72 protein-coding genes are annotated in these 88451 nt (G+C 54.2%); 33 read left to right on the forward strand and 39 right to left on the reverse strand.

Annotated features, from left to right (window positions below):
- The 3 genes from VFO10_RS17160 to VFO10_RS17170 form a co-directional block, all read right to left on the reverse strand.
- Positions 1 to 1027: ISL3 family transposase (locus VFO10_RS17160; RefSeq protein ID WP_325142369.1), on the reverse strand; the 1027-nt coding region annotated here is incomplete at its 3' end.
- Between the two features lie 802 nt (positions 1028 to 1829).
- Entirely contained in the window at positions 1830 to 2582 is a 753-nt protein-coding gene (locus tag VFO10_RS17165) for a hypothetical protein (RefSeq protein ID WP_325142371.1), read from the reverse strand.
- 345 nt (positions 2583 to 2927) lie between these two features.
- Complete coding sequence (locus VFO10_RS17170; protein ID WP_325142373.1) at positions 2928 to 3296, reverse strand: hypothetical protein; 369 nt, start codon at positions 3294 to 3296, stop codon at positions 2928 to 2930.
- Positions 3297 to 3385: 89 nt separating this feature from the next.
- Between VFO10_RS17170 and VFO10_RS17175 the strand changes: the two genes are divergently transcribed.
- Together VFO10_RS17175 and VFO10_RS17180 are read left to right on the forward strand one after the other, a co-directional pair.
- Complete coding sequence (locus tag VFO10_RS17175; protein ID WP_325142376.1) at positions 3386 to 3934, forward strand: YaeQ family protein; 549 nt, start codon at positions 3386 to 3388, stop codon at positions 3932 to 3934.
- Positions 3935 to 3976: 42 nt separating this feature from the next.
- On the forward strand, positions 3977 to 5674 hold the full coding sequence (locus VFO10_RS17180) for an amidase (RefSeq protein WP_325142378.1): 1698 nt from the start codon (positions 3977 to 3979) through the stop codon (positions 5672 to 5674).
- 9 nt (positions 5675 to 5683) lie between these two features.
- Here VFO10_RS17180 and VFO10_RS17185 read toward each other — a convergent pair whose 3' ends face one another.
- Complete coding sequence (locus VFO10_RS17185) at positions 5684 to 6340, reverse strand: hypothetical protein (RefSeq protein WP_325142380.1); 657 nt, start codon at positions 6338 to 6340, stop codon at positions 5684 to 5686.
- A gap of 273 nt (positions 6341 to 6613) precedes the next feature.
- On the opposite strand from VFO10_RS17185, the gene VFO10_RS17190 reads away from it, so the two are divergent.
- Positions 6614 to 6937 (forward strand): hypothetical protein, encoded by a 324-nt coding sequence (locus VFO10_RS17190; RefSeq protein ID WP_325142382.1) that lies wholly within the window; start codon positions 6614 to 6616, stop codon positions 6935 to 6937.
- A gap of 421 nt (positions 6938 to 7358) precedes the next feature.
- Here the strand turns inward: VFO10_RS17190 and VFO10_RS17195 are convergent, their stop codons facing one another.
- Positions 7359 to 7643, reverse strand: coding sequence for a hypothetical protein (locus VFO10_RS17195; RefSeq protein WP_325142384.1), 285 nt, complete (start codon positions 7641 to 7643; stop codon positions 7359 to 7361).
- 148 nt (positions 7644 to 7791) lie between these two features.
- Between VFO10_RS17195 and VFO10_RS17200 the strand changes: the two genes are divergently transcribed.
- The 3 genes from VFO10_RS17200 to VFO10_RS17210 all read left to right on the forward strand — a co-directional run bounded on the left by VFO10_RS17200 (position 7792) and on the right by VFO10_RS17210 (position 13659).
- Positions 7792 to 9789 carry a SpoIIE family protein phosphatase gene (locus VFO10_RS17200; RefSeq protein ID WP_325142386.1) on the forward strand — a complete coding sequence of 666 codons (1998 nt, stop codon included), beginning with the start codon at positions 7792 to 7794 and terminating at the stop codon, positions 9787 to 9789.
- Positions 9790 to 10824: 1035 nt separating this feature from the next.
- Positions 10825 to 11469, forward strand: a complete 645-nt coding sequence (locus VFO10_RS31465; protein ID WP_414697038.1) for a methyl-accepting chemotaxis protein — start codon at positions 10825 to 10827, stop codon at positions 11467 to 11469.
- 147 nt (positions 11470 to 11616) lie between these two features.
- Positions 11617 to 13659 carry an adenylate/guanylate cyclase domain-containing protein gene (locus VFO10_RS17210; RefSeq protein WP_325142390.1) on the forward strand — a complete coding sequence of 681 codons (2043 nt, stop codon included), beginning with the start codon at positions 11617 to 11619 and terminating at the stop codon, positions 13657 to 13659.
- 1 nt (position 13660) lies between these two features.
- Here the strand turns inward: VFO10_RS17210 and VFO10_RS17215 are convergent, their stop codons facing one another.
- The 3 genes from VFO10_RS17215 to VFO10_RS17225 form a co-directional block, all read right to left on the reverse strand.
- Positions 13661 to 13894, reverse strand: a complete 234-nt coding sequence (locus VFO10_RS17215) for a TIGR02450 family Trp-rich protein (protein ID WP_325142392.1) — start codon at positions 13892 to 13894, stop codon at positions 13661 to 13663.
- Between the two features lie 113 nt (positions 13895 to 14007).
- A complete protein-coding gene (locus tag VFO10_RS17220; protein WP_325142395.1) occupies positions 14008 to 14589 on the reverse strand; it encodes an SH3 domain-containing protein in 582 nt (193 codons plus the stop codon).
- A gap of 129 nt (positions 14590 to 14718) precedes the next feature.
- Positions 14719 to 16461, reverse strand: a complete 1743-nt coding sequence (locus VFO10_RS17225; RefSeq protein ID WP_325142397.1) for an ABC1 kinase family protein — start codon at positions 16459 to 16461, stop codon at positions 14719 to 14721.
- Positions 16462 to 16562: 101 nt separating this feature from the next.
- Between VFO10_RS17225 and VFO10_RS17230 the strand changes: the two genes are divergently transcribed.
- Positions 16563 to 17585 (forward strand): NADP-dependent oxidoreductase, encoded by a 1023-nt coding sequence (locus VFO10_RS17230; RefSeq protein ID WP_325142399.1) that lies wholly within the window; start codon positions 16563 to 16565, stop codon positions 17583 to 17585.
- On the opposite strand, the gene VFO10_RS17235 is transcribed toward VFO10_RS17230, so the two are convergent.
- The 4 genes from VFO10_RS17235 to VFO10_RS17250 form a co-directional block, all read right to left on the reverse strand.
- Entirely contained in the window at positions 17554 to 18438 is an 885-nt protein-coding gene (locus tag VFO10_RS17235) for a hypothetical protein (protein WP_325142401.1), read from the reverse strand. The genes VFO10_RS17230 and VFO10_RS17235 overlap by 32 nt on opposite strands.
- Positions 18435 to 19244, reverse strand: a complete 810-nt coding sequence (locus VFO10_RS17240; RefSeq protein WP_325142505.1) for an alpha/beta fold hydrolase — start codon at positions 19242 to 19244, stop codon at positions 18435 to 18437. The genes VFO10_RS17235 and VFO10_RS17240 overlap by 4 nt, the downstream gene beginning before the upstream one ends.
- Positions 19245 to 19246: 2 nt before the next feature.
- Positions 19247 to 25777, reverse strand: coding sequence for a non-ribosomal peptide synthetase/type I polyketide synthase (locus tag VFO10_RS17245; RefSeq protein WP_325142402.1), 6531 nt, complete (start codon positions 25775 to 25777; stop codon positions 19247 to 19249).
- A gap of 158 nt (positions 25778 to 25935) precedes the next feature.
- Complete coding sequence (locus VFO10_RS17250) at positions 25936 to 27237, reverse strand: carbohydrate-binding domain-containing protein (protein ID WP_325142404.1); 1302 nt, start codon at positions 27235 to 27237, stop codon at positions 25936 to 25938.
- 384 nt (positions 27238 to 27621) lie between these two features.
- Between VFO10_RS17250 and VFO10_RS17255 the strand changes: the two genes are divergently transcribed.
- A complete protein-coding gene (locus tag VFO10_RS17255) occupies positions 27622 to 28386 on the forward strand; it encodes a S1 family peptidase (RefSeq protein WP_325142405.1) in 765 nt (254 codons plus the stop codon).
- Between the two features lie 5 nt (positions 28387 to 28391).
- Here the strand turns inward: VFO10_RS17255 and VFO10_RS17260 are convergent, their stop codons facing one another.
- Positions 28392 to 28886, reverse strand: a complete 495-nt coding sequence (locus VFO10_RS17260) for an FxsA family protein (RefSeq protein ID WP_325142408.1) — start codon at positions 28884 to 28886, stop codon at positions 28392 to 28394.
- Between the two features lie 83 nt (positions 28887 to 28969).
- On the reverse strand, positions 28970 to 30229 hold the full coding sequence (locus tag VFO10_RS17265; protein ID WP_325142410.1) for a putative Na+/H+ antiporter: 1260 nt from the start codon (positions 30227 to 30229) through the stop codon (positions 28970 to 28972).
- Positions 30230 to 30470: 241 nt separating this feature from the next.
- On the opposite strand from VFO10_RS17265, the gene VFO10_RS17270 reads away from it, so the two are divergent.
- The 6 genes from VFO10_RS17270 to VFO10_RS17295 all read left to right on the forward strand — a co-directional run bounded on the left by VFO10_RS17270 (position 30471) and on the right by VFO10_RS17295 (position 37930).
- Positions 30471 to 31976 (forward strand): sensor histidine kinase, encoded by a 1506-nt coding sequence (locus VFO10_RS17270; protein ID WP_325142412.1) that lies wholly within the window; start codon positions 30471 to 30473, stop codon positions 31974 to 31976.
- A 12-nt stretch (positions 31977 to 31988) separates the two neighbouring features.
- A complete protein-coding gene (locus VFO10_RS17275) occupies positions 31989 to 33455 on the forward strand; it encodes a sigma-54 dependent transcriptional regulator (protein ID WP_325142414.1) in 1467 nt (488 codons plus the stop codon).
- Positions 33456 to 33623: 168 nt separating this feature from the next.
- Positions 33624 to 34016 carry a hypothetical protein gene (locus tag VFO10_RS17280; protein WP_325142416.1) on the forward strand — a complete coding sequence of 131 codons (393 nt, stop codon included), beginning with the start codon at positions 33624 to 33626 and terminating at the stop codon, positions 34014 to 34016.
- Between the two features lie 224 nt (positions 34017 to 34240).
- Positions 34241 to 35764, forward strand: a complete 1524-nt coding sequence (locus tag VFO10_RS17285; protein WP_325142417.1) for an alpha-amylase family glycosyl hydrolase — start codon at positions 34241 to 34243, stop codon at positions 35762 to 35764.
- Between the two features lie 226 nt (positions 35765 to 35990).
- On the forward strand, positions 35991 to 37151 hold the full coding sequence (locus VFO10_RS17290) for a hypothetical protein (RefSeq protein ID WP_325142419.1): 1161 nt from the start codon (positions 35991 to 35993) through the stop codon (positions 37149 to 37151).
- Positions 37152 to 37180: 29 nt separating this feature from the next.
- The gene (locus VFO10_RS17295; protein WP_325142421.1) at positions 37181 to 37930 is read left to right on the forward strand and encodes a hypothetical protein; all 750 of its coding nucleotides are present in this window, start codon (positions 37181 to 37183) and stop codon (positions 37928 to 37930) included.
- Positions 37931 to 38200: 270 nt separating this feature from the next.
- Here VFO10_RS17295 and acnA read toward each other — a convergent pair whose 3' ends face one another.
- On the reverse strand, positions 38201 to 40891 hold the full coding sequence (acnA, locus tag VFO10_RS17300; protein WP_325142423.1) for an aconitate hydratase AcnA: 2691 nt from the start codon (positions 40889 to 40891) through the stop codon (positions 38201 to 38203).
- A gap of 156 nt (positions 40892 to 41047) precedes the next feature.
- Between acnA and VFO10_RS17305 the strand changes: the two genes are divergently transcribed.
- Entirely contained in the window at positions 41048 to 41701 is a 654-nt protein-coding gene (locus VFO10_RS17305; protein WP_325142425.1) for a glycosyltransferase, read from the forward strand.
- Positions 41702 to 41761: 60 nt separating this feature from the next.
- Positions 41762 to 42043, forward strand: coding sequence for an HNH endonuclease signature motif containing protein (locus VFO10_RS17310; RefSeq protein WP_325142427.1), 282 nt, complete (start codon positions 41762 to 41764; stop codon positions 42041 to 42043).
- Here VFO10_RS17310 and VFO10_RS17315 read toward each other — a convergent pair.
- From VFO10_RS17315 to VFO10_RS17355, 9 genes are all read right to left on the reverse strand, one after another.
- On the reverse strand, positions 42040 to 42261 hold the full coding sequence (locus tag VFO10_RS17315) for a hypothetical protein (RefSeq protein WP_325142429.1): 222 nt from the start codon (positions 42259 to 42261) through the stop codon (positions 42040 to 42042). The two genes, VFO10_RS17310 and VFO10_RS17315, sit on opposite strands and share 4 nt — an antisense overlap.
- Before the next feature lie 73 nt (positions 42262 to 42334).
- Positions 42335 to 42688 (reverse strand): hypothetical protein, encoded by a 354-nt coding sequence (locus tag VFO10_RS17320; RefSeq protein ID WP_325142431.1) that lies wholly within the window; start codon positions 42686 to 42688, stop codon positions 42335 to 42337.
- Positions 42689 to 42757: 69 nt separating this feature from the next.
- Positions 42758 to 43528 carry an ABC transporter permease gene (locus tag VFO10_RS17325; RefSeq protein WP_325142433.1) on the reverse strand — a complete coding sequence of 257 codons (771 nt, stop codon included), beginning with the start codon at positions 43526 to 43528 and terminating at the stop codon, positions 42758 to 42760.
- Positions 43525 to 44490 carry an ABC transporter ATP-binding protein gene (locus VFO10_RS17330; RefSeq protein ID WP_325142435.1) on the reverse strand — a complete coding sequence of 322 codons (966 nt, stop codon included), beginning with the start codon at positions 44488 to 44490 and terminating at the stop codon, positions 43525 to 43527. The genes VFO10_RS17325 and VFO10_RS17330 overlap by 4 nt, the downstream gene beginning before the upstream one ends.
- A gap of 15 nt (positions 44491 to 44505) precedes the next feature.
- Positions 44506 to 45204, reverse strand: a complete 699-nt coding sequence (locus VFO10_RS17335) for a hypothetical protein (protein ID WP_325142437.1) — start codon at positions 45202 to 45204, stop codon at positions 44506 to 44508.
- Positions 45205 to 45278: 74 nt separating this feature from the next.
- On the reverse strand, positions 45279 to 45569 hold the full coding sequence (locus VFO10_RS17340) for a YggT family protein (protein ID WP_325142439.1): 291 nt from the start codon (positions 45567 to 45569) through the stop codon (positions 45279 to 45281).
- Positions 45570 to 45631: 62 nt separating this feature from the next.
- Positions 45632 to 47701 (reverse strand): M3 family metallopeptidase, encoded by a 2070-nt coding sequence (locus tag VFO10_RS17345; RefSeq protein ID WP_325142441.1) that lies wholly within the window; start codon positions 47699 to 47701, stop codon positions 45632 to 45634.
- 79 nt (positions 47702 to 47780) lie between these two features.
- Positions 47781 to 48467, reverse strand: a complete 687-nt coding sequence (locus tag VFO10_RS17350; protein WP_325142443.1) for a YggS family pyridoxal phosphate-dependent enzyme — start codon at positions 48465 to 48467, stop codon at positions 47781 to 47783.
- Positions 48403 to 48894 carry a hypothetical protein gene (locus VFO10_RS17355; protein WP_325142445.1) on the reverse strand — a complete coding sequence of 164 codons (492 nt, stop codon included), beginning with the start codon at positions 48892 to 48894 and terminating at the stop codon, positions 48403 to 48405. Before VFO10_RS17355 ends, VFO10_RS17350 begins: the two co-directional genes overlap by 65 nt.
- Positions 48895 to 49031: 137 nt before the next feature.
- On the opposite strand from VFO10_RS17355, the gene lpoB reads away from it, so the two are divergent.
- Both lpoB and VFO10_RS17365 read left to right on the forward strand, forming a co-directional pair.
- Positions 49032 to 49664, forward strand: coding sequence for a penicillin-binding protein activator LpoB (gene lpoB / locus VFO10_RS17360; RefSeq protein WP_325142446.1), 633 nt, complete (start codon positions 49032 to 49034; stop codon positions 49662 to 49664).
- Positions 49661 to 50938: a hypothetical protein gene (locus VFO10_RS17365; protein WP_325142448.1), complete on the forward strand. Its 1278-nt coding sequence runs from the start codon at positions 49661 to 49663 to the stop codon at positions 50936 to 50938. Before lpoB ends, VFO10_RS17365 begins: the two co-directional genes overlap by 4 nt.
- A 52-nt stretch (positions 50939 to 50990) precedes the next feature.
- Here VFO10_RS17365 and VFO10_RS17370 read toward each other — a convergent pair whose 3' ends face one another.
- The gene (locus VFO10_RS17370) at positions 50991 to 52106 is read right to left on the reverse strand and encodes a Glu/Leu/Phe/Val dehydrogenase dimerization domain-containing protein (protein ID WP_325142450.1); all 1116 of its coding nucleotides are present in this window, start codon (positions 52104 to 52106) and stop codon (positions 50991 to 50993) included.
- A 287-nt stretch (positions 52107 to 52393) separates the two neighbouring features.
- Here VFO10_RS17370 and mnmG point away from each other — a divergent pair, with 287 nt between their 5' ends.
- From mnmG to VFO10_RS17410, 8 genes are all read left to right on the forward strand, one after another.
- A complete protein-coding gene (gene mnmG / locus VFO10_RS17375; RefSeq protein WP_325142452.1) occupies positions 52394 to 54244 on the forward strand; it encodes a tRNA uridine-5-carboxymethylaminomethyl(34) synthesis enzyme MnmG in 1851 nt (616 codons plus the stop codon).
- Positions 54245 to 54300: 56 nt separating this feature from the next.
- Positions 54301 to 55683, forward strand: a complete 1383-nt coding sequence (locus tag VFO10_RS17380) for an Ada metal-binding domain-containing protein (RefSeq protein ID WP_325142454.1) — start codon at positions 54301 to 54303, stop codon at positions 55681 to 55683.
- Between the two features lie 46 nt (positions 55684 to 55729).
- Complete coding sequence (locus VFO10_RS17385) at positions 55730 to 56203, forward strand: methylated-DNA--[protein]-cysteine S-methyltransferase (RefSeq protein WP_325142455.1); 474 nt, start codon at positions 55730 to 55732, stop codon at positions 56201 to 56203.
- A 199-nt stretch (positions 56204 to 56402) separates the two neighbouring features.
- Positions 56403 to 59189: a TonB-dependent receptor plug domain-containing protein gene (locus VFO10_RS17390; protein ID WP_325142457.1), complete on the forward strand. Its 2787-nt coding sequence runs from the start codon at positions 56403 to 56405 to the stop codon at positions 59187 to 59189.
- Between the two features lie 159 nt (positions 59190 to 59348).
- Complete coding sequence (locus tag VFO10_RS17395) at positions 59349 to 59780, forward strand: OsmC family protein (protein ID WP_325142459.1); 432 nt, start codon at positions 59349 to 59351, stop codon at positions 59778 to 59780.
- 12 nt (positions 59781 to 59792) lie between these two features.
- A complete protein-coding gene (locus VFO10_RS17400) occupies positions 59793 to 60710 on the forward strand; it encodes a pirin family protein (protein WP_325142461.1) in 918 nt (305 codons plus the stop codon).
- Between the two features lie 88 nt (positions 60711 to 60798).
- Positions 60799 to 61374 (forward strand): TetR/AcrR family transcriptional regulator, encoded by a 576-nt coding sequence (locus VFO10_RS17405; RefSeq protein ID WP_325142463.1) that lies wholly within the window; start codon positions 60799 to 60801, stop codon positions 61372 to 61374.
- Positions 61371 to 62642: an acetyl-CoA C-acetyltransferase gene (locus VFO10_RS17410; protein ID WP_325142465.1), complete on the forward strand. Its 1272-nt coding sequence runs from the start codon at positions 61371 to 61373 to the stop codon at positions 62640 to 62642. Before VFO10_RS17405 ends, VFO10_RS17410 begins: the two co-directional genes overlap by 4 nt.
- A gap of 75 nt (positions 62643 to 62717) precedes the next feature.
- Here the strand turns inward: VFO10_RS17410 and VFO10_RS17415 are convergent, their stop codons facing one another.
- The 5 genes from VFO10_RS17415 to dnaE form a co-directional block, all read right to left on the reverse strand.
- Positions 62718 to 63380 carry an outer membrane protein gene (locus tag VFO10_RS17415; protein ID WP_325142467.1) on the reverse strand — a complete coding sequence of 221 codons (663 nt, stop codon included), beginning with the start codon at positions 63378 to 63380 and terminating at the stop codon, positions 62718 to 62720.
- Between the two features lie 302 nt (positions 63381 to 63682).
- Complete coding sequence (asd, locus tag VFO10_RS17420; RefSeq protein ID WP_325142469.1) at positions 63683 to 64756, reverse strand: aspartate-semialdehyde dehydrogenase; 1074 nt, start codon at positions 64754 to 64756, stop codon at positions 63683 to 63685.
- A gap of 326 nt (positions 64757 to 65082) precedes the next feature.
- Complete coding sequence (locus VFO10_RS17425) at positions 65083 to 66522, reverse strand: NFACT RNA binding domain-containing protein (protein WP_325142471.1); 1440 nt, start codon at positions 66520 to 66522, stop codon at positions 65083 to 65085.
- Entirely contained in the window at positions 66515 to 67444 is a 930-nt protein-coding gene (locus VFO10_RS17430) for a biosynthetic peptidoglycan transglycosylase (protein ID WP_325142473.1), read from the reverse strand. The genes VFO10_RS17425 and VFO10_RS17430 overlap by 8 nt, the downstream gene beginning before the upstream one ends.
- A 33-nt stretch (positions 67445 to 67477) precedes the next feature.
- Positions 67478 to 71080, reverse strand: coding sequence for a DNA polymerase III subunit alpha (gene dnaE, locus VFO10_RS17435; RefSeq protein ID WP_325142475.1), 3603 nt, complete (start codon positions 71078 to 71080; stop codon positions 67478 to 67480).
- Between the two features lie 215 nt (positions 71081 to 71295).
- Here dnaE and VFO10_RS17440 point away from each other — a divergent pair, with 215 nt between their 5' ends.
- From VFO10_RS17440 to VFO10_RS17460, 5 genes are read left to right on the forward strand one after another with little or no spacing between them, the layout of a single operon-like run.
- Positions 71296 to 72294 (forward strand): sulfate ABC transporter substrate-binding protein, encoded by a 999-nt coding sequence (locus tag VFO10_RS17440; RefSeq protein ID WP_325142477.1) that lies wholly within the window; start codon positions 71296 to 71298, stop codon positions 72292 to 72294.
- 3 nt (positions 72295 to 72297) lie between these two features.
- Entirely contained in the window at positions 72298 to 73140 is an 843-nt protein-coding gene (cysT, locus tag VFO10_RS17445) for a sulfate ABC transporter permease subunit CysT (protein WP_325142479.1), read from the forward strand.
- Between the two features lie 2 nt (positions 73141 to 73142).
- On the forward strand, positions 73143 to 74024 hold the full coding sequence (gene cysW / locus VFO10_RS17450; protein WP_325142480.1) for a sulfate ABC transporter permease subunit CysW: 882 nt from the start codon (positions 73143 to 73145) through the stop codon (positions 74022 to 74024).
- Complete coding sequence (locus VFO10_RS17455) at positions 74025 to 75047, forward strand: sulfate/molybdate ABC transporter ATP-binding protein (protein WP_325142481.1); 1023 nt, start codon at positions 74025 to 74027, stop codon at positions 75045 to 75047.
- Between the two features lie 11 nt (positions 75048 to 75058).
- Positions 75059 to 75982, forward strand: a complete 924-nt coding sequence (locus VFO10_RS17460) for a CysB family HTH-type transcriptional regulator (RefSeq protein ID WP_325142483.1) — start codon at positions 75059 to 75061, stop codon at positions 75980 to 75982.
- 27 nt (positions 75983 to 76009) lie between these two features.
- Here VFO10_RS17460 and VFO10_RS17465 read toward each other — a convergent pair whose 3' ends face one another.
- The 5 genes from VFO10_RS17465 to VFO10_RS17485 all read right to left on the reverse strand — a co-directional run bounded on the left by VFO10_RS17465 (position 76010) and on the right by VFO10_RS17485 (position 81154).
- Complete coding sequence (locus tag VFO10_RS17465; RefSeq protein ID WP_325142484.1) at positions 76010 to 77275, reverse strand: type II toxin-antitoxin system HipA family toxin; 1266 nt, start codon at positions 77273 to 77275, stop codon at positions 76010 to 76012.
- On the reverse strand, positions 77272 to 77502 hold the full coding sequence (locus tag VFO10_RS17470) for a helix-turn-helix transcriptional regulator (protein ID WP_325142486.1): 231 nt from the start codon (positions 77500 to 77502) through the stop codon (positions 77272 to 77274). Before VFO10_RS17470 ends, VFO10_RS17465 begins: the two co-directional genes overlap by 4 nt.
- 163 nt (positions 77503 to 77665) lie before the next feature.
- Positions 77666 to 79240, reverse strand: coding sequence for a hypothetical protein (locus tag VFO10_RS17475; protein WP_325142488.1), 1575 nt, complete (start codon positions 79238 to 79240; stop codon positions 77666 to 77668).
- Complete coding sequence (locus VFO10_RS17480) at positions 79224 to 80531, reverse strand: DUF1501 domain-containing protein (RefSeq protein ID WP_325142490.1); 1308 nt, start codon at positions 80529 to 80531, stop codon at positions 79224 to 79226. The genes VFO10_RS17475 and VFO10_RS17480 overlap by 17 nt, the downstream gene beginning before the upstream one ends.
- Positions 80528 to 81154 (reverse strand): hypothetical protein, encoded by a 627-nt coding sequence (locus VFO10_RS17485; protein ID WP_325142492.1) that lies wholly within the window; start codon positions 81152 to 81154, stop codon positions 80528 to 80530. Before VFO10_RS17485 ends, VFO10_RS17480 begins: the two co-directional genes overlap by 4 nt.
- A 171-nt stretch (positions 81155 to 81325) precedes the next feature.
- Here VFO10_RS17485 and VFO10_RS17490 point away from each other — a divergent pair, with 171 nt between their 5' ends.
- The gene (locus VFO10_RS17490; protein ID WP_325142494.1) at positions 81326 to 81568 is read left to right on the forward strand and encodes a hypothetical protein; all 243 of its coding nucleotides are present in this window, start codon (positions 81326 to 81328) and stop codon (positions 81566 to 81568) included.
- A gap of 3 nt (positions 81569 to 81571) precedes the next feature.
- On the opposite strand, the gene guaA is transcribed toward VFO10_RS17490, so the two are convergent.
- Positions 81572 to 83143 (reverse strand): glutamine-hydrolyzing GMP synthase, encoded by a 1572-nt coding sequence (guaA, locus tag VFO10_RS17495; protein WP_325142496.1) that lies wholly within the window; start codon positions 83141 to 83143, stop codon positions 81572 to 81574.
- A 13-nt stretch (positions 83144 to 83156) separates the two neighbouring features.
- Positions 83157 to 84626 (reverse strand): IMP dehydrogenase, encoded by a 1470-nt coding sequence (gene guaB / locus VFO10_RS17500; RefSeq protein WP_325142498.1) that lies wholly within the window; start codon positions 84624 to 84626, stop codon positions 83157 to 83159.
- Positions 84627 to 84881: 255 nt separating this feature from the next.
- Between guaB and VFO10_RS17505 the strand changes: the two genes are divergently transcribed.
- Positions 84882 to 86486 carry a peptide chain release factor 3 gene (locus tag VFO10_RS17505; protein ID WP_325142500.1) on the forward strand — a complete coding sequence of 535 codons (1605 nt, stop codon included), beginning with the start codon at positions 84882 to 84884 and terminating at the stop codon, positions 86484 to 86486.
- Positions 86487 to 86561: 75 nt separating this feature from the next.
- Here the strand turns inward: VFO10_RS17505 and VFO10_RS17510 are convergent, their stop codons facing one another.
- Positions 86562 to 87029 carry a hypothetical protein gene (locus VFO10_RS17510; RefSeq protein ID WP_325142502.1) on the reverse strand — a complete coding sequence of 156 codons (468 nt, stop codon included), beginning with the start codon at positions 87027 to 87029 and terminating at the stop codon, positions 86562 to 86564.
- Positions 87030 to 87161: 132 nt separating this feature from the next.
- Positions 87162 to 88451 (reverse strand): di-heme oxidoredictase family protein (locus VFO10_RS17515; RefSeq protein ID WP_325142503.1); only part of this gene is annotated, 1290 nt, incomplete at its 5' end.

Raw genomic sequence — 88451 nt, forward strand, 5'->3', positions numbered from 1 at the left:
TCATCAGTGTGGTTCGCAGCTTTTTCGCTTCTGAAATTGAGGATCGCCCCATTCTGAGCAGCAGTCTTCCCAGCGCAGATCGTGCTCTGTGATAGCCTCTGATTTTGTAGAAGCGTCGAATGGCTTCCTTGTATTCATATATTTCACGAAGTTCAGGATGGAAGTTCAGCCAGTGAATCACAATCCGCCTTTCATGACTTTCAAGGTCCTCAGCATTGCGCAGAAGAAGCTTACGCATGGGATGACTGGGCTTGTCACCGGTGATTCGCTTGCGAAAGCGATTCACAAGTTTTGTGAAGAGTCTTTGAACATGAAATCTGTCAGCCACAATACTGGCGTTTGGAAAATATTCCTTGGTCAGTGTGCGATAAACCGGTGAAAGATCCATGGTGACAACGCGAACATTGAAGCGTCCGGACAGCCGCTTTAAAGGCTCTTCAATTTCAGCCCGGGCGCGACCTTCCAGCAAATCATAAACACGCCTATGCGTATGATCGACTATGATGGTCGAGTATACAGTGGACCTGCCTTTGGGTTTTCGAAGCGAATGCTCATCAATCCCGATGACTGGCGGAAGCGGGTACAGCCGCTTTCTGCGACGAAGCTCAAGACTATCATATGTGGCCCGATAAACTGTATCAGCGGAACAATCATAATGTCTTTGAACTCTGGAAAGATCATGAAAGTTTTCCGCAGCCCAGCATATGGCCGACCGAAGACGCTCGGTTGTGCGTCGGCCTTTGCCGATTCCTGATATGGGCTCGGTGAATGGCTTTTTGCAATGGCTGCAATAGAACCGCCGTTTGTTGATGAGCAGAACAACCAGCTTGTTGCGAAGGGGTTCATCCTTGATGCGAACAGGACGATGATCGTAGACAGATTCCGAGGGGCAGGCACACTTGGGACAGACTTCGTGAGTCGAATTTTTCTTACATAAAAGCCCCAGAATTCGATTGCTGAGTTTTACTGATTTCACAAGTTCCAGTTCAGGAAGAAGAACGAGCCGTGCTAGTCTTTCCTTAGACATAGGCGCCCTCCTGGCTTTTTGATTCTGGCGAACCAAAATCTACGGCAGGTTTGCCTATGTCCCTATTTTATTTTTGGAAATGACCCACCACGAATCGAGAAGACCCAATACAGCGAACGGTTTTTTCAAATCATATCTCAGAGTTTGTCCCTCCAAAGTTTGGTCCCTGTGCGAAGCCCTTCGATAAAATCCTGCTCGACAGATCTAACTGAATTGATAATGGTATCCATGGTTGCTGGTACACGGGCTGCTTGCCATGCGACTACCATGATCAACCGTGCAAGATCATCGTTGCTTTCCGGTAGTTTATTGCTTTTGCGAATATCATGAACAATGGTCGCCCCCATGCCGTCGATGGTGTCGTTTCCGAGTTTATCGATGGCATATAATTCCTTTGGATCTTCATGGGGTTGGTCTAACGTCGGGGAGCCTGTTTGAAAGATTTGCCGGTCTTTAAATCATGGACCCAAATCTGACCATTGGGTTTGTAGTTTTCAATGAAATTATTCTGTAACCAAACGGGAATGTAGTGTTGTTTGATTGGCAAATTCATGAATTGTCTGTCCATTTGGTGACTGGCTTCATGGATGGTTTCGTTGGAATGGCGCTCCTCTAATCCAAAGAAACTTTCAAAACTCGTGAGTAGAAATCCAAAAGTGTTTCCATTCCCATCTCCAACGTTTTTTCTCGAAGGCCGCAATTTTTTGGCGATTTTGCATGGCTTGCACCCATCGGATGGAGGGCCTCCACCTTGCTGGTCAATCCCGGTCCTGGCGCCGGGCAAACTGAACCCAGCTCCTGTTCACTTGCCCGGGCCCTCAGTGCTCTCGGGCAAACTCTGTATCACCTTGCCTTTATCATCGATAAACTTAAGGACTGGGCTACCGTCCTGATGCACCATCATCAAAATGCGCGGCTTGCCTTGGGCATCGGCAAGGACGACTGCAGGACTTTTACCCCGCGTCCGGCCGACGAAGAGTCGCGTCGTCTCCCGTCCGCCAGCTTCCTCAAACTTCTTCAGCAAGGCCTCCTTTTCCGGGCCTTCAGGGGATTTCTCGTAGGCTTCCCACAGGGGCTCATAATCTTTCGACAGACCCCGATCATAGACCTTCAATCCGGTTTCCATGCCACCGCCCGATTCGTAGTGGCCTAAAGAGAGCTGCTGATCACCTCCGAAGCGGTCCATGGAAAAATGCATTCCGGAATTGGGATGTCCTGACTTGTCCAGCTTGCCGTCGAAGATCAGGCCACCGTTTTCATCACCGATTTCATTGTAGAAGATAAGACCTGGACGGGGAGTGCGCGAACCCTTCAACTCCTTGCCGCCAATCACGGGATCCGGCACACGCAGGCGATTGGCAATGACCAATTCTTTCCTGCCGTCGGGCATCACGATATTGATGCGCTCCACGTCGATTTCAGTGAATTTCTGATGGGTCAGGTTGGACTTGGCCGCCAGGAGAACGAGTGATGCCCCGGTTAAAGTCCCTACGAATAGCAGCTGTTTCAAACGACGATTTTGTTTCTGAAGCTCTGTGACAAGATCCTGAGTCATGGTCCCTTACCTCCTCTGTTGCCCGTTGCGAGCGCGTCTGTATGCGTCCAAACACCGTTCCGCCGTCATAACCATGTGACAGGCTTTGAGCGGCTTTTTTTCAAGGCATGGCAGCCCGCAGACTGAAGACGTAAATGAACCAGGAATCATGCATGAGAGAGGACGGGCGATAGAGCGGATAATGTCTTTGGCTGAGTATGCCCAGGGTTCGTGGAAGTTCAGTCAAAAGTTGATCTGGATGCGTTGTAAGACCATGACCCCAAGGCTTGCTCCTTAAAACATGCTTTGTAAGGTCATGGCGTGCTGATCATGGCTGCTGCTTTTTAAGTTTCTCGCCATCCTCAGTCAGGCATTTGGAGCTTCCCTGGAGAAGACCAAACAAAAGTAAAGCTGAGCGCCTGGGTTCTCAGGCTTTGCCGTAAACTTTTGCAAGCTTTCTGAAGCTGATTTGGTAAACGACTGTTTCGCTCGCTTGGAAAAATCGGCCCAGGGTTCCTCGGGATGCCGCCGAATCTCTCGCGAGCCCTGGTGGCTTAAAGAATGCCCTACCGCTCCATCTGCATAGCGCAGCCAGCCTTCCCAACAGAGGATCAGAAAGCCTTCCTTCTCTAAAATATCGATAGCCTCAACGGCCGCGTCCCATGGAAGAACCAATTCATCCTCAGACAGCGAAAGCTGCACGATGCGCTCCGGCAGAAATTCCGATTCTTCCATACTAAAATTCTCCCAAGCGTCCTGGTTTGAAATTTTCATTGGTAACAGTTAAGTTCGTTCCTGTGAATCATAACAGGATTGGAAAGCGGATGGCGGTAAAATCGACTATTTTCAAGGCGGATCTCAATATTGCCGACAGCAATCGGGCCTACTATGACGACCATGCTCTCACGATTGCCCGGCACCCTTCTGAAACCAATCAACGCATGATCCTGAGACTGGCCGTCTTTGCTCTGAATGCCCATGAAAATCTACAGTTCACAAAAGGCCTCAGCGAAATGGACGAGCCGGATATGTGGCAGAAGAGCTTGACGGGTGATATCGAGCATTGGATCGAGCTGGGCCAGCCCCTCGACAAGCGCATCAGGCAGTCCTGTGGCAAATCAGCTCTGGTCTCGATTTATACCTATCAAAGAGGGTCGGCTCAGAACTGGTTTGAAGGCATCAAGGATTCCGTGGATCGTTTCAAGCATCTGCGTGTGATTCACCTCACCTGTACGGATGAAGCCGCGATCGATCGACTTGTGGATCGTTCGATGAAGCTGACATGTATGATAGACGAGCAGCAGATCATGCTCACCAATGACAAGGACAGTCTTACGGTTGAGTTGAAAGTTCTGAAAGATTTTCGACTCTAAAACGGCGCATCCTGCTGCTCTTTTTTTATAAGGACCGAAGCCATGCTGAAACCCAAGGACCACCACGCGACTTCCACTCAATATAGGATCAAGGAAGTGCCGTCTCCTGCACTTACGGGAACGGCATTGACAGCCTGCATCACCTTGCTTGAGAGTAGCCGCCTTGCACGGCAGTCCCTGCTTCGATTGAATAATATGAATGTGCTGCATAACCAAAATTACAGTGAGCCTCCCAGTCTTTTACCCATCCCTTCGCCTCACCTGGTAGAAATTGAAAGGCAGAAGGCTCAACGAAATCCTTTGAAGACGAGTGCCGATTTTTTGGAGGGAGAACAGTCTGATGTGGGGGGCTATATTCGAAAGTATCAGGCCCGCATCACATCCCCGAGTGAAGTGGCTCAATCTGTGCTGAAGCATATTCGAGAGAGCAACGAGGAACCCGAGTCACTGCAAGCTGTTATTGCTGTGGACGAAGAAGGTTTGATGCGCGAGGCCATGGCCAGCAGCAAACGCTATGAGCAGGGGCAGCCTTTATCCCCACTCGATGGCGTTCCGATTGCCGTCAAGTCGGAAATTTTTGTTCATAATGTGCCATCGCAGGCGGGAACGTCGTTTTTGAAGGTTCCTGCGAATCATCCGGAAGCGACCGTTGTCTCCCGCCTTCGCAAGGCTGGAGCCTTGATCGTGGGCGTGACCAATATGCACGAAATTGGAATTGGTGTGACAGGTGCCAACATTCATTACGGTGCGGCACGCAATCCTTACGATAGGAAACGCATCACCGGCGGTTCGAGCAGTGGTTCAGCCGCTGCCGTTGCAGCAGGACTGGTGCCCGTGGCGATTGGAACCGATGGGGGAGGCAGTATTCGCATTCCGTCCTCTCTCTGTGGAGTCGTCGGGCTCAAGCCGAGTTTTTCCCGGCTTTCTTCGTATGGCCTGTTTCCCAGCAGTGTTTCCGTCTGCCAGGCAGGGCCGATCGCGCGCTATGCTGCCGACTGTGCTCTGGCCTATCAGGTTATGGCGGGACCGGATCCCCTGGATGGAAAAACCTATGCGCAACCCCCCGCGTCTCTCCGTGATTTGGATCGGGTTGAAGATCTTTCCGATCTTACCGCTGGAATTTATTCCCCATGGTTTGAACATGCTGATCCCGATATTGTGGCCATCTGCAATGAGTTCCTTCTCAATCTGCAAAAGCGTGGATTGAAGGTCGTTGAAATTGAAATCCCGGAATTGGAGGAAGCACGCGTCGCTCACTTTATAACCATTGTCTCGGAAATGTTTAACTTTATGAAAGGCCATCTTCCCCAGCATCGTGCGGACCTTGCTCCCACCACACGCTTTGCCTTGGCCCTGGCATCGGAATTAACTGCGAATGATTACCTTCAGGCCCAAAAGGTCAGGCAGAAATTCATGAATCAACTGGATGAGATTTTTAAGAAGGTGGATTTGATCGTTTCACCTGCCTGTGCCACGACTGCCGCATTGATTCCGGGCAATGCTTCGCATCGGGATACGCTGGATACCGTCCTGATGAGTCGGCTGATGCGTTTTGCTCAACTTTTTAACCTGACAGGACATCCGGCCATTAGTTTTCCAGCCGGATATACGGCTCAAGGTTTGCCAGTAGGAATTCAATTTGCTGCGCAATGGTGGGCGGAGGCGGATCTGCTGCGTGTCGCCAGAGTCGGTGATTGGCTCGTCGAGCGGCAGCGGCCTGAGAAATTTTGGAGTCAGTGAGGGATTGCGTTAATAAAAGAAGTTGATCGGATTCTCACAGACGAATGACTGGCGGTGATCTTTGTCGTAGGACACCGTCACGACAAACCCGTCCTCATATTTCTGGTAACAGTATTCAGGATCCCTGACTGGCCGAAATTGGCTTACATCAGACCACAAATTCCCCGCCTGTTCGCATTCACGGCGAGCTTTATCCTGATTCGCTCGCTTGTTCTCAATAAAAAGATAGGTTTTCGAATACAGAGGAAGAGGCTCAGGACTGAAAGAAGTTTTGGATTTTTCAGCTGAATCACATCGGCCGTCGGAAAAATTCTCATAAGCGGGTTGGAGGCCAATGGGCATCGACCCAACATAGGAACAGGTTCCGCCCTGAGTGGAGTATTGGTTCGTCTCACAAGCCCCCTCATAATGAACGCCCTGATAGGCCACCACGATTTTCTCCGTCCCATTATAGGAATAGGACACGTGCGAATTCTGCAGCATTACGGTGCAGTTGCCCGCGACGACCTGCTCATTCAGTTCAATCCCCCAGGGTTCTTTTTGTATCAAGGCAGCCGAACAGCCAACACTGATCTCACCATTCCTGGGTCGCTTATCATTCCAGCAGCGTCTTTCAGCAACGCCCCATCTGGCCACAAATCTTTTTCCGTCCAGAGGCACATCCACGGAGCATCGTGTGCTGGACAATTCTGAATAAGGATGCGTGTTCGTGCAAGCCTCTAGAAGCAGCACCGTCATGGACATTATAAAAAACGAAGCGTTCATGACCTTACCCGCGGAATTTTGGGACTTATCGGTAATTTCACGGTTTCACTTGACGGTGGTTTATCCCAACCGTTTAAACAGCAGAACAATTTCAAGTCGTCCTCCCAGGATAGCGGAAGCTTTCAAGTTTGAAGGTTAAAATGTCGATAAGGAGCAGAATTTCGAGGCATTATCGTGCTGAAATATATAATCATCGCAAGTTTCGGTATGACGGGCACGCTTTTCTTTCTATCCAAGCCCAGAAGCGTCGCGCAAAAAGCTGTGTCCTTGAATGTCCCGGAGTTGACAGCTGAGCCTTCGAAACCAGTGTCGACTGTGAAGAAGCCGACTCAGCCTGTCGCCCCAGCAGAGAGCCTGAAATATGCAGCCCTTCTTCCTATCGGTGCGCAGGCCGAGTCAGCCGACTCGCGGCGAAACCGACCGCGTGACGACTTTTATCAAAAGTACGTCCAGGCCACCGTTCGCTCCTGCTATGATGAACTCGTGAAGCGTCGGTGAAGGAGATCCGACAGTCGGATCTGGCAACTGCTTTTAATAAAATAACCAGGTCCGCAGACCTGATAACAAGATGATTCAGATGCGCTAACTCCATCCAGCGTCCAGGTGTCCAAAAGTTCTGGGACAGAAACGTGAGTGTCACCCATAACCCAATTCTGTTTATCCAGAGCGTGGTGCCGCGGATAGGGTTTGGATATTGAACGCTGCGATGTGTTCCGTGGACTCTTTAATGCAGCGAAAAATTGCGTTTACTCCGCAGAACACATCAAGTGCCTGAATGCCGCTCCGCCCTTTGCCTTGAAAATTCCCATCAAAGCGCGATCTGCAGCACGTTTGGGCGCTGTACCCCCTATCCCTTGCCGATCAATTCCCGAGTTTTTAACCAGCGATGACGTTTCACGTGATTGGGTGCTGCACGCTCTCAAGCCACCACTTTTTGATCCGCGGCTGCATCTCGGCAGTCCAATGATTCCAGTTGGACCTTGCCGGCGACCAGAATTTTGAAATGACATTTTTCGGGTTCATGCAGAATGGCCGGAGTTCGATACTTGCCCAGGACACTGGCTTCAAGGATCTCGGGGGCGCCAAAGGCCCCGGTGCCAGGCAGCTCCAGGTAGAGCTTGAGAACAGTGACGGTTACCCCCGTGAGAAAGGGCAGGATGGCTAGTAAGTAACCGTATTTTTTGTTTTTATTGAGAAATTCCATCACCAGACGCCCTGTGCTTGGGATTAATGCGGGCAGGACAGCTGCAAGACGAAGATATCGCACTGCATAAAATCATGCATAAACACGCTCTTAGTTTTTCCAAAAAAAAGCCGATTCTGGGGAACGGTATGGAGTTTAAACATCATCCATGAACCTTCTTCGTATCATTACCCTCTGGCTGCTGTGCTGCAGTTTTGCAGCGGCTGGTTCAGCCCGAGTGGATCACGATCCGTCCCCACTGACTTTGAGGGAAGAACCTCGGGGTGAGTCGCTGACGCATTTTTTGGGAATCCTGCGGGATATTCCCGCGGACTGGGATGCGGCCAGGGTCCATGATCAGTTTCTGAAGAAAACTTACGACATTGAAAAGGGCGAATCCGTAAACTTCGGCCTGGATTTTTCCATCAAGTGGGTCACGTTTCAACTGACCAACCCCTTTTCCTCCGATCGACTTGTTCTGATAGAAAACAACACGACGATAACCGATCGACTGGAGCTCTTTCAAAAAACGAGCGAGGGTTTCCGCCTTGTGGAAGCCCAGGGCGAAGCCATCCCCTTTTCCACCCGCTCCATCATGAGCCGGCAGCCGGCATTCCGCGTTGAGGTTCCGCCGGGAACGCATACCTATTTGATGCGTCTGGAGGCTCAGAATGTGATCCAGCTGGGATTGAAGGTCTGGGACGAACAGGCCTTTTATCGCAAAAATACTCTGGAATTGATGACGATCAGCCTTCTGCTCGGTTTTCACCTCGTGATCGCACTCTATAACTTTTTCCTGTTCGTCAGCGTCCGTGACCGGATGTACCTAATCTATGTCGCGTATGTGCTGAGCAACGTCATGTACCAGACGACGGCCATGGGCATCATGCAGTATGTGAATCACGCGTTCTTTGGTTGGGAAACTCTTGATAACCGGGTCATGATCCTATCCGTGGATGCTGTCATCCTCACAGCGCTCATCTTCTCGAATCTTTTCCTTTCGCTTAAGAACAACCTGCCGCAGATGACTCGCGCCATGATTCTGTGCGGTTTCGTCAGCTGCGTGAACATTATCATAAACCTCTTCATCTCATCCCAGACGGCTGCAGTCCTTTGTCTTTTCAACTCGGTGACCGCAGTGACTCTGCTCATCAGCTCCGGGGTCTATCTTTGCTGGAAACGCTATAAACCGGCCTATTTCTTCACACTGGCCTGGTTTTTCTACTTAACAGGAGCCTCCGCGAACATCTTCAGCCTGATCGGTCTCCTGCCGGCCTTTGAGGTCAGCAACTGGGTCCAGCTCTATGGTGGATCCTTTGAAATCGTCCTTCTCTCCCTGGCCGTCGGCAGTCGCATGTCCCATGTACAGACGCGCCTGACCCGGGTTTTGACGGAGCAGAAGCAGATTGAAAAGGTCGTGCGCTCCGCTCAATTCATGCGGCGTCGGGAAATGGAAAGCAGCCTGCCTGAATTTTTGAACTACGCGTATTACACAAGGCCTGCCGAACATATCGGCGGCGACTGGGTTGGTATGGTGAACTGCGCTTCCGAGAAAAAGATCTACATATACCTGGGTGATGTGATGGGCCACGGTCTCTCTCCCGCTCTGATGTCGGTTATCGCTTCGGGTGCCACGCGGGGAGCGATCCATAACAGTTTGCGTCAGGCCATGGATGAAAAGGAACGCATGCTTCACATCGTAAGATCCATCAACGACGCGCTCTTTGATCGGTGTCACGAAGCCGATTGCTTCATGAGCCTTGCTCTGATTTCGCTGAACTGGGAGACGGGTGCGCTCACCTATGCGAACGCGGGGCACACACCTCTTCTTAAAATTTCCGGTCAGCGCGTGCAGTCCTTTGTTCAGCCTGGCAGCCTGATTGGAATGTTCCGCGAACCCAGCTTCAGGGTGGAAAGCATCGCCATGCAGCCGGGTGAATCCATCTTCCTTTATACTGATGGCCTGACCGAAAACACTTCGCCTGGCGGCAAGCCTCTTCGCCTAAGGGCGATTCACAAAGCCCTGCAGACCCAGGGTTCCCTTGAGGACGGGTATGATTCTCTGATCCGCTTGATGAACAGCCACTGGAATGATCAGCCCGTCGAGGACGACACGACCTTCTTCATGCTGTGCCTCGCCGACATTCCCTCGCGGCGAGCCGGCTGAAATTGCGGTTAGATGCAGGTCCAAGTCCCTCAGCATCGAACCTGAGCCTCCGATATACCTTTACCTGCAAAGGAGCGGAGATATATGCTGCCATTAATAAATTATAAAAATGCGAATCGAATGGCCTTTGGTTTAACGCTGGGCGTACTCGCGGCCGTTCTCTTGACGAGTTTCTCCCATTATCAGCTTGAAAAGGCTGAATTCAGTCGCTTTTATTCCATTCAGCTGGCTCAGGAGCTGAAACAGGGTTCCCGAGATCTGACGATGAACGCCCGAACATACGTCGTGACAGGTGACCCGCGTTACGAAGAGAAATACTGGGAGATCGTGAACATACGCAGCGGAAAAGCTCAGCGCGCTGACGGGCGTACTATTGCACTGAAAAACCTGATGCAGGAAGCTGGCTTTACGGAATACGAACTAGGCCAGCTCACGGAGGCCGAAAGTCGTTCGAATGCTCTGATCAAAACAGAAGACACAGCCATGCATGCCGTCAAAGGTCTGTTCGCCGACGCCAACGGCTCCTTTACAATCAAGCGCGCACCGGACATGGAGCTGGCGCGTCGGCTGATGCACGATGAAGGGTATCATGAGCAGGTGAGGATCATCATGGAGCCCATCCAGATATTTGAATCGGCCTTGAACAAGAGGACCCTTGAGCGCGTGGAATCCTTGAAAACCCGCGCGGTATGTTTACAGATATTCGTCATTATTCTGGTGCTCGCCCTCTTCATCCTGTCTCTGGTCTCGAATCGTTCCCTTAAGGCCACGCTGTATGGAGCCAACGGGCAGCTCACATCCATTGCTCAAAAAGTTCATGATATGATGAAGAATCTGGAAGGCATGGCGAACGAGCTGTCACGCAATGCGAGTACGGAAGCCTCATCCCTGACGCAAACCGTGGCGGCTGTCACGCAAACCTCCACCACCATCAGCCGCAATAGCGTCAGCGCATCCAGGACCGCGGCGTCCACGGCCGAAGGTCGGGAATCCGCTCTGCGTGGAAAGAATTCCACTGAAAACCTTGGTTTTTTAATGAGCGAGATCAATCAATCGAATCAGGACATCATGGCCCAAGTCCGAGATGATCAGACGCGGCTTACAGAAATTGTGAGCCTGATCCGTGAAATTGCCAGCAAGACGCGGGTAATCAATGAAATTGCCTTTCAGACCAAGCTTCTTTCTTTCAACGCTGCGGTTGAGGCAGCCCGTGCCGGTGAGCAGGGCAAAGGCTTTGCGGTCGTCGCGGAAGAGGTTGGGAACCTGGCTCAGGTGAGTGGCAGCGCCGCGAAGGATATCAGCAGGATCCTGGATCAGAGCACGCAGACTGTGGAGCACATCGTCGCGAGCACTGCGGAAAAAGTGGATGCCCTGATCCGGCAAGGAGGCATTCATGTCGAGCACGGGGTCACAGCTTCCCGGGAATGCGCCGGCATCCTGGATGATATTGTTGCGAAGATCAGTTCGATTAACGTCATGGCTCAGGAAATTGCCAATGCCTCACAGGAACAGAATCTGGGCATGGCCGAGATCTCGAAAGCCATGGAGGCCATTGATCATACCGCGCAGGTGAACGCGTCCGCATCCAAACAGATTGCCGATATCACCTCGCAACTCAAAGCCGAGAGTGAAAGTATTCGAGAGCTGACGGAGACCATGAATCAACTGCTGGCAGCCTGATATATAATCAATATGATTAGGTTTTTCAGGTCAATTCGCAAAACGGCAGAGCCGGATTGGGTACTTTTCTCAGTTTTTTTCAAGAAAGCCCTGGCCGTACCGATATATAGCTCATCCTCTTGGCTGCTTTAGGGCAAGGAAGCTGTTATGACTGCGGTGTGGATGCGAATACTGGGACTGATCGTATGGAGCTTCATGGCCAAAGCCTATGCGAATCCCCTGGATCTTTCGCTGGAAACCTGGGACCTGAAAATTGCAGATGATCCTCTTTCTGTCCAGGAACTTATTGACCAGCATCGAACAACAATTGATCCTGAAGCCGCGCCTGCTATTTATCTGCGTGTCCTGAGCATGGATTGCCTCGTTCGCGCCCAGAGTGGGGCTCCTCTCCCGGCTGAAAATATCATCGATGCCGCCCTTCAGAATGCCAAAGCCATGAGTGCCTGGGATGAAGCCATACTTCTGACCTCGTGCAAGGCTCGCATCCGCATCAAGGCCGGTCAGCATCATGAGGGTGTTGTTTGGCTGGAAGAGGCTGTGGCGCGTGCCGAGAAGCATGAGAAGAGCAGCCTTCACATTCGCATTCTGGTTCTGCTTTCCAATTTTTATCTTTCCAATAATGAACAAGGCAAGGCCCTAGCCCTTCTGCAAAATGCCCAGTCCATACTGGAAAGCGACCGGAGTCTGGGGCAGATCGAAAGAGAACGCCTCAAGGTTGAAGTCACGATGGGGCTTGAGTCCACCGGCACCCACAACGTGGGCGTCGAAATTTACGAGAGCGCCCTTCAGTATTTTATCCAGGCAGGACTCCGCAGCTATCAGGTCATCATGCACTATAATCTTGCGGAAAGTTTCGTCTCCCTTCCGAAGTCGCGCGATTTGAACAAGGCCCGCTTTCATTACCAAGCGGCCGCGAATCTTGCGCTTTCGCTCCGGGATGAGATGACCTATGTCTATGCGCTGGCCGGCGTGGCCAAGGTCGAATATCAGCTGAAAAATTTCACAGCCGCTGAAAAACTTATGATGAAAGCCATTGATGCATTCAAGGATAAGGATTTCACATGGTGGGCGGAAAGCCTGGAGACTCTGGCTGCGATTAAAAAGGAGCAGGGTCGCCACGAGGAAGCCCTGGAGATCCTCAAAAAAGCCGAATCCATTCTGCCTGAGGCGCAGAAGGCTACGAAGCGCTCCATTCAAACGGAGATGGAGGATGTGCTGGTTAAACTCGGCCGTTTTCAGGATGCCTATGCCCTGCGCAAGGAGCTTTCTGAAGCGCAGATCGCAACACTGAAGAACAAGGCTGCCCAGGAATATTCCAAATTGAAGGTGGACCTGGGATTGTCTGTGGAAGAAGAGCGCGCCACGCTTTTGCAGAAGGAAAACGAGCGGCAGAAGAAAATATCCTACTATAAGACCATAGCCACGCTCTTTCTGGGGGCTTTGATCCTGGTTCTGATCGTTTTCATGATCTGGCTCAAGGTTCAGCGTGATCGCATTCGAAGCATGCAGAAACATATCCAGGAGAATGTGCTGCAGCGCTTCCTTCCCCCACAGATCATCGACAGCATACTGTCCGGGCAATCACCCCTCGATGAAGCGGCGCAGGAAGCCACGGTGACTATACTTTTTTGTGATCTCGTGGACTTCACCTCGTCCTCGGAGCGGCTGGGTGCGGATAAAATCGCCCGGGTCTTGAATCAGTTCTTTAAGGAGATGACGGAAGAGATTTTTGATGCCGGTGGCACCATCGACAAATTCATCGGTGATGCGATCATGGTCCTGTTCGGAGCACCGATTCATGCCGAGGCCCCGATTCAGGCTCAAAAGGCCTTTGAATGCGCGGAGCGGATACTTAAACGCATGAATACATTAAATGAGCAGTGGCGGCTGGAGGAAGGCGCGGAGTTTGCCATAAGGATCGGCGTGCATCAGGGTCAGGCAATCGTGGGATCCTTCGGCAGTCAGAAGCGAAGCGACTATACCGCGATCGGCCTTCATGTGAACATTGCTGCCCGCATTGAAACAGCGGCCATGCCGAACACGATTTACTTCAGCGAGTCCATCGCGCGACATCTTCCCGCGGATCGCTATACTGCCCTTGGTCCCTTCCGTCTCCGTGGGGTCAGCGAAGAACTGGACCTTTTCACCAATACCCCGGGGGCGTCTGACCGCAAATGTGCGGCCAGCTGAATCAATCATGCCAGCCCGGTTTCCAAAGCTCGGGATCACGGAGCGAGGCCCGGCTGACCCAAACCCGCACCTGCCGATCACAGACAGCCATCATCTCCAGTTCCCACGTGCCCGCTTCGGATTTACGGCGGGAGGCGATGCGATAGTGCTTCCAGCCTTCAAGCTGCTGCAGAGAAGTCCAGTTGGCATTGATCAGAAAGAGCTTCTTCGAAAAATGCCTGTGCGTCGTTTGCATGCCTGCTCCGCAAAAAGTTACGGCTTCAGGTTAGCTGAGTCTGAATGAAAAATTCATGAAATTTTGGGGAAGGTGAAGCCCCACGGCTGTGGGGCTCGGAAGCATGGGAGCCATCAGTTCTGAGCAGGAGCGGCCGTGTCTTCTGCAGCTGGGGCGGCGGCCGGTGTGGTCGCTTCCACGGCTTCAGGAGCCTGCGCTGCCTGAGCCACAGGATCATTGGCCTGGGCTGGCTTGCTTTCCGCAGTGAAAAGACTTGAAACCCAAAGACCATCGGTGGTTTTCAACCAGGTATTTTTCACTTCACCGGTCAAGGAAATGGCTTCACCGAATTTCGCAACGCGAGCCACTGCATGGCTTTTGCCAGGACCCTGGCGCACGTTTACCAGCGAGGCGGTGGGATACACAAGTTTTTCAGAACTTGTGACGACCGCGGCCGCGGGCTGGGACGCTTCTGCAGCAGGCGCAGGGACGGCAGCCGGAGCCACCTCGGCCTTGGCATCGAGTTTGGCTTCGACAGCGGCAGCGACATCATTGCTGTCCGCGGCTTTTTCCTTCACATCCGTTTCAGGTTTGGCTGCAACGGAGGCAGGAACTTCAGCCTCAGGGCTCACGTTTTCCGAAGCGTTTTCATCAGGAGTGGATGAACAGGCAAAAGACAGACTCAGGATCAAACTCAGCAGCATCGGGGACTTCATCAAAAGGACCTCCACTGTCAAACATATGGACACCTGAAGGGTGTCTGGGCACAGGAACCCGCTTGAGTTTCGGGGGCCTGCACCGTCTGGACTTCCCATCCAGCAAGATTCTGGCCACCCGACGTGAGGTCAACGCCTGAAAAACTGCAGCAGGGAACGAGCCCGATACGGCTGACCGATGCGAACGAAGTGCCAGCCGAAAAGCGTGGACCAGGCAAAGAAAGCCATCACCACGCTGGCGCCGATCAATAGATCAAGGCTCCGCTCGGAAGTTCGAACGGCAATCATCACCACTGCGGCCAGGGTCATCGCGAGAGCAAAGGCGGAAAGGGCCATGCGGCTTGCAAAGTGGTGCAGAACCTGAGGCAGGTTTTCGAGCTGGGGATTCAAAGCCCGCACCTGAAGATTCCCGGACTCGGCATCGTGCAGGATCTGATCAAGCTGCATCGGCAGCTGCTTGAGCATGCTCGAAAGACCCGTGACAGTGGAAAGGGAATCCTTCAGCATCGAACCGGGTGAAAAACGCTCGGCCATGAGGCGCTGGATATAAGGCTGCGCGATTTCCATGGCATTGATGTCGGGATAGAGATTGCGAATCAGGCCTTCAATCGTCAGACTGGCTTTGGTCAGAACAGAATATTCAGGTGCGAGTTTGATTTGAAAACGCTGGGCGGCACTCACGAATTCATCGGCAAGTTCCTGGGACTTGAAATCTTCGACGCGCGTGACGTTGATGTAGCGGTTCAGGATGCGATTGATCTCGGCCTTGAATTCATTGAGATTGATGCGCTTCAAGGGCGTTCCCATCCTCAAGAAGACGCGCGCGATCGTGCTGGCATCCCGCGAGACGGCGGCGATGATCAGAGTCACAAGATCGGCCCTTTGATCATCCCGCAGCTGTCCCACAAGGCCCAGATCAATCATGCACAGCGTTCCGTCATCGTTGATCAGAATATTACCGGCATGTGGATCGCCATGAAAAAATCCATCCAAAAGAACTTGCTTGCAAGCCGCATGAAGAATTTCCGTGACGGCATGCTTGGCTTCGGGTGATTGGGGGACCACGCGCCTGAGAGAGCGACCGGGAAAAAATTCCATGGTCAGGACCTGGCCGCTGGATAATTCGGGATAAGGTTTAGGCACCACCACACGGCGCCCTGGATCCAAAAGCTTGCGGGCGGTTTCCAGATTGCCGAGCTCTTCATGAAAATCAAGTTCACGCAGGAGTGCGATTTCAAACTCTGTGACAATTTCCGAAGGAGCGAGCAGACGCATTTCCTCGATGCTGACTTCAAGGGCCTTGGTAAGCATGAAAAGAAGGTCAAGGTCACCCCGCATGGTTTCCTCGATTCCCGGGCGCTGCACCTTGACGATCACGGCTTCACCGTCTTTGGTGACCGCGCGATGCGTCTGGGCAATGGAGGCTGTCGCCAGAGGTTCGCGACTGAATTCTGCATAGAGTTCGTCAAGCGATTGCCCCAGGCTCCGCTCGACAACGTTACGTATGGCCTCGAAGGGAACCGACGGCGTTTGATCCTGCAGACCTTCCAGCGCAGTAATATAACTGGCCGGCATGATGTCGGGGCGCATGGACATGATCTGTCCGAATTTGATGTAGGTGGGGCCGAGGTCCTCCAGAAGGCGGCGAAAGCGTGTGGCCGCCGGCTGATCACGCCAGCGTTCGCTGCTGCCCTCGACCTTCACCTGACTAAAAAAAATGCGGCCGATCGAGGAGCGGAGAAAGAGTTCTCCGAAACCATGACGAGCTATGATAAGAAAGATAGCCTGGAGGCGCTTGATATCACGAGCCGCGACTCCAAGCAGGGAATTGCTTGATTCAAAGGAATCTTTATCATGTGTTGGACCAGCCATGGCGCGCCCCCTAGGGTTTCTGTTCATGGCAATATAGCCCAAATTCACCCGAATTTTGCAGTTGTTTTTCCATCTGCATTTTAACCAGCAGGACGTGTACTATGCGTAAAGAAACAGGCATCAATCGGCAAATTGTTCTGGCAAGCCGCCCCAAAGGCAAACCTACATCCGAGAACTTCAAACTCCTCGAAACGCCCATCCCGGAACCCAAGGAATCCCAGGTTCTCCTGGAAACTCTGTATCTGTCGCTGGACCCCTATATGCGTGGGCGTATGAGTGATGCTCCTTCGTATGCCGCGCCCGTCGGCCTGGGCGAGGTCATGGTGGGCGCTACGGTATCCCGTGTGGTGACGTCCCGTCATCCGAAATTCAAAGCGGGTGACCTCGTTATGAGTTATGCGGGTTGGCAGGACTATGCCCTTTCCGATGGCCGTGATCTGACGCCGCTGGGTGATATGCCGCGCCCTTCCCTGGCATTGGGTGTTCTTGGGATGCCGGGATTTACAGCCTATATGGGGCTTATGGATATCGGCCAACCCAAGGCCGGGGAAACGCTGGTTGTGGCCGCGGCCTCGGGTGCTGTGGGTTCCGTGGTCGGGCAAATTGGAAAGATCATAGGCTGCCGCGTGGTGGGGATTGCCGGCGGGAAAGAAAAGTGCCGCTATGTGAAAGAGGAACTGGGTTTTGATGAGTGCCTGGATCATCACGGGGAAGGGCTGCCTGAACTTTTGCGCGAGGCCTGTCCCAAGGGCATTGATATCTATTTCGAGAATGTCGGCGGCAAGGTCTGGGACGCTGTCATGCCCCTTTTGAATACCAAGGCCAGGATTCCTGTCTGCGGCCTGATTGCTGACTACAATCGCACCTCGCTCCCCGAGGGGCCGGATCGTATGGGGCTTTTGATGGGAACCATCCTGCGCCTGCGTCTTCGCATGCAGGGCTTCATCATTAACATGGACTATGGTCATCGCTTCCCGGAATTCCGTCAGCCGATGGAACAATGGGTCCGTGAAGGACGCGTCAAATTCCGCGAGGATGTGGTCGAGGGCCTGGAAAAGGCCCCCGAGGCTTTTATGGGTATGCTGGAAGGCGCTAATTTTGGGAAATTGGTGGTGAAAGTTTAAGCTTTCCATCGACCGGAGCGGATCGCCTTTCTGAGGCTCCTGGGACTGAGAAATTCCGCAGCACCCAGGCGCTGATGGAATCCATAAGGCGGCTTCTCTGGTCGAGGAAGGTATAAAGATGGTCCGCTTCGGTGTGATGCTCCAGGGTGAGGATGTCGGAAGCATCCACACCCTTCAGCATGTCGCGGAACTGATTCTCGTAGTTATAAAGATGATCATAGCCGCTTGTGAAGATCACGAGGCAGGGCATTTTACGAGCCACAAAGCCTCGAAAATCCGTACGGATGCGATCCAACGTTGGGAAGGGAACCCAGAACTGATCCTTGGCATCCTGCACGTCGATGCCGCCCCCTTGGGAAAAGATTTTTTTGAAGAGACGCTCCCAGTAGGCGCGACTTTTCAAACGCTTCAGGATGTAGTTCTTATAGTAGGCCCCTACACGATACGCATAGGTATCCACCATGGAAAGGCCCACCACGCGCGCATCAGTCTGCGCCACGTAATGAGCATCAATGGCCCCTGAGCAGTTGCCATGCAGAATGAATTCCTCGAAGCCCCATTCCTGCTGCAAATAATTCATGGCTTCCCGCACATCAAGCACCGTCGAAGCCAGTTCGCCTTTGCGTGGAAGGCTGTCGCCGCGTCCGGTCAGATCAAAACGGAAAACGGGCAGACCGAGACGGGTCAGCGTATGACTCAGTTCCACAGCCACGCGGTTGGGCCCCATTTTATGGGAAATGCCTGTATTCCAGGTTAAAACCGCTGTTTTGCAGGAGCCATCATGGTGATCGCTCGTTGCCAGAATTCCTGTCATTTCCTGATGACGTCCAAAGCGAACCGCTTTTTGCTTCATAAGGCACCTCGCACAGAATCCACCACTACGCGCAGCAGCTGGTTGGGAAAGTCCTGAAATTGCAAAGATCGAGCGCAGCCCCACCTCAGGTTGTCACTGATGCGGACTGTATGGGTTTCCTCAAGCTCCTGACTCAGGTGCTTGAAAAGAGGCGATGCATCCGGGGCGCCCTGGCTTGTGATGATGGTCACAGCCTTGGCCTTGATCGGTGAAGGCAATGTCCTGAGAGTCTGATGCTGCCAGGATAGAAACGCATGATGCGGAAAACCCAGAAGCTGACCCTGAACTGCGGTCCTGGGATAATTCGGAGCCACGCGCAGATGCTCGTCGAGCATCGCCTCCTGCATGCTCTGGGCTTCCTTAAGATAGGCGGCGCCATCCAGTACGGGATCAATCAGGATAAGCTTCCGAACCCGTTCCTCGGCGACAGCCTGCAGCGCAAGGGGGCAGGCGAGGCGCGTGGCCACTACCGAAACGCGGCGGATCAGGCCGCTGGCCTTCAGATAGCGAATGGCGTCCTGAATATTGGTTCGGCAGCGATGAAGATCATAATCACGACTGTGCCCGGAGGAATCGCCCGTCGCAAAGTAATCAAAGCGCAGCGTATGATAGCCGGCTGTTTGAAGCCTTTGCGCCATCTGCCTTTGGGCCCAGTGGAATTTTTTCACCTCATGAGGGGCCGGCGCACAGAAGATCACCGCCTCCCGCAGATTGGAGGCGGAGGCAGGAACCCCGAGAAGGCCATAGATGTCCTCGCCTTCGGATTCAAAAAAGAAAGGCTGTTCGGGATGAACCGCAACGCTCATAGTCACTGGAGGCTGCTCCTTCTCTCAAGCGGCTGCTGCATGGCGGACGGCTGTTCACCAGGCGCATGATCCAGTCGATAGACCAGCTGCTCGAAGGTTGAAGTCAGAAGATCGGCCAGAGAAATCGACTTGCCTGTGGCATCACTGATTTCCTTGGCCAGGATAATGGCCAGGAGCGAATATCCACCCAAATCAAAGAATGTGCTGTCGTTCGAGAAATCACTGACCTTAAGACGATTTTTCCAAAGCTCGCGCAGAAAATCCTCGGTCGATCCGCTCTTGTTCCTGGGGCGCTCCTGCTCGGCATTCGCGGCACAGGAGGCCTTTAGAATCTTGCGATCAATTTTGCCATTATGCGTCAGCGGAATGGCATCTATGACCTTGACCATATTCGGCAGGAAATAGTCGGGAAGACTCTTCCGCATGAAATCCTTGAGCTCATGCTCGCTGAACGGCAACGCCGGACGCGCGTTCACGAAGAGCACTATCCTCTGGTCACCGGGTGAAAATTCATGAACCACGGCCGCCGAGAGTTTTACGGCTTCATGGGTATTCGCAACCGCTTCGATTTCGCCCAGCTCTATGCGATAGCCGCGGATCTTCACCTGATCATCGGCCCTGGAGATATATTCAATCGCTCCATCGTCGACGAAACGCGCCCGATCACCCGTATTGTAGATGCGTTCGCCACGCACGAAGGGGCTAGGCAGAAAGCGTTCCGACGTCAGATCCGGGCGATTCATATAGCCGAGCGCCAGGGATTGTCCGCCGATATAAAGATCACCGATTTCACCAGCCGGCAGAGGATGAAGCTTTTCATCCAGGATATGGATCGAATAGTTTTCCAAAGGGCGGCCGATAATCTTGTGATCCTCGGGGCTCGTGAGCTGGTGATAGGTCGCCCAAACGGTCGCCTCTGTGGGACCGTAAACATTATAAATGGCCTTCAGCCGGGGAATTAATTTCTCCGCGAGGTCCCGAGGAAAGGCTTCGCCGCCGCAAAGTCCGGTAAGATTCCCGGAGCCTTTCCAGCCGCTTTCCGTCAGAATTCGCCAGCCTGAGGGTGTGGCCTGGAAGAAGGTGACACCATAGTCGTCGATGGTTTGGGCCAGTTTTTTCCCATCCAGAGCGCTTTCGGAATCCATAAGGATGAGCGTCGCACCCGAGGCGAGAGTCAGAAAGATCTCAAGGACGGAGATATCAAAGCAGATGGTCGTCAAAGCCATCAGAACATCGTGGGACTGGAAATCAATCGCCTTCCGCATGCTATGCAGGAAGTTGACCGCAGAACTATGAGGGATCTGAACGCCCTTGGGTTTGCCCGTGGATCCCGAGGTATAGATCACGTAGGCCAGGCTCTGAGGAGGCAACTCAAGGTCCAGAGCCGCATCACTGCAAGCCACGATTGCCGCGGCTTCCTCATCCATCGCGATCATGCGAACACCAGCAGGCATGCTCAGGGTGTCGGCATATTCCTCTTCAGTCAGGATAAGATTCAATCCGGAATTTTCCGCCATATAGCTGAGTCGATCGTTGGGATAGGCGGGATCCATCGGCAGATAGGCGGCTCCTGATTTCAGGATGCCCAGCATGCCAACGATCAGTTCCATGGAACGATCCATCGATATTCCGACGATGTCCCCTGGCCGTACACCATTTTTTTGCAGATAACGGGCCACGCGATTTGAGCGACGGTCAAGTTCAGCGCGTGTCATGGTTTTGTTGCGATAGCGAAGAGCGATCCTCTCGGGATGCTCCTGACAGCTCTCGGTTACGAGCTGGTGGATCGAACCTTTGATCTCAGGCGTTTCCACCGGAGCCGAAGCAGCCTGAGCCAGCTGGATGGCATCCAGGATATGCTGCAGGGCGGGGGCTTTCAGTATGTCCTTCAGCTCGATTTCGATGCCGTAGGTCTTTTGGATTTTTTCAATAAGACGTATGGCGAGCAGGGAATGGCCGCCCTGATAAGGGAAGCTCTTTTTCATATCCACATGCTCAAGACCCAGAATATCCTGGATGATACTTTTGAATGCAGCGACGGCTTCATCCGCTTCAGGCTCTGCAGCTATGGAGACGGGTTTCTGCAGATCCTCAAGCGTCGCCTGAGGATGTTCTGCCAACGCTTTCATCACTGTTCCAAACGTCTGCATGAAGCCCGTAATCGTTTCCGCATCGAAGAGATTCTGACTGTATTCAGCGACGATGCGAAGCTCTTCAGGATGCTCTTCGACCCAGATGTTAAGGTCCGTGGCTGGGGCAGCGCGCGATACGTCCCCCATGAATTTCATAAGTACGGAACCCATGTCATAGGTTTCTTTTTTAACCTTTTCGAACGAGAAAAAGGTTTGGAAAAGGGGATTGATGGCCGGATCCCGACGAAGTTCGAGTTTGCGCATGACCTCGTCGAGTGGGGCATCCTGATGATCAAAAGCGGCAAGGGTCATGTCCTTGATCTGACGCAAAAAGTCGAGGAAAGCGGTCCGCTCCTGCACTCCACTGCGGAGCGCCAGGGTATTGGCAAAGAAGCCGATCATATCCTGCGTCTCGGGGTGCGTGCGACTGGCGATCGTCGTGCCGACCACGACATCACGCTGACCTGAGAGCAGCATGAGCAGGTATTTATAGCCTGCAAGGACCAGCATAAAGGGAGTGGCTCCCATTTTTGCGGCCTGTTCCCAGAGGGGACGCAAGGGCTCTTTTGGAATTGTAAGAGTCACGAAGCGGTCCACTTCCGGCTGCATCTTCGGCCGCGGACGATCGGTAGGCAACTTCAGGACGGGAAGCGCGGACGTCCCGAGATGTTTTTGCCAGAAGGCAATCTGCTGATCCATGGCCCCGCTGGCGATCCAGTCCTGCTGCCAGGCAACGAAATCTGCATACTGAACGCGTGGTTTGGTGCGGTCAACGGCAAGGCCGAGGCAGAGATTTTTATAGACCTGGCCGACTTCGGACAAAAAGCGCTGAATCGAAATCAAGTCAAATACGATGTGATGGACGTGGAGCAGGAACACATGCTCCTGCTCATGGATCTTGAAGAGGTGGAAGCGGATCAGCGAGCCCTGGTCGAGACGGAAAGGAATCCGGCCGAGCTGATGAAGACGGCTATGAAGCTCGGTTGCGGCTTCTTTTCCCGGCAAATGGGAAAGGTCGATGATATCGAGTTCGGCCGGCGACGTTTCGCTGACCTTTTGATAAATGCGGTCCTGTTCCAGATGATAGCTGGAGCGCAGAACATCATGTCGGCTGACGACACTTTTCAGACTCTCAGCCAGGATCCCTGCATCCAAAGCACCCTGGATCGAAAAATAGATCGGAATATTATAAGTCGTCGCTTCAGGATTCACCTGGGCATGCATCCACATGCGCCTTTGGCTGAAGGAAGCCAAAGATTTGGTGGACGACGCGACCTGGATCATGGATGAGGAGTTCGAAGGTGCGGCTGTTGCTGCCTGCTTTTCCAGCCAGGCGCTGAGGCGGTTCAGAGTCTGTTCCTGCTTGATCAAAAGGCCGTTGGGAAGATCAACGCGGAACTCGCGCTTCAGGCTTGCCGATACCTGGGTGAGCGTCAGCGAGTCAAAGCCAAGCTCCAAAAAGCCAAGGTCATCATGGGAAGGAGCCATGGACATTCCAGATGCTTCGATGAAGATCGCCCGAATTTTTTCTTTAAGATTTTCTGAGGGCAAGGTGATGAGGTTGTTTGCGATGGAAACCGGCTTGGGCTCCTCGTTGTTTTCCTCAAGCGTGGTCGTGACTGCTGGCCTGCCCTCGGCGGGGATGGTTTCAAGCCAGTGGCTCACTTTTTCAAAGGAATAGGTTGGGAGAGGAATCCGCTGCCGCGTTTCCCCTGCGAAAAACTGTTCCCAGTCGAGCGAAGCGCCTTCGCTCCAGAGCTGACCTATGGCGTGAAGGAAGCTTCGATACGGATCATCGCCGGTCAGAGTCGGTATGGCTTTGAAACGAGCCGGATCTGACGAGGCCTTGCGAGCCAAAACCGTGGCCGTATCACGCGGACCCAGCTCCAGAAGAAGATAGGGCTGTGCGGCCCACAGCGTTCGGATGCTATCGAAAAAGCGAACCGCCTGACGCATATGCTGAGCCCAATAGCGTGGGCTCTGCGCCTGCTCGGCCGTAATCCAGGTCGCGGTCAGAGTGGAGACGTAAGGTATGCGAGGAGCCCGGAATGTAATGCCATTCAGAAGCTTCATAAAGTCGTCGCTGATCGCATCCACCGTCGGTGAATGAAAGGCATGCGAAGTCTTCAGCGCCCGGCAGCCGATACCCTTCATTTCGAGTTCAGCTTTCAAAGCGGACAGCTTTTCGGACGATCCTGCCAGCACGCATTGTTTGGGGCCGTTGATGGCGGCTATATCAATCGTGGCATCCAGAAGAAGACGGGCTTCGGACTCACTCAGATTCACCGACAGCATGGACCCTGGGGCCATGGACTGCATAAGCTTGCCGCGCTGTGCCACGAGGAAGAGAGCATCTTTCAGATCAAGGACGCCGCTCAGCGTCGCGCAGGTAAACTCGCCGAGACTATGACCCACAAGGGCATTGGGTTTCAGGCCCAGCTGAAGGAAATACTGGGCCAATGCATACTGGATGGCAAAGAGAGCCGGCTGCGCATAGCAGGTTTGGGCCAGCTGCTGTTCAGCCGTTTCTTCCGAGCCTCGCTGCGGATAGACCAGATTCCGAATATCAAGCCCAAGAATAGGCAGCAGTATATCCGCGCAGCTATCAAAAGCCTTGCGGAAGACGGCCTCATTTTCATAGAGGGCCTTGCCCATATTCAAAGACTGCGTCCCTTGACCAGGAAACATGAAGGCCAAGGGTCGACCCTTCTGCGGGGCGACGGCTGCAGACAGTTCATTGCGATTCAGCTTTTCCCGCGCTTCCTCGACCGTCGAAGCCACCACGAAGCGTCTTTGAGCAAAGGATTTGCGTCCGGCCGCCAAAGTATATTCGATAGCCGACAGACTTTCCTGCGGATGAGCGCGCAGATGCGCGGCCAAGGTCTGGGTGTTCCGTTCCAAAGCCCCTTGGGTTTCACCCGAGAGAAGAAGGATATGAGCGGGCTTGCTGCTGTTCTGAACTTTGGCCGCCGGCGCTTCCTCGATGATGACGTGAGCGTTGGTGCCGCCGAAGCCGAAGGCGCTTATGCCCGCCCGCAGGGGTTGCGTTCCAGATTTGAGACGCACGGCGCTTGTAGGAATATAAAAGGGCGACTGATCAAGGTCGATCGAGGGATTGGGGCTTTTGAAATTGATATTGGGCGGCAGAGTTTTGTGCTTAAGAGCCAGTAGAGCTTTGATCAGGCCCGTAACACCCGCCGCTGCATCCGTATGCCCGATATTGCCTTTGAAGGCACCCAAGGCGCAAAAACCCTTCTTTTGCGTGAAGGGGGCAAAGGCGGCTTTAAGACCTTCAAATTCCACCGGGTCACCCAGAAGGGTGCCTGTCGCGTGGGCTTCAATAAAGGAGAGTGTTTCCGCCGAGACATTGGCATCCTTGAGGGCCTTGGTGATGACCTTGGTCTGACCATCCGCGCTGGGGGCAAAGAAACTCATTTTCTCCAGGCCATCATTATTGATGGCACTGCCGATGATAACGCCATAGATATGATCGCGATCACGCATGGCATCATCGAGTCTTTTCAGAACCACGATGCCCGCACCATCACTGAACATCACGCCTGTGGCATCGGAGCTGAAGGGACGAATATGTCCATCGCTCGCAAACGGCAGACCCGGCCCATGCATGAAGCCCGCCTTTTGCGGAACATAGATGGACGATGCGCCGGCCAGAGCGATGTCGCAGGTTTGGTTGCGAAGTCCAAGGACGGCTTGATCAACGGCGACCAGAGAGGTCGAGCAGGCCGTGTTCAGACTTATGCTGGGGCCACGCAGATTTAATTTATAGGAAACACGGGTCGCCACATAATCTTTCATGTTGCCGACATTGGCGGCCAGACTGCCCACCTTTTGGATCAGATCTTTTTTATCCAGAACGTTATGGATGTGGTAATAATTGTCGCCGATTCCACCATAGACCCCGATTTCGCCCGGAAAGCGGTCGGGGTCGTAACCGGCATCCTGCAGAGCCTCATAGGCTACTTCCAGGAATACACGCTGCTGCGGGTCGATGAGCTTGGCTTCGCGCGGATTGATGCGAAAGAACTCAGCATCAAATTTATCGGCATCCTCCAGCACACCCCGGGAACGGCCATAATTCGGATGAGTCCGTTCCTCGACGGGAACAGCGGGATCAATTTCATGTGGTGCAAAGGTTGTGATGGATTCGACGCCAGCATTCAGATTCTGCCAGAATTCGGCTACGTTGCGTGCGCCTGGAAAACGTCCTGCCATGCCGATGACGGCGATTTTGGTTCTGCCGATGGAGGGGTCAGGCGTGGCCGGCGAAGGCTCTTCGCGACGCTCTTTTTTCAAAAGCTCGATTTGTTCCCGCATGATTTCCATCTGCTGGGAAAACAGTTCTGCGAGTTTGATTTCTGAATGGCTTTTGACATCTGACATCGTGCTTCCCCAAATAAGCAAGACCCGTTCATCGCATGGGCTGAATAGCTGCATAGAGAGCGTGCCAATATTTATAAGCACGCGTCTCTTTTAGCAAGGAGTCTTATGGGGGGAATGGGCTCAGATTTCGATATTCAGAATTCTTTACCATCAAAGGATTAGAGGCGATGCTTCACGGCATACGCATTGAAACCCCAGTTCATAGTGAAATCAAAACGGCTCGCGTTCTTATAGTTCTCCTGAACCATCTGTTTGATCTGAGGCGAAAGTTCCTTGCCGTAATCACTATGGAAAATGGGAACGAGATACCAGAAAGGAATCTCGAAGTTCGGCGGCGTGCTCTGGACTTTGGGGAATTCGGCTGGAGCCGCAGCGTTGGTGTTGGTCACGGCTGAATATTGAATCGCCGTTACGAGCTTTTGCGCGGCCGCAGGACCAAGGCGCGGCAGACCCCGCTGCTTGCCCAGCTCCAGAGCCTGAAGGGCGGCAGCCAGGAAGAACTGGGGATGGTATTTGTCGCGAGGGCTATCCTCGGGCACGATTCCGCGCGCGTCGATCGCATTCAGGATCAAAGTCTCAAGAGCATTCCTATGGGCCCGCAGGGTTTCCTGATCACCCTTGAGAACGGCAATACGCATCAAGACTTCAAGCTGCGAGGCTTTCCGGTTGGAAAGACCAGCCGGATAAACGCCTAACTCAAAGTATTGACTGGCGAGACGCGAGGCCCAGGCCGAAAACAGGTTGCGATCCTGACTCGTCCAGTTCGCCTGGTTGCCAAGGGCGGCACTCGTGTCGGTCAGGATTTGAGCGGCTCTGACCATGTTGCCCACGAACCAGATCAGTTCCAGGGACAGATTCCCATAGTTGGCTTCGTCGAGGCGATTGCCGAAATTTTCGCCGAAATTGACGAAGCGAAGCAGGCGATTGCGTAGATCACGAGCAGCGTTCAGCTGCTGCGATCCTGTGAGTTCCCTAAGAAGGAAGGCCTGGGCGATCGCGTCCTGGCCCCACTTCATCAGTGTCGTATGAGCCCGGAGCGCCCGCTCCTTGTCGGTATCCGGTTTGGGAAAGCCGCTGCTTACGAGCGCGGAAATTTCCGAAGGATTGGGAATGGGTCCGACCGCATAGGATTTCAGAGCCGTGCGTTCCATTTGAAAATAAGCATCGGATCCCGTGGCTGCGGCCGTGGCCGTGGCCCGTGCGGCCACCTTACAGGAACGCTGATTTTCCCAGCCCCATCCATCGCCATCGGGATCTGAGGCCGCCGATCGGCAAGGCGTCGGAACCCGGCAGCTTTTTTCATTTTCCCAGCCCCATCCATCGCCATCGGGATCAATGGCTTTGTCTGTACAGAATGGATAGGAATTTGCGCTATCAAGATCTGATGCCTGGTTGCGTTTGCAAGCGAATAAGGAAAGCATGATGCAGGGTGCGAGAAGTCCACGTGACCATTTCATCATTTCTGTGCCCTCAGTGCCGTTCAGTGGGGAGCATGCGCTCTGCTGTGGCGCGCGTTGCAAAGCCTGGGCCCGGGATAAGAATTCGGAAAGAATGGGCATGGCGTTTGGAATTTCAGGGACTTCGCCTAGGCCACACCATGCCCGCAAAGCGCGAAGGTTCTGGACGCTGTCTCAATACCTTTCAGTTTCCCATCCATTCCTTGCTTTCAATCAGTAAGATTTGGAAACGCTTGAGACTTTCCCTTTTCAAGGATTTCCGAGCTTTGCCGCCCCTGAATCCTCCCATTTGGACTAAGCCCACGCCCGGCATGGATTTCGCAAAATCGAGGTTCAAGCGATAGACCTGCGAAGAAACCATGCCCTGATAAGTGGAGGTAGGCTTTGATGAAGCGTATCATGACATTCGGTCTGGTCCTGGCATCCGTGATGATCAACTGTGGGCGCGCGCGCGAGCCCGAATCGTCTTTGATGATCAGCAAAGGCACACTGGTGACGGCATCGGAACCTGCTTCGAAAAGCACAGTCATGATTCAAAGCGCCTTTGGCAAATGTACGGGCGTGATCATTGATCCTCAGTTTGTTTTAACAGCCGCACACTGCAAAGCCGGTGTGGGTCTCTCGACGATTTATCTTTATCAAGGGTCCGTAAGGGTGAGTCCTGGTATTGGGGTCACAGGCGTGGCCTTGCCCAACGGTGTGAGTGCGGCCAAGGATGATTATATGGATGATGCGAATGTCTTTGCCGATCTGGCCCTTTTGAAGCTTGAAAAGCCGATTCCTGCGTCCTATCAGGCTGTCGGTATTTTCGGGGAAACGGTCGCTGCCGGTTTCCCAGCTTTGGCTGTGGGAGCTGGGCGGCATAACAATGATGCGGCTCAGGCCCAGGCCCTTCAGGAAAGAACAGTTTCGATAGCCAGTCATAAGCCGCAGGATGGTTATGTGCTCGTACAAGGCGAGGTGACCAACCCAGGTGATTCGGGTGGTCCTCTTTACGTAAGCAATGCTGAAAGCGGACGTTTGCAGCTCATGGGCATCGTTCATGGACGCGAAGGTCATCCCGTGTACTGGTCGGTCACGCGATATACAAACGTGTCCACTCACGCGGGCTGGATTGCAGAGGCCATGCAGAATCTGAAGAGCGCGCCCTAAGATTTTTACTTTTGAATCGGCTCGACGTCGATGATCTCGCCACGATTCGCATCCTGAATCAAGCTGCCAGGCTGGCTGTAAAATCCAGCCTGCTGCACCACGAAGGTTCCGCTTTGCACCTGCCGACCCAGCCACGTTTTAAGGGCTTTGACGACCAGCGAACGGGTCCAGGGAATCAAAAGGAAAATACCGACGACATCGGTGATATAGCCCGGAATAATCAAAAGAGTGGCGCCGCCGAGCATCAGAAGGCCTTGCAAAGCTGTCTGACTCGGCGGAATTCCCTGACGCAGCTGCTCCTGAGCCTGGGTTAGCAGGCGAAAGCCCTGGTTTTTGGCCAGGGAAACGCCTGCAATGGCGGCAAGAAAGATCATGCCCAGCGTGAAAAACCAAGCGTTTTGGCTTCCCCAATATTGGCTCACGGATTGGTGAACCTTGATTAGAACGAAGAGTTCAAGAAAAGGCATAATCATAAAGAGCAGAAGAAGGCGGCCTAACATGGATAGCTCCTTGCGTGGTCCCAAAGGGGCCGTGAGACCCCAGGGACCCTATCCTATCACCGTGTGGCGGCCAAGGCTCGTGCTTAAATCAGGAAGGCTCCTGCAGCCAAAAGGGTGAACGGCAGAGCGGCGAGGAAGAGGTTCATGGGACTTATCCCATCCTCACCAAAGGAATCGCGCAGAAGACCAAAACCGGCTGGATTCGGAGCATTGGCAATCACCGTCAACCCGCCACCAGCGACAGCCCCGGCAACGAGCGCGTAGCGTGCGCTTGTAGAAAGATCGGGCACCAGTGTTCCAAGATAGGTCAAGGCAGCGTTATCGGTCACGGCAGTCAGACTCAAGGCGCCCCAGAAAAGAGGGACATCGCCCAAAGTTGAAAGGATGGGCTGAAGCCACCAGTCCTGAAGTTTGCCGAGCGTCACAAGACCTCCCAGGAAAAAACCGACCAGAAGACTTTCCTTGATCCGCAGCTCGTCCTGATATTCTTTGGCTACCGAGCACCAACCGAGGAAGAGCAAAAACAAAGGCACGAAAAAAGCCATATAGTGGGCGTTGACGATGGTGAGCGCCAGAAATCCAAGATGAATCAGGATCACCCAGTTGTTCATGTCCTCGCCTGGCTTTGTGATCGTCTCATTGGAAATATTGTTCAACTCCTGCCGAAAGTAAAAAGCGGTTGCCAGAGTTCCGATCACAATGGCAAGCGCTGCGCGCCATCCGAATTGAGTGAGCATAAACATATTATCCCACTGCCATGGCCCTGCGACCATCAGAACGGGAGGAGCTGCGAAATTGGTGAGCGTGCCGCCGATGGAAATATTCACGAAAAGAAGACCAAGGGTCGCATACTTGAAACGCAAGGAGTCTGACTTTTGAAAGAATTGATCGCGCAGAAGTATGGCAGTCACTGTCATGGCCGCAGGCTCGGTGATGAGCGACCCCAAAAGAGGGCCGAGAATCAGGCTGGAAATATACAGCGCAGGGGACCGGGAAAGAGGCAGGGTACGGGCAACAAGAGCTATCGACCTTTCCGCGAAGTTCAATATGGGGCGTGTGGCCGCCATACACATAATGACGAAGACAAACACGGGCTCGGTATAATTGATGCCCTGCAGGTACTTCGCTGCGTCCGTGATTCCGAACTGGATCGACCAGATCGTCACGAGCACGGCCGCCCACAGCCCAAAGACGACTTCAATCTCACCCAAAAAATGCAGGAGATTTTCCTGAATCGACCCCTCGGGATAACGATGGGCCAGATTCAGAATTTTCTTGGCGCAGAATGTATGGATGACAGCACAGGCAAAGAGCACTGTGGCCACGTATTTCATTTCCAGCATAGCGTCCCTCACAGCGGCTTCATTGTGCCTGGGCAGCATGAATTATGCCAGGTAAACTGTCACGACGATGCCGCTCGGCGCTCCTTAAGGTTTGATAAGATTGTCAATTTTTGACAGAAGGGATCAGTTTTTGATGGCCTGGGTTTGCCGTGTCATATCATCTGTCTGGACGAAGGGCAAAGCCGGCATTTAACTTAAGAAGCCTGAGCTTGCGCCCCAAAACAGTCGGAAGGTGTGGATCATGAAGTTCCTGAAGCGCTGGATAAAGACCTTTCTGACCAATAGCACGATGTCATGGCCGGTGTTTCTCCTCAGTCTTTTACTTCTGATTATGGGTGGCGGTTCCGCGTGGTATGTTAATTATCTCTACCAGGATCTGGCCCGCGTGGTCGATCTGAATGTAGCGAGCGTTCGGGCAGCGGAAGAGCTGGAAATCGGCCTGCGGGAAATCCGATCGCAGCTGAATGAATATATCTACGGTACGGCCGATATCGAGACTTTGGAAGTTCGCAAACTCATTGAAAGCACCGATTTCTGGTTGGCGGAAGTCGAACGACTGGCGACCACGCCTCATGAGCAGGAAATCATCGTGCGGTTGAACGCTGGCTATCAGCATTTCTCCGACAACATGAATCGGCTTCTGGATGCCGCCGAGGATAGGGACTATCGAAGCCAATTCCGGCCCTTGATCAATGAAATCCTGACCAAGGAAATCATCGTTCCTGCGCATGAGTATCTTGAATTCAATGAAACCACCATGCTGGCCGTATCGCAGGAGCATAAGGTTTTTTCCGCGAGGATTGCCAATGGCCTTGTTCTGATCAGCATCTGTGGATCCATCGGTGGTTTCGGAGCCGGTGTCCTGGTCGCGCGGCGCATGGCGCGATCATTGGTGGAACTCAACCTGCCATTGACGCTCGCCGCCGGAAAGCTGAGTGAGATAGTCGGGCCCATTCGCATTGCGACGAACGTGAACATGGCGGAATTGAAAAACCTTCTGGACGTCATTGCGGTTGAAGTCGAACGTGTGGTGATGCGCTTGCATAAGGCCCAGGAGGATATGCTCCGATCGGAAAAAATGGCCGCCATCGGGCAGCTGGCAGCAGGCACGGCGCATGAGCTGCGCAATCCTCTGATGTCCATCAAGCTGCTTGTGCAATCGGCGATACTGCGTGATGATCCTTTGAAGAAGGATGACCTTGCGATGATGGAACAGGAATTGAGTCGCGTCGAGCGAACGGTCCAGAATCTGCTGGAGTTTGCCCGCCTACCGCAGATGAGCGTCGAGCCAATCAACCTCGCGGAACTGATTGGCCAATGCCTGCGGCTTGTACAAGGCCGCGCACAAATTCAAGGCGTTTCCATCGAAACGCGGTTGGAGAGTAAGCAGCTTCCGGTCCTGGCCGATCCGAGCCAGCTGACTCAAGTGATTTTGAATATCCTCATGAACTCGCTGGATGCCTGTCATGAAGGCGACGTGATCACGATTGCGCTGAAAGCCGAGGGGAATGGGCCTTCACCGGAGCATTCCTGTGTGAGGATCACCGTGGAAGACACCGGGAAAGGCATAGCCCCGGAGCTTTTGCCTAAAGTTTTTGATCCCTTCATCTCCGATAAGTCGTCGGGGACAGGTTTGGGCCTCTCCATCTGCAAGCAGATCGTCGAGGCCCATAAGGGAGAAATATTCGCCAGCAATCGTCCGCCGCATGGGTCGATGGTTGGCTTTACCCTGCCGCTTGGCATTTAAGGGAGTCCGACCATGGCGCCAGTCAAAACCCTATTGGTCATTGATGATGATCGAGTCCTTCGCTACTCCATACAAAAAAGCCTGAAAAGCCCCGAGCTGGATGTGCTGCAGGCATCGACGGCCCAGGAGGCTCTACTTCTGATCTATCAGTCGGTCCCGGACGTGATTCTTCTGGATTTACGGTTGAATGAAACCTCGGGCCTTGATGTCCTGAAGGAAATCAAAAAGATTCATCCCAATCTTCCTGTCATTATGTTTACGGCTTTTTCGACCACCAAAACAGCCATCGAGGCCACCAAATACGGAGCTTTTGAGTATCTGCTGAAGCCCGTGAATTTGAACAAGCTGCAGTTGACCATCGAAAAGGCTCTGCTCTCCGTTCAAAGGGACGAAGGCGAATGGATCGCGGCGAACACGCCGGAGATGCTGCAGGACAGCGAGGTCTGCATGATCGGCAATTCCGAGGCGATGCAGGAGGTTTATAAGAAAATCGGGCGCTTTGCTCCCACACAGAGCAATATTCTGATTCTGGGTGAAAGTGGCACCGGCAAAGAACTGGTGGCCAAGGCCCTGCATTTTCACAGCGCGAGACGCAAGGCTCCGTTTATCGTAATCAATTGCGCTGCGCTTTCAGAAAATCTCTTGGAAAGCGAACTCTTCGGGCATGAAAAAGGGGCTTTTACCGGCGCGGATCGACGTCGGGCCGGAAAATTCGAATATGCCAACGGCGGTACCATTTTTCTTGATGAAATCGCTGATATGCATCCCACCACGCAGGCCAAGGTGCTCAGGCTTTTGCAGGATCAACGATTCGAAAGGCTGGGCGGCAACGAAACGATAGAAACGGATGTGCGCGTCATCGCCGCCACCAACCGCAACATGAAGGCCATGATCGAGGAAGGTACGTTTCGCGGCGATCTCTACTATCGACTGAATGTCTTTACGATAGAATTGCCCTCGCTGCGGCAACGCAAGGAGGACATCCCGGATCTTGTGCGCTATTTCATCGGTTGCTTTAAGACGGAATTTGGCAAAGAGAGCGTGGAGCTGGATCCCAGGATATTCGAAGTGATGCTGGCCTATGATTGGCCGGGGAATATGCGGGAGCTGCAAAGCGTGGTCAAGTATGCGCTGGCGCATGCCGATGGTCCCTCCATACGCGTTCCCAACCTGCCTGATTTTATACTCAGCAGGGAAGCGCCTCAGGCTTCTGTGGGCAGGGGTCTCGATCAGCTGGTCCATGAGCTTATGCAGAAGCAGCAGGGCCTGCTCTATGATGTGGCTGTTCAAGCGCTGGAGGCTGTACTCCTGCCCGCTGTTCTGGCGAAAACAAAGGGTCGCCTTCAGGAAGCCTGCGACCTGCTGGGAATTTCGCGCAACACGCTGAAGGCGAAAATGAAGGATCATGGGATCAGCATCGATGCGCAGGTGCTGTCAAAAACTGATCCCCGCGATCAAAGTTTGACAGCGCCGCATTGAATTTTCGCGGCAGGCCCTGCTCTGCAAGGCCCTTTGCGGCTGGCATATCTTCTGCAATGTCTCCTTTATCTTTTTTTCGGTACAAAAGCGCGCTGATAGAACAACGTTGGACATAACTGGACTGTCTCTCTCATCCAGTTATGTCGTTTCTTTTCTGGGAGTCACGCTTTGATCGAATGGAATGAAGGATTCCTGGAAGCCGAGCTGATTCGAATGATGCGGGAGCAACCGAAGCCGCTCAACCTCGAAGAAATATTCAGCCTGCTCTATAGCCGGCGCGAAAGACTTCCTGAGCTGATGGCCATGACGCGGGAACGAACGCTTGAACTCAGACGTTTGAAACGTAATCTGGATCAGTCTGTCTACCGAGGATGGATGGAAGCGATCTGGCAAAACGGGGAGGTCTATTATAAGTCCCGGGATCAGGATCGTATCAGCCTGGCAGCAAGGCCCTATCAGTTTCAGATTGCATCGAATCGAAACGATAGGCTCTTGAACATATTCTGTGTGATTGCGCTTTTGGTCCTGGCCTTGCTCGCGTTGTTCCTGATGCACGGCTAAGTGGGACTTGATTGCAGGAAGCAAGCGGAGCCTGTTCTCCATGTAACAACTCCGATCGGGGAGGTGTCTGGTCAGACGCCTCCTTTTTTTTATGCCGCGCAAAACCGGATAAAACCGGGTCCACTCAGGCAAACTCATGCCAATTCTCAAGACCCTCCTGTGAAAGAATGGCGATGGTTGATCCCCTTGGGATTTTGCTGACCTGCATTGAGTGGAGCGTTGTGATGAAGATGCGACGGACGTTGAACCAAACTATTTTAGGCAGTCTGCTCGGCTGTGCCCTTGCCTGTCAGGAGGCCCAGCCTCAACCCGATACCCAGCGAAAGCCCGGGCCGGCACCTGAAGCGGAACCCGGCCCAGGATCCCAGCCGGATACCGGAAATAAACCAGCCCCCAATCCCAATGTCCCTGTCCCCGGAACGCCTGGAGTTCCAGGAACCCCCGAGGTTCCCGGCGCGCCTGTGGTGGTGAACGGGGATGTCATGGTCCAGCTCTTCAACTGGCCCTTTGCAAAAATCAAAGCGGAAATTCCTCTTCTGGCCGGCGCTGGCTACGGCCAGATCCTGGTTTCACCCCCGAACCTGAGCATCCAAACCGATCAGTGGTGGGGCCGCTATCAGCCTGTGGATTATCGCTTGATAGCCGGTCCTTTAGGGAATGAAGGCGATTTCAAAGGAATGATTCAGGAAGCCCGCCGTCACGGCATCAAAATCATTGTGGATGTGGTTCTGAATCACACGGCGAATGAATCCTCGACCTTTCCGCCGGAAGCTCAGCAGCTGAATCAGAAAATGGGGCCGCTTTTCACCGCCGAGGACTATCATCCCGCGTTTTGTATCACGAATTATAACGACGTCTATCAGGTGCGTAACGGTCGACTCTGCGGCGGCGGCGGGGATCAAGGCCTGCCTGACCTGAATCAAGGTTCGGCCCGCGTTTTGAAGGTCCAAAAGGAATTTTTGAAGTCACTGAATGATATGGGCGCTGACGGCTATCGCCTGGACGCTGTCAAGCATATGGAGCCGGGTTACTTCAAACAGCTTTTGACGAGCGACCTTGTTCAGGGCAAATTCATCTTCGGTGAAATCATTGCCGATGCTTCAAGCTATGATAGGGACATGAGCCCCTATATGAATGAAACGTCCATGGCATTTTATGATTTCCCCCTGCGCGCCACGATTCAGCAGGCCTTTGGCTTGGGTGGTTCGCTCGGCTCCCTGTTGGATCCCCAAATCGTAAGCGCGAAGAAGGCTCTTCCATCGGCCCGTTCGGTGGCCTTCGTGATGAACCATGATATTCCGAACAACACCGATTTCCGTTCCATGATCCTTGATCCCGTCGATGAGGAACTGGGCTATGCCTTCCTCATGGGCCGCAGCGAAGGTGTGCCCTTTGTCTTCTCGGATCTTGGGAAAGCCGGAGGCGGCGGTATACGCGATGATCGCTGGGCTTATGCGCATCGGTCTGCCGCTTTGAAGGCCATGATTTCCTTTCACAATGCCGTGCGCGGTCAGGATATGAAGGTCGTGCATCGGGACGATTGCCGCCTGATCTTTCAACGCGGCAATCAAGGTCTCGTGGGCATCAATAAATGCGGTGAGGCGTTCAGCTTTTCCGTCAATGGATTTGGTCGCAAGGATCAAACAGCCGTTGATGTGCTGACGCAAACCCGCACGACATTGACCGGCGGGGCTCTCGATTTCCGCATTCCGGCGCGTAAGGCCGTGATGCTCTTGATCCAGCCCTGATCTCCGGCTCTTTGCTGATCAGCCTTGTTTAAACACTCGACAGTTTGTGAAGGCAAGGCTGCTTTTTTACCCCCTGAAAGTTTTCCCATACCAAAAAGTAAAGAGTTTCAAGGCCCTGCAAGGCAGATCCGCTTTGCATACGGTGGTGAGCGTTTTGCATTTATTAGTCTGTCTGATAATCCCCAGGACATCGCTTATCGTCAGTTTATTGTGGAAAGGGCCAATCATGTCTCGAAGAATACTGCTGTCTCTGACCCTGTGTCCTCCGCTCCTTCTGGGTTTTGGTGCTTGTAAAAGTTTGACAGTCGAGCTTGGGAAAAAGCAGACTCCGTCGGAAACCAAGGATGTTCAATCCGACGATCAGGCCGGGCGTCTTTACCTTTCGTGGAACTCCATGGAAGATAACCTCGCGCGACTCGAAGAGTTGAAGAAGGAAGGCGCGCGCGCTTTCCTCGAACGATATCAGAACGAAGGCCGCGTGCTTCTGCGTTCGCTCTTCCGCCAATTCCGTGATTCCGTCGTGCGGAATGCGCATACCGAGCATAACTATGGTCTGAGCCTTCTGGGTTCCCTGCAGCCCGGTGAATGCAAAGTGCTGAAGAATCCACAGGATCTCTTCGCCATGGAAGAGTATGGCGACATCCGTCCCCTGCTCGAAACGGCTGTTCTTTCCAAGATCAAAGCCACTGATGCCAACCAATTGAATCCCACGCTTCCGGGTTCCATTGATACCGTGACCAAGCTCGTTTTCTTTGAGCTGGGCGTAAAACTCGATGGCGTTTCCAGCTTTGAAAAAACCGATGCCCATGAACTCATGAAAGCCGATATCGCCATGCAGGTCGTCCATGAGCAGGGCGAATCCCTGGACCTTCAGGAAGCTGACAGCAAATCCTTCCGCTTCTCTTTTGTGCATGAAGGCGCCGGTGATGTGCAGCGCCTGGAATTGGAAGCGATCGTGGCCAAAGGCATCTATGAAAAGAGTCCCGAAGGTTCGCAGGACTTTCTGCGGATGAGTTACGCCAAACAAAAAACCTGGCAGGCCCTGGAGCTGAAAAACGGCGTCCGCGTCGAAGGCCAGCCGGAAAACCTCGTCTATAGTCGCCGCATCGCGCTCTATCCCGAGTCGCCGAACGGCAAGCAATTCAAACTCGTTGATACCACCCGCTATCAGATGGCCGGTACCGCCTCCCGCAGCTTCCGAGTGGACCTTGATAAGCGTGAAGTCTGCGCTTTGACAGCCGGCGGCAAAGATCCCACGCCTCCTGGTGGAAAAGATCCAACACCTCCTGGTGGCAAGGATCCCAACCCTCCCGGCGGTGGAACTCCAGATCAGCCTGGCCAGAACGATCCTGGACAGAATGATAATCCATCACAGAACCAAAAATAATTCCGTTCTGCGGAACAAAGGGGTTCTGTATGCTGCGCCTTGGTCTTGCGCTGATGCTTGCACTTTTTTCCGGCCCTTTGCTGGCCGGAAGCAAACCTTTCAAGCTTGGTGTCCTCACGAGTATTCCTGAGGCCACCGGAGCTGTCATGAGCCTGGACCTGGGCCGTTATTTTGCGATTCAGGGAACCTACAGCTGGCCTCTGCCCGTGAATGTGGAAGTCGGGGTTCCCAGCAAAAAGCTTGTGTCCCAGGGGGATTTTGCGATTCGCAGCCCCTATCTGACCCTTCCCTTCGCCGTTGATTTCGGGCCTCAGTCGTCACTGGGAGCCCTGGTTTATCCCTTCGGAGGCAGCTTTTATCTGGGGCTGGCCTCGGCACGTCGCCGCGTGACGATCAAAAGTCATGTGGAAAGCCCCCTCATCTTTGAAGACAGCGACTCCCAAATGGATAGCAACACGAGCTTCAGCGTCGATCTTCAAACCGAGACGAACCAGGATCTTTTGCGCGCGAGCATGGGGCAGCGCCTCACGTTTGGGCCTGTATTCCTCGGCTGGTTCGTGGGTGCAACCAAGCCCGTGGGTGGCCGCTCCATGATTCAAACTCGGGTGAATGTCATGAATTCCCAGGCCACCGACAGCAGCACAGGCTCGGCGGATAACCTGGAAGAAGCACGCTTGTCCCAGGAAAAGCTGGTCCATGACAAGGTCAAGGATCTTCTGCATGATTTTGAAAAGCAAAGCCTGCCCTTGATCGGTTTCGAAATCGGTCTCGCGATTTAATTTCAAAGCTTAAAAGAATGAAAAACCAGCATGACCCGTGAAAACGGATCATGCTGTCACGAGTGGCGAAAAACTCAGACCATGGAGGCCTGTTAGCCGCGGCAAGTGTGCAGCTGAGTGCTTGTTTTTCATTGGGATAAATGATCGGTTGGGAACATTCAGTGCTGGTGCTATAGGCTGGCTGATCAAAGAGGATCAAGACATTTCTTCAGCGCAAAAAAAAGGCAGTTCCAGAGAGGAACTGCCTGGATCAACTAAAAAGCCGTGAAATCAGCTGTTCACTGCGAGGCGACGCAGCACATACTGCAGAATTCCACCGTTCACGAAGTAAGCAAGCTCGTCTTCGCTATAGATGGCGCTTTGCACCTGAATCACTTCCTTGCTGCCGTCCTTGCGCTGGATCGTGCAGTTCATGTTCTGCCGTGGGCGCATGTTGCGGACGCCTTCAATCGTGAAGAGTTCGTCACCTGTCAGGTTCAGAGTCTTCCGGTTTTGTCCGGGCAGGAAGAAGAGGGGCAGAACGCCCATACCGATCAGGTTTGAACGGTGAATGCGTTCGAAGCTTTCCGTGATGACGGCGCGCACACCCAGAAGGTTCGTGCCTTTCGCAGCCCAGTCACGCGATGAGCCCGTGCCGTATTCCTTGCCGCCGATGACCACGAGCGGAGTCTTGGTCTCTTTGTAACGAATCGCTGCATCATAGATCGACATCACTTCGCCGGTCGGGATGAATTTGGTGTATCCACCTTCCTTGCCATCCAGCATCTCGTTCTTGATGCGGATATTGGCAAAGGTTCCGCGCATCATCACCTCGTGGTTGCCGCGACGGGCGCCGTACGAGTTGAAATCCACGGGCTTCACACCATGATCAATCAGGTATTTGCCGGCTGGAGAATCCTTCTTGATATCACCAGCTGGGGAAATGTGGTCGGTCGTCACGCTGTCGCCCAGAATCGCCAAAGGACGCGCGCCGATGATATCGTCCTGACCCTTGGCTTCACGCGGCATATTCTCGAAATAGGTCGGGTGACGCACGTAGGTGCTGTTGCTGTTCCAGTTGAAGGTCAAACCCTTGCCCGCTGGAGTTTGTTGCCACTGCTTGGGACCCTCGAAGACGTTGGCGTAACGTTTCTTGTACATCGAGGCGCTGAGCGACATGGCGATCGCATCAGCGATCTCACGATTGCTGGGCCAGATGTCTTTCAGATAAACGTCCTTGCCATCCTTGCCTTTGCCGAGCGATTCAGTCGTGATGTCGATGCCCATCGAACCGGCCAGGGCATAGGCCACAACCAAAGGCGGCGACGCCAGGTAGTTGGCTTTCACATCGGGGCTGATACGGCCTTCGAAGTTCCGGTTACCGGAAAGTACAGCGGCAGCCACCAGGTTATTATCCTGGATGGACTTGGAAATTTTCGGCATCAGAGGCCCGGAGTTCCCGATGCAGGTCGTGCAGCCATAACCGACGATGTTGAAGCCGAGCGTATCGAGATGCGGCAGAAGGCCTGCCACTTCCAGGTAATCCTTCACAACCTGTGATCCAGGGGCCAGGGAGGTCTTCACCCATGGCTTCGAACGCAGGCCTTTTTCCACGGCTTTTTTCGCCAAAAGTCCGGCCGCCACCAGAACCGAAGGGTTCGACGTGTTCGTACAGCTGGTGATGGAAGCGATCACAACATCACCGTGGGTCAGCGTATACTTCTCGCCTTCGACAGCAGCGGTTTTTTTCAGGTCGGCTTCGGCGACTTTGAAATGCTTCGGCAGGCATTCTTTGAAATTCGTGGAAGCCTTGCTGAGTGTGATACGATCCTGAGGACGGGACGGCCCGGCGAGGCTCGGTTCGATCGAACTCAGATCCAGCTCAACGACCTGGGTATAGATCGCTTCCACCGAATTATCACGCCACATGCCTTGGGCCTTGGCATAAGCCTCGACCAGTTTCACGCTGTGCTCGTCGCGGCCGGTGAAACGCAGATAACGCAGCGTTTCATCATCGATCGGGAAGAAGCCGCAGGTGGCGCCGTATTCGGGAGCCATGTTGGCAAGAGTTGCGCGGTCAGCGAGGCCAAGGTCATCCAGGCCGGGGCCGAAGAATTCCACGAACTTCTCGACCACACCGAGCTTCCGCAGTTTTTCGGTTACGGTGAGCACGAGGTCGGTCGCGGTCATGCCTTCTTTCAATTTGCCGGTAAGTTTGAAGCCGATGACTTCCGGCAGAACCATGGCCACAGGTTGTGACAGCATGGCGGCTTCCGCTTCGATACCGCCGACGCCCCAGCCCAGAACGGCGAGGCCATTGATCATCGTGGTGTGCGAGTCAGTACCGACGCAGGTGTCGGGATAGGCCCATTTTTGGCCGTCCTCTTCCTTGGTCCAGACGACCTTGGCCAGATATTCCAGGTTCACCTGGTGGCAAATCCCGGTTCCGGGAGGCACAGCGCGGAAATTGTCGAGCGAGTTCTGTGCCCACTTCAAAAATTCATAGCGCTCGGCATTTCTTTGGAATTCCAAATCGACGTTTTTTTGAAAGGCGTCGGGCGTTCCGTAATAATCGATCATCACTGAATGGTCGATCACAAGGTCGACTGGCGACAGTGGGTTGATCTTCTTCGCGTCGCCGCCCAGCTGGGTCATGGCCTGGCGCATCGCTGCCAGATCGACAACCGCTGGAACCCCAGTAAAATCCTGCATCAGAACGCGGGCAGGGTGATAGGCGATTTCATGCTGCGATTTTTTTGTCGAAAGCCACTGCTCAAGAGCTTTAACATCTTCCTTGGTCACGATGCTGCCGTCTTCGTAGCGGAGCAGGTTTTCCAGCAGGACCTTAAGGGTCATGGGAAGACGGGAAATATCACCAAGTCCATTCTTCGCTGCATCGGGCAGACTGAAGTAGTGGTACTTAACGCCTTCCACGTCCAGGGTTTTATGAGAATTGAAAGAATCGAGTCTTTTGTGCGCCATGGAGACCTCGGGAAAGTGAGTCAACAATGTGCAGGGAGCATACAGCGATTTTCCCGCTTTTGCATCAGTTTGTTACGTTGCCCCGTCTGCGTTTCCGAGGCAAGCTGATGGGAGAATGTAGCTTTCAACACAGTTTCAAATCGTGGGATTCAATGAATGAAACACACTGATGCGCTGAAATTGAGTATCGTGGTTCCTGTCGCGCCGGGTGATAAGAGTTGGAAAGCACTCCTCACTCAGCTGGCTGTGCTGGCCCCTGAACATTCGTGGATCCTGTCTGTATGCGATACCAGTTGTGAACTTGAGAAAGATGATCTGGAAGCCGCGATGATTTATCATCGTTCTTTATCGGTGGTCACCGGCTCCGCCGACCATGCCGATCAAATCAATCGGGCGATCATGACCGCTCCGACGGACTGGATCTGGGTTCTGCAGGCCGACGCCGAACTTTCGCCGCTCTCAGTTTCGAAATTGATGGAATCACTGCTGGTGAATCCGGATGCGCTGCACTCCTTCGAATCCTTGCCGCATGCGCCGCGCGGGGGAAGGCACGCAGGCCTTCGCAGCCGTTCTTCGCTCTGGTCGATGCCTTATGGCGATCACGGTTTTGCATTTCATCGGCAGCTTTGGCAAAGCGTCGGCGGATTTACCCGGGATTTGACCTATGGTGAAGACTACGTCTTCTGCTGGAGACTGAAACAGGCTGGTTTTCATGTGATCCGGGTGCCTTTATCCGTGCCCTTGAATCCTAGTAAAATAAGGCAGCATCGGCCCCGGCGATTGCCGCACAGGGTGCAGCGGCTTGGCTGAAAAATCGCTTGGCCCCGCCTGCCGGAATCTGTTAGGAAGGGAACCGCAGGAGGATTCCCTTTGTTTGATATTGATGACGATTTTATCCAGCGCGAACGCCTGAAGGCCAAGGAACTGAAAAAGTCCCGCTGGTGGCAGAATCTTATCCAGAAAACCCAATGCTATTACTGCCAGATCCCGATCAGCCGGGAGCAGGTGACGATGGATCATGTCGTGCCAATTAGTCGTGGTGGGCGGAGTACTGCGGGTAACCTTGTGCCAGCCTGCAAATCCTGCAACGAGAAAAAGCGCAGCCTGACACCTGTGGAATGGGATGAATTCCTGCAGCGAAACAAGTCCTAGAACTGACAGCTCCGCATCAACCACGCGATCAAGGCCAGAAACACAATCAGCTGCAAATAATGATACCAGCGCGGTGATTTCGAGGATTTCTTCTCAGGACCCTTCTGAGTCTTGGTGAGTTTTTTGCCTCGAAGCGTGGCGCTGCGTCCCTGCATACGCTGGCGTTCAGCCGCAAGATCGATCAGATTGTCATTGGACTTCGGCTTATTGTCTGGCATAGGTGACCCGGCCTTCCCGCTGTTTTGGGCTTTATCTCGCCATCATAGAGGAAAGCCCGGGCGAGGTACAGAGTTAGTGGTGTGGGGCGGCTTCCGGGCTGTGCTCGTCGGCCTTTGCTTTCACGCTCGCAGGCGTAATTTCCTTTTCCTCATCCTGCCCATCTTTGGCATGGGGATCTTCGTGCTCAATTTTTGGCTTGGCGTGCCCGGCTTCACTGTCGGCAGGATGCTCGGGAGCGCCGTGATCTTCACCCGATGCCTCATGACTGTCATGGGATGAAGGGGATCCGTGCTCATCGGCCACTCCGTGTTCATCGGCATGCTTGGGTTTCAGGCTAAAGACGATCGCCAGACCGATGCCGAAGACGATCAGACTCAGGAACAGAGCAGCGATCCAGGCGATGGTTTGGTTAACAGCCCGAGCCATAGAAGACCCCATCTTGAGATAAGTTTGAGTATTTTCTGAATTATATCTCAAAATGGAGCCGGGTCCAATTTATCCGACTATGTCCCGACGATTGAAGAAAAAGCAGGAGAGGGACATGAACACGCCGACCAGCATCGCCCCATATCCGAGACGCGAAATCAGTTCCATTTGCGAAAGGACCTGCTTATCGATCGTGTACTGAGAGGCATCGAAGAGATGAAGATTCCAAAGTCCCGCCAGCACTTCCACCGCCTGGCGGGTGGCGGCGGGTGTTTCAGGCGAAAGCGTCTGCAGAATGGGTGCGGTGATCAAACCGGCGACGAACATCCAGATGGAACAGAAGAGTGCGACCGCGCCGGATGCAAGGCTCGCAAAAAAGATGGAAACCGCCGCCATCACCACCCAGCTGACGCTTAAAAGGCTGAAAAGCACGATATCCCGCATCGGCAGCCAGCCCATTCCATAGCCCAGATAAATGCTCTGCCAGCCAGCAAGGAAGATAAGACTCAAAAGCACAAGAGCGGCCGTTAAGCCCACGAATTTTCCAAGAAGCCAGGTGCTCCGGGATATGGGCGAGGCGAGCTGGACCTCAAGGCTGCCTTCCTGCCTTGAATCGGCAATGATCTTATTGCCCCAGAAGATGGCGACCGTGGCGCCGGTCATCAGCCACGCGAAGGATCCCAGGTCATAGAGGATCTTGAAGAACTCCTCGACGCCCCAGTAGCTGGCAAGCCCGGACATGATCAGGAGCCCACAGCCCACCAGGGCCGCGGGTAGAAAGATTCTATCACGGCGGAGACGCAGAAATGTTTCCATGGAAACGGCGACCAGGGCTCTCATGCGCTTTTGTCCTCGCTGAAGAAACTGAGCAGATGATCTTCATCCAGACCCGATGACTTGCGGAAGTCCACGACCAGAAGACCTTTGACGAGACAGGCCTGCAGCCATTTCACAGCGTCCGCGTAATCCTTGAACCAAAGCTCCGTGCGGTAAGCCTGGGTTTTCAAATCACCCCACATGGGCAGGCGACTTGATTCCTGCATGCCGCGGAGGGTTTCGATGGAGCAGCCGGAAATGGCCAGGAAATGCTGCAGATTCTGCGTCGGTGATCCGGTTTCATTGTTAAGGCTCGAATAGACGAGTCGGCCTTTCTTCATGATGTAAACCTGCTCGCAGGTGTCCTTGATCGACCAGATATCATGCGTGCAAAGGACGATGCTGGTCCGGCGTTCGCGGAGCTGGTTGATCAGATGAATCATGAGCTTATAACCCACGGGGTCAAGGCCCGACATGGGTTCATCCAGGATGACGAGCTCCGGCCGGTGAATGGTGGCCTGCGCCCACGAAAGACGCCGGCCCATGCCTTTGGAAAGCTTGCCGACCTTTTTTCGCCGATGATCCCAAAGGCCCACTTCCCGCAGCTGGGTTTCGATGGCTTCCTTATAATGCTTGGGCTTTAAATCCTTGGGATTGAAGACCCGCAGCTGATGCCAGAGGATTTCCTCGCAGGTCAGGTTCCCCGGCAATTTATTGGTTTCCGGCATGTACCCTATGAGGCGTTTGTCTTCAAGGGTCAAAGGCTTGCCGCGAAACAGCACCTCGCCCTTGTCCGGTTTGATCAAACCGAAGATCGTGCGAATCGTGGTGGTCTTGCCGGCTCCGTTATGCCCCATCAAGGCCGTGCACGAGCCTTCGGGGAAGCCAAAACTGAGATCATCCAGGACCACCTGCTTTTTCTTGAAAAGGTCCTGATCAAACACCTTGCGCAGATTTCTGACTTCAAGAATGTAAGGGCTGCTCATGGGCCGGGGCTCCTTTCAGGGGGAAGCTGGTGTTTCGGGCATGGACTCTTTCACAGGGGCTTTGCCCACGCTTTGCAGGAGTTTCAAAAAGCTTTCGCTGCTTTCCGTTTCGGCGATGATTTCGAGGCTTCTCTGCAGATCCTCGGGGGTCAGATCCTTTTCGCTCAAAAGCTTTTTCACCGTCTTCTGCACATATTCCGGGGAATTCGGCCGCGAGGCCGCCATCATGAAAAAGCTCGCGGCCTGGGCCGGTTGCTTCATCTGAAAGTATTCGACATAACCCTGGGTCATGGGAAGACGCCAGCTGGTGGGAAAGGCCTTGAGTCCGGCCAGGTTTATCTCCTGGCAGTATTCCGGCTTTTTAAAATCCTGCATCATCACGATGCACGCGAGCATATAGGTCGTCTCGAGCCGCGGATGATGGCGGATCACGCTCCGGATCTGCCGCATCATGCCCTCGTGATCATTGCCTTTACGCGGATCGACCAGTGTCTGCAGGAGCCAGATATTGATGAAATTGTCATAGATTCCCTTGTGCCCCAGCGTCAGCACACCGATCAATCCCGAGGAAAACTGCGACAGCGGCGGTGGAGCAAAGATATCATACTCGGCTCGCAGGGTTTTCAGACGCTGATCATTGGTTTTCACGAGGATGGTGATAAAAGCCAGGGAAGCCAACAAAGGAACTATCAGGGATCGGAATCGAAGCAGCACAGGGGCGACCCTCCACAAACGCTATCCGGACCCAGAACGCAGCAAAGCCGGTGCATGCACCGGCCCTGAACGAATTACATGCCGCGAGCCGCAGCACCGCGCAGCATCGCTTCCAGTACTTTTTGCACCAGAATGACGATCGCGAGCAGCCCCATGGGAGCCCAATCAAAAGGTCCAGGAATGCGGGATGTCAGGCGGCGCAGGGGCCGATACATCGGCTCGGTGATATTATAGATCATCTGGACGATCGGATGACTCCGATCACCAACCCAGCTGACAATAACCGAAGCAATGACCAGCAGCTGTATCATCTGCGCAAACATCGAAACAACTGCTGCCAAACCGTCCAACAATGCAGCACCCATCAGGGCCCTCCTCTTTTCCATAACGAATATGCTAGACCTGCCTCGTGAAACATGCAAGCCCATCAGCTGCCTGTCAAGCCATTGTGTTTCAAAAGGGCGTCTGGCTTAGGGGGACGGCCCCGGAACCTTGTGAAGACGTCCATGGGGTGCTGACTGCCGCCCAGCGCCAGAACGGTTTCCCGGAAATCACGACCGACCCGGGCTATCGTTTTTTCGTCCAGGCCTTCCTCTTCAAAGCGGCTGAAGGCATCCGCGCTCAAAACCTCGGCCCATTTGTAGCTGTAATAGCCGGCTGCGTATGAACCTGCGAAGATATGCTCGAAGGTGCAGAGCGAGCGATCCTCGGCAATCGGCTGGATGGCGCAGACTTTCTGAGCAATACGCCGGCTCACTTCCTCGACGGGAACCTTGCCGTCCGGGTCAAAGCGATGATGCAGCTCCATATCATTCATGGCGAAATGCAGCTGACGGACCATCAGGTTTGCAGCATTGAAGGTCCGGGCTTCGTAGATCTTGCGGAAAAGATCATCCGGAAGGGATTCCCCGGTTTGAATGTGCCTCGTCAGATTCTTGATCACGTTTCTCTGATAGCACCAGTTTTCCATGAACTGACTGGGAAGTTCGACAGCATCCCATTCGATCCCGTTGATGCCCGCGACTTCCAGTTCGTTGACGCGAGTCAGCATATGCTGAAGGCCATGGCCGAACTCATGGAAAAGGGTTTCCACTTCATCAAAGCTGAGGAGCGAAGGGGTATTGCCAACCGGAGGCGTGCCGTTGCACACGAGGTAAGCCACAGGCAGAATGGTTTTGCCGTCATGCTGGCCGCGATCGAGGCAGGAATCCATCCAGGCCCCGCCGCGTTTTTCGGCTGGCCGCGAATAGGGATCGAGATAGAATCCGGCGATTTTTTGATTCTTATCATCGAAGACATCATAGAACGAAACATCGGGATGCCAGCGCGGGAAATTATCCGTGCGGGCCACGACCTTGATGCCAAAGAGAGTATGAAGCAGTTCGAAAAGACCGTTCAGAACGCGCGGCAAGGGGAAGTAAGGCCGCAGTTCGTCATCGGTGAAGTCAAATTTCTTCTGGCGCATTTTTTCGAGGTAGAAGTAAACATCCCAGTTCTGAAGATCACCCTTCAGACCGAGTGTCTGGGCGAAGTCCCGCAGTTCATTCAGTTCCTCATGAGCCTTATGCGTCGACACCTTGGCGAGATCCGCGAGCAGGCGATCGACCGAGGGAACATCACCGGCCATCTTCATGGCGAGACTGACTTCCGCATAGGTCTGATAGCCGAGCAAGCGGGACTGCTCCCGACGGAGGCGCAGAATATCGTAAATATTCTTCGTATTATCGAAGGTTCCCGATGAGGCGCGGCTGATATAGGCGCGATAGAGTTTTTCGCGCAGAGCCCTGGATTCCCCGTATTTCAGGAAGGGAATATAGCTCGGGAAATCGAGCGTCACGCGCCAGGGTCCACCTTCCGCGGTCGCCTTTTCACCGGGACGGCTGGCCTGATAGCTTTCCGCCCACATCCCAAGGAAGTTCTGCGGAATGCCCGCGAGATCTTTTTTATCCTTGATGATGAGTTCGAATTCCTTGGTCGCATCCAGGACGTTATTGGAATAGGTCGTCTGCAGCTGCGAAAGCTTCTGACTGATTTCGTTGAAGCGTTCCTGGGCGGCGCCTTCCAGCTCGATGCCGGAGAGTTTGGCGTTCAGAATCAGATGCTCGACGATTCTTTTCTGCGCTCCAGACAGCGATGCGAAGGACGCCTGATCCTTCATCTTTTTCAGACCGAAATAAACCGCCCGGCTTTGCGAAAGACGCAGCGAAAAGCTGACGATCTGCGGCAGGCTCGCTTCATAAGCTTCGCGCAGCTCGGGGGAATTCTTCACACCGATCAGATGCTGAATCGGGCTCCAGGTGTTGTGGAGTTCGCGGCGAATCGTTTCCAAAGGTACGAGCAGTTTATTCCACTCGGGCTCCGGATTTTTTTCCAGCTTCTGCAGGAGCGACTCGCAGCGCTCCAGCACGTGATCCACAGCTGGTCTTACATGGTCTGGTTTTATTTTATCAAATTGGGGAAGGCCACTATTCCCGATCAGGGGATTTTCATGCACCATCTCTTCTGTCCTCTGTTAGTCGTGCGCTCAGCCTGTATGAGCATTTCAGAATAACAGAGGCAGAAGAGAAGAGCGATGCTCAGACTTGACGTGGGCCAAGAATAGCGGTTCCGATACGAACCAGATTCGAACCGGCACGAATGGAAAGTCCCAGATCGCCTGACATGCCAAGAGAGAGTTGCCCGTCCCCGACCTGATCGGCGAGCATGCGGAGTTCCTGATAGAGAGGCGGAACCTCGGGGGTATCGTCATCCTGATAGTGGCTGGGCGGGATGGCCATCAGCCCGCGGATGTGCAGATCAGGGTTGGCTTTCAAGGTGGCAGCAAGACTCAGGACCTCGCTCATCGGACAACCATGCTTGCCCTCTTCCTGGTCGGCGTTCACCTCGATCCAGATCGGATAGGGTGCCTTCCCGAAATCCCGTGCAGCCCGTGAAATCTGCTCGGCGTGTTTCAGCGAACCCACGGTCTGGATTTCGCTGGACACGCTGACGATCTTGCGGATTTTATTGGATTGAAGGTGGCCGATGAAAACCCAACGGATCGGAAGGTCTTTCAGGGCCTCGCTTTTTAGGGCGAGTTCCTGGGCGTAATTCTCGCCGAACGAAGTCTGGCCCCAGGAAAAAAGTGTGCGGAGTGGGTCGGGGCCGTGGCCCTTGCTGACCACCAAAAGCGTGGGGGCGCCGCGGGAGCCCGCGTGCTCACGGATTTGGCTGCACACCTGGTGATAGCGATGCTCCAGTTCCTTCTTTGCTTGGGATTCCATCCGGCTGTTTCCTCGTGCCCTCTTTTTCCATGAGGCCCGAGGCGGCGGCAGGCGTGGGCGGAGCGGCTTCGGGCTGATTCATGATATCGCCTGTTTCGGCTGGAGGTGCAAGCTCTTGCTTGGACGCAGGCATCTCGACCTCGTTCGGCAGGGGGCCGGGCGAGCGATGCTGAGGAACATTCGGAATGGAAGGGGTTTGACGGCTGAGCGGGACGAAGGTTGATTCCTGCTGAACCTCGTACTGAGGGGCCTCGATATAAACATTGCCCCGAGCGTCAATGCGGATATTGACCTGCTCAAGGGTCTGATTTTTTGCGGACGAGATGTCAACGCCATTCAGATAAATGACACGGGCAGTGCTGCTGGACACAGGGAGTGGCTGGCCAATTCCAGCCAGAAGCAGCAGGCATGGTCCCATCGCGCTCATGAAAGCCTCCCTTGCAGGGCTGCGGAGCCTTGCGTATGCTGTTTGATACGGAGAACGTTGAAGACGGTCCCCTATAGAATTTATCATGTTCCGCCAGGTAAAAAATGATCAGCGGACGCTGAGGAGAGGTGAAGCCGATGCAAAGAGAGATTCTCAAGAAACAGTGGAGCAAAGGTCTGCAGATTCTGGCCCTGGGTTTGGGGCTGGCAGCCTGTTCTCCCAGTTTTGAAGGCACCTATAACGATCCCGCCGAGGCGGAAATCGTCGATGATAAATGGAGCGAGACGGACGCCCGTAAGACTGCGACTTCATTGATTTCTCAGATTCTGAGCAAGCCCTGGCTGACCGAATACGTGGCCAAGCACAACGGTCAGAAACCCATTGTGATCGTCGATGAGATTGCCAATCGGACCGATGAACACATTGATACCAAGGCTTTGACAGAATTTATGCAGGATGAGCTGATCAATTCCGGCAAAGTGCGCTTTCTGAATGCTGAAAAGCGCAAGCAGATCCTGGAAGAGATCAAATATCAAAACTCCGGCACCACCGAAGCCAAAACCCGCAAGACCCTTGGCAAACAGATCGGCGCTGACTTCATGCTGAGCGGCGCGATCTCCAATTCGGTGCATAGCCAGGATAAAGGCGGCCTGAAAACCGTGACCTATCAGACGGCTCTGAATTTCACCGACCTTGAGACCACGGAAGTCGTTTGGAGTGGCAAGGAACTGATCAAAAAACGCTTTAAAAGGTCAGGTGCAGGGCTTTGATAAAATTTCTGCGGCATCCCGGACTCGCCTGCGGACTCTTTTTTCTTCTAGCCGCATGCGCGTCCTATACGGATGACATTAAAATGGTGCAGACCTCGTTTCGCTCGGGGCAGTACGGGGAGGCTTTGCAAAAGCTGGAAGCATCCCCGCTGAAGGAGCAGACGCGCAATCGGCTTTTGTACCTGCTGGAAAAAGCGATGATCCTGGATCGCCAGGGTCAAAGGGATGATGCCCGTAAGCTTCTTTTGAAAGCCGATCGCATCGTCGATGAGCTTTACACGACGAGTGTCAGCAAGGCTGCGGCCACCTTTGTCTTCAATGATGCCGCCCAGGATTATCCGGGCGAGGACTATGAAAAGGTCGCCATCCACACGATGCTGGCCCATTCCTTCATCGAGGATGGGGACCTGAAGTCAGCGCGCGTGGAAGCGGCCCGGATCAATACCCGCTTGAATGAGATCAACGGTTTTTACGAAGAGAATAAGAACCGCTATAAAGAGGATGCCTACGCCCGCTATCTGGCCGGCATCATCTACGAAGCTCTGGGCGAGGATGATTCCGCGATCGTGGATTACCGCGCGGCGCTGAAGATTTATGAAGGTGATTACAGCAAAATCTTTGCGACCCGCGCCCCGGATCATCTGGTGGTGGCCCTCTATCGCCTTTTGGTGAAGCGCGGTCGCGGGGATGAGGCCAAGGAGCTGAAGAGGAACTACCAGCTGCAGGGTCAAAAGCTCGATACCAAGGAATCCCTGGGCGAGATCGTGGTCCTGCATGAGCTCGGCGAGATCGCGAGCAAGGAAAAATCGGAGTTTGTCTATCCCATCGGTTCGGAAATCGTGCGCTTTTCGTTTCCCGTGATTCGGCGCGTGAAAAGCAGTTACGGCCGGACGGGTGTGCAGATCAATTCCGATGGTTCCGAGCCTGCGGACCTTGCGCAGAACTTTGATATGATCGCCCGGGAAACGCTGGAAGACAGGCGTGGCCGGATCATAGCCAAGTCCCTCGCGCGCCTTGTGCTGAAGAGTCAGATGACGCAGAAGGCGCAAAAGGAATTCGGGGCGATCGGCTGGCTGGCGGGGAATATCTACGGAGCCGTGACAGAAACTGCGGATACACGCAGCTGGACTCTTCTGCCTGCGGCCATCAAAGTCACACGCCTTCAGGTGAAACCTGGGAATTACGATCTGACCATTTTCAATGATGGGAAGACATCGCGGGTGCGGAAGGTTTCGATCAAGGCTGGTGAGGTTCAGATTATTCGGGATTATTAAGGCAAAAAGAGGGGCCTCGTGAGAACGAAGCCCCTCTTTTTTTCAGAAGGCCTTAGCGACCGCGACCGCGGACCGCATGAACCCAGTTCTGATTATCCATCGTATTGCGAAGATCCCGCATCGCTTTCACCGATTGGATGCGCTGCTCCGCAATCACATTCGAGGCCGCGTTGGTGGTGATCTGCTGCTCATCCGCCTGCTTATAGATCGCCAGCAGCGTATCGTAGATGCCGCTGGCCTTCTTCTTGGCGATTTCAGCATCATAGCCGCAGAGTTCCTGATAGACGTTGATCACGCCGCCGGCGTTGATCACATAGTCAGGCGCATAGAGAATGCCGCGTTCCTTCAGCATCGCACCGTGAACGCGTTCATCCAGCAGCTGGTTGTTCGCGGCACCGGCAATGATGGGCGCTTTGATTTCAGGAATGGTTTGATCATTCAGGAAACCGCCGAGCGCGCAGGGTGCGAAGACGTCGACGTTCAGCTTATGAATCTCATGCAGCTGAGCCGCTTCCGCCCCGTAGAGCTTGACGTTGGCTTTGACTTTTTCCGGATCAATGTCAGCCGCGTAAATCTTCGCGCCGTCATTCACAAGGTATTCGATCAGGTGCGAGCCGACTGCGCCCACGCCTTGAATCGCAACGGTCACGCCTTTGAGGCTGTCTTTGTTCAGCTTATATTTCACCGAGGCTTTGATGCCCTGATAAACGCCCCAGGCTGTGACAGGGGATGGATCACCCGATCCGCCCGCGCGCGAACTCACGCCCGTGACGTAAGCGGTTTCAAGGGCCACCTGCTCGATGTCGCTCACGCGGATGTTCACATCTTCCGCTGTGATGTAACGACCGCCGAGACTATCCACAAAGCGTCCGAAGGTCCGGAACAGCGCTTCGCTTTTCAATTTTTTCGGATCGCCGATGATCACCGACTTGCCGCCGCCGAGATTCAAACCCGACACAGCATTTTTATAGGTCATACCCCGGGACAGACGCAGCACATCGCGCAGCGCTTCCTCTTCGGACTTGTAATCCCACATACGGCAACCACCAAGAGCGGGCCCCAGGGTGGTATCGTGAATGGCGATAATCGCCTTCAGCCCTGTAGTTTTGTCATGGCAGAAGACAACCTGTTCGTGACCCATGGTGGTTAGATCTTCAAAAATAGCCATCCTATCCTTCCTTTTTGTCCTGGGTATGATTTGCAGCTCAAATCAGCCTACGCGGGTACATGAGCACCAAGAAATACTGGAATGGTTTGAAAATAGCAAGCAAGCCAAAGCCCTTGAAAATAAGGCGTAAAGCTCATGATGTAAGCTTCGCTCACCGCGTTTGGAGTGGGTTTTAACGCATCTGTTCTTGTCTTGTTTGACTTATTAAGTTAGTACCAGATTTCCGTGGACAGGGCCGTTTGACAAGTGAAAAATCCCTGACCCAGGCAGGACAAGAAAGGTAAAACATGACGCAGTTTGATGTCATTGTGATAGGCGGAGGCCACGCCGGTTGTGAAGCCGCTTTGGCGGCGGCACGCATGGGCCGTAAGACTCTTTTGGTGACTCAGGTTGTGGATCGCATTGCCGCCATGTCCTGCAACCCCGCGATTGGCGGGACCGCCAAGGGTCATCTGGTCAAGGAAATCGACGCGCTCGGCGGACAGATGGGCAAGGCCATCGATGCGACCGGGATCCAGTACCGGATTCTGAACCGCAAGAAAGGTCCAGCCATTTGGTCGTCACGCGCGCAGGCGGACATGGACCTCTACCGCCGCTACATGAAGCACACTCTGGAGAATACGCCTCATCTGCACATTCGTCAGGACAGTGTTGAGGGACTTTTAATTGACAACGACAGTCAAGCGCCTTCCGTGGTTGGCGTTGAGACGCGTCTTTTTGGTAAGTTTCATAGCCGAACCGTTGTGATCACGACGGGCACTTTTTTGAACGGCCTGATCCATATCGGGAATCAAAAAATTTCTGCGGGACGCGCAGGTGACGCGCCTTCCGTGGGTCTGGCCGAAGCCATTCGTCATTTCGGCTTCCGCGTGGGCCGCCTGAAAACCGGGACCACACCCCGTCTTGATGGCAAGACGATCGACTGGTCGGTGTGCGAGGCGCAGCATTCGGATGAAGACATCATCCCCTTCAGTTTCTCGACCAAGGCGATCACCCAGCCTTTGATCCCGATGCATATCACCTACACGAACCCGCGGACCCATGATGTGATCCGCAAGTATCTGAGCGAGTCGCCGCTTTACAGTGGTGAAATCGTGGGCATCGGTCCGCGCTACTGCCCTTCGATCGAAGACAAGGTTGTGAAGTTTGCCGACCGCCAGGAGCATCAGATTTTCCTGGAGCCGCAGGGTTATGATACCTGCGAAGTGTATCCGAACGGTCTGTCCACCTCGCTGCCGCTCCGGGCCCAGCTGGAATTCGTGCGGACGGTGCGGGGTCTTGAAAATGCGGAGATCATCCGCCCCGGTTACGCGATCGAGTATGATTTCGTAGACCCGACGGAATTGAAAGCGACGCTTGAAACGAAGAAACTCAGCGGACTTTTCCTGGCAGGCCAGATCAATGGCACGACCGGATATGAAGAAGCCGCCGCCCAGGGTCTGATGGCCGGCATCAACGCCGCGCTGAAGGCAGGGGATCGGGAAGGCCTTATTTTAAGCCGTTCCGAAGCCTATATCGGGGTTCTGGTGGATGACCTTGTCACCAAGGGAACGCAGGAACCGTACCGCATGTTCACCTCGCGCGCGGAGCATCGCCTTTTCCTGCGGGAAGACAATGCCGACCTGCGCCTGACCAATATCGGCCGGACCATTGGCCTTGTGCAGGACGATGATTATTCGGGCTTCGTCACGCGTCAGAAATCTTTGGAGGAACTGTCCGAGCTGGTCAAGAGCACGACCATCGGGCCTTATCAGTTGCCGGCCGAGATGCTGGATGCCAAGGACAATATTGGAACGCGTCTGGATGCGATCCTGCGCAAACCCAAGGTTTCCATCTTCGATCTTCTGCCGCATGTGCCCATGCTGCAGAACTATGATCGTGCGGTTCTGCGCCGCCTGGAAATCGAAATTAAATACGAAGGCTATATCGATCGGGAACGCCGCGCGATTCGCAGCTCGGAGCAGCTGGAGCGCGTGAAGATTCCCGCCGAGTTCGCCTTTGAAAGTGTCTCGGGACTGAGCCGTGAAGTCGTGGAGAAACTGAAAAAACACCGTCCGCATAACCTGGGTCAGGCGTCGCGGATTTCCGGTTTGACACCGGCGGCCATTCAGATTCTGCACGTTCATATCACGATGTAAGTGATCAGGTCCGAAAACCGCCAGTGCTCCGTCCACGGCTGTCGTAGGATGCGCTCATGAGAACGAGAGACGAACATAATTTTCGAAAAATCATCGAACGCCGGGACCCACGCTACGACGGACGCTTCTACTGGGGCGTGATCACGACCAGGATCTACTGCCGTCCCATCTGCCCGGCGCGTCCCAAACCCGAAAACATACGCATCTTCAAAAGCTCCACGGAAGCGGAAAAGGCCGGATTTCGGCCCTGCCTCCGCTGTCGTCCGGACCTTGCGCCCGGCAGTCAACGCTGGGAAGGAACAGGCGTCTCAGTAGCGCGGGCTCTGCGCCTCATGGATGAGCGGGCGGGCGAGGCGCTTTCTGTTGCCGACCTTGCGGAAAGCCTCGGCATGAGTGAACGGCATCTGCGGCGTCTTTTTCTGGAGCATCTGGGGGCATCACCCGTTGCTATCATGGGGCATCGACGCCTGCATCTTGCAAGGCAGCTGATCGTGGAAACGCAGCTGCCGCTGACAGAGATTGCGTTTGCGGCTGGTTTTCAATCCATAAGACGATTCAACGAGGCGTTTCAGGAGCTTTATCAACGGCCGCCGTCAGCGTTTCGCAAGGGTATTGCCGAGGATTCCAATGCGGGACTGCGGCTGCGTTTGTCCGTGCGTCCTCCTTATGATTGGGTCACGATCCTCGGCTTTCTGCGGCGTCATCAAACCTATGGCGTGGAGCGAGTGGATGAGACGTCCTATGCTCGCTATGTGCCAGCAGGGAAGCAAAAGCCCGGGCAGCTGTCCGTGACCTTTGCCAAGGAGGCTCTGGAGGTTGAGTTTCATCATATTCAACTCACAGCGCTGCGTCCTTTGATGGCGCGACTGCGGCATCTTTTTGATGCCGATCACAATCCCGAGGATCTGCCGCGAAATGTAGCACGGGTGCCGCTGGGCATTCGTATTCCTGGTTCCTTTGATCCTTTTGAAACCGCGGTCTCGATCATCCTGAGTCAGCTCGTATCCGCAGCGCAGGCCCGGCAGCTGATGCAGAGGCTGGTCGTGGCCCACGGACATCGACTGGCAGATGATGAGATTTTTGCTTTCCCAGCACCTGAGGTACTCAGGAATGCAGGAATGGAGAACCTGGGTCTGACCCGGCAGAAGGCCGAGGCCATCCGGGAGTTATCGCGATTACTGTCGGGAGGAACGCTGCAGTTATCGCGAACAGCTGATCTATCTGCCATGCGGAAGAGGCTGGCGGGCATTCCGGGCGTTGGGCCCTGGACCGTGGAGTTGATAGCCATGCGCTGCCTGGGAGATGCCGATGCCTTTCCGCGCAAGGATCTTATCGTGCAGCGTCTCGGGACTCCGGATGAAGATCAGTGGCTTTCCCAGCGGTCCTATCTCACACAATTGATCTGGCGGGATTATGCGCGGACAGAAGGTTTACGATGAACAGTTTGTTGATCTGGCGGGATTATGCGCAGTCAGGAGGTTTACGATGAACAGTTTACAGCTGGCTATCAGCAGCAGTTTAGGCCCTCTTTATCTTGTGGCGTCGGACGAGGGATTGACCGGAGTCTATTGGGATGAACAGAATGTGCCTTATTTGAAGGACCAGAGCCCAGGGGATGCCGGCAGCCACCTCCTGATGGCAGCCGAACAAATTCAGGCTTATTTGAACGGCGAACGAAAGGACTTCGATGTACCCCTGGCGATAAAGGGCACCCGCTTTCAGCAGGAAGTTTGGAATGAGCTGCGCCGCATCCCTTATGGGCAAACGATATCCTACAGTGAGCTCGCAAATCGGGTCAAAAGGCCAAAGGCCTTTCGTGCGGTTGGTTCGGCCAACGGCAGGAATCCCCTGTGCCTCATCATTCCGTGCCACCGCGTGATTGCCTCGAACGCCAGTCTGGGCGGCTATTCCGGGGGACTCGACCGCAAACGACGGCTTTTGGACCTTGAATCACTTTAAGTCCTCGTCCTGATTGAGCGAATTTTAAAGACGGTTTATCCGACTCAGAAAGTAAAAGACCACTATTCACCTGGTACGTGATCACCTTGAAATAAAATTTGGCCGCTCGACCAGTTTTAGCCACCTCATCAGTTGCGCGAGGGGCGGGGCTTTGCTATCGCTTGGTGGTCTTAAGCTTTTCTAATAGAAGGATACCTCTATGAGGCACGAACTTTCGAATCCGATTTCGGGATGGATGCTACGCATTTCCCTGCCCTTGGCGATCCTGCTTTGCCAAAACAACGCGATGGCACAAAGTCCTGGAACAGCTGTTGAAAAAACTCCTGATGCCAGTGCTGTGAAAGAAAGCGATTCCAGGAAGAAAGAAAAGAAAGAAGAGCGTGTGGAAGTCGTCGGTTCGCGCCTGAAGCGGGTCGATGTGGAAACGGCAGCTCCGGTTGTCGTTGTGGAAAAAGAACAGATTGAAAAATCCGGTGCCGCCAGCGTTGGTGATTTCTTCCGGAAATCCGCCGCGACCAGCCCCACAGGTAACTTTGCGGGCGGCAGCCGTTACGTATCCTCGGGTGCAGCGACCATCGACCTTCTGGGTATCGGTGCGGCGCGGACTCTCGTTCTTTTGAACGGTCGTCGTATTCCTACTCTTCCCGGCCTAGGTTCGGTGAACGTCGATAACATCCCAACCGGCGTGATCGAACGCATCGAAGTCCTCGCCGGGGGTGCCTCTGCCGTTTACGGTGCGGATGCCGTCGGTGGTGTGGTCAACATCATCACGAAAAAAGAATTCCGCGGTTCGGAAGTTTCGCTCTTTGCGAACGTGCCTCAGGATGCGGGTGGAACCGAACGTTCCGCAAGCGCTTCGACCGGCATTTCGATTGGTGATGACACCAACCTCATCCTTTCGCTCGGTGGACGTCAGCGCGATCCGATCGACAAACGCAAGCGGGATCTTTCCTTTGCCAATGATCCGGCGTTCCTTTACACCAACGCCGCCGCACCGATCGGAACCTATTCCTATCGTCCTTTGACTGTGGTGGGTGATAAGGTGACTCGTGGCGCGATGCGTGCGAGCGACAACTGTCCTCTCGAATATCGTCAGACCATCAGTCCCAGTACTCCCAACGATTTTTACTGCACCGGACTGCGCTCCAGTCTGCCGGCAGAGCTGACACCGAAGAAAGAGGAATTCTTTGGTTCGGTCATATTGAATAGCGCCCTCAGCTCCGATTGGAGCATGAACGGTATTCTGACTTACAGCGACAGTAAAAACACCTCGAATTCCGGTCGCGCCAACTACACCTCGACCGACCCTGTGACGAACGCGCCTGTGATCCTGACTGCGGACAAGGCTCGCTCCCTCGGCCTCGCGCTGGAAGGGTCGCCTGACTTTGTTCAGCTTTATGCGCCGGTCGCGGAATCGCAGGATCGCCTTCAGGTGAACCACTATAAAAACTCGGTAGCCGCAGCCAAGGTCGAAGGCCAGGTGCTGGGTGGATGGCGTCTGCAAACCGGGCTTTCCTACACATCGAGCCAGGTGGAACGAACCGGCAAGAAGTACCGCAACTCGGAAGCCCTTCATAATCTTTATTTCAATGAATCCGGCCTTGGTCTGGTCAAAGGCGCCGATCCGAAGTTCATTCCGATCGATCCGAACCGTAATTCGGCTGAATTCGGCACCATCTTCGCTGATTTGAAAGCTGAGGAATTCAGCGACAATACCACCTGGGACGCCTTCATCGACCGTCAGCTTTTCGAACTGCCTGGCGGCCCCCTGGCTTTCAGTATCGGTGTCCAGGTTTCTCAGGAAACCTTCAAACAGACTCCTGATCCACGAGATATCGGCGTGAATAGCGCGAACCTCGCGCTCTATGCCGGTACCTATTCGAACCGCGGTGAAGGCGAGCGGACATCGCGCGCTGTTGCCACCGAATTCGCAGCCCCAGTGACCAAGTCCATTGATGTCGAAGGCGCTCTGCGCTTTGACAACTTCAGCGACTTCGGCGACGCTGTGAACTACGGCCTTGGCACCAAGGTGAAAGTTGTTCCAGGCGTGGCTCTGCGCGGCCGTTACGCGACCAGCTTCAAAGCGCCGAACCTTGATTACATTCATCAGGAAGGCGGCGGCGGTTACTTCAACCTGATCGACGAAAAATGGTGCCAGGTGGAGAAGGACAACGGTCGTCCGTGTTCCACTCCTGTTCACCAGGTCTATGTCGATGCTGTTGGCAACAAGGACCTGGATCCCGAGCAAGGCACCAACTATTCGGCCGGTCTGATCCTTGAGCCCATCGAAGGCCTGACCTTGGTGTCCGATTATCATGCCATCAATCTCAAGAAGACGTTTGGCAATGACGATTTCCAGAGCATCGTGGAAACATGGTATGCAGAAAACGGCAACGGCGCGAACACTCAAGGCGGCACAGTCTTCGGTGCCAACGACGTGCGCGTGAACGCAGACGGCGTCATCACCAGTCTTGGTGTGCCAACCCGGAACATGGGCCGCACCGAAGTTCGCGCATTGATGTCGGAAGCCAACTATCGGCAGTCTCTCGGTCGTTTCAACTTCAACGTGGGAACTGAGTATGCGCGCATGCTGTCCTTCAAAGAAGCGGATAACGAAGAGACCCCGCTCCGTCAGAAGGTTGGTTATATCGGCTACCCACGCTGGAGATGGAACAACCAGATCGGCGCTGGCTTCGGTGACAGCTCGCTTACACTCTTCGGCCGTACGATCGCACGTATGACCACCGATCCTGAGCTGGCCTCGCAGTATAGCCGTGACGCCAAAGTCAGCCCTTACACTGAGTTTGATGCAGCCTTTGCCACGACCATCGGCAACACGGGTCTGCAGCTGGGTGTGAACAACGTCCTTAACACCATCGGCGGTGTTTACGACGGTAACGCGTCCCGTACGGAAGATGTGGCTTCGCAGTCGCTCTACTCGTATGTCGGCCGCAGTTACTTCGCTCGTTTGACTCAAAGCTTCTAAGTTAAAATCCTTCAGTTACAATTCATGGGGCCCATGGTTTTCGAACCATGGGTTTTTTTCTTGGGCGCTGCTTCGCCGGACTTGCGGCCTCGGGGGCCTTTTGCCAGAGTAGGGACTGGAATAGTCCATGCCGTTTTTGCTCTTGCTCAGGAGGTCTTCATGTCCGTTGAAACCAGAGTGACCGTTAGCGGTGCCTCATCAGGCTTTGTGCAGGATGTTCAGATGGGTCGGCATCGACTCACCACCGATGAGCCCGTGTCCCAGGGTGGTACCGATCTGGGACCTGCGCCCTATGATCTTCTGCTGGCGAGTCTCGGCAGCTGCACGTCCATGACCGTTTCGATGTATGCCCGGCGGAAAAACTGGCCCTTGGAATCGGTGCGCGTCGAGCTGCGGCATTCCAAGGTCAAGGTTGGCGAACCCGTGGCCGAAGGCGGAAAGGTTCCGGAAAAGGATCAGATTGAACGCGAGATTCACCTGGTCGGGCCTCTTACCGCAGAGCAGCATGAACGCCTGCTGGATATTGCCAACAAGTGTCCCGTGCATCGAACCCTGAAATCCGAGATTTTGATCCACACGCGCCTTGTGTGAAAGGAGTTCACCATGAGTTGGATGCCCACGCGCGAACCGGAATGTGATGTCATGGCCGAGGACGGAATCGAGATGCTGATTCAGCCGCGTTTGCGGGACCTCGGAGGTTTTTCCGTGTCCCGGATTCTGCCGGCCATCGGACGCAAGACCGTCGGTCCTTTTATCTTCTTTGATCATATGCCACCGCGCGATGTCCCGCCGGGCGAAGGCATGAATGTCAGGCCGCATCCACATATTGCGCTGGCCACGGTCACCTATCTTTTTGAAGGCGAATTCGTCCATCGCGATAGCCTTGGCTCGCTGGAAATGGTGCGACCGGGTGATATCAACTGGATGACGGCCGGACGCGGCATTGTGCATTCGGAGCGGACTCATCCCGAGCGCCTTAAGACCGGCGGACGTTCGCATGGCATTCAACTTTGGGTGGCTTTGCCCAAGGAGCATGAAGAGACCGAACCCGCCTTTCATCATCATGACAAGGACGAGCTGCCGCGCGTCACAGGTCCTGGCTTTACGGTCCGTGTTCTGATTGGCGAGGCCTATGGACAGAAATCGCCTGTGAAAATTTTCTCGCCCATGTTTTATTGCGATGTTCAGGCCGAGGTCGGAGCCTCGCTGGAGCTTCCCCACGAGTATGCCGAGCGCGCTCTTTACCTCCTCTCCGGAACGATCCGTCACGGCGGAAAAGTTTTTGATCACCCGCAGATGATCATCTTTAAAAAAGACTGCCCCATCAGGCTTCATGTGGAGAGTGAAGCCCGCTTTGTGCTGCTCGGCGGCGCGGCGCTTGATGGTCCCCGGGTGATCTGGTGGAATTTCATATCCAGCTCCCAGGCCCGGATTGATCAGGCCAAAAAAGACTGGCAGGAAGGCCGTTTCCCCCTGATTCCTGGGGATTCTGACGAATTCATTCCCCTTCCTGAATCCTAATCCATTGAAATTTTGGAAATTTTCAGCCTACCTCAAGGTAGGCTACCTTCCTACCGATAGGTTGTCTATCAGGGAAGGGGAACCCGTTATGTCTGCATCCAATAAACGCCGCGAAGCCATCGAAGAGGGAAGGAGTTTACTGCAAAAACTCGGCTTCAACGGCTTCAGCTTTCAGGATATCGCCGATCGCATCGGAATCAAAAAACCAAGTCTCTATGCTCATTTCGCTTCCAAAGAGGAACTTGGTCTGGAGATGATCGCGCACTACCGCCGTGATTTTGAACAATGGGCCGAGCGTCACAGGAATGATGCGATCCTGGATCAGATCGAAGGACTTTTTCGCATCTTCAATAAATTCGCCCGGGATCAAAACAAGATCTGCCCCATCACGGCTCTTTCCGCTGAGTATGAGACGCTGCCTTTATCCATGCGCAAGGCCCTTGGAGACATGGCTGCGTTTCAGGAAAAGTGGCTGCTGGACCTGATTCAGCGGGGCATGGACGCCGGACATTTCCGCTCCGATCTGGATCCGGCTCAGACGGCGCAAATGATTCAGTCCCTGGGATTTGGCATTCAACACCTTGCGCGTTTGCATCAGGACACGGATCGCATTCTGGCCGTGAAAGATCAAATCCGTCATCTTCTGGAAAGGAAAGTTCCATGAAAAATCTTCGCATGAGTTACATTGTTGGTGGCGTCCGCACGCCTTTTGTCAAATCCATGGGCGCATTCAATAACGTGGAACGCATCGAACTGATGATCGCGAGTCTGCAGGAATTAAGAAAGCGCTACAAACTGGATAAAATCATCCTGGGTGATGTGGCGCTCGGAGCGGTCATGAACAGTGCGGGGGATTGGAATCTGGCCCGTGAAGCCGTTCTTCGCGCCGGCTTTCATCCCCATACGCCGGCCTATAACATCCAGCGCGCCTGCGGCACCGGATTGGAAGCCATGGTTCAGATTGCCAACAAAATCGCCTTGGGACAGATGGAAACCGGGATCGCTGGCGGCGTGGATACCAACAGTGATCTGCCTTTGGAGCTGCAGCAGAGTCTTCAGAAATTCTTCCTGGGACTGCCGCAGGCGAAGACCTTGGTCGATAAACTCAAAACGGTGACAAGCCTAAGAGCTGATAGCTTCAAACCCCGAATTCCCGCTGTGGTCGAACCTCAAACCGGATTATCCATGGGTCAGCACACGGAACTCATGGTGAAGACCTGGGGCATCACCCGTGAGGCCCAGGATCGCCTCGCCTATGAAAGCCATCAGAAAGCTGCAAAAGCCAAAGCCGCAGGATTCTTTGATGATCTCATCGTACCGGTCGCGGGTGTGAAAGCCGACGGCATTTTACGGGCGGATACCACAATCGAAAAACTGGCGAAGCTTAAACCCGCCTTTGATAAAGTGAACGGAAGCCTGACAGCCGGTAACAGCACGGCTCTTACAGACGGAGCCTCTTCCGTTCTTTTGGCTTCAGAAGAAGCGCTGACGCGTTACGGCTGGAAAGCCCTCGCCCGTTTTGTGGATGCTGAAGCCGCAGCGATTGATTTCGTCGGTGGGGAAGGTCTTCTGATGGCACCGACGCTGGCCGTCAGTCGTCTTTTGGAACGCAATCAACTGAAGCTCCAGGACTTCGACTTTTATGAAATCCACGAAGCCTTTGCCGGTCAGGTTCTTTGCACTCTGAAAGCCTGGGAGGATGCCACCTACTGCCGCGATGTCCTGGGTCGCGCCGCACCACTCGGCAGCATTGATCCAGCAAAGATGAATGTCAACGGCAGCAGCCTTGCGGTTGGTCACCCGTTTGCCGCAACAGGCGGCCGCATTGTGGCCACGCTCGCGAAACTCCTTCATCAAAAAGGCAAGGGACGCGGTTTGATTTCCATCTGCACGGCGGGTGGCATGGGAGTGGCAGCTATTTTGGAAGCTTGAAATAAAGAGAGCCGGGGAATTTCTTCCCCGGCTTGAGGCATCACAGTCGTAGGCAAGGCATCATGTGAGACAGACTTAGAAGGAGTAGCCGACCGACGCGATGAATTCATTTTTCTGAAGGGTCACGTCCTTGAACTCAGCCTTTTGGGAAAGACCTGTGCCGATAGCCGATGCGGTCGAATCAATGGTTCCTTTAGCAAGAGTATCGCTGAAGCGGTAACCCAGGCTCAGGTTCACGTTCTCAGCCACATCAAAGCGTCCGCCGACACCCAGGTCATAGTTCAGAAGATCGGCGCTCTTCATTTTCAATTCGAAGCCATCTTCTTTCACGTCTTTGGGGTCAACCATGTGGTACGAAAGACCGCCAAGACCGTAGAGAGCGAAACCTTCCTGCTTATAGAAATCGAAGGTGGCGTTGGCGGCCACGGAAAGGTCACTGTACTCACCCTCATCCTTGTCGTCATAGTTCACGTAACCCACTCCACCGCCGAGACGCAGGGCATCATTCAGTTTGTACTGAAGGCTCACACCCACGCCTGGGGCTGTGACGGCCTTGGCATTGCCTTCGCTGTCTTCGGTCACCGTTTCACCGGTGATGGGATCTGTGGATTTGGTTTTGCCGGACTCCAGCTTGCCTTGTGAGCTGATCACTTCACCTTGAACTGTAAGGTCGGCACTATAACCCGAGGCAGCAAAAGCGAGAGCAAGAACGGACAGAGAGAGATTTGCGAGTTTCATGGAAGATCCTTTCTGGAATCATTCTTCGTTGCGTTGGTTGATGACGGATCTTTCATCGCGTCACGGATCTATGCTGAGCAAGAGCCGGTCCATCGCGGGATTCCAGAAATTTGGCATCAATATATAGAAATGCTGGCCGAATTGGACCAAAAATATATTCATTTTGGCATGTTTGGCCGAAGGGCCGTGTCTTTTCAAGTCGAATCTGTGTCCTGGAGGTTGTGTTCTGGAGCTGACAGTTTGCGGGGAATGGCACGATAGGGTAATGATGACGGGGCCTTGGCGGGCAAGGCCCCGGGATATCAGATGTAACCGGTTACACAGAGGTTTTCGGCAACCAAAAGAGCGCCTTTCGCGGCACCGGCTTTGGTGTTGTGCGAGAGGAGCACGTACTTCAATCCGCCGAGGGCTTTTTCTTCACGGATGCGGCCGATGTGGGTCGACATGCCACCATCCTGATCGCGGTCGATGCGCGGCTGGGGATGGAAGGGATCGTCGTGCACGGTGAAAAAGTTCTTCGGAGCCGACGGCAGATCGCCGAAGTCGGGTTTGTATTCCTTGAACGCGGCGATCGCGGCTTCGACGGTCGCAGGACGTTCGGTGGCAATGAACACCGTTTCGGTGTGACCATCGGTGACCGGAACGCGGGTACAGGTGCAGCTCACGGCGAAAGGAGCGGGAACGAAGCGATCGTCCTTCAGAGCGCCGAGGATTTTCTGCGTTTCGATCTGCACTTTTTCCTCTTCCTTGGGAATGTAAGGAACAAGGTTATCGAGCATATCAAGGGCCAGGACGCCCCCGTTACGACCGGCGCCGGAGGTCGCCTGCATCGAGGTCATGATCACGGTTTTCAGGCCGAAAGCTTTTTGCAGGGGCGCGAGCGTACAGGCCATGCCGTAGGTCGTACAGTTGGGAATGGGTACGATGAAACCTTTCCAGCCGCGTTTTTTCTGCTGCGCGCGGATCATGGAGGAATGCGAGGTGTTCACACCGGGAATCAAAAGGGGAACGTCATCTTCCATGCGGAAGGCGCTGGCGGTCGAGATCACGGGGACTTTTTTCGCATACAGCGGCTCAAGCTCTTTCGCGGCGTCTGAATCAATCGCCGTGAAAACGATGTCGATGCCATCGAGGTTCAGCTCGGGAGCCGACTCGATCATCATGTTGCGGAATTTTTCCGGAATGGGTTCCGGTTGCCACCAACCGATCTGGCCGTTCGGGGCCCGCAGCGCATCTTCATAGCGTTTGCCTGCGGAACGGGGCGAACCCGCGAAACGAACAACTTCAAACCAGGGATGATTGGCCAAAGCTGTGAGAAATTGTTGACCGGCGATACCCGTGGCGCCGACGACGGCGACTTTTTTTCTTATGCTCATCTTACGCTCCCCAAATCAAGAGGCCTTCTCAGGCGTCGGTAGTTCCCTGAATCAAGAGGCCCTTTCAAGGCTTTGACAGGCTTTTTAGCATTGAGATGCCATAGCAGAGTCCCGCCCCGGAATCCAGCAGGGAAAAGCTGGTTTGGATTGACCTGGCCTCCGGATGGTGGAGATGGAGGCATGCCCCATGCGGGGCGGAAGGTGGACCACCCTTTATCCCGGGCCCCTTCGCGGGGAATTCTCGAATTTTTCAGGACTCTTCCGACCGAAGGCACATCGAGGTAAGCATGCCGCCTGGGATACAAGGGCTTTGGGGTGCCGAGGCCTTAAACCCGAACGGTTTGGAGAAGGTTCTGCACCTCGTCCTCCGAGTACCTGAAAAATAGGCTTTCCGACTGATCAATCCGCCAAAGACCGGCGGGCATGCCCCGCTGTTTTTTAAGAAATTGCTTGCGCGTGACATAGCATTCGCCCGCATGATCGTCGCGCATGCGGCTGAAATGAAGGGCAAGGATCGCGGCTTCGCGCAGGAGCTGGGTTGGCAAGGCCTGCCGGATATCGGCCGTGACCGGGACGATCACATGCGAGCCCGTGACACCCACGGCGTGAAACCAGAAATCATTCGATCGCGCAGACTTGGTTAACTCGTCATTATCCATCGCGGATTTTCCCACGAGGATCGTATGGCCTGTGCTGGCGGTATAGGTTTTATAGGGCTTTCCAAGCGACTCGCCCGCACCAGGAGCCGAGCTGACGTTTTGAAGTTCGGGGAGCTTATATTTGCGGACCAGCTGCTGAAGGAAGGCATCGCTTTTCTGTTCGTTCTGCAGATCGTGAAGATCCTTTTCCAGGCCTTCGACATACGCGCGGGCGATTTCATAATGCTTTTGACCCAGCTCGCGACCGCGCTTCGCTTTGTGCAAAGCCGCGAATTTTTTTTCCATGTTCTGACCCACTGAGGCTTCGGGATCAAGAGGGATCACAAAGTCCTCAGAAAGACCTGTCATCGCCGGTTCCAGGCGAAGTTCAAAGGCGTCCGGTTTCACCATCCAGGCGTAACTCTGCAAAAAGGTGGCCTCCTGCTCCTTTTGCAGAACATCGGCGGCCGTCGGTATATCGGCTTTGGCCTTTTCCAGGGTTTTTTTGCTGGTTTTCAGCTTCCGCTTGAGGCGGGACGCCAGATCCTTCTGCAGCTGCGATATCGCCGTGTCGGGCGCTCCTGCTTCAGCGGGGCCTTCATCATCGGCTTTATCCACGGCATCGCCGCGCAGATCGCGCATGAGCTTCGGCAAGGCATCCGACATTCCGGCGAAGGATGGGCGGGCTTCGCCTTCATGTTTTTTGGTGAAGGTTCCCTTCTGACCGAAGCTTACATATATCGTATCATCCGGAGCGACAAGCGAGGCCAGGGGAGGCTTGCTGCATGCGAGCCGCAGCAGCCAGGGCCGATCCGTTTCCGGGCCGCTGAGAAGGGGGAGCCAGTAATCGCCCGAGGGTGGATGATGGAAAATGGTGCGGATAGTGAAGGTCGGAATATGCTTGCGAAGGATCTGAATGAAAGCGTGATTGGCATCGGCATCCGCAGGTTTTTCCGCCTGCAAGCGCGGGCCGAAGGACTGCTGCCGGAGGTCGATGAAGAGATGGGTTTTCTTGGGAAAACCGCCTTCGCCGGGAGCGCCGAAAGGCTGGCACTGAAAGACGAGGCTTGGGTCTTTCGCGACCCAGGTTTTCAGAATTCGAAGCTTATAGGGATGCGATTCAGTCATGACGTTTTCCAATATTGTCCTGGCGAACCTGCGAGCGCTTCTTTTTGCGAGGGGGTTCTTTTTCCTTGTCCTTGCCAAAGGGCTGGGGCTCATCACCAGGAAGAGCGACATAAGGATCTATGAATTCCTCCTTCATGTCCTCGTTCGGGTTATAGCCTTCGATCGGTTTGCCAAAGTCGCCCGTGGCCAGCGCAGACTCGCGCAGGGCACTGGTGATGAAATTGAGTTTGTACATTTCCTCGATGATCTGCGCATAGCGCCGATGACCGAAAGTTGTGAGCTGCTTTTGTCGAAGTCCGCGTGAGAATCGATTGGGGCTCGGCAGGACGAGGGCAAGATGCGCTCCGTCCTGGATGGTTAAAAGTTCCGGCGTCGTTTCAAAGAAATGAGCGGCCGCGGACTTGATACCGAAGACCCCGTCGCCGAATTCCACAAGGTTGATATACCATTCCAGGATCTCATCCTTGCCGAGGATGGAATCAAGGACCAGGGCCCCCAGAGCCTCGCGCAGTTTTCGAACCATGGATTTTTCAGGACCGAGGAAGACCATCTTCACCACCTGCTGGGTGATGGTGGATGCGCCGCGGGCATAACGCTTTTTTTCCATATTGAACGCGATGCTGCTGCGGATTTCCTTGAAATCAAGGCCGGAGTGTTCGTAAAAGCGGGCGTCTTCCGCCACGACGATCGCATTGATCACATGGCGCGAGACGTAATTGATGGGAACCCAGGATTCCTGGCCCGGCCCCACCTTAAAAGTCTGGGGGCCGGATTTGGGCCAGCGGACGACGAAGACAGGGCCTTTTTTCAACTCCCACACCGGCGGCGTCAGGAGCGCGAGCGTCACGAGCCCAAGGACGAACAATACCCCGAGCGCAGCGAAGAGGTTTCGCGGAAATCGCTTGAAGGATTGTAAATCCATCCACCGGGCTCCTTGAGGGTAAGGCGCTGAAGTTCAGGCATACTGCAGACTCACACCCTCACGCTTCAGACTGAACAGCGATTGACAGACGCTGTCATTCAAATCAATGCCCAAACGTTCAGGCTTGATTCTAACCTGCGCCTTCTCAAAAGCCAATTCCAGAGCGAGCGGGGTGGTGCCAGGATTTTCCTGGATCATATCCTGCAGACGCTGCAAAAGGCGCTGCTGCCGCTTCAGAGCCCTGGGATCCATTTCCAACTGGCTCGACAGCTGAATGACCGCTTTTTTCACCGCGGTCCGGCGGGTCTGCTGCAGAGGCTCCAGGCCACTGACGCGGACATTTATACTTACGCCATCGAAACCCTGCTGAATGCTGAGTTTCACCAGGACCATCGAACCGGGCTCGGGCCTTGGCACATCGGCCGGCAGATCGTTTTCAAAGGACACGGCCTCCCAGCTGCCGGTTTCGTCCTCGATCTGGAAATAATGCATCTTCTTGCCGGTTTTGGTCAGGCGTTCTGATGTTCCATTGAGGAGCGCTACGACATGCACATCTTTTTTCCCGATGTTCTTCGGAATATCGCCGACGCGCAGCTGACCAAAACGTTTCGCGTCCATGGCAAAGCATTCCGCAGGGTGGCCACTCAGGAAGACGCCGAGGAGTTTTTTCTCCTTGTGCAGCCATTCGATCGGCGACAGCGACGTCTCCGCATCGGCCGCAGCCTCTTCCCAGTCGGCAAGCTGCGCCTGCTTCGGATCATCATCGAACTCATCAAAGAGCAGTCTTTGACCCTGATTCCTGGCGGAATGATGAGCCTCGGAGTAGCGGACCATTTCGGCCAGAAGACCCATGAGGGTGGCGCGCGATTTGCCGAAGCCATCCAGGGCACCGCCTTGAATCAAAAGTTCGAGGGTTTTCTTGCCGACCTGCCGTAGGTCCACGCGTTTCGCAAGGTCCGTCAACGAATGGAATTTGCCGCCGCGGTCCCGTTCCTTGATGATGGCTTCGATCGACGAGCCACCAATCCCTTTTATCGCAGCCAAACCAAAGCCGATGGCCTTGACTTTCGGCACATCGAATTCAAGATAGCTGCGGTTGATGTCGGGCGGGAAGATCTGGAATTTCAGACGCCGGCATTCCTCGATATAGCGGACGAGCTTATCGGTGTTGTCCAAATCGCAGGTCATGATCGCGGCCATGAACTGTTCGGGGAAGAAGGTTTTCAGATAAGCCGTCTGATAACTCACAAGGCCGTAAGCGGCGGAGTGAGACTTGTTAAAGCCGTAAGCGGCGAACTTCGCCATCAGCTCGAAGATTTCATCGGCGAGTTTTTCGTCGATGTTGTTTTCCTTGCTTCCTGACAGGAAGCGGGATTTCTGCTTGGCCATTTCCTCGGGCTTTTTCTTACCCATGGCGCGGCGCAAGAGATCCGCTTCACCGAGCGAGTAGTTCGCCATGGTCGCGGCGATTTTCTGCACCTGCTCCTGGTACAGAATGATCCCGTAAGTATCGGAGAGGATGCCTTCGAGCGACGCATGCGGATATTCGATTTCCTGACGTCCATGCTTACGTTCGATGAAGTCATCCACCATGCCCGATCCCAGAGGACCTGGACGGAAGAGCGCCACGACAGCGATCACGTCTTCGAAGCGGCTCGGTTTCAGCTTTCTGAGAAGGGCCTGCATGCCCGAACTTTCAAGCTGGAAGATACCGACCGAGTGAGCCGAGGAGATGACGTCGTACACCTCTTTGCGCTCAAGGTCGATGGTGTCGATATTGAATTTCGAATCCTTGCTCGCGCGGATCAGTTTCACCGCGCGCTGGATCACTGTCAGAGTCTTCAAACCGAGGAAGTCGAATTTCACAAGGCCGACTTTCTCGGCGTTTTTCATTTCATACTGCGTGATCAAGGATCCATCAGGAGCCTTGTACACGGGAACGAGGTTCGACATGCCGCCGTCGGCGATCACGACACCTGCAGCGTGAACCGAGGTGTGGCGGCTCAGGCCTTCGATCTTCAGGGCGAGGTCGAGCATCTTTTGAATGTTCTCGTCCTTCCTGCCTTCCTCCAGGATGCGCGGCTCGCGGGCCAGAGCGTCCTTGAGCTTAATATCCAATTCATTGGGAATGAGCTTGGCAATCCTGTCGACCTTGCCGTAACCGATTTCCAGGACGCGGCCGACGTCGCGCAGCGCGGCTTTCGCCTTCATTTTACCGAAGGTTGTAATCTGGGCCACGTTATCGGCGCCGTATTTTTTCGTAACGTATTTGATCACCTCGTCCCGGCGGTCCTGGCAGAAGTCGACGTCAAAGTCGGGCATCGACACACGCTCAGGGTTCAGGAAGCGTTCGAAGATGAGGTTGAAACGCAAAGGGTCAAGGTCGGTGATACGAAGGGCCCAGGCGGCCACCGAACCGGCACCCGAACCCCGGCCTGGTCCGACGGGAATATCATTGTCCTTGGCCCAGTTGATGAAGTCCTGGACTATGAGGAAGTAACCGGGAAAGCCCATCGAGATGATGACTTCGGTTTCATATTCAAGGCGTTTCCAGTATTCCTGCTCGCGTTCCGGTGTCAGGGACTTGCCATAAAGAACGCGGATGGTTTTGATCCGCTCTTCCAGGCCTTCCTTGGCCAGGCGCCGGAGAGCGTCGGCTTCGGATTCACCGCTGGGCAGTTCAAAGCGCGGCAGGAAATATTCGCCGAACTTGAGTTCGAGTTGGCAAAGATCCGCGATTTTTTTCTGATTGGCCAAAGCCTCCGGCCAGGCGCCGTAGCGGGCTTCCATCTCGTCATTATCGAAGACATGGAATTCCGCAGTCTGAATTCGATTGCGGAGGTGCCGCATGGTCAATTCATTTTTGATGCCTGTGAGCACGGCATGCGCTTCGGAATCCTCGGGATTCAGATAATGCGCATCCGAGGTCGCGACGATATCAAGCCCATAATGCTTCGCAGCCGCAACCAAAAGAGGCAGCATCCGCTTCTGCTGCGGGATATTGTTATCGATCAGTTCAATGAAATAACCGTCCTCACCGAAGATGGAACGCATGAGCGCCACATGATCGTTGAGCGCCGTCACGATCGGAGCCAGCTCGTCACTCGGTGCCTTCAGTTCCGCTATGGGATCACGACTGTGCTGTGTGAGCATTTCCATGAGGCAGCCGAACTCTCCGCGGAGACAGCTCGACATCGCGACAAGGTCCTGGCTCATGCTTTTCAGATGCTCTTCCTTGACAGTGGGAATCGCATCCGATTCCGAGGCATTCAGATAGGCGGAACTCACCACGCGGCAAAGGCTGTGATAGCCGACTTTGGAACGAGCCAGCACCACAAGGTGGAAGGCATCCATGTTCCGCACGCGGTTGAAACCGTTCTTGCTGAGTTCGCGGGTGGCGGCTACGCCTTCCCAATAAAGCTCGGTCCCCAGAATGGGTTTGATGCCGTTGTCCTTGCATTTGCCATAGAACTCAATGGCCCCGAACATATTGCCATGATCGGTGAGGGCAACGGCGGTGTGCCCAAGCTTTTTCGCTTTTTTCACAAGGTCGCCGATCCCGATGGCACCATCGAGCAGCGAGTATTCACTGTGGACATGGAGTTGTACGTAGTTATTCGTCGAGCTGGCGTCCAATGGGCTTTCCTCGGAATGGTGGGAACGACTCCCGATTATACCTGTATGGGTCCATACAGCAAGGCGCAGGAACGGCCAGACCAGGTCCTTGTGACCTCATCGCGGGGCTACTCTTTGGTCATATCCAGATTTGGAATAAGCTTCCAAGAATTACTTCGTTCAGTGCCCCGGGCCGGGTCGTTAGGATGCCCCCTGACACATCAGGGAGGTTTGTCATGCGCCTGCGAAAGTACCTTACAAGTTTTCTCTCCGGTACGCTGCTCATTTCCAGCCTGGCCCAGGGCAAAGCCTTGCTCAATGTGTCCTACGATCCCACGCGGGAGCTTTATAAAGATATCAACCACGAATTCACCGCAGCCTGGAAAAGCAAGACCGGCGAGGATCTGGATGTTCGCCAGTCCCATGGCGGATCCGGCAAGCAGGCCCGGGCCATCATGGATGGTTTGGATGCCGACGTGGCGACTCTGGCTCTGTCCTATGACATAGATGCCATGGTGGATCGCGGACTGGTGGCTCCTGACTGGCAAAAAAGACTTGGGGAACGATCCGCACCCTATACCTCGACCATCGTGTTCCTGGTTCGCAAGGGGAACCCGAAAGGGATCAAGGATTGGAATGATCTTGTGAAACCCGGCATTGCCGTCGTGACGCCGAACCCCAAGACAAGTGGCGGTGCCCGTTGGAATTACCTGGCGGCCTGGGGTTATGCCCTGAAACAACCCGGAGGGAATGACGCCAAGGCCCAGGAATTTGTGCGCGCGCTTTATCAGAATGTGAAGGTGCTGGATGCCGGGGCGCGTGGGGCAACGACCACTTTTGCGGAAAGGCGCATCGGGGATGTGCTGCTGACCTGGGAAAATGAAGCGTTTCTGGCGCTCAAGGAACTCGGGAAGGATAAGTTTGAACTGATCACGCCGAGTGTTTCAATCCTGGCCGAACCGTCCGTGGCTGTTGTGGATAAAGTTGTGGATAAAAAAGGAACGCGGAAACAGGCCGAGGCTTATCTTCAGTATCTTTACACAGATAAGGCCCAGGACATCGTCGCTCAGCATGGTTTCCGTCCGCGGTCCGCGGCGGCTCAGAAAAAATATGAGGCCACGTTCAGACCGATCAAGTTCTTTACCATAGATGAACTCTTTGGGGGTTGGCGTGCAGCCCAAAAGAAGCACTTTGATGATGGCGGGACTTTTGACCAGATTCATGGCGTGGGCTGAACGATGACCACTGCTGCCAAGACACGATCCATCGTCCCCGGGTTTCGCCTCACGTTAGGCGTGACCCTTTTTTATTTGGTCCTGATGGTGGTTATTCCGCTGGCTGGACTGGTGTTTAAAACGTCAACTTTGAGCTGGGATCAGCTGTGGCGAACAGTCAGTTCGCCAAGGGTTTTGGCGGCTGTGCGTTTGAGCGTGGGGGCAGCCTTGGCCGCGGCGCTTGTCAATGCCGTGTTTGGAACGCTTTTGGCCTGGGTCCTGACCCGCTATAAATTTCCAGGCCGATCGCTGGTGGATGCCCTGGTGGATTTGCCGGTCGCGTTGCCGACGGCGGTTGCGGGGCTGGCCTTGACCGCCATTTATAGTGATAACGGTATGATTGGACGCTTCACGCAGGATGTCTTTGGCTGGTCAGTGGCTTTTACGCCGACCGGGGTTTTTATTGCTTTGGTCTTTGTCGGGATTCCTTTTCTGGTGCGTACGGTTCAGCCTGTTTTGCAGGATTTGGAGAAAGCGCATGAAGAGGCGGGCGCCACCCTGGGGGCTTCGTCCTGGCAGAATTTTCGCTATGTGCTTCTTCCCCAGCTTATGCCCGCGATTGTAACCGGAGGCGCGCTCGCCTTTGGGCGTGCGGTGGGGGAATATGGGTCCGTTATCTTTATCGCAGGCAATGTGCCAATGGTTTCGGAAATCGCTCCACTGCTGATCGTCAGCAAGCTGGAGCAGTATGATTATGCGGGTGCGACGGCGATTGCCCTCGTGCTTTTGGGTATTTCGATCATCATGCTGACGGCGATCAATCATCTGCAGACCCGACTTCAACGCTATCGACAACCTTTGGTGTAATCATGAGTGAATCCGCCTCGACGCTTGTTTTACAAGGTGCTGTTCTCCCCGCACGCAAAACGCTGGCTCTTTCGGTGCGTAAGCTGGTGCCGGCAGCTTTGATATTCATCGCGCTCGCTTATTTTACCCTGATACTTTTTCTGCCTTTGGTCACGGTGCTGGTCGAGGCTTTGGACAAAGGCTTTGCGTTCTATGCGGAATCGCTTTTGGAAGCGGAAGCTTTGGATGCCATGAAGCTGACTCTTCTGATGGCTGTTTTGGTCGTACCTTTGAATGCGGCCTTTGGCATTGCGGCCGCGTGGCTTTTGGGAAAGTTTCGCTTTCCGGGTCGATCCATACTTTTGACTTTGATTGATCTGCCGCTTTCTGTTTCGCCGGTCGTGGCGGGTTTGGTGTTCGTACTGATGTTCGGCGCGCAGAGTGCTTTGGGGCCCTGGCTTTTGGAGCATGATATCAAGATTATCTTTGCGCTTCCCGGTATTTGGCTCAGCAGTCTTTTTGTGACTCTTCCTTATGTTGCGCGTGAGGTCCTGCCGCTTTTGGAGGCCCAGGGCAATGAGCAGGAGGAATCGGCCGTGATGCTCGGGGCCAACGGCTGGCAGACCTTTCGTTATATCAGTTTGCCCCAGATGAAGTGGGCCTTGATCCATGGCGTGATTCTTTGCAATGCGCGCGTGATGGGGGAATTCGGGGCTGTATCTGTGGTGTCGGGGCATATCCGTGGCGAGACCAATACGCTGCCTTTGCTCGTGGAAATTCTTTACAACGAATATCAGTTCACGGCAGCCTTTGCCGCCGCTTCAGTGCTGGCTGTCCTGGCTCTTATAACTCTTGTGATCAAACGTGTAGCCGTGAAGAATAACGCGATCGTTTCGGAGCATTGAATGAGAATCTCCCTTCGTCAAATCGAAAAGGCTTTTGGTGGCACTCCAGTCCTGAAGGGTGTCAGCTGTGAAATCGAGCAGGGTGAATTCGTCACGCTTCTGGGACCTTCGGGCTGTGGCAAGACCACGCTGCTGCGCATTATCGCGGGGCTTGAAAGTGCGGATCGCGGTTCGGTCCTTTTTGATGGCTTCGATGCCGCGCAGTGGACCATTCAGGAACGCCGCGTGGGTTTTGTGTTTCAGCATTACGCGCTGTTTCCCCATCTTTCGGTGTTTGATAACGTGGCCTTTGGTCTGCGCATGCGCTCGCGTCGCACGCGTTTGCCCGAGGGCGCCATCACGAAAAAGGTGCGCGAGCTTTTGGAGCTTGTGCAGCTGGGGCATCTGGCCGAACGTTACCCGCAGCAGCTGTCCGGCGGGCAAAAGCAGAGGGTGGCGGTGGCCCGTGCCCTGGCGATTGAACCCAGAGTTCTGCTGCTGGATGAACCCTTCGGGGCATTGGATGTTCATGTTCGTCAGGATCTGCGCGAGCAGCTCCGCAAACTGCAGCAGGAGCTTGGGATCACCTGTCTTCTGGTGACCCATGACCAGGACGAGGCCCTGGCGCTTTCCGATCGTATTATGCTTTTAAATCAGGGTGTTATCGAGCAGATGGGCCAGCCTGATCAGATCTATCGGGATCCTGAAAGTATTTTTGCCATGAATTATCTTGGGTCGGTGAATGAGGTTCCGGCGCATCTGGTGCAGACCGGCCGCACGGGGAACGTTTTTGTGAGGGCGCATGACCTGGAATTATTTCCGGCCGTTAGCGGTTCGCCTCAGGCGGAAATTCGTGCGGTCGTGCCGCGCGGGGCTGTCATTCAAGTGGATTTGGATGCCTTTGATCAGGATTTTTCCGGATCTTTGCGGGTGGAAATCCCTCGGGATCGTTGGGACGGGCTCGGTTGGGATCGCGGCCAGCTTGTGTCTTGGAAAATCAAGGCGTATAAAGACTTTCAGCGCCTTGTGAGCCAGGAACAATAGGACCCCAAGCCATGAACTTTCAGCAGCTTCGTATCGTTCGCGAGACCATTCGCCGGGATTTTAACCTGACTGATGTGGCGGCTGCTCTTTATACCTCGCAGCCTGGGGTCAGCAAGCACATCAAGGATCTTGAGGATGAGCTTGGTATCGAGATCTTCGTGCGGCGGGGGAAGCGTCTTCTAGGTTTAACGCCTGCCGGTCGCGAGCTGGCCGAAGTCGTGGAACGCATTCTGGTGGATTCCCAGAACCTGAAACGCATTGCTGATCAGTTCGCAAGTCGCGATCAGGGGCATATGCTGATTGCCACGACGCATACCCAGGCGCGTTATGCTCTTCCTGATGTCATCAAAAGTTTCAAACGCAGTTTTCCGCGGGTGCATCTCGCTTTGCATCAGGGCAGTCCGCGTGAGATCGCGACTATGGTTGTGAGCGGTGAGGCGGATTTTGCGATTGCCACCGAGGGACTGGATAATATTCCTGAGATCGTGAGTTTTCCCTGCTACAGCTGGCATCATGCGGTGATTGTTCCTGTGGGGCATCCTTTGGCTCAGCTGGAAAAACTAACAGTCGAGGCGCTGGCGGAATACCCTATCATCACCTATCAGGAGGGGTTTACGGGGCGCTATCAGATCGATGCTGCATTTTCTGCGGCGGGGCTTACGCCGGATATCGTTCTCTCTGCGATTGATGCGGATGTGATCAAGACCTATGTCGAGGTTGGACTTGGCATCGGCATCATCGCTTCGATGGCCTTTAACCCAGGTCGTGATCACGGCCTGCGGCTTTTGGATACGAGCCATATCTTTGAACGCAGCGTGACCAAGGTCGGCGTGCGTCGCGGGCATTACCTGCGGGATTATTCTTACCGTTTCCTCGAAACCCTGACGCCGGAATTGAAAGAAGCCACGGTTCGCGCGGCTTTGAGTCGGGAATAACAGCCTTCCGATACATTCATTCTGTTGCTACTTTTTAAGGGCCTTATCCAAGTATCCAATTCTTTTTTCGCTTTCGTTGGCAATCTTTCGGAACGTTTTGGCAAGTGTGGCTGGCCAAGGGTCCAGCCAACTGTTTTCGCTCAAGCCATCTCTAACGTGTTCCATGATCTTGCGCCAGCGGTTGCTGACGAAGTCTCCGCGCAGACCTAATTTTTTTGAAAAAGCAGCGACTCTATCCGGAGTGATCTTGTCCCAATTGGATACTTCTGCAATCCGGAAAGCAAACTGGGAATTGTACTGAGGATAGATACTCGTGCAGATCAAGTCGTAAAAGGGAGCAAGTATGGGGCCCTGAGCCGTGTGAAGGAAAGAAAGATTCTTTGCATGACTATCATTATTGCCGATGGCAAGATTGAACCCGACCCAGTCGAGCAGGGCAAGAAGGTCTCGAGCAGCGCTGGACGAATGATCACGGATCAGATTGTAGCAGTCTGAGAAAGACGGGCCGCCGTGCTTTTCATACTTCTCTTTGCTCGGTCGACCGAGAGCCTGACAAAAGTCCTGGGTATGAATCCGTTTTATGGAATTTTCTGCGAGGCTGCGATCGAATCTCTCTATTACAAATAAAGGTATTTTTTTACCCAATATGGAAACGCGAGGTACAGGAAGTCCGCATTTTTCAGCAAGCCGCATGCACAAATATTCGTTTTCCACCGAATCCAGAAGCTTATTTCCCGAGCGAATGGGCATTTTAATGATATGAGTGGTAGGCTTGCCAAAAGGAATCGTCACTGCGCCCCTGCTTAGGCAGCATGGAATCTTTGCCTGAGCCCCAGCAAGTGAGAAAGGTGGTGGCTCTCCTTCAGGGTCAAGCGTTGCTTGAAATGGCAGGCCGTCTTCTATAGCTTTCTCAATGATCTCAAATGGAATGGGAAGGTCCTCTCTGTGACCCTTCACCTTTGCACTATTGGCCTGGGCATGGATCGACAAAGCACCTGCGCAGTCTTCACCGAAGCGTTCAAGGAAAGTAAAGTCATCAGATTCAGGTAAGCCTGCTATTCTTTCCAATTGTCGACGCTGCTCGCCCTCAGGAATTAGATTTTCAAAGAATGATGTGACGATTTTGCCTTGATACGGAGCTTCTTGAAGTGACATTGCTAAACTGAGGGCAAAAGAATCTTTTTTCTTGAGCCACTCCTGAGCGTAGGAGAATTGAAGCAGTCCATTGGATTCCTCTTCCAAACTCCCAACAAGACACTCTCCGTAGTGGATATAAAGGGTGTTCTTGCTCATTTCCATCTCACTTCGATTTGACCATTTAATATTTTGACGAGTTTAAGCACTGTTCCCAATTTGGGTTCGACCTCTCCCCTTTCAATCCGGCTTAAGCCTTCTTTGGTAAGACCGCAAAGTCCTGCTAAATCAGATTGGCTTAATTTAAGAGATTTCCGACGTCGTCTGATGAAAATGACAAATTCTTCAATAGTGTTGGGTTGTTCAGTGCCTGGTATGGTGGCCATAATCGTACTCCCTGGCGGGTACAAAAATCCAACTCCAGTATGATTTTCTCCTTGGACCTGTAGTTATGCAAGTAAAATCCAACTCCAGTTGGATTTTTTATGCTCGCCTAGTGAAAATCACTAGAAATCCAACTGAAGTTGGATTTTCACTCCAAACTGAAAATCAAGGCTGCTTTAGAAACTGGACAAGGATGGAGCGCTCCGAATCAGGAAGAGTTTTATTGGAAGATGCTGGGGGCATCGAACCGTCTTGAACGCGTAGGATGGGAACTTTTCTGAAAGCGGTTTCGTCACCTATGAATCGGTATTGAGCGGAGAGCGTGCTGTTGGTGTCGTGACAGGATGAACCTGAGCAGCTGCGTTCCAGAATGGGATTGATGTCGCTTGAGAAACTATAGGTGCTGCTACTTTCGATTGTGGAATCGGATGAGCCGCGGGCGCTGATGAGGGCCTGGGATTGAAAGATGCCGCGGAGCAGGGCATAGGGTGATTGGTCGGCCGCGGTGAGGAATGCGCTTTGTTCCTCGGTGGAAAGTGCGGACCATGGACGGCCGGAGAAGTCTTCCCATGCGCGTTTGCTCATGCATTCGGCAAAGCCGGGGCCGCGTTCGATGTAACTTTCCATAAGAGCCGTGGGGCCGGTGATGTCCTGGCCGAAGGCGTGGCCGGCCTGGGAATAGTGTTTGGGCCAGCGTTCATAGGTGCCTTGATCGTTCCAGCCGAAGAGGGTGGACGCGAGGTTGTCCATTCCGTAATGGCAAGTGGCGCATTGGGGACGGGTGACTATGGATTGACCGAGGGCGTTGGTGTCTGGGTTTACGAGCGTGCTGATGCCGCTGGTGTTGAGGGTGCTGTCGACGTCGTGGCAAAGAAGGGCATCGGTGAGGGCGCGTATGCGGGAGCGTGGGTTATTGAAGCGCCGCATGAAGGCCGGAGTTGTGGCAATGCCGGAACGCTCTGCGCCGAGAGTCGGAGCTTCGAACCAAGTTTTTTCGTTCATTGGGATCTGGCGAAGACGGGCGATCTCGGAGGCTGTCGGGGCCACCTGCCAGGGGAATACGTATTGGTTCAGAAGATAGAATTGAGCAAGAGGACGAGTGCCGTAAACGGAAGAGCTGGAGAGAAGATCTTTCCAGCTGAGCTGCTGGCTGTAAACATATGCCGCACGATGTTTGAATTCCTGGGCGAGGTCGTCCATCAGATCACGCTTCAAGGATTTGGGATAGCATAGGATTTGTTCCGGACCGCAGCCGCAGCCAGGGCGCAGAAATCCATCCGTCCAGGTGCAGCCGTAATAGGTGCTATTGATGGTGACCGACATCTGTGTGCTGACTATGTTTGAACACATGGAAATGGTTTCGTCCGCATTCAACCACCAGGCCGTGCTCGAAACGGCCGCATTCGCCGTGCAGTTGCCTTTGCTCGGGCTGTACCAGATGCCTTCGCTATTCTGCTCCAGGAAATAAGCATCATCATTCACATGGAAGTAACTGGGCGCACCCAGAAGATCGAAGAAGTACCGCGCGACACGATCCTGATGCGCGGGACTTGCGAACCATTCGTCGCGGAGCTGATCCACGGTTTTTTCCCCGTTATAAACAGCCTCGGCCTCTTCCCGCGTGGGCGGCTTGTCGCGCAGGACCTGGGACAGGTAACGGAGCGTGCGCAGGTCTTCGCGTGGGCCTGCAAAAGCCACAGTGCTCAAAAGGATCAGGACGCAACTAAGTAAGTAGACCAAGGATGCGTCCTCCGCTGATAGGGTTGGCGACTGCGGTGAATCCCATATGATCAAGCAAGGTGGCCACCAACTGCTCAGGTGTGATTTGGGTTTCCGCGGTGCGGGGAACAGGAGCACCGTTGAGCCAGCCGAGGGCCTGGGCGCTATCATCGGTGCGGCCGATCACCGTGTTGTCCTGCACGCCTTTGCCGAGCAGGATCGCAGAGGCAGAGGGCCAGTGATCCGTTCCTGATCCGGCGTTCAATTGAGGCGTCCGCACGAATTCTGAGCTGATGAGGATCGTTGTATTATCCATGAGAGACGAGCCGGGCTGCTGACTGTCTTCGGTGCTGCGGAGGTCGCTGATAAGAAGCGCGATCTGCGCCGCCACCTGACGCATCAGGCTTACGTGCTGAGTGAAATGATTGGAATGCGTATCAAAGCCATCAATGCTCAAGGTTACATAAGGGGAAAGGCCGGAAGACAAAGTGAGAAACGCGCTAGGTATCAGAGTCTGCGCACTCCAATCGTCGGTCACTCCATAACGTGATTTGATCTCGGTCGTCAGAGCCAGTTTCTGCCCCACGCCGGTCGCATAGAGCTGATCGAGTTGCGTGGCTGCTGCTTCCCATCCCGCCATGGACGCCTGGGCGGCCGCATTTTGCTGATTCTTTTGCAGGGCATCGAGCTGTTTGATCAGCTGATGCGCAGGATCAAACGATGTGGCCTTGGTCCACTGATTATAGGGACCGCGCAGCATATCAGCCAGTCCACCTCCACTTTGCGACTGGAGCGGGGGATGGCTGTACTTGCTGTCACCGAGGGGAATCGGCCCACCGAGGACAACATGCGCAGGGAATGTGCCTGCGGCCCCACCCATCAGGGCTGTCAGGGACGGATACTCGCGGGTTCGGGAAAGGCTCAAAACGCCCGAATACATATAGTTTTGTGCCAACTCGTGCGCCGTGACTTCCGTGAAAAGACCATTGATGAAAGCCGTGGGAACCAAAGCCATGACCTGCTTCAAAGGCTCGATACCCCAACCGCCGATCAGATTGCTTTTGCCGGAAACAGTGAAGGTGCTGAGGCCCTGATAGGTGCTTGTGTAGGTGGAACTGCTCGCTTTGCTCCCGACAGCGGGATCTGTGCTCAGCGCGGAATCCCAACCGCCGCGCAGAAAGATATGAAGAAAGCGCCGCCTGGGATCGGCAGCAAGGGCTCGTTCCGAAAGCATAAGAGTTGATAACGGCAGCTGGCTCCAGGCCACGGCCCCGAGGCATTTGTGCAGAAGTTCACGTCGTGTGAGAGTCATATCGTCCAAAACTCCTGGCTTGAAAGCAGGGCGTAAAGAGTCAAGGTCCACACTGTCGGTGGCCATTTTTCGCGCTGCATGATTTCAATGGCCGTGGATCGCACCAGGGATTTTTCCTCCTCTGTGGGAGGACGCCCATAGAGTCTCCAGTAGAAATCTTCAAGCTGCGCCATCCATCGGGCATCCTTGTCTTCATCGTCGCCGGGATAATCTTCCGTCACAAGGCAGTGCTGGAAAAGAATGGTGCCGGTCGCATCCGGCCTGGCTTCACGCCAGACCACAGCCGCGGCCACATCATACGCGATGCGGCGAACCAGAAGCAGTGTTTGGACTTTGGGAATGGGATCTCTTTTATGAGCACTCACAAAGTCGATGCCGCCCAGAGGAACGCCATAGGCTTCGACGAGAAGATCGTGAAAACGTCCGTCCTGATCGGTCCAGCCGATATCAAGATCGAGGGCGTCTTTGATTTGTTTGGAAATTTGCTCGGGTGTGAGACGCATGACAGCAGGCGTCAGAGACGAAACGTCGGAAGTGGACGCGGCGTCCGATTCGTTTTCCTTCTGACATTTGCAGCCCGTGAATGAACTTAAAAAACATAGCGCGAGTAAGAATTGCTTCATACCATCAACTCCATACTCCGCCTTCGGCATTTTCAGCCGGGACCTAACATTTCCCAAAAATACGAATTTTATCTCCAGTATATACGGCCGGTTAGGTCGCGACCGGAAAAATTTGCGGCGGCCTATTCGTAACCACGGAGTTCCGGCCGATAGGAAAGACTGGAGGCTTTGATGTTGAAAGCAGTCCTTATCATCCTGGCTCTGCTTCCTAGCGCTTGCGAGCAGTTCAAGCAGATGGAAGCCAAAGGTCCGCCGCCGATGAAAATCGAGCGCGTGCTGAAGTGCAACAAGTATAAAACCTGTGTTGTGGTTTTCAGCAATGGATCGCAGGGTCTGATGACGAGTCCGAAGGAAGGCGAGTACGGATGCAAGAGTATCAGTGCCTACTCTTACATCCGCTGTGATGGGCCTTAAATCTTATTCCCACTCAATCGTGGCAGGCGGCTTGGTCGTGACATCGTAAACCACACGGTTGATCCCGTTGACCTTCCGCACAATTTCATCCGACACACGAACGAGGAAACTGATCGGCAGATCACCGACGCCGGCAGTCATGCCGTCCGAGGCCGTCACGGCGCGCAGGGCGCAGGTCTTTTGATAGGTGCGATTGTCACCCATCACGCCGACGGATTTCACCGGCAGAAGCACAGCAAAGGCCTGCCATACAGCATGATAAAGATTCTCTTCACGCAGCTTTTGGATGAAGATGGCATCCGCTTCCTGAAGAATGCGCACGCTTTCCGGCTCGATTTCACCCAGGATACGAACAGCAAGACCCGGACCTGGGAACGGATGGCGATCGACCAGCTGCTCGGGAATGCCGAGCTGACGACCGATGGCCCGAACCTCATCCTTGAAGAGGTAACGGAAGGGCTCGCAGAGTTCGAGGTGCAGTTTTTCAGGCAGACCACCGACGTTGTGATGGCTCTTGATCACTTTCGCACCGGCGCCATGACCCGCGGATTCGATCACGTCCGGGTAAAGCGTTCCCTGGCCGAGATGCGTAAAGCCGCTCTGCGATTTGGCGAAGGTTTCGAAGACCTCGATGAATTTACGGCCGATGATTTTCCGCTTCTGCTCGGGATCACTGACCCCTTTCAAAGCCGCGTAAAATTCCTGGCTGCGATCCAGAGCTGTCAGGTGAACGCCCAATTTGGCAAATTCATTGACGACCCACTTGGCTTCATCCTTGCGCAGAAGACCATGATCCACAAAGATCGCATGGACCTGCTCATAACCGAGAGCGCGGGTCAGAAGCACAGCCGCGACTGTGGAATCAACGCCACCGGACACGGCCATCAGAACCTTGCCTTTGCCGACGTTTTCGCGGATTTTGGCGAGCGAGGATTCCATCATGCAGCCAGCATCCCAATTCAGGGGTGCCTTGCAGATATCACTGATGAACGCTTTCAGAAGGTCGGCGCCGTGTTCGGAATGCTGCACTTCCGGGTGGAATTGAAGACCGATCCACGGACGCTCCTTATGGGCCATCACAGCCACCACACCATCATCGGTGCGGCCGAGGACTTCAAAGACACCGCTGCTGTCTTCCACGTCATCGCCGTGGCTCATCCAGACGGTTTGCACCTGGGGGAGTTTTTTCAAGGACGCGGCATAAGCAGGAGCGCGATTCAATTCGAGTTTGAGCTGCGCCCGACCATATTCCCGCTGGGTCCCGCTGCGGAGTTTGCCGCCCGAAACGCCGGCCATCAGCTGCATGCCGTAGCAGATGCCGAGGACGGGTTTGGAACTGTTTTTCACCCAGTCCGGCATCGTACGTGCGCCTTCATCCGTCACCGTATCGGGACCGCCGGACAGGATGATGCCGTGGTAGTTGAAATCTTCAAGAGGCGTGGAGCGGGTGCCGTCGATGACTTCAGCATAAACGCCCAGTTCCCGCAGACGGCGGGTGATCAGGAGCGTGTACTGCGAACCGTAATCGAGAATCAGAATACCTTCATTGACAGGTCTTTGCATGCTGTGTTGCATCGGTGGCCTTCTTTCAATCAAGTTTATAGTTGGGCGCTTCACGCGTGATGTAAACGTCATGAACGTGACTTTCGCGCAGACCGGCTGAGGTGATCTGAACGAAATCGGCGCGCTGATGCAGATCTTCAATCGTCTTGGCGCCGCAGTAGCCCATGGCCGAACGGATGCCGCCGAGGAGCTGATAGATCGTATCCGAAAGTGTTCCACGGTAAGGAATACGGCCTTCGATACCTTCCGGCACCAGCTTGCCTTCCTCGACATCACCCTGGAAGTAACGGTCACGGCTGCCCTTGCGCATCGCGCCCAGGCTGCCCATGCCGCGATACTGCTTATAGCTCTTGCCTTGATAGATGATCAGCTCACCCGGTGCTTCATCGGTCCCTGCAAAGAGCGAACCGATCATCACAGTCTGCGCACCTCCTGCGAGGGCTTTCACGATGTCGCCGCTGAATTTGATGCCGCCATCGGCGATCACGGGAACTCCGAGACGCCGGCCTTCGGCAGCGCAATCCATAACGGCCGTGAATTGAGGAACACCGATCCCGGCCACGATACGGGTGGTACAGATACTGCCGGGGCCGATGCCCACTTTCACAGCGTCCGCACCCGCTTCCACGAGAGCGCGAACAGCAGCAGGAGTGGCGACGTTTCCGGCGATCAGATCGAAGCTATGGCCAGCGAATTTTTCACGCAGAGTCCGCACGGCGTTGATCACGCCCTGGGAATGACCATGCGCGGTATCCACGATGATGACATCGACACCCGCTTTGATCAAAGCCTCGGCGCGTTCCAGGTAGTCTCCACCGGCACCCACGGCGGCACCGACCAGAAGGCGACCCGAACTATCCTTGGACGCATTGGGGAAGGTCTTCGATTTAACGATATCCTTGACTGTGTACATGCCGATCAGAGTCTTATCGGCGTCCAGCACGGGCAATTTTTCAATGCGGTGCTTGTGCAGAATCTCGACCGCTTCATCGGGGGTCGTATTCTTGGTGCAGGTGATCACGTCCTGGGTCATCACCTCGCGCACGAGACGCTTGGGATTTCTTTCAAAACGCAGATCGCGGCCTGTGATGATACCCACGAGGCGACCGTTTTCGACTACCGGGAAACCCGAGAACTTCTCGCGCTTCATGATCAGGGTCACATCGCCGATCGTGGCATCCGGCGACACCGTCACAGGATCTTTGACGATGCCCGATTCACTTTTCTTGACGAGCCGCACTTCCTCGGCCTGGTCCACAGCGCTCAGGTTTTTATGGATAATCCCGATTCCACCGGCTTGCGCCATGATGATGGCAGCTTTGGCTTCGGTTACGGTATCCATGGCGGCGGAGACGAGGGGGATTTTGAGCTTAAGATGGCGCGTGAATTGTGTTTCGAGCTTGGCTTCGTGAGGGAGGATCTCGGAATGTTGCGGCACGAGCAGGACATCGTCGTAGGCTAAACCGATTTTGAAGGGTCGGCTTATATCAGTCATAGTGACCTTCCTTATGCTAGAGGGGTCCTTTATAGAGCTGTTCATATCTTCATATAGTTATCTTTGCCGTAGGCGGGTTTTCGATTTAAGGGCGGATACTAGCACCATCCAATTCGCAAGGGAAGAGCTGTTCCGAGGAAAAATTCGCTGAAAACGTCCGCGGGGTCGGGCCCCTCTGCTTGCTTTGCACGCCAGTTTGCGCTAAAAACTCCTGTTTCGCACCGTGAGGTGAATCACCCGCTTGCCGAGGTTTTTGTGAATCAGAAACAGCTGGAACAGGAAATCGCCCGCCGGCGAACCTTTGCTATCATATCCCACCCTGACGCCGGTAAAACGACGATGACAGAGAAACTCCTCCTTTACGGTGGAGCTATCAATATGGCTGGATCCGTCAAAGCCAAGCGTTCCAAGAAGTTCGCAACATCGGACTGGATGGAATTGGAAAAGCAGCGCGGAATCTCGGTCACGAGTTCGGTGATGAAGTTCCCCTACATGGACTGCGAGATGAACCTGATCGATACACCAGGTCACCAGGACTTCTCGGAAGATACCTACCGGACCCTGACCGCGGTCGACAGTGCGCTGATGCTGATGGATGCGGCGAATGGCGTGGAAGAGCAGACCAAAAAACTTTTCGAAGTCTGTGCGGCGCGAAATACGCCGATCATGGCGTTTATCAACAAGATGGACCGGGAAGGCCGCGAGCCCTTCGCTCTGCTCGAGGAAATTGAAACGACGCTGGGCATTGCTGTCACCCCAGTGACATGGCCAATCGGCATGGGCCCCACCTTCCGCGGCGTTTATCATCGGATTCACAATCAGCTTTTGATCTATGAAAAGGATGCCGAGCGTTCCCGCCCTGTTCCCCTGAAAGGTTTGACGCTGGATGCGCCGGAAGTGGTGCAGGAACTCGGCGCGGAACTCGCGGAACAGCTGCGTACGGAAATTGAATTGCTCGACGGTGCCGGCGAGATTTTTGATCTCGATCGTTATCGCTCAGGTAAATTGGCTCCGGTGTTCTTTGGTTCGGCTTTGAATAACTTTGGTCTGGAGCCGCTTCTGGAGGCTCTGATCAACACCGCTCCGGCTCCTTTGCCGCGGGAGGCCCAGGAACGCGTGGTGCTGCCGAACGAAGAGAAATTTTCCGGCTTTATTTTTAAAATTCAGGCCAACATGGATCCGAACCACAGGGATCGCGTGGCGTTTATTCGCATTTGCTCGGGTTATTTCCAGCGCGGGATGAAGGCGCATATCGTGCGTCTGGGCAAGGAACACCGGCTGGGCCGTCCGACCCAGTTTATGGCGCAGGATAGAAGTTTGGTGGATGAGGCCTTTGCCGGGGACATCGTCGGTATTCACGATCCGGGCGTCTTTAAAATCGGAGATACGTTGACGGAAGGCGAGAGTCTTCATTACACGGGTGTTCCTGTGTTTGCCCCCGAACATTTTTGCCGCGTGACGCTGGCCGATCCGATGAAGTCGAAGCAGCTTTACAAGGCGCTCGATCAGCTGTCGGAAGAGGGTGCCGTGCAGGTGTTCCGTCCGATCTACGGAACCGAGCAGATCCTGGGCGTCGTCGGTATTCTGCAGTTTGATGTGGTGCAGTATCGCATTCAGCATGAATACGGCGTGCGGGTGAATTTCACGCGCTTGCCTTACGGCGCGGCGCGCTGGGTTTTCTGCGACGATGAGAAAGCGATGGAGGAATTCACGCGAGCCCAGGCGCATGTGATGTGTTTGGATCAGCATGAACAGAAGGCGATTTTGCTGGAGGATCTTTGGAGGCTGAAGTTCCTTAAGGAACGATTCCCGAAGATTACGTATTCAGCGACTTCGGACAGCGTGAAGGCTGAGAGTTGAGACCTCTTCGCAGTTAAAACGAACAAAGGCTGAGATCAGAATCTCAGCCTTTTTTAACGATGGGGCAAATATCACTTACTCGGTCGGCAGAGCCTGAACCGAGAATGCCGCGCGGGCCCGAGTGACCCAAATACGATAGCGGCCTGTGCCGGGATATTTCACTTGAATGGCATCATGGCCGAAGAAGCGGGCCACAGCCGGAACCTGCATGAAGTTGATTTTTGCAGGTTCGTCCGGTCTTTCCACATAAGCGCCGAGGACTTCGCTGGAACCATTCCACTGGTCAAGTTCGGTGGTCCTGAGCAGCATGCAGCGGTCGTGCTCGGAAACCATCCAATTCTCTTTCACATCATAGTCGAGGAAGTAGGAGATGCATTGGGCGTCATCACAGGAGAGCCGCGACTCTTCATTCAAACTCCAGCTGGTGGCATTGCAAAGGAAGTAAAAATAGGGCGCTCCCTCTACGTGAGGAAAAGTCTGCAGAGACTGGGATTGCGCTCCCGAGGCGAAAAACAAAGCAAGAGCGGTGAAAAAACGTTTCATAGTTTGACCCTCGAATAGGAAAAATCGATCATGCAGGCTATGACAAGCAGAAGGGCAGAAAATGAACAAGCATTTTCTGCCCTTTGACGTTTGAGGATGACCCAGCGGTCTGGGTATTTTACGGAATGGTCGTTAAAGATCGAGCAGGAAGGTCTCCAAATCCTGTCGCTCGCTGGCGTTGAGAGCTTTATAGGCATTCACCGAAGACTCCGCTTCACCCCCATGCCAGAGGATGGCTTCGATCAGGCTTGCGGCGCGACCATCGTGCAGCCATTGCACCCGGTTGCGATCCGCCGTGCGGTGCGCATCCTGCCACAGAAGGGCGATGTTTCCGGGTGGGAATTCCCTTTGATGGGAATCGGTCGCATGACGTACGTTTTTTAAGCCCCAGAGGGGAGCCGTTCGCCACAGGCGTCCCAGGTTGCCAGGAGTGTCATCGGCAAGGTCCGGGCCCATATCATGCAGCAAAAGATCGGTGAAAGGCTGAATGTCCTGATAGGCGAGTTCAGGGAAGCGGCTGGGGCCTGTTTTCAAGGCTTTTACGTGGCAGCTTGCGCAGTTCAAACGATCAAAGATTTTTTCTCCACGTTGGACTGCGGGATCTGCAGGCCGCATGCGCGGCGGCATACCGAGCAAGGCCACATAGCTTTCCATATCGCTGAGGGCCTGATCAGGAAGAGGGGCCTTTCCACTTTGGCAAGGACTCATGCAATCAAGTTCATTTCGTTCCCTGCTCAGCACTCCCATATCACTGCGCAGGGCTTCGGCAATCTGATCGACAAGGCTGACTTTATCAGCTTTCCAACCAAAGCGTCCGGGTTTGCCGTTAAAGGTGCGAAGCGTTCCATTGTTTTGCGTGGCAAGGTTTTGCAGCGTGGAATCCGGAACCGCTTCCAAAAGACCAAGACCGATCATGGCCAAGGGTCGGCGGGGAGAAAGACCTGTGGCTCCATCGGCCATTGAGCTTTCGACTTTAAAAATAGGCTTTCTGAGAACGACTTCCGTGCCATCGTTCAGGCGCATGGTTCGCGTTTCCCAGCGATCCATAAGCAGGCTCCCTTCACGGTCGGGGCCCGCGGTCTGGAGCTGCTGACCGATACGGTCATGCGCGGCTCCCGTTTTGATGTCAAAGGTCTTGACGACGGTCGTATGAATGGCATCACCAGGCGCGGGCAGGAGAGCGCTTCCATTGTTCAGGTGACAGCTGCTGCAGCTCCTGACATTGTATGCGCTGGAGGCAAGTCCGCTCCTTTTCTGCCTGTCCTCTTCAAAAAAAGGCGAGGGTTTATCATCGGAATCATCGAGCAGGTGCTGGCCGCTGACCATATCGGTATGAAACCAGGTGCGGCCGTTCATGAAGTTTTGAGAGTTGGCTGGAGTCACATTCCAGGCCTGCTGCTGCAGGGCTTTCCACGGTTCCAC

This window comes from Oligoflexus sp. (genome assembly GCF_035712445.1).
Lineage (GTDB): Bacteria > Bdellovibrionota_B > Oligoflexia > Oligoflexales > Oligoflexaceae > Oligoflexus.

What these genes read in the sequence shown, in the direction of transcription:
- VFO10_RS17165 (WP_325142371.1), bottom strand. Translation starts at nt 2,582, where the DNA reads ATGACTCAGGATCTTGTCACAGAGCTTCAGAAACAAAATCGTCGTTTG.
- VFO10_RS17170 (WP_325142373.1), bottom strand. Translation starts at nt 3,296, where the DNA reads ATGGAAGAATCGGAATTTCTGCCGGAGCGCATCGTGCAGCTTTCGCTG.
- VFO10_RS17175 (WP_325142376.1), top strand. Translation starts at nt 3,386, where the DNA reads ATGGCGGTAAAATCGACTATTTTCAAGGCGGATCTCAATATTGCCGAC.
- VFO10_RS17180 (WP_325142378.1), top strand. Translation starts at nt 3,977, where the DNA reads ATGCTGAAACCCAAGGACCACCACGCGACTTCCACTCAATATAGGATC.
- VFO10_RS17195 (WP_325142384.1), bottom strand. Translation starts at nt 7,643, where the DNA reads ATGGAATTTCTCAATAAAAACAAAAAATACGGTTACTTACTAGCCATC.
- VFO10_RS17200 (WP_325142386.1), top strand. Translation starts at nt 7,792, where the DNA reads ATGAACCTTCTTCGTATCATTACCCTCTGGCTGCTGTGCTGCAGTTTT.
- VFO10_RS31465 (WP_414697038.1), top strand. Translation starts at nt 10,825, where the DNA reads ATGAGCGAGATCAATCAATCGAATCAGGACATCATGGCCCAAGTCCGA.
- VFO10_RS17210 (WP_325142390.1), top strand. Translation starts at nt 11,617, where the DNA reads ATGACTGCGGTGTGGATGCGAATACTGGGACTGATCGTATGGAGCTTC.
- VFO10_RS17215 (WP_325142392.1), bottom strand. Translation starts at nt 13,894, where the DNA reads ATGCAAACGACGCACAGGCATTTTTCGAAGAAGCTCTTTCTGATCAAT.
- VFO10_RS17220 (WP_325142395.1), bottom strand. Translation starts at nt 14,589, where the DNA reads ATGAAGTCCCCGATGCTGCTGAGTTTGATCCTGAGTCTGTCTTTTGCC.
- VFO10_RS17225 (WP_325142397.1), bottom strand. Translation starts at nt 16,461, where the DNA reads ATGGCTGGTCCAACACATGATAAAGATTCCTTTGAATCAAGCAATTCC.
- VFO10_RS17230 (WP_325142399.1), top strand. Translation starts at nt 16,563, where the DNA reads ATGCGTAAAGAAACAGGCATCAATCGGCAAATTGTTCTGGCAAGCCGC.
- VFO10_RS17235 (WP_325142401.1), bottom strand. Translation starts at nt 18,438, where the DNA reads ATGAAGCAAAAAGCGGTTCGCTTTGGACGTCATCAGGAAATGACAGGA.
- VFO10_RS17240 (WP_325142505.1), bottom strand. Translation starts at nt 19,244, where the DNA reads ATGAGCGTTGCGGTTCATCCCGAACAGCCTTTCTTTTTTGAATCCGAA.
- VFO10_RS17245 (WP_325142402.1), bottom strand. Translation starts at nt 25,777, where the DNA reads ATGTCAGATGTCAAAAGCCATTCAGAAATCAAACTCGCAGAACTGTTT.
- VFO10_RS17250 (WP_325142404.1), bottom strand. Translation starts at nt 27,237, where the DNA reads ATGATGAAATGGTCACGTGGACTTCTCGCACCCTGCATCATGCTTTCC.
- VFO10_RS17255 (WP_325142405.1), top strand. Translation starts at nt 27,622, where the DNA reads ATGAAGCGTATCATGACATTCGGTCTGGTCCTGGCATCCGTGATGATC.
- VFO10_RS17260 (WP_325142408.1), bottom strand. Translation starts at nt 28,886, where the DNA reads ATGTTAGGCCGCCTTCTTCTGCTCTTTATGATTATGCCTTTTCTTGAA.
- VFO10_RS17265 (WP_325142410.1), bottom strand. Translation starts at nt 30,229, where the DNA reads ATGCTGGAAATGAAATACGTGGCCACAGTGCTCTTTGCCTGTGCTGTC.
- VFO10_RS17270 (WP_325142412.1), top strand. Translation starts at nt 30,471, where the DNA reads ATGAAGTTCCTGAAGCGCTGGATAAAGACCTTTCTGACCAATAGCACG.
- VFO10_RS17275 (WP_325142414.1), top strand. Translation starts at nt 31,989, where the DNA reads ATGGCGCCAGTCAAAACCCTATTGGTCATTGATGATGATCGAGTCCTT.
- VFO10_RS17285 (WP_325142417.1), top strand. Translation starts at nt 34,241, where the DNA reads ATGAAGATGCGACGGACGTTGAACCAAACTATTTTAGGCAGTCTGCTC.
- VFO10_RS17290 (WP_325142419.1), top strand. Translation starts at nt 35,991, where the DNA reads ATGTCTCGAAGAATACTGCTGTCTCTGACCCTGTGTCCTCCGCTCCTT.
- VFO10_RS17295 (WP_325142421.1), top strand. Translation starts at nt 37,181, where the DNA reads ATGCTGCGCCTTGGTCTTGCGCTGATGCTTGCACTTTTTTCCGGCCCT.
- acnA (WP_325142423.1), bottom strand. Translation starts at nt 40,891, where the DNA reads ATGGCGCACAAAAGACTCGATTCTTTCAATTCTCATAAAACCCTGGAC.
- VFO10_RS17305 (WP_325142425.1), top strand. Translation starts at nt 41,048, where the DNA reads ATGAAACACACTGATGCGCTGAAATTGAGTATCGTGGTTCCTGTCGCG.
- VFO10_RS17315 (WP_325142429.1), bottom strand. Translation starts at nt 42,261, where the DNA reads ATGCCAGACAATAAGCCGAAGTCCAATGACAATCTGATCGATCTTGCG.
- VFO10_RS17320 (WP_325142431.1), bottom strand. Translation starts at nt 42,688, where the DNA reads ATGGCTCGGGCTGTTAACCAAACCATCGCCTGGATCGCTGCTCTGTTC.
- VFO10_RS17325 (WP_325142433.1), bottom strand. Translation starts at nt 43,528, where the DNA reads ATGAGAGCCCTGGTCGCCGTTTCCATGGAAACATTTCTGCGTCTCCGC.
- VFO10_RS17330 (WP_325142435.1), bottom strand. Translation starts at nt 44,490, where the DNA reads ATGAGCAGCCCTTACATTCTTGAAGTCAGAAATCTGCGCAAGGTGTTT.
- VFO10_RS17340 (WP_325142439.1), bottom strand. Translation starts at nt 45,569, where the DNA reads ATGGGTGCTGCATTGTTGGACGGTTTGGCAGCAGTTGTTTCGATGTTT.
- VFO10_RS17345 (WP_325142441.1), bottom strand. Translation starts at nt 47,701, where the DNA reads ATGGTGCATGAAAATCCCCTGATCGGGAATAGTGGCCTTCCCCAATTT.
- VFO10_RS17350 (WP_325142443.1), bottom strand. Translation starts at nt 48,467, where the DNA reads ATGGAATCCCAAGCAAAGAAGGAACTGGAGCATCGCTATCACCAGGTG.
- VFO10_RS17355 (WP_325142445.1), bottom strand. Translation starts at nt 48,894, where the DNA reads ATGAGCGCGATGGGACCATGCCTGCTGCTTCTGGCTGGAATTGGCCAG.
- lpoB (WP_325142446.1), top strand. Translation starts at nt 49,032, where the DNA reads ATGCAAAGAGAGATTCTCAAGAAACAGTGGAGCAAAGGTCTGCAGATT.
- VFO10_RS17370 (WP_325142450.1), bottom strand. Translation starts at nt 52,106, where the DNA reads ATGGCTATTTTTGAAGATCTAACCACCATGGGTCACGAACAGGTTGTC.
- mnmG (WP_325142452.1), top strand. Translation starts at nt 52,394, where the DNA reads ATGACGCAGTTTGATGTCATTGTGATAGGCGGAGGCCACGCCGGTTGT.
- VFO10_RS17380 (WP_325142454.1), top strand. Translation starts at nt 54,301, where the DNA reads ATGAGAACGAGAGACGAACATAATTTTCGAAAAATCATCGAACGCCGG.
- VFO10_RS17385 (WP_325142455.1), top strand. Translation starts at nt 55,730, where the DNA reads ATGAACAGTTTACAGCTGGCTATCAGCAGCAGTTTAGGCCCTCTTTAT.
- VFO10_RS17390 (WP_325142457.1), top strand. Translation starts at nt 56,403, where the DNA reads ATGAGGCACGAACTTTCGAATCCGATTTCGGGATGGATGCTACGCATT.
- VFO10_RS17395 (WP_325142459.1), top strand. Translation starts at nt 59,349, where the DNA reads ATGTCCGTTGAAACCAGAGTGACCGTTAGCGGTGCCTCATCAGGCTTT.
- VFO10_RS17400 (WP_325142461.1), top strand. Translation starts at nt 59,793, where the DNA reads ATGAGTTGGATGCCCACGCGCGAACCGGAATGTGATGTCATGGCCGAG.
- VFO10_RS17405 (WP_325142463.1), top strand. Translation starts at nt 60,799, where the DNA reads ATGTCTGCATCCAATAAACGCCGCGAAGCCATCGAAGAGGGAAGGAGT.
- VFO10_RS17410 (WP_325142465.1), top strand. Translation starts at nt 61,371, where the DNA reads ATGAAAAATCTTCGCATGAGTTACATTGTTGGTGGCGTCCGCACGCCT.
- VFO10_RS17415 (WP_325142467.1), bottom strand. Translation starts at nt 63,380, where the DNA reads ATGAAACTCGCAAATCTCTCTCTGTCCGTTCTTGCTCTCGCTTTTGCT.
- asd (WP_325142469.1), bottom strand. Translation starts at nt 64,756, where the DNA reads ATGAGCATAAGAAAAAAAGTCGCCGTCGTCGGCGCCACGGGTATCGCC.
- VFO10_RS17425 (WP_325142471.1), bottom strand. Translation starts at nt 66,522, where the DNA reads ATGACTGAATCGCATCCCTATAAGCTTCGAATTCTGAAAACCTGGGTC.
- VFO10_RS17430 (WP_325142473.1), bottom strand. Translation starts at nt 67,444, where the DNA reads ATGGATTTACAATCCTTCAAGCGATTTCCGCGAAACCTCTTCGCTGCG.
- VFO10_RS17440 (WP_325142477.1), top strand. Translation starts at nt 71,296, where the DNA reads ATGCGCCTGCGAAAGTACCTTACAAGTTTTCTCTCCGGTACGCTGCTC.
- cysT (WP_325142479.1), top strand. Translation starts at nt 72,298, where the DNA reads ATGACCACTGCTGCCAAGACACGATCCATCGTCCCCGGGTTTCGCCTC.
- cysW (WP_325142480.1), top strand. Translation starts at nt 73,143, where the DNA reads ATGAGTGAATCCGCCTCGACGCTTGTTTTACAAGGTGCTGTTCTCCCC.
- VFO10_RS17455 (WP_325142481.1), top strand. Translation starts at nt 74,025, where the DNA reads ATGAGAATCTCCCTTCGTCAAATCGAAAAGGCTTTTGGTGGCACTCCA.
- VFO10_RS17460 (WP_325142483.1), top strand. Translation starts at nt 75,059, where the DNA reads ATGAACTTTCAGCAGCTTCGTATCGTTCGCGAGACCATTCGCCGGGAT.
- VFO10_RS17465 (WP_325142484.1), bottom strand. Translation starts at nt 77,275, where the DNA reads ATGAGCAAGAACACCCTTTATATCCACTACGGAGAGTGTCTTGTTGGG.
- VFO10_RS17470 (WP_325142486.1), bottom strand. Translation starts at nt 77,502, where the DNA reads ATGGCCACCATACCAGGCACTGAACAACCCAACACTATTGAAGAATTT.
- VFO10_RS17480 (WP_325142490.1), bottom strand. Translation starts at nt 80,531, where the DNA reads ATGACTCTCACACGACGTGAACTTCTGCACAAATGCCTCGGGGCCGTG.
- VFO10_RS17485 (WP_325142492.1), bottom strand. Translation starts at nt 81,154, where the DNA reads ATGAAGCAATTCTTACTCGCGCTATGTTTTTTAAGTTCATTCACGGGC.
- VFO10_RS17490 (WP_325142494.1), top strand. Translation starts at nt 81,326, where the DNA reads ATGTTGAAAGCAGTCCTTATCATCCTGGCTCTGCTTCCTAGCGCTTGC.
- guaA (WP_325142496.1), bottom strand. Translation starts at nt 83,143, where the DNA reads ATGCAACACAGCATGCAAAGACCTGTCAATGAAGGTATTCTGATTCTC.
- guaB (WP_325142498.1), bottom strand. Translation starts at nt 84,626, where the DNA reads ATGACTGATATAAGCCGACCCTTCAAAATCGGTTTAGCCTACGACGAT.
- VFO10_RS17510 (WP_325142502.1), bottom strand. Translation starts at nt 87,029, where the DNA reads ATGAAACGTTTTTTCACCGCTCTTGCTTTGTTTTTCGCCTCGGGAGCG.